The organism is Aureimonas sp. Leaf427, assembly GCF_001425485.1.
Taxonomy (GTDB): Bacteria; Pseudomonadota; Alphaproteobacteria; order Rhizobiales; family Rhizobiaceae; genus Plantimonas.
Genome location: NZ_LMQW01000002.1, coordinates 113,370 through 228,712, shown reverse-complemented (window position 1 = coordinate 228,712; position 115,343 = coordinate 113,370). Strand labels below are relative to the sequence as shown.

The window sequence follows — 115,343 nt, the reverse complement described above, 5'->3', positions numbered from 1 at the left end:
CGACGGAGCCGATCGTGGTTTCCAGCTGCGAGACCGAGCCGTTGAACTTGGCGCGGATGGGCTCGAACTCGGGCGCGACGGCTCGGGTCATGCGCGTGGTGAGGTCGCCGGCCGAGAGGCGGTCGAAGCCTCCCTCGACCTGATGGACGAAGGCTTTGAGGTCCTCGGCCTTGGCGCCGTCGATGGCGGACTGGCGCTCGCGCTGCTCGGCCTGGGCGCTCTGGGCGGCGCCGGCCTCGGCCTCCAGGCGCTTGTTGCGCAGCGCCGCGTCCTTGAAGATCTGCACGGCCTTGGCCATCGCGCCGACCTCGTCGCCGCGCTCCTGGCCGGTATCCTCGGCCTTGGCGCCGTCGATGGCGGACTGGCGCTCGCGCTGCTCGGCCTGGGCGCTCTGGGCGGCGCCGGCCTCGGCCTCCAGGCGCTTGTTGCGCAGCGCCGCGTCCTTGAAGATCTGCACGGCCTTGGCCATCGCGCCGACCTCGTCGCCGCGCTCCTGGCCGGTGATCTCGGTGTCCAGACGCCCGTCCGCCAGTTCCACCATCTTGTCGCGCAAGACGTTCAGCGGGCCCGTGATGCCCCGCGAGGAGACAAAGAGCGCCGCGAAGAGGCCCAGAAGCGCGCTCGCCAGCGTGCCGCCGACGAGGAGATAGGCATTGCTGTGGGAGGCCACCGTCAGCTCGTCCGACCTTGCATCGACGCGCCCGATCGTCTCGTCGTTCAGGCTCGCGATCCTCAGGGAAAGGTCCACGATCTTGCCGTCGGCCGTCCGCATCAGGGCGGTGGCGACGTCGTTGTCCGAGCGTGCTCCGGCGGCCGCGGCCTGGGTGGCGATGTCGGCGATCTCCAGGAAGCTCGTCCGGATGGCGTCCATCTTGTCCTGCCGCTCGGGCATCCGCGTCATGATGTCGGCGATGTAGGACTTGCCCGTCTCGATGGCGTCCAAGGTCGTCTTCTGCGCCGCGACGGCTTCCGGCCCCTCGTAGGATATGGCCCGGTAGACGCTGTAGCCGAGCATGTTGGTCATGCGGTTGAGCCGGGCGAGAAGAAGGGTCGAGCGGTCGAGATTGGAGATCATCGTGGAATAGTCGTCGTCCGCGCTGCGGATGACGCTCGCGGCATAGAGCGATGCGAAGAGCCCGATGAGGCTGATCACCACCGCGATGCAGGCGACCTTCGTGGCGATCCGGAACTGGCTCAACATGGCGAGGCTCTCGTAAGAATAATAAGCCTCTCAAATAACTCACGATGACCTTATCTACAGGTTACCGGACGTTGGAGCTTCCTACAGTTCGGAGGGCGACGACCTCATACGTTCCCAGGTTGCGCCCGTGTTGCTTGCGCCCGTCATCCGACAGAACGACGTCCCGGTCCGGGCCGGCCGAGAACACCCGGTCGATCTGCCGCAGAGGAATGCGGCCGTGTTGCTGCATCAGTCCTGCGACTGGAGAAGCCGCTGGAGGGCCTGTTGCTCCGGGCCGTTGCCGAGGGCGAGGAAGGTCTTGACCGCGATCGGGGTCAGAGTTCCGCCGGAGGAGAGGTTCGCCCGGTGGAGCACGTAGGGGTCGGCGTCTCCCGCCTCCTGGACGACGTGCCATTCGTCGCCGTTGGAGCTGTGATAGAGGAGGATCGTCACGGCGATCTCCGGTCGTGGATGGCGATCATGCGGACAATCGCTTGAGATTGGCCTGGACGATCTCGCGATAGGCGGTGACGACGCTGTCGGCGGAGTTTCCGCTGGCGAGGCTGGCGAGCGCGGAGGCGTTGGCCTCGACCTTCTCCGACATCATCAGCGACATTTCGGTCATGATGTCGGGCCCGAACTGGCCGATGGCGACCATGCGCATCCAAATGACTTGGTTGGCCTCCATTGCGAGACACATCGTATTGGCTATCTGCTGAAACATCGCGTGCCTTTCCGGGAGAAAGCATCTCCCTTTCCGTTCGTCAGCGTTCTGGCGTCGACTTCGTTCCGATCCGCTTCCCGGCGGACCATTTGAAGGGCGGCATCCGGCCTCGCGCAATCCTTCCGGCGCAAGCCTTCCCCGGGCGTGCATCGCGGCGTCCCTCGTTCTCCTTTCAGAAAGCCCGGCTTCATGGCGATCAACACGATCGGTTCCTCCCCCCTCGGCGCGGGCGCCTCCAAGTGGGACCGGTCGACGGGCTTCACGGTCTCAGCCGCCATCCTCGCCGTTTCCGTGCCGGTCTTCGCCTGGACGCTCTGGGCCGGCCATTCGCGCTCGGTCTCCAGCGACGCGCAGGCCGCGCTGAACCTTTCGCTGACGGACCTTCTCTCCACCGTGACGGTCGCCCAGAGCAGCATGCGCGGCTATGTCCTCACCGGCACCGACGAGTTCCTCGACCCCTATCGCCAGGCAGCGGCGGCCTTTCCGGCCGCCATCGACGCGGTCACGCAGACGCTGGCGCTGGCCCGGGTGGACGGCGAGGAGGTCGAGATCGTCGCCGATCTCGCGCAGCAGCAACTGGACTTCGTCCAGTCGGTCGTGACGGCGCGGATGGAGGAGGGCTTCGTGGCGGCGACCGATCTCGTCAAGAGCGGCGTCGGGCGCGAGATCATGGCGGAGCTGCGCGGCACGGTCGGCGAGATGCGCGCGGCCTCGACCGAGGTGATCGCCGCCAACGGCCGGTTCGAGCGCTTCCTGACCTTTCTCCAGGTCGGCGTGTTCCTGCCCGCCATCGCGGCCGCGCTCTATCTGGCCTGGCTCGTCGTGCGCCGCCAGCGGCAGCTGCGCGCCGGCGCCGATCTCCTCAGCGATCTGATGGAGGCCGCCCCCGTGGGCGCGGCCTTCTTCGACGGCGAGCGCAAGCTGCTTCGCACCAATGCCGAGTTCGCCGGCATCGTCGCGGCCCATTCGGCGGCTTCGCCGGGGCGCTGGCTGATGCCCGTCATCGACCGCGTCCTGTCCGAGCGGCGCACCCACACGGACCGGGAATTCGTCTTCGGCGAAGGGCAGGACCGCCATGCGGTCGTCTCGGCCTTTCCGACGCGCGCGGCGGGAACCGATGCCGGCGGCGTCGGCGTCTTCGTGCTGGAGACGACGGAGCTGCACCGCACGGCGTCCGCGCTCAGCGAGACCAGCCACCGGCTGACGGCGATCGCCGACAACATTCCCCAGCTCGCCTGGATGGCCCGGCCGACCGGCGAGATCGTCTGGCACAACAGGCGCTGGTACGACTATACCGGCACGACGCCCGAGCGCATGGCCGCCGAAGGCTGGTCGGCGATCATCGATCCCGACCATGCGGCGCGGGTCGACGAGGGCTACCGCGCCGCCATCGCGGCGGGCGAGCCCTTCGAGGACACGTTCCCGCTGATGGCGGCGGACGGCTCCTATCGCTGGTTCCTCACGCAGGCCGTGCCGATCAGAAGCGCCGAGGGCGCGATCCTGCGCTGGTTCGGCACGAACACGGACGTCACCAAGCAGCGCGCGCTGGAGGAGGAGTTCCTCGCCGCCAAGGAGCTCGCCGAAAACGCCAACCGGGCCAAGAGCCAGTTCATCGCCAATATGAGCCACGAGCTGCGCACGCCGCTCTCGGCCGTCATCGGCTATGCCGAGATGCTGGAGGAGGAGGTCGAGGATCTCGGCCAGACCCATCTCCTGCCCGACCTCAAGAAGATCGAGGGCAATGCCCGCCATCTCCTCAGCCTGATCAACGACGTTCTCGACCTCTCCAAGATCGAGGCCGAGCGGATGGACCTCTTCGCCGAGACCTTCGAGCTGGCGGGCGTGCTCGACGACGTCGCCTCGACCGTCGGCTCGCTGATCGCCAAGAAGCACAACACGCTCGTCGTCGAGCACGACGGCACGCTCGGCGCCATGCACAGCGACCAGACCAAGATCCGCCAGTGCCTCCTGAACCTTCTCTCCAACGCCTCGAAGTTCACCGAGAACGGCACGATCCGGCTCGTCGCCGAGCGCTCCTTCGACGGCCAGCGGGACTGGATCATGCTGGCCGTCACCGATAGCGGCATCGGCATGACGCCGGACCAGGTCGAGCGCCTCTTCGAGCGCTTCGCCCAGGCCGACGAGACGACGACGCGCAAGTTCGGCGGCACGGGCCTCGGCCTCGCCATCACGCGGGCCTTCTGCCGCCTGCTCGGCGGCGATATCGGCGTCGCCAGCGTGGAAGGGGAGGGCACGACCTTCACGATCCGCATTCCCGCTGTCGTCGAGGAGGGGCAGGACGAGCCGATCGCGCCGACCGGCGGAGACGCGACGCTGCCCGGCCCCGCCGGCACCGTGCTCGCCATCGACGACGACCCGCATGCGCGCGATCTCGTCACGCGCTTCCTGACGCGGGAAGGCTTTTCCGTGCGCACCGCCTCCGACGGCGTGGCGGGGCTGGAAATGGCGCGGGCGATCGTCCCCGACGTCATCCTTCTCGACGTGACCATGCCCAAGAAGGACGGCTGGTCGGTCCTGACCGAGCTGAAGGCCGATCCAGTCCTCTCCTCCGTTCCCGTGGTCATGGTCTCCAGCCTCGACGAGAAGCGCATCGGCTATGCGCTCGGCGCCTCCGACTATCTGGTCAAGCCCGTCGAATGGGACCGGCTGAAGGAGGTGATGGACCGCTACCGCGAGCCGCCGGGCGGCTTCGTCCTCGCCATCGACGACGACGAGGACACGCTCGGGCGCTACGCCACCATGCTGCAGCGCCAGGGCTTCGACTTCGCCGCCGCCACGAACGGGCGCCTCGGCCTCCAGCGCGTCGGCGAGCGGCGGCCGGACCTCATCCTGCTCGATCTCAACATGCCCGTCATGGACGGGTTCGATTTCCTGAAGGAGCTGCGGGCCGACCCGGCCCATGCCGACATTCCCGTCGTCGTCCTCTCCTCCAAGGATCTCAGCGCCGAGGAGCGCCAGTTGCTGAACTCCTCGGCCGAGCAGGTTCTCTCCAAGACCGAGGTCTCGCTGCGCCAGCTCGCCGAGCAGATCCGCGGCGTGGTGGTCCCGAGGGGCTGACGGGCGCCGAAGGCGGGCGGCGGGGCCCGACGTCCGCCGCACGCCCCGTTCTCAGAGCTTCCCGTCGAGGCCCATCTGGTAGTAGCGGTGGATGATCTTGTCCTGGTTCTCCAGGAGCCAGTCGATATCAGGCTCGTTCGCCATCGCCTTGCGGATCGCCTCGAACATGCCCTTGCGGTGGATGTCGAAGAGGACCTTGTGGTCGAGATTCTCGACGTCGACGATGGTCGGCGCGAGCCAGACCGAGCAGATGATGCCGAGATCGTTCACCTGGTCCTTCGGCAGGATGCCCGCCCGCACGGCGTCGAGGACGCCGTTCGCGATGGCGAACTGCACGGTTCCCATGAGGATGTTGGTGTAGCGCTGGTCGTTCACCGTGACCTTCGAGACGCAGAGCGTCATCGGGCGCACCATGACGTCGGTGTTCAGAAGCGCGAAGACGCGCGTGTGCCCGGCAACCTGATCGCCCGTCAGCGTCGCCAGCGCGGTGCCGACCGGCCCGTCGAGCGCCCCGATGACGACCTCGGGCTCCGCCGCCGTGCCCGGAGGCCCGCCGACCACGAGGGCCTCGCCCGCGCGTAGAATGATGCGATCGCTCATCAGATTCCCTGTCCGTCATTCCCGATGAGCGCTTCTATACCAGCCTCGCACGGGCCACCGCCATCCCGGCGGCGGGATCGGGATGGGCACGGGGCCGCCGGTCGAACAAAGAAGCCAGGCTTTCGAATCTTCTCGACAGGGACGCGAAGGTGGCTTCCCATGCACGCTCGAACCGTCCTCGATCCCGGCTGGCACCGATATTGCCTTGCAAAGGGCGGGCGCGTCCGGCGCCCGGTCGAAGACCCTCCTGCAGATGGAACGCCGAGCCATGACGCATCTCGATCCCGCTTCCCCAACCCCGCTCCTGCGCGTCGAGAACCTGACGGTGGCGCTGCCCGGCGGAATGGACCGGCGCCACGCGGTCGAGAACGTCTCCTTCGAGCTGATGGCGGGCGAGATCCTCTGCATCATCGGCGAATCCGGCTCGGGCAAGTCGGTCACGGCCAATGCGGTGATGGGGCTTCTGCCCTCCGCGCTGACGGTCGAGAGCGGGCGCATCCGGCTGAAGGACACCGACCTCATCGGCGCCTCCGCGCGCGAGCTGCGCAGCCTTCGCGGCCGGATCGTCTCGATCGTGTTCCAGGACCCGCTCTCGGCGCTGAACCCCCTGATGACGATCGGCGACCAGATCGTGGAGGTGATGGACGCCCATCCGGCCGAGGCGCCGCGGGACCGCGAGGCCCGCGTGCTGGAGCTTCTCGCCGAGGTCGGCCTTCCCGACCCCGCGACGCTGCGCCATCAATATCCGTTCCGCCTCTCCGGCGGGCAGCGCCAGCGCGTGATGATCGCCATCGCCCTCGCGCTCGACCCGGACATCCTGATCGCGGACGAGCCGACGACGGCGCTGGACGTGACGACGCAAGCGCAGATCCTGGAGCTCATCGCCAGCCTCCAGAAGCGCAAGAACATGGGCGTCATGTTCATCACCCACGATTTCGGCGTCGTCGCCGACATCGCGGACCGGGTCATCGTGATGGAGAAGGGATCGATGGTGGAGCAGGGATCGGCGAAAGCCGTCCTCGACACGCCCGCGCACCCCTATACCAAGCGCCTCATCGCGGCCGTGCCGAAGATGCGCACGGCCGACCGGGCGCTCAGCGCCGAGGCGCCGGTGGTGCTGGAGGTGAAGGACCTCTCCAAGACCTTCCGCCTGTCCGGCTCCTTCTTCGGCAAGGCGCGCGAGCTGAAGGCGGTGGACGGGGTCTCCTTCGACGTGCGCAAGGGGCGCACGGTCGGCATCGTCGGCGAGTCCGGCTCCGGCAAGTCGACGCTCGGCCGGCTCGTCATGAAGCTCATGCCATCTGACGGCGGCGAGATCCGCTTCGACGGACGCGACGTCGCGCACATGCCGGAGCCCGAGTTCAGACGCCTTCGGCCCTATATCCAGATGATCTTCCAGGACCCGTTCGCCTCGCTCAATCCGCGCATGACGATCGGGCGCGTCCTGACGGTCGGGCCGATGGCGCACGGAGTTTCGCGGCACGATGCAGAGGCGAAAGCTCTGCGTCTCCTGTCGCTGGTCGGTCTCGAAGCGGGCGCCTTCGAGCGCTTTCCCCACCAGTTTTCCGGCGGCCAGCGCCAACGCATCGGAATCGCGCGTGCCCTCATGTTCGATCCCGTCCTCATCGTCGCGGACGAAGCGGTCTCGGCGCTGGACGTGTCGATCCAGGCGCAGATCCTCGATCTCCTGGAGACGGTCCAGGCCGAGACGGGCGTCGCGATGATCTTCATCACCCACGACCTGCGCGTCGCGAGCCGCCTCTGCGACGAGGTGGGCGTCATGCATCGCGGCCGGATGGTGGAGTTCGGCCCGCCCTCGCAGATTCTCCACACGCCCTCGCACGCCTATACGCGGCAGCTGATCGCGGCGATTCCGGGCGGGGAATGGGAGGCGAACGCGGCTTGAGCCGAGGCTTCGCTGGGCTCGGACGAAGCAGATGGCGCCGGTCAATGGCGCCATCTTAGGCAGATAGAAGTGGCGCTCAAAAATCTCGCGAAGCCGCCTTAAAAGTAGTTGTGTTTGTCCACTATCAGGTGAATGATCCTGTCACAGACCTGACGTCGACCCCCTCGATCGGCCTTGTCCGATCCAGCGGCTTGCGGGCTTTCCCGCAGCGGAAAGGGAACGGCATGCCGAGACAGATTTCGCTTCGCCAAGCTCCGCTTCCGGCGCGCGAACCCGCGCTGAGGGCGGCCGATGTCGATCTCGACGTCCTCGACGGGACGCTGAGCTTCTTCATCCGCTCCATCAACATCGCGGTCAGCCGCGATCTCGACCGCCGCCTCGAAGGGCTCGAGGTCGCCAAGGGCACCGGCAAGGTCACGACCCTTCTTCTCGTCGGCCGCCATCCCGGCATCCGGCCCTCCGTCATCGCCGAGATCATTCTGAAGGATCGGTCCGCCATGGGCCGGATCGTCGACGACATGCAGGGTCAAGGCCTCGTCCGGCGCGAGGTCGCGGGCGACGATTTCCGGGCGCAGGCCCTCTTCCTGACGCCGAAGGGCGAAGAGCTCGCCGAAACGGTGCGCGGCATCGTCGGCGCCTCGCGCGACTTCTTCGGCGATGTCGAGGACGAGGACTACGAGGCGGTCATGGCGCTCCTGCGCAAGATCTACTGGCGCATCGTCGCCAAGGCAGAGGTCCGCCCATGAGCGAGGCGCGAACGGTTCTCATCTCCGGCGCCTCGCGCGGCATCGGCCGGGCGCTCGCCCAGCGTCTGGCGAGCGACGGCTGGAACCTCTCGCTCGGCATGCGCCGGCCCGTCATGCCCGATTTCGCGGACCCTTCGCGCACGCACGTTCAGGCCTACGACGCGGCGGCGGGCGGCGATGCCGGCACCGGCGAGGCGGCCTGGGTGGCCGCCGCGCTCGCAAGGTTCGGCCGGATCGACGCCATCGTCGCCAATGCCGGCATCATGATCCCGAAAAACGTGATCGAGGCCGAGGACGAGGACCTCGACGCGATGTTCGCCGTCAACGTCAAGGCGCCTCGCCGCCTCGCCAAGGCCGCGTTCGAGCCGCTGTCGGTCTCCGGCCGGGGCCGCGTCGTCATTCTCGCTTCGCTCTCGGGCAAGCGCGTGAAATCGGCGGGCTCGGGGCTCTACGCGATGACGAAATTCGCCGCCGTCGCGCTGGCGCACGGCATCCGACAGGCCGGCTTCGACCGGGGCATCCGCGCCACCGCCGTCTGCCCCGGCTTCGTCGGCACCGACATGGCCCGCTCCATCACGGATCGGCCGGACGAGGCGATGACGGACCCGGCCGAACTCGCCGACGCCATCGCCATGCTGATCAACCTCTCCAACACGGCGAGCGTCGCGGAGTTCGCGGTGAACTGCCAGCTCGAGGAGCTCTACTGACATGCCCGGTCCCTATGTCGATCCGTTCCACGGCGATGCGAACCTGCCGGAAAAGGTCGATGTCGTCGTCATCGGCGGCGGTATCATCGGCGTCTCGACGGCGCTGGAATTGGCCGAGCGCGGCGTCTCGGTCGCGCTGTGCGAGAAGGGCGGCATCGGCCACGAACAATCCAGCCGCAACTGGGGCTGGGTGCGCATCTCGCGGCGCGATCCGCGCGAGGTGCCGCTGATGGCGGAGGCGCTGCGCCTCTGGCAGGGTCTCGACGAGCGGATCGGCCGACCGACGGGCTACAAGCGCGCCGGCATCGTCTTCACCTGCGCCGACGAGAAGAGCCTCGCCGAGCACGAGAGCTGGGGCCGGCATCTGGAGCCCTACCAGATCGAGCACCGGATGCTGTCGGCCCGCGAGCTGGACGAGCTGATGCCGGGCTCGAAGATGGAGGTGAAGGGCGCGCTCTACACGCCGACCGACGGGCGAGCCGAGCCCCAGAAGGCCGCTCCCGCCATCGCGGAGGCCGCGCGGGAGAAGGGCGCCCATGTCCTCACCGAATGCGCAGTGCGCGGCATCGAGACGACGGGCGGCCGGGTGTCGGGCGTCGTCACCGAGCGCGGCTCCATCGCCTGCTCGCAGATCGTGTTGGCGGGCGGCGCCTGGTCGAGCCTCTTCTCCGGCCGCTTCGGCATCGACCTGCCGCAGCTCAAGGTCATGAACACGGTGCTGCGCACCAAGCCTTTGGAGGGCGGCCCGGAACAGGCGCTCTGGCACAAGGACTTCGCGATCCGCAAGCGGCGGGACGGCGGCTACACAGTCGCCTCCGGCCACGAGAACATCGTCGATCTCGTTCCCGCCTCCTTCCGCTATGCCAAGGCCTTCCTGCCCGCGCTGAAGGAAGAGTGGAAGTCGCTCTCCTTCCGCATGGCCGGCCGCTTCCTCGACGAGCTGCGCATTCCCCGCAACTGGGCGATGGACGAGGCCTCGCCCTTCGAATATGCGCGCGTCCTCGATCCCAAACCCTCCAAGGCCCTCTCCGACAAGTTCTTCGCGGAGCTGAAGCGCAACTTCCCGATCTTCGAGACGGCCGAGATCGCGCAGCGCTGGGCCGGCTACATCGACGTGACGCCGGACGCGGTGCCGGTCATCTCGGCGATCGACGCCATTCCCGGCTTCCACATCGCGACGGGCTTTTCCGGCCACGGCTTCGGCATCGGGCCGGCGGCGGGGCGCCTGATGGCCGACATCGTGACCGACCGCCCGCCGCTGGTCGATCCCGCCGCCTTCCGCTTCTCCCGCTTTTCCGACGGCTCGAAGATCGAGCTGATCAGCGGCTTCTGACGCGCCGCGGCACGAGCCGCGGGGCGCATCTTCGGAAACGATCACTGCCCCAACGAGACGACCCTTCAAGGAGAATGGCATGGCGAACGACCAGACTTTCCTCCGCCCGAGCCGCCGCCGCGCGCTGCAGCTCTTCGGGCTCGGCGCCGCGGCGCTGGCCGCGCCCGGACTGATGCGCGTCGGCGGCGCGATGGCGGCCGCGCCCGCCGCCCCCAAGGGGCAGGCCGTCGTGGCCTTCTCCCAGGAGCCGACCGTCTTCAACCCGCATCTTCTCCACATCGAGGTCGACGAAGGCATCCATTTCAGCGTCTTCGATCCGCTCTTCGGCGTGGACGAGAAGGGCGCCTTCTATCCGATGCTCGCCGCCGAGGTGCCGAGCGTCGAGAATGGCGGCATTTCCGCCGACGGCCTCACCTGGAAGGTGAAGCTGAAGGAGGGCGTGACCTGGCACGACGGCAAGCCCTTCACGGCCGAGGACGTGAAGTTCACGCTGGAGCTGATGGTCGATCCCGCCTTCCGCTCCTGGCGCCGGGCGGGACATGACCTCGTGCGCCAGCTGACCGTCATCTCGCCGACCGAGATCGCCTGGAAGATGGAGAAGCCCTACGCGCCCTATCCCGCGATCATCGCCTCGACCTTCATCGTGCCCAAGCATGCGTTCGAAGGCGTGGCGGACAAGAACACCGCGCCCTTCAACAACGCCCCGATCGGCACCGGCCCGTTCAAGTGGGTGACGCGCGTGCCCGGCGACCATATCGAGCTTTCCGCCAACACCGACTACCACGGCGACGGCCCCTATCTCGAACGCCTGATCTACAAGTACATCCCCGATCTCAACGTGCTCTACACGCAGTTCAAGTCCGGCGACATCGACGTCGTCGGCCTGCAATGGATCACGCCCGACCACTACGAGGAGGCGAAAGCCCTGGAGGGCAGGGAGGTCCTTCTCCTGCCGCGCGGCACGATCGAATCCGTGACCTTCAACACGGAGCGGCCGCAGTTCAAGGATCTGGCGGTCCGGCAGGCGCTCTACCATGCGCTGGACAAGCAGACGATCATCGAACAGCTCTACTACGGACTGCCGACGCCCACCGAAAGCTACGTGCCGCAGCAATCCTTCTACTTCAATCCGGACCTGCCCAAGCACGAATACGACCCGGAAAAGGCCAAGGCCCTGCTCGACGGGGCGGGCTGGGTGCCCGGCGCCGACGGCATCCGCGCCAAGGACGGCGTGCGTCTGGCCTTCACCAACTCGACCACGGCCGGCAACCACATCCGCGAGCAGGTCCAGCAATTCCTGCAGCAGTCCTTCCAGGAGATCGGCGTCGAGATGACGATCTCCAACCTGCCGCCCGCCGTCATGTGGGGCGAATACTGGATGATGTCGCAGTTCGACAGCGTCGTCGTCGGTCTCGACTTCCTGACCGGCCCGGACCCCGACACGTCCGACTACTTCCTCTCGACCTCGATCGGGGCGAAGGGCGGCGCGGGGCAGAACAACTGGCAATATGCCAACCCGGAGGTGGACAAGCTCCTCGCCGAGGGCGGCACGTCCTTCGTGCCGGAGGAGCGCAAGGCCTCCTACCTGAAGATCCAGGAGATCATGCGGCACGACCTGCCCTTCCTGCCGATGTTCCAATACGTCTCGGTCGGCGGCTTCAAGACGGGCGTCGAAGGCTACGTGCCGAACGTCAACGTGCGCATCGATTCCTGGAACGTGAACACCTGGGCCTGGGCCTGATCCACGACGTTCGAGCGGGGCGGCGTCACACCGCCGCCCCGCCTCCTGCGGCCCGTCTCGAGGGAAAGGACCTAAGCCCGCCATGGCCCGCTATCTCCTGCACCGGCTCGCGCAGAGCCTCGTCCTTCTCCTTCTCGTCTCGCTGATCGGCTACAGCGTGCTGCTCCTCGCGCCGGGCGGCCCGATGTCGCAATTCGCCCTGACGCCTGGCATATCGAAGGCCGATCTCGATCTGATCGCGGCGCAGATGGGCCTCGACCGGCCCATCGTCGTCCAATATGCCGACTGGCTCTGGCATCTCCTGCAGGGCGACTGGGGCCGCTCGTTCCGCGACGGCCAGCCCGTCCTCTCCATCATCTTCGGCCATCTGCCGGCGACGCTTCTCCTGATGGGCACCTCGACGGCGATCGCCATCGGCCTCGGCACGACGATCGGCATCATGGGCGCGGTGAAGCGCAATTCGGTCTTCGACCACGCCGCCACGATCGGCGCGATGATCGCTCTTTCCGTGCCGACCTTCTGGTTCGGCCTCATCGCCATCTACGTCTTCTCGCTCTATCTCGGCTGGTTCCCGGCCGGCAACATGTACACGATCGGCGACGGCTCCTTCCTCGACTATGCCTGGCATCTCGTGCTGCCCGCCTTGGTCCTCGCGCTCGTCGACGTCGCGATCTGGAGCCGATACATGCGCACCGCCACGCTCGACGTGATCCACCAGGATTTCGTGCGCACGGCGCGGGCCAAGGGGCTGACGCGGCGGCGCGTGCTCCTCAAGCACGTCGTGGGAAACGCGCTCCTGCCGATGATCACCCTGGCCGGCCTGCAGCTGCCGACGATCCTCGGCGGCGCGCTCGTCACCGAGACGGTCTTCACCTGGCCCGGCATGGGCCGGCTCTTCCTCGATAGTCTCGGCTACAACGACTATCCCGTCGTCATGGGGCTCCTGATGTTCTCGGCCGTGCTCGTCCTCATCGGCAGCCTCGTCGCCGATCTCGTCACCGCCCTCGTCGATCCCCGCATCCGGCTGGCCTGAAGGAGCGCGCGTCCATGTCCTCCGCCCGATCCGCGATCCTTCCCGCCGCCCGGCCCGGCCTTCTCGTGCGCAACCGGACGCTCAAGCGTTTCCTTGGCAACAAGCTGGCGGTGGTGGGGCTCGCCATCGTGGCGATCCTGACCCTCGCCTGCGTCTTCGGCCCCGCGCTCCTGCCCTACGACCAGCTCCATATCGACATCCGCGCCCGCTTCGCGCCGCCGATGACCGGCGCGCACATGTTCGGCACCGATCCGCTCGGGCGCGACGTCGCCGCGCGGCTTTTCATGGCGGGGCGCATCTCGCTGCTCGTCGGCTTCTTCGCCATGCTGATGTCGACCTTCATCGGCGCGACGATCGGCATTCTCGCGGGCTATCTCGGCGGCCGGCTCGGGACCGTCCTGATGCGCCTCGTCGACGCCTTCCTCGCCTTTCCCTCGATCTTCCTCCTCCTCGCGCTCGCCGCCTTCGTCAAACCCGGCCCCTACATGATCACGCTGATCATCGCGGCGACGAGCTGGATGGAGATCGCGCGCATCGTGGAGGCGGAGGTGCGCTCGCTGCGCGAGCGAGATTTCGTCATGGCGGCGCGCATGCTCGGACTGTCCAGCCGCTGGATCATGTTCCGGGAGATCCTGCCGAACGTCGCGGGGCCGATCATCGTGGCGGCGACGCTGACGGTGGCCCGCGCGATCCTTCTGGAGGCCTACGTCTCCTTCCTCGGCTACGGCATCCAGCCGCCGCTTCCCTCCTGGGGCAACATGCTGAACGGCGCGCAGCAGTATCTCGCCAAGGCGCCCTGGCTCGCGATCATGCCGGGCCTTGCGATCACGCTCGCCGTCACCGGCTTCAACTTTGTCGGCGACGGCCTGCGCGACGCGCTGGACGCGCGCAGCGAAGAGCGCTGAGAGGGACGGGGCCGATGGCGCGGTTCTCTCCTTTCGACGCGACGCTCTGGTTCGCCACCGCAGAGGCGGCGCCCGCGACGCGCGCCCTCGAGGGCGAGATCACGGCCGACGTCTGCATCGTCGGCGCCGGCTATACCGGCATGACCACGGCGCTGGAGCTGGCCAAGGCCGGCACCGACACGGTTCTCCTGGAAGCAGAGGAGGCCGGCTTCGGCGGCTCCGGCCGCAATGCCGGCCACTGCACGCCGACCTTCACCCATTACAGCCTGCCCGATCTGCGGCGCATGCTGGGCGAGCCATGGGCCGAGCGGCTGATCGCCCGGCAGACGCAAGCCAATACGCTCGTCGCCGGGCGCATCCGCGACTATCAGATCTCCTGCGAATGGGTGCAGAACGGCTACGTCATGGGTGCGCTGCATCCCGGCGCGCTGAAGACCGTCCGGGAAAAAACCGAGAGCTACAACGCGGTCGGGGCGAAGACGCGCTTCATCGGGCGCGACGAGGTCGAGACGATCACCGGGTCGCCGCGCTTTCTCGGCGGCTGGTTCCACACCGAGGCCGGGCACCTGAACCCGCTCGGCTATGCGCGGGGTCTGGCGCGGGCGGGGCTCCAGGAGGGCGTGCGGCTCTTCACCCGCTCCCCGGTGACGGGCGTCGAGCGCGAGGGCGGGCAATGGCGCGTCCGCACGGCCGGGGGCTCGGTTCTCGCCGAGAAGGTGATCTTCGCAAGCGGCGCCTACACGGTCGGCGGCTGGCCGAAACTCGACCGGACCTTCCGCATCCTGCGCGTCTTCGTCGGCGCCACGCAGCCTTTGTCCGAGGAGACCCGCCGCACGGTCCTGCCGCAGAACACCACGATCCACGACGGACGCGGCGACATCTTCGTCTACAAATACGACGCGGCGGGGCGGATCGTCGCCTCGATGTTCCCCATGGGCCGGCGCGGCCGCGATCCCGCCTATACGCGGCAGGTCATGACGGACCGGCTGACCTGGCTCCATCCTCAGCTCCGCGAGGAGATCCGCTGGGAGCATCTCTGGTTCGGCGAGCTGGACATGCAGGTGAAGACCGTGCCGCGCCTCTACGATCTGGCGCCGGGCGTCGTCGCGCTGACCGGGCTCTCCGGGCGCGGTGTCCCGACCGGCTCTATGCTCGGCTCGATCCTGGCCGAATGGGCGCTGGACGTGCCGGCGCGGGACCTTTCGCTTCGGTTGGAGCCCTTGCGCTCGGCGCCCTTCTACATGCGCTTTGGCCCGCAGCTCTCGCTGCGCTATCACCGGACCCTCGACAACCTCGCCACGCGCCTCGCCGGCAAGCCCCTCCCGCCGCACGCCTGACGACGGCGTGTCGCGCAAGAGCCGCCGGCGCCTGACGACGTAGAGGGGGAGGCCGCTGCGTCGGCCATCGCGCCACATCGAAGGTCCCGAGCGTTCGCCGGCGGAGATCCGAGCTTTCCGCCGGCACTTGCCAGTATTCCAATCGATCAGTGGAACATGCGGTCGCTTCGAGACCTTTCCCGGTGGGCACTTTGTCTTGGGAGAGAACAATGCGCAATTTCATCGCAGGCACGATCGTCGCCGTCGCGGCGCTCGCGACATCCGGCTCGGCCTTCGCGGCCTGTGCCACCGGGTCGCCAGACGCCATCACCAGCAAGCCTGCCGCCGGTCAGGCCGCAGCGGAGGGCGGGCAGAACCAGGCGGCCATGGAGTCCAAGGGCATTGCCGAGGACGGCCAGCACACACCGCTGGAGACCGATCCGAACGCGCCGGGCGTGACCACGGCGCCGGGCGGCACGACGACGAACACCGAGAAGGCCGAGGCCGAGATCGCGGCCGCCGACACGACGACGACCGGCTCGACCACGGCGGATGCCGGAACGGCGAGCGCCGATCCCGCCTGCGTGAACTGATCCGCGGACGAAGCCGAATTCTTTGACCGCCGGCCCCCGAAAGGGAACCGGCGGTTTTCGTTCGTGGGGCGATCAGGCGGCCGCGATGGCCTTTTCGATGTCCGCGCTCGTCTGGCCCGTGAGGTCCTTGGAGATTTCCCCGACGAGCACGTCCTTCAGCTTGGCATGGTAGTGCTTGCGCATCTCGCCGAGGGCGCGGGGCGCCGCGATGACGATGAGCCCGTCGACCTTGCCGGTCAGGACCTTCTTGTTCAGCACATCGACGACGCCCGCGACGAAGCCGTCCTCGTCCTGCGTGTCGTCGTCGGGATTGGCGGAGCTGCTGGCATGGCCCTTGCCGCCGCTCTTGTTGTCGGTGTCGATCTCGCCGACCGGCAAGGCCGTCAGCTTGGGATGGGCCTCGTCGCCGCCGTTCTGGAACAGGCTGAGCTTCTGACCGTCCGCGACGGCGACCAACGCTCCCTTGGGGATCTGCATCTTCGTCTCCATTCCTCTCACGGCGGCCAGAATGCCGCCGGTCATAGGCACGGCTAACGCGACACCGCGCAGATGGCTCCGCCTGGACATCGGCTAGGCCGGTCCGGGAGGGACGCCGGAGGACGAGGCGGAGAAATAAGGGGAGCGTTCGTTAGCCGGTAACGGAACCTAAAGCTTTCAGATCCTATTCTAACCATATGTGAAATCATCGGAATGTGCTGGACCATGGATGACAGGCCCCACCTTCCGATCGCCGCCGGACTTCCCGACCTCTCGGCGCTGCGCCAGTTCGAGGACCGATCCCTGTCCGGCATGGCGGATGAATGCGCCCGCTGGCTGCGCAACACGTCGGAATGCCGCGCCTCGATCGTCACGCCGGCGGCGAAGACGCTCTGGGCGGTTCTCGTGCAGGGCGAGGTCGATCACGTCGCCCGCACCCATGGCCGCCTGCTCCGCGAGATCGCGAGCCGAAGCCGGCCCGGCGGCCGGGACGGCGCTTAAATCGATTCCGACATCATCACGGCATCGGCCATGGAGCGCTTGACCATGCCCCAGGCCTCGAAATGCGTGGCCTCGATCGAGGTGCGGTCGATCTCGACGACGCCCTGGTGCCGGTCGTCCCGCCTTATATGCTCGAACAGGCCGAGAACGACGGTTTCGGGCCCTTCCAGAATCTGAAGGACATGGTCTCCGTCGACCGCCAGGATGCCCGTGATGCCGCGCGCCTGATTGGCGGGGGCGGATTTCGCCACGATCTCGTCGATGCAGGCCTGGTCGCAATGCGGTGCCAGGAGGCTGGCATAGGTCAGACGGATGAGCATGCACGAAGGTCCTCATACCAACGGCCGAAGAGGCTCGCGCATCCGGCCGCCGAAGAATGGTTCGAATGTCTCAGATATACTCAGGGCTTGAGACGTTCGAGGAGGGAATACCGCGAGTCATGCGCGATGTCTCTCGGTATCAGGCGGCCAGACGGGCGAGGCTGATCGGCTTCTTGTGATCGATCGACGGCCCCTTGTCGAAGCTGCCGGCATCGCGCGACTGCTCGAAGAGGGCGGCGCCGAGCGGGCCGGCGGCGAGCCACAGCGAGCGTTCGTCGCAGAGGGCGGCGATCTCGAGGCCGAGCTTTCGCATGTGGCAGCGGCCGACGCAGAACACGGCGAGGCGCGCCCGCTCCAGCGGGTTCATCGATCCGACGAGGCTGCGAACGCGCTCGGCGCCCGAGCGCAGCAGCAGAGCCAGCGTGTCGAGATCGATCGGGGCGGCGGCTTCGTTCGGCTGATAGCGGTTGGTCATAGGGGGCGTGCTCCTGATGATATTCAGGACACCTTCCAGATCCGACCTGTGCCGAACCTGACGGCGGACCGGCGCCGGCGCGCCATCGTCACATTGAAAAGCCTTTGTTGCAAAAGAGAGATCTTTACCATCGGCGCAGCGGCCGAAGAGCGCGCCGAGACGATTCATCGCAGGTTCACTTAAGGTCCGGCAGAGTCGGCTTCGTGAGGTTCGGGCATCGATCTGGAGGACGCGACATGGACAAGAAGCAGAAGATGGAGGGCGCCCGCGCCTTCTCCCGGGGCGTCGCGCGGCACGCCTGCCCGCACGAGGCCGGCACGATCGAATTCCAGGACTGGATGGACGGCTGGGCCCAGCAGAAATCCGCCGACGAGGCCGCCGCGCAGCTCTTCGCGACGCAGATGCAGTTCTCCCGGGCGAGCTGAGCCCGGCGGCCGGAGCGGTATCGCGCGCCCGGCCTGCCGCCTGCCATCGCCAGCCGGACCTGATCGGCGTCAGTCGTCGAGGCGGCGGCCGGTCTTGGTGTCGAAAAGAAGAAGCTTCTCGGGCGGCAGGCTGACGGCCACGCTCTCGCCGCTGCGCAGCGCGGTGCGGCCGAGATGGAAGGCCTTCAGCGGCGCCTCGCCGAACCGGACATGGAGGATCGCGCCGACGCCGGTCGGCTCCACCAGTTCGACCGGACAGACCGGCGCCCCCGGGCGCGCGGCCTCGCCGACGAGGACATGCTCGGGCCGGATGCCGATCGTCAGATCGAACCCGTCCGCCACCGGACGCGCCGGGACCGAGATCGAGGCGCCGGCGTCGAGATCCAGGAAGGCGGCGTCGCCCGCCCGGCGGTAGCGGCCCTCAAAGAAGTTCATGGCGGGCGAGCCGATGAAGCCGGCGACGAAGAGATTGGCGGGCCGCTCGTAGAGATCGAGCGGSGAGCCGATCTGCTGGATGTGCCCGCCGTCCATGGCCACGATCCGGTCGGCGAGCGTCATGGCTTCGATCTGGTCGTGCGTCACGTAGATCGAGGTCGCGCCGAGTCGCTGGTGCAGCTTCTTGATCTCGGCCCGCATCTGCTCGCGCAGGCGCGCGTCGAGATTGGAGAGCGGCTCGTCCCAGAGGAAGGCCTGCGGCTCGCGCACGATCGCCCGGCCCATCGCCACGCGCTGGCGCTGCCCGCCGGAAAGCGCCTTCGGACGGCGGTCGACGAGCGGGCGAAGACCGAGGAGGTCGGTCGCGCTCGAGACGGCCGCGTCGATCTTCTCCTTGGCGAATTTGCGAAGACGAAGGCTGTAGCTCATGTTTCCGGCCACCGTCATATGCGGGTAGAGCGCATAGGACTGGAAGACCATCGCGATGTTGCGGTCCTTGGGATCGAGATCGTTGACCCTGCGCCCGCCGATCAGGATGTCGCCCGAGGTGACCTCGTCGAGCCCGGCGATCATGCGAAGCAGCGTCGACTTTCCGCAGCCGGACGGGCCGACGAGGACGACGAACTCGCCGGTGGCGATGGACAGATCGACGGCGTGGAGCACGGCGATGGTCCCGAAGGACTTCTGGACGGCGCGGATGTCGATGGCAGCCATAGTGAAGAACCCCTCAGCCCTTGACCGCGCCGGCCGTGAGGCCCTGCACGAGGAAGCGCTGGATCATCAGGAAGAAGAGAACGGCCGGGATCAGCGCCAGCACGCCGGCCGCCATCATCTGCCCGAAGTTCACGCCGAACTTCGAGACGAAGGACAGGAGCCCGACCGGGAAGGTGCTGGCATCGGTCTTTGAGATCAGCATCAGCGCGAAGAGAAGCTCGCTCCAGGCGGCGGTGAAGACGAAGCCGAGCGTTGCGGCCATGCCCGGCAGCGTCAGCGGCACGATGATCTGGCGGAACGCCATGAAGCGCGTCGCCCCGTCGATCTGCGCGGCCTCTTCCAGATCCTTCGGGATCGCGTCGAAGAAGGACTGCATGAGGAAGACGGCGAAGGGCACGTTGAAGGCGGTGTAGACGACGACGAGCCCGGCCAGGCTGTTGGTGAGGCCGAAGGGCGTCAGCATCTTGAAGATCGGTGCGATCAGCATGACGAGCGGAAACATCTGCGTCACCAGCATCAGCCCGATCAGCCAGAACTTGCCGCGAAAGGTGAAGCGCGACATGGCGTAGCCGCCCGCCGCCGCGATGATCGTCACGAGCACCGCCGTCGAGAGCGAGACGATCAGGCTGTTGCGGAAGAAGAGCGGAAAGGCCGAGTGCTGGAGCACGAACGTGTAGTGCTCGAAGCTGGTAGCGGAGGGCCAGAGCCGGACGCCCTCGCTGTAGACGAGCTTGTTCGGCGTCAACGAGACCTTCAGAAGCCAGTAGAGCGGAAAGAGGGCGAAGGCGATGTAGGCGAGGATGGCCGTTCGGTGCGCGATCGTGCCGGCGATGCGCCGGGAGGTGGAGGCCATGGCTCAGGACCTCGCGAGCAGCGTCTGGCGCAGGGCGACCAGGAGGAGGGAATAGACCATCAGCAGCGCCAGGAGCACGAGCGCGATGGCCGACGCATAGCCGAAGTCGAGCCGGCGGAAGGCGGTGGTGAAGATGTAGCTCGCCACGATCTGCGTCCGGTCGGCCGGCCCGCCATTGGTCATGACGACGATGAGATCGGCGAAGTTCGCGACCCAGACGGTGCGCAGCAGGATCGCGATGGCGATGGTGGGCGCGAGGAAGGGCAGGGTGATCGCCCGGAAGCGCTCGACCGGCCCGGCTCCATCGATCGCGGCGGCCTCGTAGATGTCGCGCGGGATCGACTGGAGGGCGGCGAGCAGCGTGATGGCGAAGAAGGGAATGCCCCACCAGACATTGGCGACGATCGGCCCCCACATCGCATGGTCGGGATCGGCGAGGATGTTGACGGGCTGATCCATCAGCCCGAGCGCGGTCAGCCAATGGGGGATCGGCCCGACGATCGGATTGAAGAGCCAGGCCCAGTCGAGGCCGGACAGGAAGCTCGGCACGGCCCAGGGCAGGAAGACCAGCGCCTGCGCGAGGCCGCGCCCGGCGAAGGGCACGTTGAGGAGCAGCGCCAGGATCAGCCCGAGCGTGAACTGGAAGAAGACCGAGGTGGCCGTCCAGAACACGGTATTCTTCAGCGCCAGATAGAAGTTCGCGTCGCCCGAGAGCTTCACGAAATGCTGCAGCCCGACGAAGCCGCCGCCGAAGGGATTGAGCAGGCGGATGTCTCGGAATGCATAGGTGATACCGATGACGAGCGGCACCAGCATGACGGTGACGATGAGGATCACCGCCGGCGCCGTGTAGAGATAAGGCTCCAGCCGGGCGCCGAGGCGCCGGCCGGGCTTCTGGTTCGTGTTGGCGGCGCGCGGCTTGCCGATGGCGGTCATGTCGTCTCTTCGGCTGGACGGGGTGTGATTGCGGGGATGGGTTTGAGTGCCTGGCAGGGCAGTGCGAGGCACCCCTCTGCCTGCCGGCATCTCCCCCGCAAGGGGAGAGATCAGGCTACTCGCCGACGTCTCAACTGCCGATCTCCCTCCTTGCGGGGGAGATGCCCGGCAGGGCAGAGGGGGGTGCCTCCCGCAAACGTCCGCGGGAAACGCCCCAGGCCTCCCTTACTTCGCCAACTGCTTCTGCTTGGCGGCCGTGAGGTAATCGGCCCAGGTCTTGGCGAGCTCGTCGGGCGTGATGGAGCCGAGGAGGGCTTCCTGGCTGGACTTGATGACCAGCGAATCCTTGAAGAAGGCGAACTCCTCCAGGTCCGTCGGCATCGTGGTCGGCACGACGTTCGGGTCGGAGAGCTCGTCGAACCAGCCCTTGAACTTCGGCTGCGCGTAGAACGGGTCCTGTTCGGCCGCCTTGTGGACGGGCAGGGCGCCCGTCCGCTTGTTCCAGGCGATGTTGCCCTCGGGGGCCTCCAGCGTCTCGATCAGCTTCCAGGCCAGGTCCTTGTTCTCGCTTGCCGCGAACATCGACCAGCCGGCATAGCCGATGGTCGGAAAGGTCTTGCCGTTCGCACCCTTCGGCATGGGCGCCACGCCGTATTCCTCGGGCGAGAGATGCTCGTCGATCGAGATCAGCGCATCCGGGTCCTGGTCGAGCATGGCGCAGGTGCCGGAATAGAAGCCCGCGACGATCTCGTTGAAGCCCCAGTTGATGGAGTCCTTGGGCGCATAGCCCTTCTTGTAGAGATCGACCACGTAGGAGAGGCCCTCGACCCAGCCGGGCTCGGCGAAGGTGGAGGTGCCGTCCGCCTTGAAGAATGTGTTGTCGCCATTGGCGATGGCGCCGAACATGACCCAGCCGTTCAGCCCGCCGGGACCGCCGCGCAGGCAATAGGCCGACTTGCCGGGGATCTTCGAGATCTTCTCGGCGGCGGCCGTGAACTCGTCCAGAGTCGCCGGAGGCGCCTCGACGCCGGCCTCCTTGAAGAGCGTCTTGTTGTAGAACATGGCGCGCAGATAGAAGCCGTAGGGCAGCATGTAGGCGGTGTTGTCCACTGCGCGGCCGAACTGGAGGGCGCGGTCGTTGAGGCCGGCCGTGTACTGCCAGTCCTTCAGATAGGGCTCCAGATTCTCCAGCGCGCCGTTGCGCGCGTAGAGCGCGAGCCAGGTATCGGGCATCTCCACCACGTCGGGCGTCTCGCCGGCCGAGACCATGGTCGCGAACTTCTCGAAGGCCTCGCCCCAGGGCAGGGAGGTGATCTCGACCGTCGTGCCGGGATGGGCGGCCTCGAAGGTCTTGACGATCTCCTGCAGCGTCTGTGTCCGCTCGGGGCTCGTGATGACCTCGGTCAGCTTCAGAACCGTATTGGCATGGCTCGCGCCGGCGAGGCATGTCGAAAGCAGGGTGGCCGTCAGCAGCGTCTTCAGCATGGCGTCGTCCTTCTCAGCTCGCCGGTCTCTGCCGGTCGTTCGTCGGTTTCGTTTCCCGAGGGTTCTGCGGCCGGGCGGACCCGGCCGTTGGTGTCACAGCGTCGCGCGGTCGATGGCGGCGGTCAGATCGGCCCAGAGCGCGTCGGCCCCTTCGAGGCCGATGTGCAGCCGAACGGATCGCTCGTCGATGCCGAAGGCGACGGCGGAATTGGGCTCGGCGGCCTGCGCGCGCACGACGCGGCCGGGCACGACGAGGCTCTCGTGCCCGCCCCAGCTGACGCCGAGGCTGAAGACGTCGAGCGCGTCGCTGAAGGCGGGAATGTCGATCCCCTCCTCGAAGACGAAGGAGAAGAGGCCGGACGTGCCGGTGAGCCCGGCCGGCAGGGCGTTGGCGAGGCCCGGATGCTGCACCGAGGCGACGGCGGGATGGGCCTGCAGCCGGCGAGCGACGTCGAGGGCGGCGGCCTCGTGGGCCTTCATGCGGATCGGCAGGGTGCGAAGGCCCCGCACGAGCAGCCAGGCATCGAAGGGCGAGAGCTTGCCGCCGAGATAAGGCAGGGTGTGACCTCTGATGCGGCCGATATGCTCGGCCGACCCCGCGACGACGCCGGCCACCACGTCGGAATGACCGCCGAGATACTTCGAGGCGGAGTGGAGCACGATGTCCACGCCGAGCGCGATCGGGTTCTGGAAGATCGGCGAGGCCCAGGAATTGTCGATGACGGTGAGGACGCCGGCGTTTTTCGCCAGTCCGGCAAGGGCGCCGACGTCGTGGACGTCCATCACCCAGCTCGTCGGGCTCTCCATGTAGAAGAGCTTGGCGCCGGGCAGGGCGGCCGCGACCTCCGCCTCGTCGCGCCCGTCCACGTAGGTCACCTCGATGCGCAGCCGCTTCAGCAGCGTCTCGAACAGGCGATAGGCGTCGGGATAGACATGGCGCACGCAGACGATGCGCTCGCCGGGCTCGACGAAGCTCAGAACCGTGGAGGAGATCGCCGCCATGCCGCTGGCGAAGCCCAGCGCATCCTCGGCGCCCTCGAGCGCGGCGATCTTCTCCTCGAAGACGCGCACGGTCGGGTTCAGCCCGCGCGAATAGGTCGGTCGGACCTTCAGCCCGCGATAGGTCTCCTCCATGTCCGCATAGGACGAGAAGGTGAAGAGCGAGGTCTGGACGATCGGCGGGACCACCGCCTCGTAGGGGTTCGGCGCATCGTGCGCCACGATGAGGGACGCCGCCTCGGCCCCAAACGCGCCGTCGTTCATAGGGACATGTCCTTGATGTCTTCCTCGACGATGTCGAGGATGTCGATCGTCTTCTGCCGCGCGAGCGGCGCATCGCCCGCCGCGATCGCGTCGAAGAGTTCACGGTGGAACGGGAAGGATCGCCGGGCGAAGTCGGGCCGGTCGAACGGCTTGTCGAAGAAGTGCTCGAAAGCCTCGCGCATCTGCTCCAGCAGCTGGCGAAAGAGCGGATTGCCGGTCGCGTCGTAGATGGAGAGATGGAACTGGAGGTCCTCGCGGCCCGCCGTCCCCTTGTCGAGATGGACGCGCTCCATCTCCTCCAGCCTCTCGCGGATGCGCGCGATGTCGGAGGCGCCCGCCCGCCGCACCGCCAGCATGCTGGCCTCGACCTCCAGGCCCCGGCGCACGTCCAGCGTCTGCAGCAGCGCGTCGCGCTGGTGCGCGGCGTCGAAGGAGAGCGGCATGTGGATGGTGGAGGCGGAGACGACCCGCAGGAGATAGGACCCGCTGCCCTTGCGCGTTTCGACGACGCCGAGCGCCTGGAGATGGCGCAGGGCCTCGCGGGCGCTGGACCGCCCGATGCCGAGCGCGTCCATGATGGCGCGCTCGGTCGGCAGCTGGTCGCCGGCGTCGAGACCGGAGGTCGAGATGAAGTCCGCCAGGGCCGAGACGGTGTCGCGCACCCGGTCGGATCGGGGCAGCTTCGTCAGATTGTTCAACATGGCTCCCCCCGTTCGAGCCTTAAAGTTGTCGGACATCTGACGTCCTTGGGTCAAAACTGTCAACGGGAATGATTCCAATCCGCCGTTTTCCAGGCGGATCGCTCCGGCGCGGAAAGGGCACGGCGCGAAGGGATGGCTGCCGATAGGCTGGCGGGGCGGGCCGTGGCCGGCGGGCGCCGCTCGGGCGATCGGGCCGCTTCGGTCGTAAGGCCGACCTCTCCCGTCGCCGGATGGGAAGCGCGAAGGTTCGCTCGCTGCCTGCCCGGGCGGTTGATTTTGCCGGGGCGATCCGCTTTGTGGTGCGGTGCCGCGAGGGCGCGGGGTGGGCCGCGGGCCCGCGGCCCCATCGGAGACGGTCCATGCCGACGCGCGACCTCGTGTTCATCGCCCTCTTCGCCGCCGTCCTGGCCGTGCTCGGCGCCTTTCCGCCGCTGACCGTGCCTGTGATCGCGGTGCCGATCTCGGCCCAGTCCATGGGCGTCATGCTGGCCGGCGGCGTTCTCGGCGCCCGGCGCGGCGGGCTCGCGGTGCTGCTCTTCATGGGACTCGTGCTGGCCGGGCTGCCGCTTCTCTCGGGCGGGCGCGGCGGGCTCGCCGTTCTCTACGGGCCGACCGTCGGCTTCTTCCTCGGCTGGCTCCCGGCCGCCGTCGTCACCGGCTATCTCACCGAGCGCTTCCTGCCCAAGCTGACCTTCGTCACGGCCTTCCTGGCGGCGGTCGCGGGCGGCATCGTGGTTCTCTACGCCTGCGGCATTCCCGGCATCTCGCTCGTCACCGGCCTGCCGCTCTCCACCGCCGCGAGCGGCTCGCTCGCCTTCATCCCCGGCGATCTCATCAAGGCGGGCCTTGCCGCGGCGATCACGGTCAACGTGGCGCGCGCCTATCCGCTGATCGGCAACCGCGCCGGTCTTCGCCGCGCCGGATGATCGAAGGCCCCGGCGCCGGGCGGGCCGATGTCGAGATCGAAGGCGTGGAGCTGGAGCGGGCGGGGCGGCTCGTCCTGTCCGGCCTGACGCTGAGCCTCCGCGAGCGGCGCATCGGCATCATCGGCGCCAACGGCTCCGGCAAGTCGAGCTTCGCGCGCCTGTTGAACGGGCTTCTCCTGCCGACATCGGGCGGCGTCCGCGTCTTCGGACGCGACACGGCGGGCGAGACGCGCGCGGTGCGCCGCGAGGTCGGCTTCCTCTTCCAGAACCCCGACCACCAGATCGTCTATCCGACGGTGGCCGAGGATCTCGCCTTCGGCCTGAAGAATCGCGGCCTCTCCAAGGCCGAGATCGCGCCGCGCGTGGAAGCGGCGCTGGCGCGCTTCGGGCTCGGCGGCTTCGGCGGGCGTCTCTGCCACGAGCTGTCCGGCGGCGAGCGGCAGATGGTGGCGCTCGCCGGCATCATGGTTCTGGAGCCCCGACTCCTCGTCCTCGACGAGCCGACGACGCTGCTCGATCTCCGCAACACGCGCCGCATCATGGCGGCCATCGAGACGGCGATCGAGACGGGCGGCCAGGCCTGTGTGCTCGTCACCCACGATCTCGCACTTCTCGAGGGCTTCGACCGCGTGCTCGTCTTCGAGAGCGGGCGCCTCGTCTTCGACGGCGGCCCTGCAGAAGCGATCGGCCTCTACCGGAGGCTCGCCGCGTGATCGCCAGCCTCTACCGGCCGGGCGAGAGCCTCCTCCACCGCATGGCGGCGGGACCGAAGCTCCTGGCGCTCGCGCTCGTCGGCACGCTGCTCTTTCTCCTGCCGAGCCTGCCGCTCGTGCTCGGCGCGTTGGCAATGAGCCTTCTTCTCTTTCCGCTCGCCGGCCTGCCCCTCGCCGCGGCCTGGCGGGCCATGAAGGGCGTGCTCCTCGTGCTCCTCCTGGTGGGCGCCGCGCAGCTCTGGCTGGCCGGCTGGCGGGAGGCGCTGCTCGTCACGGCGCGGCTCGCCGGCCTGCTTCTCCTTGCCGGCCTCGTCACCGCGACGACCCGCATGGCGGACATGGTCGAGAGCTTCGAGCGCGTGCTCGGCTTCCTCCGGCCGTTCGGCGTCGATCCCGCCCGGATCGCGCTGGCCATCGCGCTGGCCATCCGCTTCATTCCCGTCCTTGCCACCATCGCCGCCGAGATCCGCGAGGCGCAGGCCGCGCGGGGGCTGGAGCGCTCGGTTCTCGCCATGGGCGTGCCCCTCATCCTGCGCACGCTGCGCATGGCGGACGAGGTGGCCGAGGCGATCGACGCACGGTCCTGAAGGCCTTTTTAATCGGGAGCACCGACATGCCGACGGCCGGCGCCTGGAAGGCGACCGGCCGTCGACGTCTCGCGAAGCTATCGGACCCTTAGCAAGGAGGATCGCACCCGGCTCGACCGCCGGTCGGCCGTCCCGGATCAGAAGTCGGCCCATTCCTCAGAGGCGGGGGCGGGTTTCGCGGCGGCGCCGCCCGAGCCGGAGGTGCGCATCTGGACGACCGGGCGCTTCGGCGCCATGGCCGCCATCTTCGCCGGCGTGCGGGCCGGAGCGCGGGCCGCCGGGGCCGAGGCCCGGGTCGTGCGGAAGCGCTCGATGAGATGGGCCAGCTCGTCGGTCTCGCCGAGAAGGGTCTGGGCGGCGGCGGTCGTCTCCTCGACCATGGCGGCGTTCTGCTGGGTCACCTTGTCCATGTTGTCGGCGGCCATCGAGACCTCCTTCAGGCTCAGCGACTGTTCCTCGGCGCTGCGCGCGATGCCGGCGACGACGCCGTTCATCTCCGCGACCTGCGCGACGATGTCCTGCAGCGAGGCGCCGGAGGCCGTGACGAGGGCGACGCCCTGCTCGACCTGGGTGGAGGAGGCGGCGATCAGGCTCTTGATCTCCTTGGCCGCTTCCGCCGAGCGCTGGGCGAGACCACGGACTTCCTGGGCGACGACGGCGAAGCCTCTGCCCGCCTCGCCCGCGCGCGCCGCCTCGACGCCGGCATTCAGCGCCAGGAGGTTCGTCTGGAAGGCGATCTCGTCGATCACGCCGATGATGTTGCCGATCTTGTCCGAGGACTGCTCGATCTGGCTCATCGCCTGGACCGCCTCGGCGACGATCGTGCCGCCCTTCTCCGCGTTCTTGAGGGCGGTGGAGGCGGTGCTCTGCGCCTTCTTGGCCTCGCCGGCCGTGCCGTTGACGCCGCGCGTCACCTCGGCAAGCGCCGCGACGGTCTCTTCGAGGCTGGCGGCCTGCTGCTCGGTGCGCTGGGAGAGGTCTCCGGCGGCCACCGCGATCTCGCCGAGGCCGACGCGCATGGTCGCGACCGCGCCGACGACCGAGCCGATCGTCGTCTCGAGCTGGCCGACGCTGTGGTTGAAGAGATCGCAGACCTCGACATAACCTTCGTTCTTCGCCGGATCGAGGCGGGCGGTCAGATCGCCCGCCGAGAGGCGCTCGAAGCTCGGACGGATGGCGGCGATGAAGGCGGCGCGAACGGCCTCCGCCGTCTGCCGCTCGGCGGCGAGGCGCGCGATTTCGGCGGCGCGGCGCTCCTCGGCGGTGAGGCCCTCGAGGCGCTCCTTCTCGATGGCGGCCTGCTTGAAGGTCTCGACCGCGCGGGCCATGGCGCCGAGCTCGTCGCGCTGGCCGGCGGCGGGCACGACGACGCTCTTGTCGCCGGCCGCCAGACGCGACATCGCGTCCGTCATCGCGACGACGGGGCGCGCCACCGAGCGGGAGAGAAGCCAGCCCATCGCGACCGCGATGAGGATCGCAAGGCCGGTGCCGCCGGCAAGGGCGAGGATGGTCAGATCGAAGGACCGCTCGGTCTGGGCCCGGCGGCTGACGAGAAGCGCCTCCTCGGCGCCGCGGATCGCCGCGATGTCGGCGGCGATCGCATCGACGACGGGCTTGGACACGCCGTCGGCCACCATCTTGATGGACTGCGGGCGGGTGGCGGGATCGGCGCCCAGCGCGAATTGCTTGGCCGCCAGATCGGTCCTGTAGCCGTTTTCATCGGCCCGCAGCTTCACGATCCGCTCCTGCTGCGAGGGATTGTCGCTCGTCAGATGAGCCAGCGCGTCGGCGGCGGCCGTGAACTTGGCGATGTTGGCGTCGAACCCGTCCTGAAATCGCTGATGGCCGCTGACGGCATAGGCGCGCGTGTAGGACACGATCTCGGAAAACGCCTGGGACGCGTTGGCGGCTTCCCTCAGAACCTCGTTGGTGTGCGCATCCCAGTCGACGGCGGTCTGGATGTCGGACACGGTCTTGTAGATCGTGAGCGCCATGAGGAGCATCGCCGCCAGAATGGCGGAGAAGGACAGAACGAGCTTTCGGTTGAGGCTCATATTCGTGAGAGACATGGCGAACTCCAGCATGCGGCTCCCGCCTCCGGGCCGGGAGGCGGGATCATCGACCGATGCGAAGTTAGCCACGTAATCTTAAGGATGCGTGATCGGCTGGGCCCGGAAATATCGAGGCTTCCGAGCGGGATCGTCCCTGGCGCCGGTGGACGTCGGGGCCGGCGCGATCCCCGCTCGTTGCCGTCGGCGGGCTTCAGAACTCGGCCCAGTCCTCGGGGGACGCGGCGGGCTGGGGTGCGGCGCCCGAGCGGCCCGTGGCCCGCATCTGGACGAGGGCGCCGGCGGGCTTCGGCCGGGCCGGGGCCCGGCTTGCGGGGGCGCGGCTCGCGGAGGTCCGGGACGGCGCGGAGGACGGCGCCGCCCCGCCCGTCCGGAAGCGGCCGATCATCGTCGCGAGATCCTCGGTCTCGGCCGAGAGCGTCTGGGCGGCGGCGGTCGTCTCCTCCACCATGGCCGCGTTCTGCTGCGTCACCTTGTCCATGTTGTCGGCGGCCATGGAGACCTCCTTCAGGCTCAGCGCCTGCTCGCGCGCCGCGACCGCCATCTGCGAGATGACCTCCGCCACGCCGCCGACCTGCTTCACGATCTCCTCCAGGCTCTGGCCGGAGGCCGAGACGAGATGCACGCCCTCTTCGACCTGCGACGAGGAGGTCGCGATCAGCGCCTTGATCTCCTTGGCCGCCTCGGCCGAACGCTGGGCGAGCCCGCGCACTTCCTGCGCGACGACGGCAAAGCCCCGGCCCGCCTCGCCCGCCCGCGCCGCCTCGACGCCGGCATTCAGCGCGAGAAGGTTCGTCTGGAAGGCGATCTCGTCGATGACGCCGATGATCTGGCCGATCTGCGCCGAGGAGGCCTCGATCTGGCTCATCGCGGCGACCGCGCGCGTCACGACCTCGCCGCCCTTCTCGGCCTCCTTGCGGGCGACGGCGGCGGCGGCCCGCGCCTCGTCGGCGCTGGCCGCGGTCTGGCCGACGCCGCGCGTCACCTCGGAGAGCGCCGCGACGGTCTCCTCCAGGCTCGCGGCCTGCTGTTCGGTGCGCTGGGAGAGGTCGCCGGCCGCGATCGTGATCTCGGACAGGCCGGTCTTCATCGTGCCGACGGCGCCGACGACCGAACCGATGGTGGATTCCAGCTCGGCCATGGAGCCGTTGAACTTGGCGCGGATCGGCTCGAACTCGGGCGCCACCGACGCGGTCATGCGCACCGTCAGATCGCCCGCCGAGAGCGCGTCGAACCCGGCCTCGACATGGTGGACGAAGAGCTTCAGATCCTCCGCCTTCGCGCCGTCGATCGCCGACTGGCGGTTGCGCTGGTCGATCTGGGCCTGCTGCGTGGCGGCGGCGTCGCGTTCCAGGCGTTCCTGTTCGAGCGCGGCGCGCTTGAAGGTCTCGACCGTCTGCGCCATCTGGCCGACCTCGTCGCGGCGCTTCAGGAACGGCGTCTCGAGGCTCCGGTCGCCCTCGGCCAGAGCGCGCATCGCGTCGCGAAGCCGGCGGATGGGGGCGGCGATCCCCTTGGACAGGAGGACGCTGAGGCCGAGCGCGAGCAGGATGAGGATGCCCATGCCGACGACCACGGTCGTCTGCGACGCGCCGTTGGCGGCCGTCACCCTCGCCGCCGCCTCGTCCGCACGGACGCCTTCGCGCTCGCGAAGCCCGTCGACGATCGCCTCGGCGGGATCGACGAGGGCGGAGGCCTCGTCGGAAACGATGAGCCTTCCCGCGCTCGCCAGGGTCTTCTCGTCGGCCGCCGCGATCAGCGCGGGTTCCACGATGGTCCGGCGCCATTCGCCCATGACGGTGGCGAGCCTGTCCATCTCCGCGACGACGACGGGATTGTCGGAGGCGAAGGTGCGCGTCGTATCGACGAGGCGCTTGAAGGTCTCGTAATGCTCGCCGGTGCGGCGCGAGTAATAGGGATCGCGCGAGACGAGAAAGCCGCGAAGCGAGTTTTCCTGCCGCGACATGGAGAGGCGGATATCGGTGGCCTGAGCGACGAGCGAGGCCGCTCGTTCGCTCTCGATACCGGCCTTCTCCACGGCGACCACGTTCAGATAGACCGTCGATCCCATGATGCCGGCCGTGCCGATGATGGCGACGAAGGCCAAGCCGATCTTCTTTGCGATACTGACATTGGCGAGCATCATCATCGTCCCATTCGATCGAAAGCCGATCGTTCCTTAGAGTTTCACCCTAAGTTCGACTTAGTTAATTCGACCTTTCGAAAAGGATCGCGGCGCGGGAAGACTATTGAGCCGGGTCCGTATCGGCATGTGTGCCGGCCGGCGCTCTTGCCGGCCCGCGGCGCCGTCTTCCGCCCGCCGCCGATCGTCTTCGCCGGAACGAAGCTCACTGAGCGTAAGGCGCGCCGATATGGCCGCTCCTGCCGCCACGCCTGCCGCCACGCTTTCGGATGTCCGGCAGGAGCGATCCCGTCGAGCGCTTCCAGCCGCCGCAGGCAAGCCCGGAGCCCATCCCCCGGTGCCCGCGCCGAGACGCCGGGGTGTAACCGAGCCGATCCCCCGCAGCAAAGCGCTCCTGTTCCGCTCCGTCACCCGAACCGTCTTGCTTTGAATCGAAAGGTTTGCTGATCTATCGTTGCAGCGATCGTCCACCGGACGGCGCTGCCTCGCGCGAGTTCGCTCTTGCCGAACCCGGCGGCGAAGCGCGCCATGCCGTTGCTCCCAACGACCGCAAGGCCGCTTCGCCGTTCGCGACCTCGTCGGGCCGGTTCGGGGCGGGACGAACGGAGGCGGCGGTCGCAGACTGACCGGAGGAAGACGCGGCCGTCAGGAGCGGGTGAAACGCTCCCGATAGGCGTTCGGGCCGACGTTCAGGCGCTGCAGGAAGACCCGCCGCATCGTCTCCGTGGAGCCGAAGCCGCAGCGCGCGGCCGTGCGCGCGACGCTCGCGCCGTCCTCCAGCGACCGTCTCGCGCTTTCCAGGCGGATCATTTCCACGCTTTCGGCCGGGGTGCGCCCGGTGCTCCGGCGATAGCGCCGACAGAAGGTGCGAAGGCTCATGCCCGCCTGCTCGGCAAGGGCCGGCAGAGACAGGTCGCGGTGGAGATTGGCCGCGATCCAGCTATGCAGGGTCTCGAAAGTCGCATCGGCCTCCTGAAAGGCGAGCGCGGTGCTGAACTGCGCCTGTCCGCCCGGACGTTTCAGGAAGACGACGAGCTGGCGAGCCACGGCGAGAGCCAGCGTCCGGCCGTGATCGGCCTCCACCATCGCGAGCGCGAGATCGATGCCGGCCGTCACCCCGGCGGACGTCCAGATCGCGCCGTCGCGGACGAAGATGGGATCGGGGTCGAGATGGACGGCCGGATATCGCCGGGCGAACTCCGCGCAGCGCTGCCAGTGCGTCACCGCCCGGCGGCCGTCGAGAAGGCCGGCCTCGGCGAGAAGCAGGGCGCCGCTGCACACGGAGGCGACGCGCGACGCGCGGGCGGCGCGCCGGCGGACCCAGTCGATCAGCGCGCCGTCGGCGCGGGCGGCATCGACGCCGTATCCGCCCGATACGATCAGCGTCCCGAGCGCGTCCTCGCCGTCGGGGGCAGCCGCCTTGAGGACGATGCCGGCGCTCGTGACGATCTCCGGCAGCAGCGAGACGACCGCGATCTCGTAGCGTGCGGGCGAGCCGCGCGGCGTCAGGTCGTTGGCCGTGGCGAAGACCTGTGCCGGCCCCGTCACGTCCAGGATCTGGGCGCCGGCAAAGGCGAAGATTTCCACGCGATGCGGATGATGAGAGGCGAGTGGCATGAAACGAGCGATGATTGGCAACAATGCCAAAGCGTCCCGCCTTAGGCTCGGTCCGTCAAGAGAGGAACGAACCATGCCCCTTCACATCGGCATTCTCTGCTTTCCCGCCGTTCAGCAGCTCGACCTGACCGGCCCCTACGAGGTCTTCGCCTCGGCGCGCGATGTCGAGGTTCATCTCGTCTGGAAGGATCTGCGGCCGATCCGGTCGGCGACCGGACTGGTTCTCGTTCCCGACATGGCGATGGCGGATGCGCCGGACTTCGACGTGCTCTGCATTCCCGGCGGCAGCGGCGTCAACGCGCTGCTCGGCGACAAGGAAGTCCTCGCCTTCGTTCGCGACAAAGCCGCCCGGGCGCGTTTCGTCACCTCCGTCTGCACCGGGGCCCTCGTCCTCGGGCAGGCCGGGCTCCTCGCCGGTCGCCGGGCGACCACGCATTGGAACGCGCTCGACTTCCTGCCGCGGTTCGGAGCCGTGCCCGTGGAGGAGCGCGTGGTGCGGGACGGGCCCGTCATCACGGCGGGCGGCGTGACGTCGGGCATCGACTTCGGCTTGACGGTGGTGGCCGAACTGATCGGCCGCGAGGAGGCCGAGACGATCCAGCTCTCTCTCGAGTACGCGCCGTCGCCGCCCTTCGGTTCCGGACTGCCGGGAAGCGCCGCGCCCGCCGTCCTTGCGGCGGCGCGGGACCGGATGGCGGGCTCCCGGCGGGAGCGGGAGAGGCTCCTCGCCTGAGCCCGTCGAGGTCTCGCACAGGCGGCCCCGGACGCCTGCGACACGGGTCTCGCCTGCCCGAAGGGTAGGGGCCACCGCAGGCCCCTCCCTCCTATTCGGCGGCGGACAGTCTCTCCGCGGGGAGGGGGCCGGTCAGGTCGCGGTAGCGGGCGCCGACATGGTCGGCGGGGAGGCGGGGGCCGGCGGCGAAGAGCTTTTCGCGCAGCGTGCCGGCGGCGTAGTCGCGCTTGTAGATGCCGCGCCTCTGGAGTTCGGGCACGACATGCTCGACGATGTCCTCGAAGGTCTCGTGCGCCAGGGCATAGGCGAGGTTGAAGCCGTCGACGTCGGTCTCCTCGATCCACTCCTCGAGGAGATCGGCGACGGTCTGCGGCCCGCCCACGATCAGCGGCCCGAGGCCGCCGATGCCGACCCAGTCGGCCAGCTCGTCCACCGTCCAGACCTTGCCCGGATCGGCGCTGGAAAAGGCCTCGACGGAGGACTGGACGGCGTTGCTCTCCACATGGCGCAGCGGCTGGTCCGGCCGGTAGCCGGCAAAATCGATGCCGAGCCAGCCGGAGGCGAGCGCCAGCGCGCCGTCGCGGCTGATATACTGCCGGAGGTCGCGATACTTGGCCTGCGCCTTCGCGTCGGTCGCGTCCGTGACGATCGTCTGGAGATTGAAGATCTTGACGGCGCGCGGGTCGCGGCCGGAGGCGGCGACGGCGGCGCGGATGCCGGCGACGGTCTTCTTCAGCACCGTCTTCGAGGGCGCGGCGACGAAGACGCATTCGGCATGCTCACCGGCGAAGCGCCGCCCGCGCGAGGAGGCGCCGGCCTGGTAGAGAACGGGCGTTCGCTGCGGCGAGGGCTCCGAGAGATGGATGCCCGGCACGTCGAAGAAGCGGCCCTTGTGCCGGATCGGGTGGACCTTGGCGGGATCGGTGAAGATGCGCCGCGCCTTGTCGCGCAGCACCGCGCCGTCCTCCCAGCTTCCCTCCCAGAGCTTGTAGCAGACCTCCAGATACTCGTCGGCGACGTCGTAGCGGTCGTCATGCGCCCCTTGCGCGGCCAGGCCGATATTGCGCGCGCCGCTCTCCAGATAGGAGGTGACGATGTTCCAGCCCGCCCGGCCCTTCGTCAGGTGATCCAGCGTCGAGAGCCGGCGGGCGAAGGTGTAGGGGTGCTCGAAGGAGAGCGAGGCCGTCAGCCCGAAGCCCAGATGCTCGGTGACGAGCGCCATGGCGGGGACGAGCTGCAGCGGGTCGTTGACGGGCACCTGCGTGGAATGCCGGAGCGCGGCGTCGAGATCGCCGCCATAGACGTCGTAGACGCCGAGCACATCGGCGAGGAAGACGCCGTCGAACCGGCCACGCTCCAGGAGCTTGGCGAGGTCGGTCCAGTATTCGAGATCCCTGTAGCCGGCCGAGCGGTCGCGCGGATGGGCCCAGAGGCCCGGCGCCTGATGGCCGACGCAGTTCATCTCGAAGGCGTTGAAGCGGATTTCGCGGGTCATAAGCGCCTTTCAGACCGACGGCCGAGGATGCTGGCGCATCCGGCCGTCGAAAACATTGCGAATGTCTCGAAGGCGTCGAAGGCCCGAGACATTCGCAAACGGAATGCCGGGCGTATTTCCCATGACGCCCGGCATCAGATCGCGCCGTGGCGGGGCGGATGGACGCCGTTCAGCCAGTAATTGCCGACGAAGCGATACTTCCAGAGCTGCGGATCGTGCACGGCATGGGTGCGCGCGTTGCGCCAGAAGCGGTCGAGATCGTGGCGGGCGAGCGTCGCGCTGGCGCCGCCAAGCTCGATCAGCTTGGACGCGGCGAGGAGGGCCGCGTCGGTCGAGGCGATCTTGGCCTCGGCCACCGCGATCGAGGCGGCAGCGACGCTGGCCTCCGTCGGCTCGGCCGTCGCCTCGTCGACGAAGCGCCCGGCGCGGGCGAGAAGCGCCTTGGCGCCCTCGACGCGGATCGTCACCTCGCCGACGCTCGCCACCACATGGGGATCGTCGCCGTGCCGCTCGACGCCGGCGTCGCGCCACGGCCGGGCGACCTCGCGCACGAAGCGGATCGTCTCGGCGAGCGCGCCCTCCGCGATGCCCTGCTGCACGCCGGCATGCATGATCTGCGCGAAGGGGCCCATGGGCGTCGGCGTCTCGAAGAGCGCGGAGAAGGACAGGACGGCGAAGGGATGGACGTCGACCGCCTCCAGCAGCGTCGAGCCGGAGCCGGTGACGCGCTGGCCGAAGCCCGACCAGTCGTCGATCACCGTGATGCCCGGGGCGTCCTTCGGCAGGAAGGCGACGACGCTCCGCCCGTCCTCTTCGCTGGTCGCGACGACGACGATCCAGTCGGCGAAGAGGACGCCGGTCGAATAGAACTTCCGGCCGTTGAGAACATAGGCGTCCCCGTTGCGCTCCAGCCGCGTCGCGTGGTCGTGGGCGGTCCTCGTGCCGGTCTCCGACAAGGCGTTGCCGAAGCGCTCGCCGGCCAGAACCCGCCCGTAGAAGAAGCGCTTCTGCTCCTCCGTCCCCTGCAGCCGGACGGCTTCGAGCATGAAGAAATGGTTCTGCGGGATCTGCCCGATCGATCCGTCCGCCGCCGAGAGGAGCGCGGTGACGCGCGCCACCGTCCCCGCCGAGACGCCGGCGCCGCCATAGGCCTTGGGCACGGTGATCGCGAGAAGGCCGCAGGCCGAGAGCCGGTCGAGTTCGGCATGGGGCAGGATGCGGTCGCGGTCGCGCGCCGCCGCCGTCTTCGCGAAATCGGCGGCAAGGTCCCGCGCCGCCGAAAGGGCCTCTTCGTCGCTTGCGATGCGGCGCACGGCGCGCTCGCGGAGCGGCGGCGCCCGGAAGGGCGCGGGGGGCTGGATGCGCTGGGCGAGAGCTGCGGTCATGGTTCGACCTCGTCGAATGCGAAAGGAGCGAGCGGGGAAGGCGGAGACGGCCGAACGGGGCGGCCGCTCAGCTCCAGGCGTGGCGCGGCGGGGCGATGCCGTTCAGGGCATGGTTGCCGACATGGAAGTACTTCCAGCGCACGGGATCGTGCAGCGTGTGCGTGCGCGCGTTGCGCCAGTGCCGGTCGAGCCCGTAGACGCCGAGCGTGGAGCGCGTGCCGCCCAGCTCGTGCAGCTTGTTGGTCGCAAGGATCGCGATCTCGGTCGTCGTGACCTTGGCGAGCGCCACGGCCACCGCCGTCTCCGCCGCCGCTTCGTCGCTCGGGCGATCGAGGATCGCGTCGATCGCGAGGCCCGCGCGCTCGAGCAGCGCCTCGGCGGTGTGGAGCTTCACCTCCAGGTCGCCGATGGCATGGATGGTGAAGACGTCCTCGTGGCCGTGCTCCTGCCCGCTGTCGATCCAGGGCCGCGTGTGCTCGCGCACGAAGCGGATCGTCTCCGCGATCGCGCCGCGGGCGATGCCGAGATCGACGGCGGCCTGGATGATCTGCGAGACGCTGCCGTTCGAGGAGGCTTCGACGCCGCCGAGATAGGCGGGGATCAGCGCCTCCGGCCCGACGCGCACGCCCTCGATCCGAACGTTGCCGCTGGCCGTCGTGCGCTGGCCGAAGCTCGACCAGTTGTCGATGATGGCGAGGCCCGGCGCGTCGCGCTCGGCGATGGCGAGGTGGACGTTCCCGGCCTCGTCGACGGCGCCGATATGGATGTAGTGGGCAAAGAGCGCGCCCGTCGCGTAGAACTTCTCGCCGTCGACGGTAAAGCCGTCCCCGTCCCGCCGCACGGTCGTCTCGAAGGCGCCGACATGCCGGCTCCGGGCCTCCGAGAAGGCATTGCCGAGCCGATAGCCCTGCAGGACCCGGCCGAACCAGAGACGCTTCTGCTCCTCGCTCGCGGTGACGCGGATCGCATCGAGCGCGGCCAGATGGTTCTGCGGGATCTGGCCGATCGAGGGATCGGCGGCCGAGATCGTGGCGATCACCTCGGCGAGCGTCGCGAAGGAGACGCCGGCCCCGCCATAGGCTTTCGGCACCGTGATGCCCCAGAGGCCCGAGCCGGAGAAGCGGTCGAGCTCCTTTGCCGGCAGCCGGCGCGTGCGGTCGCGCTCGGCAGCCTCCACGGCGAACGCGGCGGCCAGCTCGCGCGCGACGGCGACGGCTTCGGCATCGGAGGCGATGCGATGGGCGTTCGGATGGCGCTCGAAGGCGGGCGGGGCATCGGACAGAGCGGGGGCGAGGGACATCGCGGAAGCTTTCGTGACGGGACACGGCAGAGGACCGGCGGCAGCTCGCCGCCGCCACGGCGACGACGAGGAGGCCGGTCGCCACCTCCGGCCGGCAGGAGTTCCATCGACGAGAACCGCATGAAGCGGCACCCCGACGCGCCTCCTGCCGACAGGCACGTCAAACGTATATCCGATCGGTAGACTTTAAGGAGAAACGGTTTTCCGTTTTCCGCCGCTCCCGCGCAAAGCGGCCGATCCGACGGGGCATGACGGGGCATATCCGACCCGTACCCGGCATCTCGTCGCAAGCGAGCCGATCCCAACCTGCCGCCGGCTCAGGCCCGCATCCGTTCCGCGAGGAAATCGACGAGCACGCGCACGCGGGCCGGCAGGGTAGGGCCGCCGACGAAGACGGCATGGATGGTTTCGCGATCCTGCGGATTGTAGGCGTCGAGAAGCGGCACGAGGCGGCCCGAGCTCAGCTCCTCGCCGATGTGGAAATTGCCGACGCGGGTGATGCCGAGGCCCTGAAGCGCGAGCTGGACCAGCGTCTCGCCGCTATTGGCGGTCATGTTGCCCGCCACCGGCAGCAGGATGTCGGTGCCGTCCTGCTGGAAGGGCCAGCCGGGTTCGATGCGGCGGAAGCTGAAATCGAGGCAGTTGTGGCGGGCGAGGTCGGCGGGAATGAGCGGCGTGCCCGCCCGTGCCAGATAGTCGGGCGAAGCGACGACCGTTCGGCCGGTATCGCCGAGGCGCCGGGCAGTGAGCGCGCTGTCGACGAGCGGCCCGAAGCGGATCGCCACGTCGACGCGCCCGCCGGCAATGTCGGCGAGCCGGTCGTCGAGATCGATCTCCACCTTGATGTCGGGATGAAGCGTGGCGAAATCGCCGAGCAGCGGAACGATGACGAGGCGGCCATGCGCCGTCGCCGCGCTGACCTTCACGAGGCCGCGCGGGGAGGCCTGGTCCGCGATCGTGCTCTCGGTTTCGTCGAGATCGGCGAGTATGCGCCGCGCCGCCCGCGCATAGGTCTCGCCCTCCGGCGTCAGATGCAGATGGCGCGTCGTGCGCACGAGAAGGCGCACTCCGAGCCGTGCCTCGATGCGGCTGACGATGCGGCTGACGGCCGAGGGCGTGAGGCCGAGCTTGCGCGCCGCGCCCGACAGGCTGCCCTCGCAGGCGACTGCCGCAAAGGCCGCCATCTCGCCGGCCCGATCCGCCTTCTCCGTCGCCATTCGTGACTCCTGGGCAAAGATGCTGGTCCTCACCCCCTGCTACCGCTCGATGCCGCGATGCACAAGATGAGGGAATGGAACAGAGCGGAGCGGCCGTCATGACGATCAACAAGCCACTTCTGGCCCTTGCGGTCGGTGCCTTCGGTATCGGCGTCACCGAATTTGCGCCGATGGGCATGCTGCCGGTCATCGCCGCCGATCTCGGCGTCTCGATCCCCGCCGCCGGCCTTCTCGTCAGCGCCTATGCGGCGGGCGTCCTCGTCGGCGCTCCCGTCATGACCCTGCTCTTGGCAAGGGTGCCGCGCCGGACGCTGCTCGTCGGCCTCATGGGGCTCTTCACCCTCGGCAACGCTCTTTCGGCGATCGCCGACGGCTACATGACGCTGCTCGTCGCCCGCGTGGTGACGTCGTTCAACCACGGCGCCTTCTTCGGCGTCGGCGCGGTGGTGGCCGCGAGCGTGGTGGCGCCCGACAAGCGCGCCGGGGCGGTCGCGGCGATGTTCTCGGGACTGACGGTGGCGACCATCGGCGGCGTTCCGCTGGCGACCTTCATGGCCGAAACGGTCGGATGGCGGCCGATATTCGCCGGCATCGCGCTGGTCGGCCTCGCCGCCATGCTGGCGCTGCGCCTCTCCCTGCCGCCGATGCCCGTCGAGGCGGGAACGGACATGCGCGCGGAGCTGCGCGTCCTGCGGCGCGCGCCGGTTCTGGCCGCGCTGCTTCTGACCGTGCTCGGCGCCAGCGCCATGTTTACCGTCTTCACCTATATCGCGCCGATTCTGCGCGAGGAGGCCGACGCCTCGCCGCTCTTCATCACGGCGATGCTCACTATCTACGGTCTCGGTCTCGCGCTCGGAAACTGGCTCGGCGGGCGCCTCGCCGACCGCTCGATGGACGGCACCCTCATCGGCTCGCTCGCCGCCGTGGTCGTCATCCTCGTCCTCTTCTCGGTTGCCATGACTTCTCAGGCAGCCGCCGCGCCGCTGATCTTCCTCTGGGGCGTCGCCAGCTTCGCCATCGTGCCCCCGCTTCAGATGCGGGTCGTGCAGGAAGCGTCCGACGCGCCGAACCTCGCCTCGGCGATGAACATCGGCGCCTTCAACCTCGGCAATGCGATCGGCGCGGCGCTGGGCGGCGGCGTCATCGATGCGGGTCTCGGCTATCGCGCCGTTCCGCTGGCCGGAGCGCTGGCCGCCGCATCCGGCCTCGCCATGATCCTCGTCATGACGCGCCGCCGGATCGCCAAGCCGGCCTCGGCCTGAAATGCCCGGGGCCGGATGCGACGGCCCCTTCGGCCCTTGGGCGGGCGGGCTCTAGAAGAAGATGTCGTCGAGATCGTCGGCGGGCGCTGCGGCGGGTTCGCCGATGTCGGCGTCCACGTTCGAGCCGGCGGGCGCGCCGGGGAGGGGGCCGAGGGTGCGCTGGAAGACGGCGCGCTCCTCCTCCATCGTGTAGGGGCCGACGAGGAAGCGGTCGAGCCGCTCGGCTTCGGGCGCGGGCAGGGGCGAGGACGGGGGCAGGCCTGCCGCGAGAGCGGCGACGGCGGCCGAAAGCGCGCGCATGAGATCGTGGCCCTCCTCGTGGGAGCCCATCATCCGGCGCACGGTGGCGACGTCGCCGGAAAGCCCGGCGGCGGCCGAAACGGCTTCGCCGAGCACCGCCGCGCAGTCGCTTTCCGCCCGCGACAGGCGCATCGAGGCCTCGTCGAGCGCGGCCTCGATCGCGGCCTCGGCGGTCGCGACGGCCGGCAGGATGTCCAAGGAGAGGCAGCGCGTGGAGGCCGTCGCGCTGGCGATGCCGCTGCGCACGCGGTCGGCCTCGTCGCGGGCCCTCGAAGCCTGTTCGCGAATGACGCTCGCGATATAGCCGATCGTCTCGTCGCCGCCCTCCACATGGGCCGCGCGCACCGCCGCGTTGAAGCCGGCGAGCCGGAGGTCGCGTTCGAGCGCGTCGAGCTTGCCCGTCATGTCGGTCAGCGCGTTCGTCGCCTCGACGCTTCTGGCAAGGCTCGCGCCGAGGCGGGAGCGCCGCTCGTCGCCCTGGCGAAAGCCGATCCGGAGGCGCGACGCCTGGGCCTCCAGCGCCGCGAGGCCCTCGTTTCCGCCCTTGCCGGGAAGGAGGCGATGGAGAACGGCGGCGCAGGCCTCGAGTTCGGCGCCGATCACGCCGAGATCGCCGTCGAGCGCGGCCATCTTCGCCGCATAGGTGAGGGCGAGATCGTCGAGCTGGGCGATTTCCAGCGTGAGGATGCGCGTCGCGGCGGCCACGCGCATCTCCTCCGGCAGGGGCTCGCCCTCGGCCTCGATCGACCCGTCCGCGACGAGACGCTGGAGGAGGGCGAGGTTGCGCGCGGTGTGCTCGAAGCGCTGGCGCGCCATGTCGTGGGCCTGAAGCCCCATGACCACGCCGCCGATCGCCCGCCAGACGCCCGTGAAAGCCTCCTGCGCCTCGCTGCGGCGGGCCTCGTCGACGGACTGCTGGCCGGCGATGAGCTCGATGAGGTCGAGGAAGCCCTGCGTCAGCGGCGTCTGCGCGCCCGCCTTCAGCGCCTGCGCCTCGATGGCCTGGCTCGCGCCGAGGGCGGAGCGCAGGACCGACACGCGCTCCTCGATGAAGCGTCCGACCTCCTCGCCGAAGCCGACGAGCTCGTCGACATGGGAGGCGAAGGGGATCAGCTCCTCCTGGCCGGAGGCCATGCCGCCGATCTGGGCGCGCGCGATGAGGACGACGTAGTTCAGCGTGCGGAACACGAGCTTGACGGACGATCCCCCTTCCGCCGCCTGCGCGATGGCGGCCTGGAGATCGACGAGGGCCGCGACGCGCCGCGCGACGAGGCTCTCGATGCCGCGCGAGCTTTCCACGGCGGAGGCGAGGCCGGCGCGCATCTCGGCCATTTCGGGCGTGGCGAGGATCTCGGTGGACCGGCCGATGCCGTTGCGCACGGTCGAGACGCGGGCATGGACGTCCTGCAGCCTCGAGCCGACGTCGAGAAACACCGCCTCGCTGCCCTCGATCCAGCGCGTCACGCCCTCCGCAAGGCGGGCGGGCAGGCCGAGGGCGCCGGCGTCGATGCCGGCGGGCTCGCGTGCAGAGGACGGGGCAGGGGCGGTGCCGTGTCGCATGGATCTACTTCCCCGCTGCGGGCTTGAGGGCATGGTCGCGCGCGAAGCGCAGGATCTCGGCGGGCAGCTTCTGGAGCGGCAGCTCCAGTTCCACCGCGCCGATCTTCATCGCTTCCTTCGGCATGCCGTAGACGACGCAGCTCGCTTCATCCTGGCCGAGCGTGCGCGCGCCCGTCTGGCGCAGCTCCAGCATGCCCTTGGCGCCGTCGTCGCCCATGCCCGTCATGATGATGCCGAGCGCGTTCGCTCCCGCCGCGCGCGAGGCGGAGCGGAAGAGCACGTCGACGGACGGGCGGTGGCGCGTGACGAGAGGGCCCTCGCGCACCTCGACGTGATACTGCGCGCCCGAGCGCTGGAGGAGGAGGTGGAAGTTTCCGGGCGCGATGAGGGCGAGGCCCGGCACGACGCGGTCGCCTGTCACGGCCTCGCGCACCTCGATCCGGCAGAGCGTGTCCAGCCGCTTGGCGAAGGCGGTGGTAAAGCCGGCCGGCATGTGCTGCACGATGACGATGCCGGGACTGTCGGCGGGCAGGACTTCGAGCAGCTTGCGCAGCGCCTCCGTGCCGCCCGTGGAGGCGCCGACGACCACGACCTTGTCGGTCGTGCGGTCGATCGGCCGGCCGGACAGCGCGGGAAGGACGGCGTCGGCGGTCAGTTTCTTCTGCGGGTCGATCGTCCGGGTGCGCGGCTGGACCTTGGCCTTGGAGGCGGCGCGCACGGCGTCGCAGATGCGCGTCTTGGCCTCCATCAGGAATTGCGGCGTGCCGACGCGCGGCTTGGTGATGATCTCGACGGCGCCCGCGTCCAGCGCCTGCATCGCCATCTGCGAGCCGGCCTCCGCGAGCGAGGAGCAGATCACGACCGGGATCGGGCGCTGGCTCATCAGCTTCTGGACGAAGGTGATGCCGTCCATCCGGGGCATCTCGATGTCGCAGATGATGACGTCGGGGACCTCCTCGCGCATCCGCTCGGCGGCGAAATAGGGGTTGGAGGCGGTCGCCATGACCTGCAGATCCGGCTCCGCATCGACGATTTCGGACAGGATGGTCCGAACGCTGGCGGAATCGTCGACGATCAGGACGCGGATGGGCTTCATCGTCAGGCCTCGAGGCGCTCGTAGATGTTGGAGCGAAGCAGCCGGAGCGGCAGCTCGCCGGAGCGGATGCTTTCGGAATGGCCGAGGAACAGGAGGCCGCCCGGCCGCAGATGCCGGCACAGCTTGGCCACGACCGCCAGTTGCACGTCCGGCTTGAAGTAGATGAGAACGTTCCGGCAGAAGATCAGGTCCATGGCGTGGCCCGGCCGGTAGGTGTCGTGCATCAGGTTGATCTGCCCGAGCCGCATGTTGCGTCTGAGCTCGGGCGTGATGGCGAGGCGGTCCTTGCCGTCCTGGCGGACCGGGCGCAGGTAGCGCTGGCGCAGGACCGGGGGCACGGTCTCGGCGTCCTCCAGGCTGTAGCTGCCCTCGCGCACGGCTTTGAGCATGCGCACCGAGATGTCGGTCGCCAGCACCGACCAGGGGAAGAGCCTGCCCCCCTGCGAGGCCTCGTCCGCGATCATGGCGAGGCTGTAGCCCTCCTGGCCGCTGGAGGAGGCCGCCGACCACATGCGCAGCCCCCGCTCGCGGCCGCCCTCGGCCAGGCGCCGCAGCTCGTCGCCCGTGAGATAGGCGAAATGCGGCGGCTCGCGGAAGAAGGAGGTCTGGTTGGTGACGACGCAATCGGTGAAGGCCTGCATCTCGCCGGCGCGGCCCTCGGGCGAGCGCAGGAAGGCAACATAGTCCGCGAAGGTCTCGAGCCCGTTGATCTCCAGCCGGCGGCGCAGCCGCGTCTCCAGCATGGTCTGCTTGAGATCCGACATGGCGATGCCGCAGCTCTCGCCGACGAGATCGACGAGGCTGCGAAAGGAGGCGGCGTCGAGCTTGGGCGCGTTCCAGGCATTGGCGACGGCGGGGAGGCCGGCGGCGGATTTCGGCGAAGGTCGTGCGATGCTGGACATCACGGCTTTCATTCTCGGGGAAGATCGGCCGGCGGACGCCCCGAGAGGCGAGCCGACCGTCTGCAGGGGTCTGATGGTTTCCGGAAGGCCCGGACCACGTCGCCCTCCCCGAACGCCGTGGTTCCGGCCCATCTTATACGGACAGGCTATGAACGACTTGCCTTACGCCGCCTTCCGAATGTCTCAAGCCTCGGGCATGGCCAAGAGATTCGCACCGTCGTCGTCGGCGGCCATCGGCGGCGGCCTTCGCCGTCAGGCGGCGAACTCGAAGGCCTCGACCTCGAAGAGCCGGGGAATGTCGAGAAGCGTCAGGAAGGTCTCGCCGCGGCGGCCGAGACCGGTCATGAAGCTCGAATTCCACTCCTCGCCGAACTGCGGCGCGGGCTCGACCGCGTCCTCGCCGAAATCCGTCACCTCGTGGACCGCGTCGGCGATCACCGCCACCGTGCGCCCGCGCCCGCCCGTGTCGAAGTCGAGGACCACGATGCGGCTGTCCGCGGTCGGCGCGCCGTCCTCGAAGGACGGCATGCGGAGCTTGGCCTTGAGGTCCACCACCGGCACGCCGATGCCGCGCACGTCGATCATGCCGAGCAGCGTGGAGGGCGCGTTGGAGACGCGGGCGATCGGCTTGTAGTCGAGCACCTCGCGCACATGCACCACGCGGATGCCGAAGCTCTCCGTGCCGAGGCGAAAGGTCAGGATCTCGCGCGTCCCGCCCTCCTCGTCGGGAGCATCCGCGTCGGCCATCGTGTCCATGTCGTCGGAGGATCTCATGCGCTGAGCCTTTCGAAGGAGTCGTCCGCGGCGGCCGTGTCGAGGTCGAGGTCGAAGCCGCCCTTCGCGGTGGGCTTCGGCGCCTTGGCCTTGGAGGTCGTGGCGACTCTGGCGGCGGCGAACTTGCCGACCTTGGCCTGCAGGGCGCGGGCGTCGCGCGGGGCGGCCGGCGCGGCGACGCGGACGGGGGCGGGACGGGCGGCGACGGCGGGCGCCGCCTGGGCATGGCCGACGCGGAAGTAGCTCACCCGATCGTTGAGGCGCATGGCTTCCGCCGAGAGCTGCTCGGAGGTCGCCGACATCTCGTTGGCGGCCGCCGCGTTCTGCTGCGTCACCTGATCGAGCTGCTGGATCGCCTGGTTGATCTGCTCGGCGCCGGCATTCTGCTCGCGGCAGGCGGCCGAGATCTCGCCGACCAGCTCCGACGTGCGCTGGATGTCGGGAACGAGCTGTTCCAGCATCCGGCCGGCCTCCTCGGAAATGCCGAGTGTCGAGGTCGACAGCTCGCTGATCTCGGCGGCGGCGGTCTGCGAGCGCTCGGCGAGCTTGCGCACCTCGGAGGCGACGACCGCGAAGCCCTTGCCGTGCTGGCCGGCGCGGGCGGCCTCGATGGCCGCGTTCAGGGCGAGAAGATCGGTCTGGCGGGCGATCTCCTGGCCTCGACCGAATTGGCGACGGCCTTGCCGCTTCTCTCGGCATTGATCGAGGCCTGGGCCGCGATCTTCTCCGTCGTCGTGGCGTTTTCCGAGTTCTGGCGGATGTTGGCGGCCATCTCCTCCATGGCGGAGGAGGCCTGCTCGGTCGCCGAGGCCTGTTCGGAGACGCCCTGGCCGAGCTGCTCGGTGGAGGCGGACTGCTCGGTCGCGCCCTGGCTCAGCTGCTCGGCGGTGGCCGCGGACTGCTGCGAGCCCGCCGCGACCTGGGAGGCGGAGTCCGTGACGTCGGAGACGATCTCGCGCAGCTTGTCCGTCATGAGGTTCATGGCGCGCAGGAGATCGCCGATCTCGTCCTGGCCCTTGGCCTCGACGGTCTGCGTCAGATCGCCGGCGCCGATATCCTCGGCGAGCTTCACCGACTTGGCGAGGCCGCGCGAGATCGACAGCGACATCCAGAGCGCGGCGGCGATGCCAATGAGGACGGCGCCGGCGACGATCGCGATCAGCATCATGCGCGTGGCTTCATAGGCGGTCTGCGATTCCGCGACCGACGAAGTGGCGAGGGCCGAGGCCTCCGCGTTCAGCTCGTTGATCCGGGCCTCGGCCTTGAGGGCGATCGGGACGAGCCGCTCGTTGATCGTGCTCAGGGCCTCGTTCAGATTGTTCTCCAGACCGAGGTCGAGATAGGTCCGAAGCTGCGTGTAATAGGTGTCCCAATGACCGCCGATCTTGCCGAAGGCGTCGGCATGGGCGGCCATGGCGGGAAGGGCGGCGAGCGTGGTCAGCTTCTCGCGAAGCGTGTCCTGGTTGGACGAAACGGTGGCGACGGATTCGCGGATCTTCGCCAGATCGGTGCGCGAGACGGCGGCCACCGTCTGGATGCGGCTTCGCAGGGTCAGCTGCTGCAGGTCCATCAGGATCGCGAGGGCGGCGGGCGCGCCGGGCTTGTTCTCCGAGACGACCTTGGCCTTCAGGTCCTCGAGATCGGCCATGAGCACGGCCTGCGCGTCGCGGCTGGCATCGAGGAACGTCCCGCTGATGAGGATGTCCACCTTGCTGGAGAAGGCGAAGGCCTCGCGCGAGGCGGCCTCGACATCCGCGAGCAGCGGGGCGAGATCGGCCGACTTCGCCCGCGCGGCTTCGGGCATCGCCTGGAGCATCGTGGCCAGCGCCGTCTCGATGGCGGTCCAGTCCTTGTCCAGCACGCCGGCCAGCTTTTCGTTCTCCGAGGTGTCGACGGCGATGGAGCGCGCGACGACCCGGCGCACGTCGTTGACGCCGCTCTGGATCTTCAGGCCCTCCTGGACCTGGACGAAGGGGCCCTGCGAGAAGGCCGTCATCCGGTCGTTGGTGCTCTGCAGGCTGGAGATGCCGGCATAGCCGGCGCCGCCGAGGAGGACGATCAGAGCGCCGAAGGACGCCATGAGCTTGGTCTTGATGGTCAGTCGCATGAAGAAGGCCTTGCTTCAGGAGGCGAGACGGTGTGGGCGGTGCCCGCGATGGTCGGGGTCGGGGTCGGTTCTGGTTCGTTCGGCGCCCTGTTCGCCGGCGGGTCCTCGAAGCCTCCTCCTTCGAGGGCCTGCCGTCCGAGAGGGCGCCGGGCGGTTCGAGGCCTTGTCAGGCGCTCATCTTCTCGAAGCCGTTGTCCGCGGCGGTCTCGTCGAGATCGAGGTCGAAGCCGGCCTTGGAGGCGGGCTTCGGCGCGGCAGGCCTTGCCGGCTGGGCGCGCGTCGCCGAGGCGAAGCGGCCGACCTTGGCCTGGAGCGCGCGCACGTCGCCCCCTCTCGCCACCTGGACGCGGGCGGCCGGGGCCGGAGCGCGGCCTTCGGCGAGCTGGAAGAAGCCGGCCCGGTCGTTCAGGCGCGCGGCCTCGGCGGAGAGCTGCTCGGAGGTCGCCGACATCTCGTTGGCAGCCGCCGCGTTCTGCTGCGTCACCTGGTCGAGCTGCTGGATCGCCTGGTTGATCTGCTCGGCGCCGGCATTCTGCTCGCGGCAGGCCGCCGAGATCTCGCCGACCAGCTCCGACGTGCGCTGGATGTCGGGCACGAGCTGCTCCAGCATCCGGCCGGCTTCCTCGGACATGGAGAGCGTGGAGCTCGACAGCGCGCCGATCTCGGCGGCGGCGGTCTGCGAGCGCTCGGCGAGCTTGCGCACCTCCGAGGCGACGACCGCGAAGCCCTTGCCGTGCTGGCCGGCGCGGGCGGCCTCGATGGCCGCGTTCAGGGCGAGAAGATCGGTCTGGCGGGCGATCTCCTGCACGATGCGGATNGCGAAGCCCTTGCCGTGCTGGCCGGCGCGGGCGGCCTCGATGGCCGCGTTCAGGGCGAGAAGATCGGTCTGGCGGGCGATCTCCTGCACGATGCGGATCTTCTCGGCGATGGTGCGCATCGCGTCCACGGCATCGACGACCGCCTTGCCGCTCTTCTCGGCATTGAGCGAGGCCTGGGAGGCGATCTTCTCCGTCGTCGTCGCGTTCTCGGCGTTCTGGCGGATGTTGGCGGCCATCTCCTCCATGGCGGAGGAGGCCTGCTCGGTCGCCGCCGCCTGTTCGGTCGAGCCCTGGCTCAGCTGCTCGGCGGTGGCCGAGGACTGCTGGGAGCCGGCCGCGACCTGGGAGGCGGAGTTGGTGACGTCGGAGACGATGGAGCGCAGGTTCTCGGTCATCGTGTTCATGGCGCGCAGGAGATCGCCGACCTCGTCCTGGCTGCGGGCTTCGACGGTCTGCGTGAGGTCGCCGGCGCCGATGCTCTCGGCCAGCCGGACGGACCGGCCGAGACCGCGGGCGATGGAGAGCGAGATCCAGAGCGCGGCGGCGACGCCGATCAGCATCGCGCCGACGACGATGGCGACGAGGGTCGTGCGGGTCGAGCGATAGGCGTCGTCGGCCAGCGTGACGTAGCTGGCCGCGTCGATCGTCGCCTTGTCGCCGACCTCGTCCAGCCGGGCGGCGAACTTGTCGGCGAGGAGGCCGAGCTCGGTCGTCGCGGCGAAGCCCTTCTGATAGAAGTTTCCGAGGCCGTAGGCCGTCTTGGCGTCGATCACGGGAACAGCGGCCTTCCAGTCCGCGCGCAGGGTGTCGAGGTTCGCGCCGTAGCGCTGACCGACCGGGCCGGCCGCGAGGGTCGAGAGGGCGGCGTCGATCCGCGCCTTGCCGCTCTCGACGGTGGCCGCGCTCGCCTTCGTCTCGTCCTCTTCGGAGGCGAGAACCGACCGGAGGGCCGCGGAGCGGACCTCGAGGGTCGACTTGGCGACGGAGTCGAGAAGCGTCCCGGCCGCGGCGGGAATCGCGGCGTCGGCGCCGATCCGGTCCTGGAGCGCGTCGGTTTCCGCGATCATCGGCCCGGTGGCCGCCCAGAGTTCGTTGATCGCCTTTCCGCCCGCGTCGGCATCCGCCTTGGCCGCGGCATCCAGGGCCGTCTGGAAACCGGTCCGGACGGTTGCGAACATGGGCTTGAGGTCGGACGTGGCGGCGCGCTCGCTCTCCGGCAGGGCCGCCAGCAGCGCGTCGAGCCCGGTCGCGAACTCGCTAAGATCGGTCTCGACCTGCTTGATGCTGCTCGCGATGGCCGTCTCGTCGGTGGAGATCAGCACCCGCAGGACCAGCCGGCGCGCATCCATGAGGAGCGTCTGGATCGACTGGCTGCTCTTGACCTGGGCGAAGGGGCCCTCGGCGAAGCCGCTCATCGCTTCGTTGGTCTGCCCGAGACTGGTCACGCCGAAATAGCCGGCGGTTCCGAGCAGCACGAGGACGGCTCCGAAGGAGCCCATGAGCTTGGTCTTGATGGTCATGCGCATCGCGGGAAATCCTTGTGCGTCGAGGGGGGCCGCCGGAGGCGGAGGTCGGTCAGTGGGCGGGAGCGTCGGACTGCAGGATGCGTTCGAGATCGAGGAGGATGACGAAGCGGCCCTCGTGCCGGATCACCCCGGAGAGGAAGCGGGCGGGCCAGCGCGTGCCGTTTTCGGGCAGGGCCTCCACGCCGCCCTTGGCGATCGAGAGGACCTCGTGGACCGCATCGGCCTTGATGCCGACGAAGAAGCTGTCGGCCTCGGTCTCGATGCGCGAGACGATCACGCGGGAATGCTCGGTGTCGCCCTGCGCGCCCATGCCGAAGCGGCGGCGCAGGTCGATGAGCGGCACGATGTTGCCGCGCACGTTGATGAGGCCCGGCGCGAAGTCGGGCGCGTTGGGAACGAGGGTGACGGGCGGCGGGTCGAGGACCTCGTGGACGAAGCCGACGGGGATGGCGAAGACGTCGTCGTCGAGCGAGACGGTCAGATAGTCCTGGACCGGCGCGGTCGTCTCGGCGGCTGTGGCGGCTTGGGTCATGACGGGAGTTCCTCAGGCCGCGGCGAGGCGGTCGGCCGTGCCGGCGCCGGCATGTCGGACGAGCGGGTTGACGTCGAGGATCAGGGCCACCGAGCCGTCGCCGAGGATCGTCGCGCCGGCGAGACCGGGCGTCTGCCGGTGGAGCGGCGAGAGCGGCTTGATGACGGTCTGGTGCTGGCCGATGACCTGATCGACGACGATGCCGATCCGCCCCGTATCGGCGGAGGCGACGACGACGATGCCGGCCTCGCCCGTCGAGCCGCCGAAGATGCGGTCCATCCAGATGATCGGCACCATCGTGTTGCGGATGTCGGCGAAGTTGCGCCCGTTCGAGGTGCGGCAGCCGATCGAGGCGAACTCGACGCATTCCTCGACGGAGGCGAGCGGCAGGATGCACTTGGTCTCGCCGACGCGCACGAGAAGCCCGTCGATGATGGCGAGCGTGAGGGGCAGGCGCAGCACGAACTTCGTGCCCTGGCCCGGCCGGGTCTCGATCTCGATCGTGCCGTGCAGCTCGCCGATCGTGCGGCGCACGACGTCCATGCCGACGCCGCGTCCCGAGAGGTTGGAGACCGCCGCCGCCGTGGAGAGGCCGGGGTGGAAGATCAGCTCGTCGATCTCGCGGTCCGGCGGCGTCACGCCCTCCGGCACGATGCCGGCGGCCGTCGCCTTCTCCAGGATGCGGGCGCGGTTGAGGCCGGCGCCGTCGTCCTCGATCGTGATGACGACCTCGGTGCCCGACTGCCGGGCGGAGAGGCGGAGCGCGCCGCGCTTGGACTTGCCGGCCGCGATGCGCTTTTCCTGCGACTCGATGCCGTGGTCGATGGAGTTGCGGATGATGTGGACGAGCGGATCGCCGAGCCGGTCGAGCACGGTCTTGTCGAGCTCGGTGTCCTCGCCTGCGAGGATGAGGTCGATCTCCTTGCCGAGATCGGAGGAAAGATCGCGCACAACGCGGCGATAGCGGCTGAAGAGGCTGTCGATCGGCAGCATGCGCATGTCCATCGCGCTGTCGCGAAGATCGTTGGAAAGGCGCTCGATCTCCTCCACCACGGCCGTCAGAACCGGGTCGCGCCGGGCATGGGCGAGGGCCGTGAGGCGCGCCTGTGCGATCACGAGCTCGCCGACCTGATCGAGCAGCGTGTCGAGGCGCGTGGCGGAGACGCGCACGTTCGCCTCCGGCGCCTGGGCCTTCGCCTCCGTCTTGGCGGGCCGTCCGCCCTTCGCGGCGGCGGGCGCCGCGGCCGCCGCAGCCGCAGCCGCAGGCGCCGAAGGAGCGGGCGCCTCGGCGGGCTCGGACGGCGTCGCGGACATGGTTGCCGGCATCGTTTCGACCGGAGGCGCAGCGTCTGTCGCTTCCTCCTCGATCGCGACGGCGCCGGGCTCGTCGACGAAGATGAAGACGTCGTCGATCGCGCCGCGGCCGGCCGTGGTCGCCAGCGCGATGCGCCAGCCGAGCTTCAGCTCGCCGGGGACGAGGTCGATGAGGTCGGGCAGCGTGTCGGTGAGAAGGGTGATCTCGGTTTCGCCGAGCTCGCGCAGCTCGTCGAGGAGGGCGAGCGGATTGGTGCCGTAGAGAAGCGACGTCTCGGGCAGGCGAAGCGTGATGACGAAGCGCTGGGCCGCGCTCGGCTTCGCCGCCGCGGCGGCGGCGGGGGCGGAGGCCGCCGGTGCCGCGGAGGCGCCGTCGCCCCCGACTTCGGTCTCCAGCGCCGCGATCAGCGCCGCGCTCGCCTCGGCATGATGGCTGCCGGCATCGAAGAGAAGGCGGCGGATGTGGTCGGCCGAGGAGAGGAGCACGCCGACGAGCCCGGGCGTCAGCGGAACCTCGCCGCGGCGGACCTTCTCGAACGCATCCTCCAGGCGGTGGGCGAAGGCGGCCATGTCGGGCGGCCCGAACATGCCGCCCGAACCCTTCAGCGTGTGGAGCGCGCGGAAGGTCGTGTTGATCAGCTCGGCATCGTCCGGCCGCGCCTCCAGATCGAGCAGCGCGGCTTCCAGCTGCTCCAGGAGGTCGCGGGCCTCGTTCAGAAAGGTCTCGACCGCGTTGCCGGCGTTCATCGGATCAGCTCCCGATCAGCTTGGAGACGACCGCGATGAGGCGCGCCTGATCGAAGGGCTTGACGATCCAGCCGGTCGCGCCCGCCGCCTTGCCCTGCGCCTTCTTCGCCTCGTCGGATTCCGTCGTCAGCATCACGATGGGGATGCCGGCATGCTGGGGCATGGCGCGGACCTTGCGGATCATGCCGATGCCGTCGAGATTGGGCATGTTGAGATCGGTGATGATGAGGGAGAAGCGCCCGGACTGGAGCTTCACCAGAGCGTCGGCGCCGTCGACGGCGGTCGTCGGCGAATAGCCCGACGATTCCAGCGTGAAGGACACCATCTGCCGGACGCTGGCGGAATCGTCGACGCAAAGGACCGGTTTGCCCATGATCATACTCCTGCGATGGAACTGAAGGTTCCCGTGCCCGACGGCATGGGCCAGCCGGAAAGTCCTGCACGCGACAGGAGATCGGCGACGGCGGGCGACGAGGTGACGGACAGCGAACGCCCCTTGGCCTCGGCCGATTTTCCGGCGGCGAGGACGAGCTGGATCAGGGTGATGTCGGCATCCTCGACACCCGACAGGTCGATCTCGACCGGACCGGCCCCTTCGCCGGAGAGCCGGGCGAGAAGCGCCTGCCGAAACGTGTCGGCTTCGACGATCGTGCAATGAGAAGGGGCGCGCAGGGGCTCGTCGTCTATCGTCATGGCATCGCGTCGCAAGGCGGGCCCGTCCCGAAGGAAGCGGTCCCGCTCTGGCCTTTCTGATGTCTGATCCAACCGAGGTTGTGGCGGGCGAGGGTGTTGGCGGGGCGTTCAACCTGGAATCGACACTGCCATACAAATCGGAAGCATCGGTTAATGCCCGATGGCTCGACGCGGTTGTATTGATGGAAAAACCATATGGTAATTTGATACTAGGAATTAATGATCAGTAACGATCGGAGTCCGGAAAGAACTTCTTTCAAGATCGACCGCGTCCCATGAGTCCTTCGGACAGGACGAGGACTCCGCGTCGGCTCCGACCTTGCCGAACGCTCCCGCGGCCGATGCATCTCTCCGAAGACGGCCGTTGCTTGCGCAGGGAAATGTAACCCGGCCGCGACGGACATCCCTCCGCCGGGCCCGCTCGTCAGTCGTCGAAATTACCGATGGCCTCGGCGACGAGGTTGGTGGCGACGACGAGGGAGATGATGGCCAGTGCCGGGAAGGCGGCGACCCACCAGAGGCCGGCGGTGAGGAGGCCGTAGGATTCGGCGACCGCGAGGCCCCAGTCGGTGGAGGGCGGCTGCAGGCCGAGGCCGAGGAAGCTCAGCGTCGAGACGGTGAAGAAGGCGTAGCCGAGGCGCGTCATCGCCTCGATGAAGACGACGGAGCGGATGTTGGGCAGGATCTCGCGCACCATGACGCCGAGGGCGCTCTCGCCCGAGATGCGCGCGGAGACGGCATAGTCCTTCGCCGCTTCCGTCCGCACGCTTGCCCGCACCGTTCGCGCCACAAGCGGCGCGTAGATCACCGCGATCACGAGGATGACGCTCGCCACCGAGCCGCCGATCGTGGTGAGGATCAGCATGGCGGTGACGACGAGGGGCATGGAGAGGAGCATGTCGAGGATGCGCGAGAAGACCGCGTCCGGCCAGCCGCCCCTGTAGCCGAGCACCAGCCCGAGGAGCGTGCCGAGAGCGACGCCCGCGAAGGTGGCGGGCGGGGCCGTCACGAGGATCTGCCGCGCGCCGGAGAGGACGCGCGAGAAGACGTCGCGGCCCAGCATGTCCGTGCCGAACCAGTGGGCGGCGGAGGGCGGGGCCAGCGACTGGAGAAGGTCGTCAGCATAGGGATCGTAGGGCGCGATGGCGCTGCCGAAGACGGCTACGAAAACCCAGAATCCGAGGATCGCGAGGCCGATCGCAAGACCGATGCGGGGCCGGCGCGATGCGAGGGATGCGGAAAGGCTCATCCGCCGGGCCTCTGGCGCTGTCGCGGGTCGAGCGCGAGCTGGAGAAGGTCGCCGAGCAGCGTGACGACGGCGTAGATCACGACCATGGCGAGGACGCCGGCCTGCAGCGTCGGGTAGTCGCGCGTGCGCGCCGCCGTGGCGACGAGGGCGCCGAGGCCGTTGATGTTGAAGAGCGCCTCGATCACCACGATGCCGCCGAGGAGATGGGCGATCTGCGTGGAGAGGACCGCGACGGCGGGGGCGAGCGCGTTCGGCAGGATGTGACGCCAAAGGACATGGCCGCGCGGCAGGCCCTTCAGCACCGCCGTGCGCACGAAGTCCGAATGGCGCGCGCGAACGACGCCGCTTCTGGCGATGCGCGCGACATAGCCGAAGAGATTGATGGCGAGCGGCAGGGCGGGCAGGAGGAGGTGGCGCAAGCGCTCCGGCGCGCTCGCGCCGTCCGGCGGCCCCGATGTCGGCAGCCAGCCGAGCCACAGGCTGAAGAGGACCACGAGCAGGACCGCGACGACGAAGTCGGGAATGGTGGAGAGCGTGATCCCGGCCACGAGAATCGCCCGGTCGGCGCCCGAGCCCTCGTTGAGCCCGGCATAGGTGCCCGCCGAAAGCGCCGCCGGAACGAGAAGCGCGACGACGAGGGCGGCCAGCTCCGCCGACTGCGCGACGGCGCCGAGAAGATAGGGGCCGATCGGCCGCTCCAGCGTCAGCGACCGGCCGAGCGAGCCCTGGAGGACGCCGGAGATCCACCGCAGATATTGCGCGAGCGCCGGCTGGTCGGTGCCGAGCCGGGCGTTCATCTCCGCCACCGCCTCCGGGGCGGCGAAGGGGCCGAGCACGGCGCGCGCGATGTCGCCGGGCAGGAGCTGGCCCGCCGCGAAGATGAAGAGGCTCGCCAGCCAGAGCGTCGCCAGCGTGGCGAAGAGCCGCCGGACGAGGAAGGAGCGTAGCGCCATGCCGATGGGGTTCCAGGGAGGCGCGGCGGCGAGGTCGTTCCCCCGCCGCCGCGGGGAGATCACGCCAGATAGGCGCCGGCGAGGAGGAAATGCGAGATCGCCGTGAAGCGCACGCCCGCCACGCGCTTGTTCGAGAAGCGGATGAACTTGTTGAAATGGGTGATCACGGTCGGCGTCTCCTCCAGGAGAAGCCGCTGGATCTTGCCGGCCGCGAGGCGCTGGGCCTGAAGATCGCGGGCGGTCGAATAGTCCTTCAGGAGCCCGTCATAGGCCGGGCTCTTGAAATGGGCCGCGTTCCACGGCCCGTCGCTGCGCAGCGTGGCGTTCAGGATCACGTCCGGCGTGCCGCGATGGCCGAAATCGGTGATGCCGAGCTCGGAGTCGAGCCAGGGCGACTCGCCGAACACCGCCTTGCCGTAATAGGCGTCCTGCGGAAGGATGTTGAGATCGAGTTCGATGCCGGCCTGGCGCACCTGGTTCTGCAGGAGGACGGCGTATTCGGGAATGCTGTAGGCGCGCTCGGTCGTCAGCTTCACCTTGAACCCGTTGGGCAGGCCGGCCTCGCCGAGCAGCCGCTTGGCGGCCGCGATATCCTGCTCGCGCTGCGGCACGCTGTCGTCCGTCGAGGCGTAGATCGGCGAGAAGACGCTGTCGTTTCCGGTCGACGCGCGGTCCCGGTAGAAGCCGGAGACGATGGCCTTGCGGTCGATGGCGAGCGCGAAGGCGCGGCGCACGCGCGCATCCGACAGCTCGGCGGCGTCGGTGCGCAGGTGGATGGCGTCGTGGCGCGCGGAATCGACGCTGAGGATCTGCAGCGTCGGGTCGCTCTCCACCACGGTGGTCAGCGTGCTGACCTCGGGAATGACGTCCACCTCGCCGCTCTTCAGCGCCAGGAACTGCGCCTGCTGGTCCTGGTAGAAGCGGAACTCGACGCGGTCCGGCAGGGCCTTCTCGCCCCAATAGTCGTCGTTGCGCACGAAGGCGATGCCGCGCTGCGGCTGGTAGCTCTCGAAGCGGAACGGGCCGGTGCCGATGAAGCTCTTCTCGTAGTCCGAGCCGAGATGGGCGGGAAGGACGATCGCGGCGACCACGCTGGAGGAAATGTAATAGGGAAAGTTCGTGTTGGCGATCTCGGTCTGGAACACGACGGTCAGCGGATCGGTCGCGCTCGTGCCGCCCTTGGCGAGAAGTCCCTTCAGCGCGGAGAGGGCGGAGGAGCCGTTCGCGGGATCGGTGATGCGCTCGAAGCTCGCGACGACGTCGGCCGAGGTCACCTCGCGCCCGTCGTGGAAGCGCACGCCCGGACGAAGCTTGACCGTCCAGCGCGTCAGGCTCTCGTCGGCCTCCCAGGAAAGGGCCAGCTGCGGCACGAGACCATGCTCGGGATCGTCGAGGATCAGATATTCGCCGACCTGGCTGAGCACGCCGATGGAGGCGCTGTCGGTGAGAAGCACGGGATTGAAGGCGGCGGTCGGCTGACTGAGGCCGACCCGGATCGTGCCGCCCGGCTTGCCGGCGGCCTTGGCGGGCCGAAGGCCGGCGAGCAGTCCCGCCGAGCCGAGAGCGGTCGTGATGCCGAGCGCGCCGGCATATTTGAGGAGCGCCCGCCGGTCGAGATGGCCGCCGACATGCTCGTCGAGCGCGACGTTCCAGAGATCGGCGGCGGCGCCTCCGGGAAGCGCATCGCGCAGACGCTGCGTCAGGAGACGCGACAAGAAATGCTGCTGGGTCATGGGTCGGCCTTTCAATCTCGAAGCGGTGTCATTCGGCCGCCAGGGCAGGGCGGAAGAGGTTGGGAGCGGGGGCAAGGCCGAGGCGCTCGCGCAGCGTGCCGGGGCCGTATTCGCGCTGGAACAGCCCGCGCCGCTGAAGCTCGGGCACGACCTTGCCCGTGAAGTCGGTCCAGTCGCCGGGCAGGTGCGGGAACATCAGGTTGAACCCGTCGACCGCCCCGGAGGTGAACCAGGCCTCGATGTCGTCCGCGATCTCGCGGGGCGTGCCGCCGACGAACTGCATCTCGCCGCCTGCCGACATGGTCCGCGCGATCTCGATGACGCTGAGGCCCTTGGCGGCGTGGAGGCGCACGCGCTCCAGCGTGGTCTGCACGCCTTTGTAGCCCTCGGCCTCCGGCAGAGGCGGCATCGGCCCGTCCGGATCGACGCCGTCGAGGTCGACGCCGGACCAGGCGGAGAGAAGATCGAGGCTGAGCCGGTCCGGCTGGAGGGCCTGGAGATGTGCGAAGCGGTCCTCGGCCTCGGCGCGCGAGCCGGCGACGACCGGCTGCAGGCCCTGGAGCACGATCAGCTCGGCGGGGTCGCGCCCGGCTTTCGCCAGCCGCGCGTTCATGTCGGCGCGATAGGAGAGCGCGTCCTCGATCGAGCGTAAGGAGACGAACTGCACGTCGACATGGCGCGCGGCGAAGTCCTTGCCGTCGGAGGAGGAGCCGGCCTGGAAGACGGGCAGATGGCCCTGCGGCGGGCGCGGCACGTTGAGCGGTCCGCGCACCTTGAAGAACTCGCCCTCGTGGTCGAGCGCGTGGACGCGGGTCTCGTCGGCGAAGTCGCCGCTCGCGCGGTCGAAGAGCAGCGCCTCGTCTTCCCAGGAATCCCAGAGCGCGCGCAGCACGCGGACGTATTCCTCCGCCCGGCGGTAGCGGTCGCCATGGGCGAAGACGTCGCCGTGCCCGTAGTTCTGCGCCTCCTCCGCCATGGCGGAGGTCACGATGTTGATGGCGGCCCGCCCGGCGCTCAGATGATCGAGCGAGGCGAAGAGGCGGGCGAGATTGTAGGGCTCGCTGTAGGAGGTGCTGGCCGTCGAGACGAGGCCGATGTCCCGCGTCACGGCCGCCAGCGCCGAGAGGAGCGTGATCGGCTCCAGCCGCGGATTGGCATAGTGCCGGACGGAGGAGCGCGCGCCGCTCCAGATCGCCATGTGATCGGCGAGGAAGATGAAGTCGAGCTTGGCGCGCTCGGCCTCCCGCGCGAGGTCCGCGTAATAGTCGAGGGAAAAGACCTCGTGGTCGGGCGCCTTCTCGTGGCGCCACGAAATGCGGTGGTTCCCCTGGGGATTGAAGAAGAATCCGGCGAGAATGAGCTTGCGGGGCACGAGACGTCCGGTCCGATCTGGCTTTTTCATCACCAGAGGAATAATGTATATAGATTATCTAGTCTATTCTATAGAGTTCGATCTTCCGGGTCGGATCATGTCGCGAGGTGCTTCTTTGGTAGACGATTATTCGTGCTCGGCTCGCCAGGCCCCCGCAACGCTCGAAGCGACCGTCGCCTTGGAGGTCGAGGGTCTGAGCGTCGTCTACAAACGGGCCCGCGACCGGGCGGGCGCTCCCGACGCCGCCGCCGTGCGCGATGTGTCCTTCTCGCTGCCGGCCGGGCAGACGCTGGCGCTGGTGGGAGAATCGGGCAGCGGCAAGAGTTCGGTCGCGATGGCGATCCTGTCCTATCTGCCGGCCGGCGCGCGGCGCGAGGCGCGGGTGCTGCGGCTCGGCCCGCACGATCTCCTGGCGGCCGGCGAGGGCGATCTGCGCCGGCTGAGGGGGCGGCGGATCGCCGCCGTCTACCAGAATCCCGGCATGGCGCTGAACCCGTCCCTCTCGATCGGGCGCCAGGTGGCGGAGATCCTCGAAGTCCATCTCTCCCTGCCGCGCGCCGAGGCGCTGAGGGAGACGGAGCGGCTGCTCGGCGAGGTGCAGATCCGCGAGCCGCGGGCGGTGATGGACCTCTTCGCGCACCAAATTTCCGGCGGCATGCAGCAGCGCGTCTCAATCGCCATGGCGATGGCGCTGGAGCCCGCGCTCATCGTTCTCGACGAGCCGACGACGGCGCTCGACGTGACGGTGCAGCGCCAGACGATGGACCTCCTCGCCGATCTGCAGCGACGCCGCGGCACGAGCTATCTGCTCATCACGCACGACATCCATCTCGCCAGCGTCCACGCGCACGAGATCGCCGTGATGCGCGCCGGCGAGATCGTCGAGACGGGGACCTATGCGCAATTGCGCGACGATGCGCGCCATCCCTATACGCGCCAGCTCCTCGGCAGCGTCCTCGCCAAGGACCCGCGGCCCGAGGCCCGGCCCGGCGCGCCCGCCATCCTCAAGGTCGAGGGCCTGGAGCACGGTTTCAGCAAGGCGAAGCGCGGCCGCCCCGCCGTCGAGGACGTCTCGCTGGTGATCAAGGCGGGCGAGACGCTCGGCCTCGTCGGGGAATCCGGCTCGGGCAAGACGACGATCGGGAAATTGATCTGCGGCATCCACGACCGGCAGGCGGGCGCGATCGAGCTTAACGGCCGAGCTCTGCCGACGCAATTCGACCGGCGCGGGCCAAGCGACCGGGGCGCCATCCGCATGGTCTTCCAGTCGCCGGACGCGACGCTCAATCCCGCCCACACGATCGGCGCGATCCTGCGCCGCGCGCTGGCCATCGCGGGCGCTGGCGATCCGAAAGCCGAGGCCGCCGCGCTGATGGAGCGGGTGCGCCTGCCCGCCGCGCTGGAGAGCCGCCGGCCCGCCGAGCTGTCGGGCGGCCAGAAGCAGCGGGTCGCGATCGCCCGCGCCTTCGCCTCCTCGCCCCGGCTGGTGGTCCTGGACGAGCCGACCTCGGCCCTCGACGCCAGCGTCCAGAAGGAGATCCTCGCCCTCCTGGTCGAGCTTCAGAAGGAGAGGACGGTCGGCTATCTCCTGATCACGCACGATCTCGACGTCGTGGCCGAGATGGCCCACCACGTCGCGGTCCTGAAAGCCGGGCGCATCGTCGAGACGGGCGCCACGCGCCGCATCCTCTCCGCCCCGGAACACGGCTACACGCGCGAACTCCTCGCCAGCCGGCTTGTGCCGCCGGCCGCGACCGCGCCGGCCCGTCCGGGCGCCGCCCGAGACGCTCCTTGGAGCGCCGTCTCGCAGCTCGCCTGAACCGCTCGCCTGAAGCGCCCGTCGGAGGGCTCGGGGGTGTCACCAAGCTCGGGCGGCGGCGTCTTTCGGCTCAATTTGTCCATAAGAATGGTATATATTTTCTTTTGCCCGTCGCGGCCCTCGCCTAGCCTCCTGCAGGCTGCCGAGACGTCTTCCCCGCCCGAAAGGGACGGGGCCATCGGCACGCCCCCCTGGCTCTCGCGTGAACTGGCCCTCGATGCCGACATTGCCGACAGACCCGCCCGCGCTGAGGCTGCGCGGCATTTCCAAGAGCTACGGCCCGACGCAGGCGCTCGACGCGGTCGATCTCGATCTCGTCGGCGGCGAGGTGGTGGCGCTGATGGGCGCGAACGGCGCCGGCAAGTCGACGCTGGTCAAAATCCTTTGCGGTCTCCAGGCCGCGGATCGCGGCTCGATCGAGATGGCGGGGGCGAGCGTCGTGCTCGCGACGCCGGGGCAGGCCGAGGCCGCCGGGATCGTCGCGGTGCACCAGTCGATCGCCGATGTCGGCGTGCCCACGCTGTCCGTCGCCGACAATCTCCTGCTCGACCTCTTCTGCTCCGGAAGCGGGCCGCTGGTCCTGACCAAGGCGAAGACCCGCCGGCTGGCCCGGGAGCGGGCCGAGCGCATCGGGCTCGACGTCGATCTCGGCGCCCAGCTCTCCGACATCTCGCTCGCCGACCGGCAGCTCGTCGCCATCGCCCGCGCCGTCGCGCATCGGCCGAAGGTGCTGCTGCTGGACGAGCCGACCGCAAGCCTTTCCGCCGCCGAGTCCGAGCGGCTCTTCGCCGCCGTCGAGGGGCTGAAGCGCAGCGGCGTCGCGATCGTCTACATCTCGCACAAGACGGCCGATCTGCGCCGCCTCGCGGACCGAACGCTCGTTCTGCGCGACGGCCGCGTCGCCGGCAGCTTCGGGCGCCCCGTCGATTTCGACGCGGCGATCCGCCTGATGGTCGGCCACGACGTCCATCGGCGGGCGCGGGCGCGCGTGTCCGAGGGCGCCGCCACGGTGCTGGAGCTCAAAGGCGTGCGCCTGCGCCGTTCGCGGGAGCCCTTCGATCTGAACGTCCGTCGCGGCGAGATCGTCGCGGTCACGGGCCCGGTCGGCTCCGGCAAGACCTCGCTCGCCGGCGCGATCTTCGGCCTCTGGCCCTTCGCCGAGGGCAGCCTCCATCTGGACGGGCGTCCCTTCCGGTCGAAAGGGCCGGCGGATTCGATCGCGGCCGGCATCTTCCACGCCGGCGAGGACCGCTGGCGGACCTCCTTCTTCCCCGCCTCCGTGCCCTTCGCCTCCATCGCCGGGACGATCGGCTTTCCCTTCCTGAAGCGCTGGTCGAAGGCGGGTCTCGTGCCCGAGCGCCGCGAGCGGGCGGCGGCGATCGAGGCGATCGGCGCCTTCGGCATCAAGGCCGGCGGCCCGGACGCCAAGCTCTCGTCGCTCTCCGGCGGCAACCAGCAGAAGGTGGTTCTGGCGCGCTGGCACGCCGAGCCCTCGCGCCTTCTCCTCCTCGACGAGCCCTTCCAGGGCGTCGACATCGGCGCGCGCGACGACATCATCGCGGCCATCCGGGAACGGGCCGGCGAGCGCGCCACCCTCGTCTTCGTCAACGACTACGAAGAGGCCCTGGAGGTCGGCGACCGCATCCTCGTGATGGAGGACGGCCGGCTCCTGCCGGACGGCGCCGGCCCGTCCGACGCGCCGGCCGCCCTTCTTCCATCCTTTGCTCAACTCGAAATCGCACGGGCCCTGTCATGAGTTCGCTTGCCTCGTCCGCCGCCGCGCCGAAGGTGCCGTCCGCGCCGCGTCCCGCCCTCGGCGACATCGCGATCAAGGGCGGCATCTTCATCCTCCTCGCCGTGCTGATCGCCGCCTTCCAGTACAACGAGCCGGCCTTCCTGCGCGTCGCCAACATCTTCTCGATCCTGCAGGGCGTGGCGATCGTCGCGCTCCTCGGCATCGGCGTCACCGTCAGCTCGGCGGTCGGGGGCTTCGACCTCTCGGTCGGCGCGCTGGCGGCCCTGTCGCAGATGGCGGCGGCCTATATCCTGATCGTACTCGGCGGCTCCGCCTACGAGGCGGTCGCCGGCGCGCTCGCCATCGGCGTGCTCGTCGGGCTCCTGAACGGGCTCCTGATCGTGGCCTTGCGCGTGCCCGATCTCCTGGCGACGCTCGGCACGCTGTTTCTCCTCGCCGGCGCCCAGCTGATCCCGACCGGCGGACGCTCCATCGCGCCGGGCATGGCGCTTCTCGACGGCAGCTCCGCGACCGGCAGCTTCACCGAAGGCTTCCTCGCGCTCGGGCGCTACCGGGTGGGCGGCGTCGTGCCGGTGCCCGTCATCATCCTCGCGGTGGTGGCGCTGGCCTTCTGGTTCCTGATGGAGCGCACGCGCTGGGGCCGGGTCTTCTATGCCGTCGGCGGCTCCGAGACGGCGGCCCATCTGGCGGGCGCGCCGACCAAGCTTTACCGGGTCTCGGCCTATGTGATCTCGGCCACGATCGCCTCGCTCGGCGGCGTGCTTCTCGCCGCCCGCATCGGGCGAGGCGACGTCTCCGCCGGCAATTCCCTGATGCTCGACGCGGTCGCCGCCTCGCTCATCGGCTACGCGGTGCTCGGCGCCAACCGGCCGAACGTCTTCGGCACCGTGGTGGGCGCGGTCTTCGTCGGCGTCCTCCTCAACGGCCTCACCATGTTGAACGCGCCCTACTACCTCCAGGATTTCGTGAAGGGCGCGGTGCTCATCGGGGCGCTGGCCGTGACCTTCGGCCTGTCGCGCCGCAGCGCCTGACCCCCCGCAAACTTCTCCCTCCCGCCACAAAGGACGAACGCCATGAACCGCCGCTCTCTCCTCTCCTTCTCCGCCGCCGCGCTCCTTCTCGGCTCGGCGCTCGCGGGCACGGCCCTTTCCACGGGACCGGCCGAGGCCGCCGGCATCGCGGGCGCGCCCGCCCCCTTCGACAAGGGCGGCGTCAAACTCGCGCTCATCGTCTATCTGTCGGGCGGCGACTACTACCAGAACTACGAGGCCGGCGTGAAACGCCAGGCCGACGCGCTCGGCATCGAGCTGCGCTCCTTCCAGGGACGGCAGAAGCCGGACGAGCAGCGCGAGCAGATCCGGCAGGCGATCAATCTCGGCGTCGACGGCATCATCCTGGCCGGCGGCAAGGGCGAGGCGATCTCCGACGTCGTCCAGGAGGCGCTGGACGCCGGCATCAAGATCGCCGTCCAGAACGTCGACCTGCCGCAGAAGGACATCATCACCATCGACCAGGACGAGTCCAAGCAGCTCGACCTCGTGCTCGGCCAGGCGGTCGCGGAGAACGGCGAGGCCTTCAAGGCCGGCTACATCTATGTCGAGGGCTTCCCGGCGCTCGATAAGCGCGACAAGGTCTGGCAGGCCTTCAAGGCGAGCCATCCGAAGGTGGAGCAGCTGGCCCAATGGGGCGCCGTGGACGACACGCCCGCCCAGACGGTGGCGAACCAGACGGCGGCCGTCTTCCGCGCCCATCCCGAGATCAACGTCATCCTCGCGCCGTGGGACGAGTTCGGCCGCGGCGCCAAGATCGCCGTCGACGAGAACGGCCTGAACGGGCAGGTGAAGATCTACTCGATCGACGTCTCGACCTCCGACATCCAGGCGATCCGCGAGCCGAACAGCGCCTGGGTCGCGACCGCCGCCATCAGCGCCTCGGGCACCGGGGCCGCCGCGGTCCGGGCCGTCGCCCTCTCGCTGACGGGCGAGCTGAAGGAGACCACCGTCCTCCTTCCGCCGACGCTGATCACCCAGAAGTTCCTGATCGACAACGACGTGAAGAACGAGGAGGAGCTGAACGCCAAGCTCCCCGAGTTCAGGCTGGAAAGCTCCGTCACCGCCGACTGGATCAAGGCTCCGCCGACGAACTGAGCGCGAAGGCGGCCGGCACCTCGTTCCGCGGGGCGGGACGGGGTGCCAGCGCTCCACCGGCTGTCGCAAGGCGGCCTTCGAACCCGTCTTCGTCGCTTGGCAAAAACCCCTTGACTGAGAGTGCACTCGAACTCGTACCTGTCATGGCGTCGTGACGAGAACGGGTGCTCATGAAGATCGGGGAACTGGCGAGAAGGTCGGGATTGTCGGCGCATACGATCCGCTATTACGAGCGGATCGGGCTGCTTCCCTATGCGGACCGGGACCGGTCGAAACAGCGGGACTACGACGCATCCATCCTGATCTGGATCGAATTCCTCGGCCGTCTGCGCACGACCGGGATGCCGATCCGGGACATGCTGCTCTATGCGGCCCTGCGCAAGCGCGGGGCCGGCACGGAAGGCGAACGGCGCGAGATGCTGGAACGGCATCGCGACCGCGTCCGCGCCCATGCGGCCGAACTCGAAGCCTCCCTTCTCGTCCTCGACACCAAGATCGCCGGCTATGCCGGCCTGGAACAGAGGATGAAGGACGATGACAAAGCACCACGGAACCACGACGGAAAGCCGGCTGGAGCGCGGGCGGCGCGCGCTGGCTGAGATCGACGGGGAGGCGGGCGAGACGGTCGTCGCCTCGCTCGCGGACATCGCGCCGGACTTCGCCACCTACCTGATCGAGTTTCCGTTCGGCGACATCTACAGCCGCCCCGGCCTCGATCTTCGCGCCCGCGAGATCGCGACCATCGCCGCCTTGACCGCCATGGGCAACGCCGCCCCCCAATTGAAGGTGCATATCGAGGCGGGGCTGAATGTCGGCCTGTCCAGCGAGGAGATCACCGAGATCATCATGCAGATGGCCGTCTATGCCGGCTTCCCCGCCGCGCTGAACGGTCTCTTCGCCGCCAAGGAGGTCTTCGCGCTGCGGTCGGCACGGGTGGCCGAGCACGCGGCCTGACGAGGCGTCCCCGCTCCATCGCCCGGCCTTGCGGGCCGGGCGCGTCAGCGCCGGTGGTGCCGGGGCGGGGCGCCGAAGGTCTTCTTGAAGGCGGTCGCGAAGGCCGTGGCATTGGCGTAGCCCGCCTCGTAGGCGGCCTGCGCGATCGTAGCGCCGTCTCCTTCGAGCATCTCCCGCGCCCGCTCCAGGCGCTTCAGGCGGATGAAGTCGAAGACGGTCATACCGAATTCCAGCTTGAAATGGCGCTGGACGGCCGAGACGCTGGCGCCGGTCGCGCCCGCGATGGCTTCGATCGTCAGCTCCGTGCCCAGCCGGGCGAGGATGTGGTCGCGCACCCGCTCCGCCTGCCGCCGGATGGCGAGCCTCGGCTGCGCGGGCGGCTCGGCGCCCTCCACGAGGGCCGAACAGCCCGTCACCATCAGCTCCAGGGCGCGGGACTTGGCGTAGAGGGCGGCGATCTCGCCCCGGAGGAGGGGCGGCGGGCGCATGATCTGCTCGGCCAGCGCGATCGCATGCTGCCCGGGCCGGAACTCGAAGCTGGCGAGATGGCGCCCGAAGAAGCGCCGCAGGCCGGGCAGGCTCTGGCCCTGGCCTTCCAGATGGCGCCGCACCCAGGGCAGGGGCGCCGAGATCATCACCTTGCGGAGCGGAACTTGGCTGTCGTTGACGAAGAAGAGCTTGGCATAGCGCGCGACGTTGAGCAGGAGCACGACCGGGCTCGCCGTCCCGCCGGACCCCGCGTCGATCGCGAAGGCCGTGTCGTCGATGACGAAGCGCTGGCGGCCCTCGAGGAGGATCATGACCATGAACTTCGGCCAGATGTCGTGGACATGCTCGTCCGGCGTGCAGGTCGCGACCCCGTCCACCGTGCCGACGAAGAGATCGCGCGGCATCGCGGGCAGCTCGGCCGCCCCCTCCGCGTGAAACGCCCCGATCGCAATTCCCATAGCCACAGCGCCCGACGGTTCCGCCCTGCCGTTTGCGCGAAGCCCTTCGCCGTTTGAACGAGAGTCCGCGCCGTCGACTCGGCTTTCCCTCATCTTATACATGACAACAGCAGTCAAGTTTTCCGTCGGCCGCTGCCCGTCGCTCGTTACCCGGTCCATGTCATGGCGTCCCGCAGTCTCGGTTCCCTCGTCCTTCTCCACGCCGCTCTGGCCTTGACGCCGAGCCTCCTCGCCATGGAGGCCCATGCCGAGGAGACGGAGGGCGCGATCGTGCTCGACACCGTGACGCTGACCGGCGGCGACCGGGCGGGCGGTCCGGTCCAGGGCTACACCGCCAAGCGCAGCGCCACCGGCACCAAGACCGACACGCCGATCGCCCGGACGCCCCAGTCGATCGCCGTCGTCCCGAAGGACCAGATGGAGGACCAGCACGTCGATTCCGTCGCCGAGGCGCTGCGCTACACGCCGGGCGTCTTCGCGGACTATCGCGGCGCCTCGAACCTGCGCGACGAGGTCTTCGTGCGCGGCTTCTACTATGCGCCGCGCTATCTCGACGGCCTTCTGCTCTCGGGCAACAACGCCTCCTATGCCAAGATCGACCCCTATCTTCTGGAGCGCGTCGAGCTTCTCTCCGGCCCGTCCTCGGTGCTCTACGGGCAGGGGAGCCCGGGCGGGCTGATCAACATGGTGAGCAAGGCGCCGACCGAGGACCCGCTCCATTCGGTCGAGTTCTCCTACGGCACCGACCGCTACATGAGCGCGTCCTTCGACGTCAGCGACAAGATCCCGGGCTCCGAGACCGTGTCCTATCGTCTCGCCGGAACCGGGCTCGGCACGGTCCTGCAGGAGAATTTCGCCAAGGCCCGAAGCTACGCCATCGCGCCCTCCTTCACCTTTGCGCCCGATGCCGGGACGACGCTCACGGTTCTGGCGGGGGCGCAGCACGAGCCGAAGGCGGGCTTCCGGAACTTTCTCGACGCCGACGGCACGGTCCGGCCGATCGCGGGCTACGGCTACGTCCCGCGCGATTTCTTCGTCTCCGATCCCGGCTTCGAACGGATCGAGCGCGATCAGGCCTGGATCGGCTGGCAGTTCAGCCACGAGATCGACGAGGTCTTCACCGTGCGCCAGAACGCGCGCTACCACGAGGTCGACTTCGACCAGTACACGCTGACCTACGGCTCGGCCGCCCTCAGCCCGATCTCCGGCGCCAGGACGCAGATCGGCCGCATCGCCGGCGGCGGCGGCGGCAAAGACAGATGGGGCCAGTTCGGCATCGACAACCAGCTGCAGGCCGAGTTCGACACCGGCCCCCTGTCGCACACGCTTCTGGCCGGGCTCGACTATCGCACGAGCAGCCGCGACTACACCTGGGGGCGCAATTTCACGGTGCCCCCGATCGACCTCGCCGATCCGCGCTACGGCACGATCGACTACGGCGCCGTGGTGCTGAACCCGACCGACGACCTGAACCTCGATGCGCGGCAGACCGGCCTCTATCTGCAGGACCAGGTCGCGATCGGCCGGCTCGACCTCATGGCCGGCCTGCGCCAGGACTTCGCCGAGACCGATATCGACGACCATCTGCGCGGCGCCACGACATCCTACAGCGACGACGCCCTGTCGGGCCGCGTCGGCGCGGTCTACACGTTCGACAACGGCATCGCCCCCTATGTCAGCTACTCCACCTCGTTCGAACCCTCGCTCCAGGTCGCGCCGAAAGGGCAGGCGCCCTTCTCGCCGACGACCGCCGAGCAGGTCGAGATCGGCGTGAAATACGCGCCGGAAAGCGCCTCCACGGTCCTCACCGCCGCGCTCTACGACCTCACGCAGAACGACGTGGTGATCGGCGCCTACGATCCGGCGGCGGGGGCCTTCGTCTACCGGCAGATCGGCGAGATCCACAATCGGGGTCTGGAGCTTTCGGCCCGCAGCGAGATCACCGAGAGCCTCTCGCTGATCGGAAGCTACGCCTATATCGACTCCGAGATCGTCGACTCGCCGGATGCGGCGACCGTCGGCAAGACGCCGGCGCGCATTCCGGCCCATCAGGCCTCGATCTGGGGCAAGTACACCTTCCTGTCCGGCCTGCCGGAAGGCCTCTCGCTGGCCGCGGGCGTTCGCTACATCGGCAAGAGCCACGGCAACGACGCCAACACGTTCGAGGTCGACGCCGCGACGCTCCTCGATGCCGCCGTGACCTACGATTTCGGGGCGATCCGCAGCGAGTGGAAGGGCACGACGCTCCAGATCAACGCCAAGAACATCGCCGACAAGACCTATGTCGCCTCCTGCGCCAATGCCTTCGCCTGCTTCTACGGCTCCGGCCGTTCGGTCATGGCGACGCTGAAGAGCGAATGGTGAGGGGCCTGATCGTGGGCGCCGTCGCCCTTTTCGTCTCCACCGTCGCGGTCGCGGCGCCCGGGGATGCGCCGCTGCCGACAGCTCTGGCGTCCGGCGGGGCGCGGCCGGTCTCGCTGCCGGAGAGCGGGGCGGCGGCGATCCTGCCGCTCGATGCCGCGGCCGGCGACTACGTGGCCGGGGCGATCGACGTCTCCCAGGGCAGCGTCACGCTCGATCTCGTCGCGCCGGACGGACATAGCATCCGCCGGCTCGGCGCGGAGATCGCCGGCAGCCAGGACTTCCACTTCGTCGCGGGCGAGGGCGGGGAGCGCCTGAGGATCACGGCGGAGGAGCCCGCCCGCGCCACGCTGCGGCTGACCCGCCGGCTCTCTCCCGGCGAACAGGTGACGCCGCCCGCCTATCTCAGCGCGAGGATCGCGGGCCTTGCGGCGGAGCTTTCGGCGGGCGGCACGACGGACGCTTTCTGGGCGGGAATCGCGGAGGCCGGAACGCCGCTGATCGAGCCGGAGAGCGAGGGCAAGGTCGTCGCGACCTTCCTGCAGCGGGGCGCGCGCCGCAACGTCCGGCTGTTCGGCGCCCCGTCCGGCGATCACGAGGCGCTGGAGCGGCTCGGCGCGTCCGACGTCTGGTTCAAGAGCTTCGTCATTCCCGACACGACGCGCCTGTCCTATCAGCTCGCGCCCGACGTGCCGGATCTGCCGGGCGACGCGCGCGAACGGCGGGCGGCGATCGTCTCGACCGCCGAGGCCGATCCGCTGAACAGGCATCCCTTTCCGGCGGATGCGCCCGACGCCTACAACCGCGACTCTCTTCTGGAACTGCCGAAGGCGCCCGAACAGCTCGGCCTGACCGGCGAGGCGGCGCCGGCCGGCAGCCTGGAGACGATCCGCGTCCAGAGCGCGCTCCTCGGCAACGAACGGCGGGTGTCGATCTACCGGCCGCACGGCTTCGACCCCGGCGACAAGGCCAACCGGCTGCTCGTCCTCTTCGACCGGGAGCCCTATCTCGGCACCGTGCCGACCCCCTCGATCCTCGACCGGCTGATCGCGGCGGGCCGTCTGCCGCCCGTCGTCGCGGTCTTCGTCTCCAGCATCGACCGCGAGACGCGCGGCCGCGAACTGCCGGACAATCCGCGCTTCGCCGATTTCATGGCGTTGGAGCTTATGCCGCTGGTGCGCGACAGGATCGGCGCGAGCGTGCCGCCGGACCGCACGATCCTGGCAGGATCGAGCTACGGGGGGCTCGCCGCCGCGACGGTCGCGCTGCGCCATCCCGGCGTCTTCGGCAATGTCCTCAGCCTTTCCGGCTCGTTCTGGTGGCATTCGAAGGACGAGGCGGAGGGAGAGGAGCATGTGGCCGACTGGATCGCCGGCATGCCGCCCGTTCCCGTGCGCTTCCACCTGACGGCCGGCCTCTTCGAGACCGGACATGCCGGCTCGCCCGGCATCCTGGAGACGACGCGCCACCTGCGGACCGTGCTGAGAGCCAAAGGCTACGACGTGTCCTTCGAGGATTACGCGGGAGGGCACGACTACGTCGTCTGGCGCGGCGCCCTGGTCGACGGGCTGATGCGACTCGTGCAATAGTGGACCCGGCGTCGGGCCCGCGATCGAGCCCCTCGCCGAACGGTCGGAAGCAGCATGTAAGTTCCATAAGACATCTTATGCAACTGGCGTTTTTCGACACTCCGATAACGGCTTAACCGGTTCCCGCTTATCCCTGACGAACTCTCGGACGAGCGAAGGCGGCGCGGCGGCGGGCGCACGCTGCCTTGCGCTGCGTGCGAAGCGGCGGCGTTCAGGCCGCGCGTCGAAGCGCCTGCGCCATGCAGTGGATGCCGCCGCCGGTCTTGGAAATCTCGCTCATGTCGATTTCCGCGACCTCGAAGCCCAGCGCCTTCAGGCGCTCCACGAGCGTGCGGCTGGTGCGGGGGGCGATGATCCGGTCGCGGCCGAGGGACATGAAGTTGCAGCCGAGATCCATCGTGTCGCGAAACGGCACGTCGACGATCTCGTGGCCCTTGGCCTTCAGCCAGTCGACGATGCCGGGCTCGGTCGAGTCGAGGCAGACGGCGGTCAGCTTCTCCGCGATCGGAACGACCATCAGGTCGATATGGACGTAGAACTCGTCGAAGAAGGCGATCCGCGTCTCCCAGCCCTCGCGGCGGAACCAGTCCTCCACCTGCCGGGCGCCCTCCTCCTGCGTGCGCGCGCCGCCGCAGCCGATCAGCACCACGCCGTCCTCGACCACGTTGAAATCGCCGCCCTCGAACGTGCCGGCCGTCACCATGTCGTAGATCGGGATGCCGAGCCGCTCGTAGGTGCGGATCGCCGCGTAGTTCTCCCCGCGCCGCCACCAGTCGGCCATGGCCGTGATGATCGCGCCATAGGGCGTCATCACGCTGGAATCGCGGGAATAGACCTGCATCGAAAGCTCGGGCTCCGGCGCGTGCCAGTGGATGGCGACGCCGAAATGCTCGTAGGCGGCGACCAGCTCCTTGTGCTGGGCCTGGGCGACCTGGATGTTGCAGGGGTTTTCGCGCAGGTGCTTGCGCGACAGCGAGCTCGTGGCGCGGTGCTTGAGATGGGCGGGCGAGCCGAGCAGCACGTCGGTCAGGACATCGGTCTCGTTGCGAAAGCCCCAGCCGGACAATCGCTCCGTGCCGCCCTTCGGGTCGCGGCGCTGGAGCGAGAAGGCGTCGGAAAACGTCTCGTGGCGGGTCATGGGCGGCTCCTCGCTCGGCATGGGTCGGGATGCGCACGAGGTTAAGCGGTGAATTCGGCTCGCGAAAAGCGATTGTTTTTTGCGCTTTTTGCAAATCTCCTTCACGCTACAAGGGTGATTCAGCGGGAGGCCGGACGATGCGCGTACCCTCCACCCAGGCGCTGCGGGCGCTCGAAAGCTTCGCCCGGCACGGCAGCGTCTGGCGCGCGGCCGAGGAGCTGAACCTCACGCGCAGCGCCGTCAGCCACCAGCTGCGCGGGCTCGAGCGCGAGCTCGGCTTCGACCTCCTGCGGCGCGACGGCAAGGGCGTCTCGCTGACGCCGCAGGGCCGGCGCTACGCGAGCGACGTGCGCAAGGCCCTGACGCTGATCGGGGATGCCGCCGTGCAGTACGGGGACCGCGGCGTGCGCGGGGCGCTCGCCATTTCCTGCCCGCCGGGCCTTGCCTCCATGTGGCTCTGCCCGCAGATCGGCGAGTTCCTGGAGCTCTATCCCGACGTGATGCTGCGCATCGCGACGCCGCCGCGGCTCGACGACGTCTCGAACCCGGACATGGACGCCTTCATCGCCTTCGGCGACGGCGTCTGGCCCGGCTGGTCGGTCGAACGGCTGGCCGAGGTCGAGTTCACGCCGCTCTGCAGCCCGAGCCTTCTCAACCGCATCGGCGGCATCGCCGAGCCCGCCGACGTGTTCCGCGCGCCGCTTCTCCATCTGGTCGATTTCGAGGACTGGCGGCGCTGGCTCGCCGCCGCGGCCTTTCCCTCGCCGGAAGCCGAGACGGGCATCGTCTTCTCCGACATGAACCTCGCCCTCGCCGCCGCGACCGCCGGACAGGGCATCGCCATGTGCGACGAGCTGACCTGCCACAATGCGCTGGAATCGGGCCGGCTGGTGCGCCCGCTCGACCATGCCATCCGCTCGGCGCGGGCCTATTATCTCGTCGTCGAGCACCACCGCATCGGCAACCCGGCCCTCGTCGCCTTCTCCGACTGGCTGCGCTCGCGCCTCGCGCAGAGCGCAAGCATGACGCGACCTGCCCAATAAGCTTTCAGGGCATGGCGTTCCTTTCGGCGCTGCGGTGAAGAAAATTTGTTTCTCCTTTCGAAATTCCTCATTTGTCGTGAGGCGAAACCGCGCATATCGTCGGGCTCGCATCGTTCCAAAGAGGCAGCATGACCGCTCCAGCCGATGTGACAGCGACGGGCATCACCAAGAGCTTCGGGACCTTCCGGGCCCTGAAGGATCTGTCGCTGACGATCGAGGGCGGCGAATTCCTGACGCTGCTCGGGCCCTCCGGCTCCGGCAAGACGACCTTCCTGATGATCCTCGCCGGCTTCGAGGCGCCGACGAAGGGGCGCCTTTCGCGGGGCGGCACGGACATCACGACGCTCTCGGCCGAGGAGCGCGCCTTCGGCATGGTGTTCCAGGGCTATGCGCTCTTCCCGCACATGACGGTCGCGCAGAACATCGCCTTTCCGCTCGTCGTGCGCCGCCGGCCGAAGGCCGAGATCGCCGCGCGCGTGGCGCGGATGGTGGAGCGCGTGGGGCTCGCCGGCCACGAGGGCAAGCTGCCGGCCAAGCTCTCGGGCGGGCAGCAGCAGCGCGTGGCGCTGGCGCGCGCGCTCGTCTTCGAGCCGGCCATGCTCCTTCTCGACGAGCCCTTCTCGGCGCTCGACAAGCATCTGCGCGGGCTGATGCAGGAGGAGGTGCGGCGGCTGCACCGCGAGTTCGGCACGACCTTCGTCTTCGTCACGCACGACCAGAGCGAGGCGCTCTCGCTCTCCTCGCGCGTCGCCATCTTCAACCATGGCGAGGTGCTGCAGGTGGGCACGCCGAAGACCGTCTACGAACGCCCGGAGAACCGCTTCGTCGCCGAATTCCTCGGCGAGATCAACATGCTGCCGCTGCAGGGCGTCGGCCCGGACGGCGCCGGCGCGGCCGGGCGCTTCGAGGACGGTGCGCTCTCGGCACCCGCCCGCGCCGGCGCCGGGCCGAACGCGGTGCTCGCCATTCGGCCCGAGCACATGCATCTCGCCAACGGGCATATCGCGGAGGGCGAGAACGCCCTCTTCGCCCGCGTCACGGCCGCCACCTATCTCGGCCCCGCCACGCGGCTGCAGCTCGCGACGCCCGGCGGCACGCCGCTGACCCTCACGCTGCCCTCCACCGATGCCGCGCGCGCCGAACCCGGCGGCGAGGTGCGCGTCGCCTGGCCGAAGGACAAGGGGTTCCTCCTGCCCGGCGGCGGCGAGCCCGCGCTGCCGGCCGCCCTGCCCTGACCCTCGAACGCTTCCCCCGCCCCCGAAACGTCCACGACGCCCTCTTCCCCCGCCACCGAAGTCAGACGGAGATCGGCCATGAACGAAGCCTTCCAGAAAGACTGCATCGAGATCCTCGCCGCCCGGACGCGGTCCGGCGAGATCAGCCGCCGCAGGTTCACCCAGCTCGCGGCCGCGATCCTGGCGGGCGCGCCGGGGCTCCTGCGCTCCGGCGGCGCCCTGGCGCAGGAGGTCAAGGACCTCGTCCTCGTCAACTGGGGCGGCGATGCGCTGAAGGCCTATGACGAGGCCTATGGAAAGCCGTTCCTCGCCGAGACCGGCATCACGGTGAAGGAGGACGGCACGGGCCCGACGGAGGGCGCGATCACCGCGCAGTTCAAGTCGGGCAAGCCGACCTGGGACATCGTCGACGCCGATCCCTTCTCGGCGATTTCGCTCGGCAAGCAGGGCATGATGGAGGAGATCGACTATTCCATCGTCGACAAGGCCAAGCTCCGCGAGGGCTTCGCCTGGGACTACGCGCCGTCCACCTACTTCTTCTCCTACATCATCGCCTATGACAGCGCCGTCTTCGGCGACAAGGCCCCGACGGGCATGAAGGACTTCTTCGACGTCGAGAATTTCCCGGGCAAGCGCTCCATGTACAAATGGGGCGCGGCCATGTGGGAGGCCGCGCTGCTCGGCGACGGCGTCGCGCCCGAACAGCTCTATCCGCTGGACCTGAAGCGCGCCCACGACAAGATCGCCGCCTTCAAGGAGAACATCGTCTCCTATTGGGGCGGCGGGGCGGAAAGCCAGCAGGTGCTTCTCTCCGGCGACGCCTCCATGGCGCTGATCTGGTCGACGCGCGCCTCGATCCTGGAGAAGGATTCCGGCGGGCAGATCAAGTTCATCTGGGACCAGGGCCTGATCTCGCCCGGCGCTCTCGGCGTCATCAAGGGCAATCCCGGCGGCAAGGAGAACGCGATGAAGTTCATCGCGTCCACGCAGGACCCGGCACGCCAGCTCGTCATGTTCGACATGCTGGGACAGGGCCCCGCCAACCCGGCGGCGGACGCGCTGATCCCCGAGGCGCAGCGCCGCATCAACCCGATGGACCCCGCCAACGCCGCAAAGCAAGTGGCGCTCGACATGCCCTGGTATGCCGAGAACTACGGCAAGGCGCTCGACGACTACACCAAGATCATCGCGGCCTGATCCCATGACCGGACGGACGCCGGCCCGCACCGCCCTCCTCCTGACGGCCCCGCTGCTGGCGTTCCTCCTCCTCGCCTATGCCGTGCCCTTTCTCGGCGTCGCGCGCTGGAGCGTCACCGAGCCCGAGCTGGGCTTCTCGCAGTATGCCAAGCTCGGGAGCGACCCGCTGGTCCATTCCGTGCTGATGCGCACCTTCCGCATCGGGCTGACGGTGACGGTCCTCTCGGTACTCGCGGCCTATGCGATCGCCTATGTCTGGGTGCGGGGCACGGGGACGCAGCGGCGCATCGCGGAGATCTGCATCCTCATCCCGTTCTGGATCTCGGTGCTGACGCGCGCCTTCGGCTGGCTGGCGCTTCTCTCCAATCGCGGGCTTCTGAACACCTGGCTCCAGGCCGCCGGCATCGTCTCCCGGCCGATCGCGATGACGGGCCAGGAGTTCAGCGTCGTCGTCGGCATGACGCATTTCCTCATTCCCTTCGCGGTCTTCCCCATCGCCTCCTCCATGCGGGGCATCGACGAGCGCGTGCTTCTGGCCGCGCGGGGAATGGGCGCCTCGCGGCTGCGGCTCTTCTGGTCGGTCTTCGCGCCGATGACGCTGCCGGGCATCGCGGGCGCGGGCCTCGTCGTCCTCGTCTTCTCGCTCGGCTTCTTCGTCACCCCCGCCATCCTCGGCGGCGGGCGCAGCGTCATGATGGCCGAGCTGGTCTACATCCGCATGTTCCAGAGCCCCGACTGGGGCCTCGGCGCGGCGATCTCGGTGATGATGGTCGTCCTCGTCGGGCTCCTGATGGCAGCGCTCTTCCGCTTCGCCCGGCCGGCCCTTGCGGGAGGCTCGAAATGACCCCCTCGCGGCCCGGCCCGATCGCGCTTCTTCTCGCCGGGCTCGTCGCGGTCTTCCTGCTCATGCCGCTTCTGGCGGTCGTGCCGATCTCCTTCACGCCCGCGCGCTTTCTCTCGATGCCGAAGGGCGAGCTGTCGCTCGTCCACTACCGGGCGCTTCTGGAAGACCCGGCCTGGGGGCGGAGCCTTCTCCTCAGCATCCGGATCGGCGTCGTCGCCAGCCTCGTCTCCACCATCCTCGCCACCGCCTTCTCGCTCGGCATCTGGATGGTGCGGCCGCGCTTTTCCACGCTCCTCGTCGGCTTCGTGCTCCTGCCGATGATCGTGCCGCCCGTCGTCTCGGCGATGACCCTCTATTTCCTGCTGACCTTTCTCTCCGGCTTCAGCAACACGGTCGGCTACGACACCTGGCTCGGCGTCGCCCTCGCCCATGTCGTGATGATCGTGCCCTTCGCGGTCGTCATGATCCTCGTCGCCCTGTCCGGCGTCGACCGGCGGATCGATCTGGCCGCGCGCGGCCTCGGCGCCTCGGTGGCGCGGCGCGCCTTCACCGTGATCCTGCCCAACGTCAAGTTCGGCATTCTCACCGCCGCGCTCCTCTCCTTCGTCCTCTCCTGGGAGGAGATCGGCGTCACGCTCTTCGTCACCTCCGTCGACGCGATCACGCTGCCCCGGCTGATGTGGATGGGCGTTCGCGACAATATCGACCCGGCGGTCGCCGCCCTGTCCGTCGTCCTCATCGTGGTGACGACGCTCCTTCTCCTGGTGCGCATGGCCTTCGAGCCGCGCGGCACCTGACCGTCTCCCTCTTCAGTGAAAGGCATTGCGATGGATGAGGTCTTCGGCAGACGCGACATGATCACCCCGGCGAGGCTGAAGGAGCTGAGCGTGAAGTCGGACCGGCGCGGCTGGCTTCGGGTCGGCGGGCATCTCGGCGCCCTCGCCCTGTCCGGCATCGGCCTTGCCGCGACCTGGGGCACCTGGTGGATGGTGCCCTTCTTCGCCGCGCACGGCATCCTCATCAACTTCCTCTATGCCGGCCAGCACGAGCTGTCGCACTGGACGGTCTTCGCCACGAAGAGGCTGAACGAGGTCTTCGGCCGGGCCTTCGGCTTCGTCCTCCTCTATCCCCGCGACTTCGATCAGATCCAGCACTTCGCCCATCACCGCTACACGCAGGACTGGGAGGGCGACGGCGAACTCGGCCGGCCGCGCTATACGCTGACCTCCTACCTCCTCTGGGTGTTCGGCCCGACCTATTGGTACACGCGCGTCACCCGCATCCTGCGCTTCACACGCGGCATCGTGCGCGAGCACTACATCCCGAAGGACCGGCACGCCGACGTCGTCCGCGAGGCGCGCTGGCATGTGGCGGGCTATGCCGGCATCGCGCTCCTTTCGGTGGCGACGGGCTCCTGGCTCGCCGTGCAGCTCTGGCTCCTGCCGATGCTGGTGCTGAAACCGGTGCATCAGCTGCAGAACACGATCGAGCATCTCGGCCTGCCGCATGTCGACGCGATCACGCAGAACACGCGCACGACGCGCACCAACGCCGTCATGCGCTGGCTGTCGTGGAACATGCAGTACCACACGGCCCACCACGCCTTTCCCGGCGTGCCCTGCTACACGCTGCCGAAGCTCCATCAGGCGATCTTCGTGGAGAAGGACCGCAAGCCGCCGTCCATGTCCTATCTCGGCTTTCAATGGGCGGTCGTGAAGGCCTTCTGGAACGGGCGCACGGAGGCCGACTATCCCGACGAGACGATCTGGATCGCCGACGACACGGACCTCGAACCCGTGGGCCCGCGCAGCGCGAGCGCGGCATGACCGGGACGCTGCGCGTCTACCAGTCGCTCTGGGCGACCGAGCTTCGCCGCCCCGGCCTTGCCGAGCGGCCGGTCGAAGAGCGCTTCGACGCGGTCGCCGAGGCCGGCTATCACGGCATGGCGATCGATCTCGGCGCGATGGACATCGAGACGGCCCGATCCATCGTGCCGAACTACGCCCGCACGGGTCTCGCCGGTCTTCTCACCGCCTTTCCGCGATCGGTCGAGGAGCTTCGGCCGGCGCTGCATCTGGCCAAGGAGATCGGCTCGCCCTTCGTCGTCGTGGTCGGGCAGGTCATGCCGGTGCAGGTCTGCGGCATGGTCCCGGTCGTGCGGGAGTGGCTGAGGATCGCCGCGGAGGAAGGCGTGCCGATCCAGTTCGAGACGCATCGCGCCTCCATCACGAACGATCTCTTCGCCACGCTCCAGCTGCTCGACGCCGTGCCCGAGATGCGGCTGGCCGCCGATCTCTCCCACTATGTCGTCGACCGCGAGCCCATGCTGCCGCTGGACCGCGAGCTCGCCGGCCAGGTCTCGCGCATCCTGGCGCGCTCCGACAGCTTCCAGGGCCGCGTCGCCACGCGCTGCCAGGTGCAGGTCTCCCATGGCTTTCCCCAGCACAGGCCCTGGCTCGATCTCTTCCTCGACTGGTGGAGCGAGGGCTTTCGAAGCTGGAAGGCGCGCGCCAAGCCGGACGAGGACTGCATCTTCCTCTGCGAACTCGGCCCCCGCCCCTATGCCATCACCGGGGCGGACGATGCGGAACTCTCCGACCGCTGGCTCGACGCCCTGTCGCTCCGCCGGCTCGTCGAGGACCGCTGGCGGGCGGCCTGAAGCCGGGGCTTTCGCTCGAGCACGGCATGCGAACTCCACTCCGTCGCCCGTTCGGGACGACCGCGAAGCGGCGGTCGCCGCCCGGCTGCGAGCGCGGCCCTGTCTGCATCGTGGTCGTCCACGGTATCGACAGGACCGCGCCCTTCGGGCGGCAGTTCGCCTACTGCGCCTACTGCGCCTTCGGCTTGATCGGCAGCGTCGAGCGCAGCCATTTCGCGATATGGGCGATGGCGGCGTCGCTCTCGGGAACGCGGCCGGCGGCCCAGACGTAGGAATGCTGCGCGCCGGCAACCGGGAGAACCTCCGTCGCAACGCCCGCCGCCTTCAGGCGCTCGGCGTAGATCTCGTCCTCTCCGGCGAGAATCTCGTAGGTGCCCCAGGAGACCAGCGTCGGCGGGAGGCCGGAGAGATCGGTGAGGTTCAGGTTGATCCTGAGATCGTCGAAGGCGATGCCGGTGCCGCCGATCCAGGCGTCGCGGAAGAACTCCAGGAGGGCGCGGGTCAGGAGCTTGTCGGTGCCGGCATTGGCCTCGATCGCGGGATTGGCGATCTGCAGGTCGCACCAGGGCGAGATCGACACGACGGCGCCCGGCAGCTCCTTGCCGGCGTCGCGCAGGCGGATCGCGACGGCCGCCGACAGGAAGCCGCCGATGGAATGGCCGATCGTGACGATGTTCTTGGCCGCATAGCCCTGCGAGAGCAGCCATTCGAACGCGGCTTCGACGTCGTCGACCTGAGCCGGGTACTTGTGCTCGGGCGCCCGGCGATAGTCGAGCACCAGCGCGGGAATGCCGGCGGCCGTCGCGATGTGGCCGGCCAGCTTGCGATCGACGGCGGCCGAGGTCGTGACGCTGCCGCCGGCATGGGCGTGCAGCAGCACGAAGGCGTTGTCCGCAACCTTGGGCTGGACCCAGATGGCCGGCACGCCCTTGGCGTCGACCTCGCGATAGGTCACCCCCTCCGGCTCGCTGGCCGCCAGATGCAGGCGCTCGGCGCCGATGCGGACGGCCTCGATCTCGTTCGGCGGCGTGAGGCCTGCGCCGAGCAGCTTCTCGAAGGCCTGCGCCTGCGGGCTCAACGTCACGGTTGTCGTGGTCATGGGGTCTCTCCTCGTTGCGATGGGGTTGTTCGATGGAGCGCTTCGGCGGCGGGGACGCTCCGCCCCGTCGCCGCACGCGCGCTGGCGCGGGGATTGCGGCCGTCCGCCGCCTTGCCGGCTACCCGGCCTTGCGCATCGGGACGGGCCAGGCATCCTGGTCGCCGGCCGCGGCCGCCGGAATCCTGGACATGGCGTATTCGGCGAGCGCCGTGATCGTCAGCGCCGGGTTGACGCCCGGATTGGCCGGCATGGCGGAGGCGTCGCAGACCAGCATGTTCAGGTAGCCGAACACATGGAGGTTCGCGTCGATCACGCCGGACTCCGCGTCGGCCCCGATCGCGGCGCCGCCCAGAAGATGGCCCGTGTTGGGGACGCCGAAGAAGGCGTCGAAGACGGTGGTCTGGGCAATGCCGCCGGTGCGCTCGGCGAGCCAGCGGATGACCTTGTCGCCGGCTTCGATATAGGTCGGCGCCGGGCGCTTCGGATCGGCCTCGCTGTAGAGGCGATAGCCCTTGCCGAAGCGGCGCTTCTTGGCCCGAAGCCGGATGGCGTTGTCCTTGGTCTGCATCACGAGCATCAGCATCGTGCGGGCGCCCCAGCCCTCCTTGCGCAGGGACCGCGCCCATTTTCGCGGATGCCTCAGCACCTGTCCGACCCACTTGACCGCGCGGATGCCGGCCGGGCCGGTGCCGGGCATGAAGGTCCAGATCGGCCTCTGCGCATCGGCCTTCGGCCCGAGCGTCAGGAGTTCGATCTGCGTGTCCCCGTCGAGCAGCACGCGGCTGCTGGCCGTCACGTCGCGCCAGCTGCCGATGTCCTCGGGAAACTGCACGGAATAGATCACCTCGCTGTTGGTTCGAACGAGGTGGCCGAGGCGGTCGCTGATGCGCGGGAGGAAGCCGCCGTGCTTGCACTGCGCCAGAAGCTCGTTCGTGCCGACGGCCCCGCCCGCGAAGATGACGCCGCGCGCGGTGTAGGCGGTGCGCCGGCCGCGCGTCGCCTCCGCGTGATGCTCGGCGACGATCCGGTAGCCGTCGCCGCCGTCGGGCGCCGCGAGCGGCGTGACCTCGACGACCTCCTGTTCGGGATGGACGCGAACGCCCAGCTTCTCGGCGAACCAGAGATAGTTCTTGGTCAGCCGGTTGGCCGCGCCGGTGCTGCAGCCGCCCATGCATTCGCCGCAGCGCATGCATCCCGTGCGCGGCGGGCCCTCGCCTCCGAAATAGGGATCGTCGACCGTCTTTCCGGGCTCGCCGAAGAAGACGCCGGTCGGGGACAGCGCGAAGGCGTCCTTCCCGCCGAACCGTTCGGCGATCTGCCGCATCAGGCCCATGGGCACCGAGTCCCATGTCGGCAGGCTGACGCCCAGCATCCGCTCGACCTCGGCATAGTGCGGCGCGAGCGTCCTTTCCCAGGCGCCGAGCCCGCGCCATTGCGGGTCGGCGTAGAATCCGGCCTGCGCGCGGAAGAGCACGCCGCCATACATCAGGCTTCCCCCGCCGACGCCCGTCTGGGCTCCCGTCATGACGTGGCGGAAGAGGACGGTGCGCATGATGCCGTAGAGCTTGTGGGCGGGGTCCCAGACGTAGCGCGGCTTGTCCCGGTCGGAGGTCGGCAGATCCTTGTCCTCGTAGCGCCTGCCCTTTTCGAGCACCGCGACGCGATAGCCCTTCTCCGCCAGCCGCAGCGCCGAGGCGCTGCCCCCGAAGCCGGAGCCGATGATCACCCAGTCGTAGTCGAATTCATGCGTCGTCATGGCGTCCTCCCCTTTTGTCATGTCGGTTCAAGGCCCATGCGGGGCGGCGGCGTCTTCCGCGCTATCGCCGCCCTGCCGGGGCCGGTGGATGGACGGCCTCGGCGATCGCCTGGAGGACGCCGGGGTCCTCGATCGTCGTGATGTTGCCGGGGTCGCGGCCCTCGCAGATCGCCTGGATCGTCCGGCGCAGGAGCTTGCCCGACCGCGTCTTGGGAAGCGCCGCCACGAAATGGACCTCCGCCGGACGCGCGATCGCGCCGAGCGTGCGCTCCACCCGCTTCAGGATGTCCTGCCTCTGCCGGGCCGCACCCTCGGCGCCGGCGATCGCGCGTGGGTCCTTCACAGTGACGAAGGCGACGGCGACCTGGCCCTTCAGCGCATCGCCGACGCCGACGACCGCGACCTCGGCGACGTTGGAATGGCCGAGGATGCTCTCCTCGATCTCGCGCGTGCCGAGCCTATGGCCCGCCGTGTTGATGACGTCGTCGGCCCGTCCGAGAAGGAAGTAGTAGCCGTCCTCGTCGCGCACGCCCCAGTCGAAGGTCGAATAGACGTGGCGTCCCTCCATCGTCGACCAGTAGGTCGCGACGAAGCGCGCGTCGTCGTCGGCCACCGTCTGGATGCAGCCGGGGGGAAGCGGCCCGTCGATGACGATCAGGCCCTTGCGGCCGGCCTCGGTGATCTCCTCCCCGGCCTCGTCGATCAGGCGCACGCCGTAGCCGTACATCGGCAGGCCCGGCGAGCCGAACTTGGTGCCCTTCTGCTCGACGCCGTTGGCGAGGGTCAGGATCGGCCAGCCGGATTCGGTCTGCCAGTAATTGTCGATGATCGGCTTGCCCAGCGCGTCGGCGATCCATTCGGCCGTCGGCGCGTCGAGCGGCTCGCCGGCGAGGAAGAGATTTTCGAGGCTCGACAGGTCGTAGTCGAAGATCGGCTCGTTCTCGTGCTGCTTCATCACCCGGATGGCGGTCGGGGAGCTGAACATGCCGGAGACGCCGTAGGCCTCGACCAGTCTCCACCAGATGCCCGCGTCCGGCTTCGTCGGCAGGCCCTCGTAGAGGATCGTCGTCATGCCCGCGACGAGCGGGCCGTAGACGATGTAGCTGTGGCCGACGACCCAGCCGATGTCGCTCGTGCAGAAGAAGGTCTTGCCGGGCGCGCCGCGGAAGATGTGCTTCATGCTGGCCGCTAGCGCCACGGCATAGCCGCCGGTGTCCCGCTGCACCGCCTTCGGCGTGCCCGTCGTGCCGCTGGTGTAGAGCGTGTAGCTGGGAGCGTTCGATTCCAGCCAGACGCACGGGACGCTCGCGCCGAGAAAGAGCTTGCGAAGGACGGCGTAGGCGACGTCGCGTCCCGCGCGCAGGGGCGCCTCGGCAAGGCCCCGATCGACGATGAGAACCTTCGGCGGCGCGATCGAGGCGAGCTCGAGGGCCTCGTCGAGAAGCGGCTTGTAGGCGATGATCCGGCCGCCGCGCGACCCCGCGTCGGCGCTGACGATCAGGCTGGGCTTGGCGTCGTCGATGCGGCTGGCGAGGCTCGCGCTGGCAAATCCGCCGAAGACGACCGAATGGACCGCCCCGATGCGCGCGCAGGCCAGCATGGCGAACACGGCCTCCGGGATCATCGGCATGTAGATGAGCACCCGGTCGCCGCTCGTCACGCCCAGCGAGCGGATGATCGCGGCCATGGTCTGCACTTCGGCATGGAGATCGCGATAGGTGAAGGTCGTCTCCCCGCCCGTCTCGCTGGAGACGGCGACGAGCGCCGCCTGGTCCCCGCGCGCCTCCAGGTGCCGGTCGACGGCATTGTGGCAGAGGTTGGTCCGCCCCCCGACGAACCACTTGGCGAAGGGCGGCCTGTCGTAGTCGCAGACCCTGTCGAAGGGCTGCTGCCAGTCGATCAGCGCGGACTGTTCGGTCCAGAACGCATCCGGTTCCTCGATCGAACGGCGATAGAACTCGTTGTAGGTCGTCATGTCACACCTCCTCCCCGGAAGGTCATGCGCAGAGCCGCGGGCCGCGAAGGCGGCACCCCTGTCGTCTTGGTGATGTCTGTCCGGCCATGGTTTCCCGGCACGGCTGCGCCGGGAAACGCCGGGCTTGCGTCAGTCTTGCGTCCGGCTCGACGCCCCTTGCGGCGCGCTCCCGAGCCGTTCGGGCCGACAAGCCCGCTAAGGCGCTAAGCCGCCTGAGCCTCTGCCTGATCGATGCGGCCGGCCGGCGCCCCGACGCAGCCGCCGTCGACGACCAGCTCCGCGGCATGGACGGTTCTGGACTGGTCGGAGGCGAAGAACAGCGCGACCTCCGCGACCTCCTCGGTCGTGTTCAGCCGCCCGATCGGAACGGTCTTGGCGATGCCGTCCATCATCTGCCGCGCCTCGACGGGCGTATCGGCGAGGCCGTTCCAGATGGCCGTCTCCGTCGCGCCCGCCACGATCGTGTTGACGCGGATGCCCTTCGGCGTCAGCTCGCAGGCCATGGAGCGCGCCATGCCGACGATCCCGGCCTTGCTCGCCGCGTAGATCGAGAGGCCGGCGGGTCCGATCGAGCCCATGATCGATCCCATGAGGATGATCGAGGCGCCCGGGCGCAGGTAGGGCAGCGCGGCCTGCACCGTGTAGAAGGTGCCAGAGAGATTGATCGAGAGCACGCGGTCGACGGTCTGCGCCGTCGTCGCGCCGAGCGGGCTCGGGGATGCGATGCCGGCGGCCGGCAGGAGCACATCGACATGGCCGAAGCGCTGGCCGATCCGCTCCATGGCCGCGGTCAGCGTTTCCGGCACCGTGACATCCGCCTCGATCGCCAGCACCTCCGCGCCGAGATGCGCCTGTGCGGCAGCGAGCGTCCTGGCATTGTTGCTGATGATGGCGACCTTGGCGCCCTCCGCGCGGAACAGCGTGGCCGATGCCAGTCCGATCCCGCTATCTCCCCCCGTTATGACGGCTACCTTGTTTCTCAGTCGCATCGTGTTCTCCTCCCACACTCTGCAGGTCCGGTCTTTTTCTCCGTGATGCCCTCGTGCCGGGGGCCGGGATGCCGAAGCACCCGGCCGTTCGCGTCAGGCGTTCACGTCGACGACCGTCCGTCCTCGGATCTTGCCCTGCAGGATTTCGCCGGCCACGCCGGTCACGTCGGCCAGCGTCACGACCGTCTCGGTCCGCGTCAGCTTGCTAAGGTCGAGACCTTCGGCGAGACGCGCCCAGGCCCGGATGCGCTCCGCCTGCGGCGCGTTGACCGAGTCGATGCCGGCCAGGGTCACGTGGCGCAGGATGAAGGGCAGGACGCTGCCGGGAAGGTCCGCCCCTTGCGCGAGGCCGCAGGTCGTCACGACGCCGCGATACTTCGTCTGCGCCAGAACGTTCGCCAGCGTGTGGCTTCCCACCGAATCGACCGCGCCCGCCCAGCGCTCGCCGCCGATCGGCGCGCCCGGTTCCGACAGCGTCCTGCGATCGATGACCTCGGCCGCGCCGAGGGCGCGCAGATAGTCGGTCTCCTCCGGCCGGCCCGTCGAGGCGACGACCCGGTAGCCGAGATCCGACAGGAGCGAGATGGCGATCGAACCGACGCCGCCGCTGGCGCCTGTCACCAGGATGTCGCCCCGGTCCGGCGTGAGGCCGCCATGCTCCAGCGCCAGCACGCTCAGCATGGCCGTGTAGCCCGCCGTGCCGATCGCCATGGCGTTCTTGGTGGACAGCGCCTCCGGCAGCTTGACCAGCCAGTCGCCGCTCAGCCGCGCCTTCTGGGCGAAGCCGCCGTGATGCGTCTGGCTCAGGCCCCAGCCGTTGGCGACGACGCGGTCGCCGACGGCGATGCCGGGATAGGTCGAGGCCTCCACCGTGCCGGCGAGGTCGATGCCCGCGATCAGCGGATAGGTGCGGATGATGTTGCGCCCGCCGAGCGCCATGGCATCCTTGAAGTTCACGGTCGAATAATCCACCGCGACCGTGACGTCGCCCGGCATCAGGTCGGCTTCGTCGAACGCCACCACGTCGTTTGAGATCGTCTCGCCCGACTTCGTCGCCAGGAGCGCCTTGAAGGCCATGGGATGTTTCCTTGTCGTTGCCGTGTGGTGTCGCCGGATCGCGACGACCTCGAAGGGCCGTCGCCGCCCGCCGGACGTCCCCGCCGGACGTCGATGGTCAGGATGTCGCCGGCATGGTCCGCCGGCCGCGCCCGGATGGACCGGGCCGCGTTGAAGGCGCCCCGCGATGGCGGAGCGGTCTGTCGATCTCGATGAGGATGATGGGCTTGTCGCCGCCCGATACTGCCGGAAACGGATTTCGGCCGTCGGCACCATGTCCAACCATGGACGATTCCTCCCCCCTTTCGCGCAGGATCGCCCGGACCCCGCACCGCGCCGCACAGCCTCCTATTTCTGTACTGCGTGATACACTATGGGAGGAGGATATTGCCGCCGTCAAGCGCATTATGTACTATCGAGTAAATTAACATGGAGGCCGTTTTGGGCGGGGTGATCGAGATACGGAAGAAGCGTGGCCGCCCCCGGTCGTTCGACATCGACACGGCCCTCGATCGCGCCGTCGACGTGTTCTGGGAGAACGGCTACGAGGGCGCCGATCTCGACGCCCTGACGCAGGCCATGGGTATCAACCGGCCCAGCCTCTATGCCGCCTATGGCGACAAGCGGGCTTTGTTCTTCCAGGCCGTGGAGCGCTATTACGAGAAGATCGCCATGCTCGGCCTTCCCGACGGGTCCGGCGAGGGACGGAAGGAGCCGTCCCTGCGCGACGTCATCGTCGGCTTTCTCTACGATCACGAACGGCCCCGCGGCTGCCTCATCGCCTGCGTTCTCGCGGCCGAGGCCAATGCCCACGACGACGCGAAAGCCGTCCTGCGCAATCTGGTCGATCGCGAACAGCGTCGCATCGAGACCTGGGCGAGCGAGCGCATCGCCTCCGATCCCGGCGGCGCCAAGGCCCGCTGCTACGCCAATCTCGTGATCGCGACCCTCCACTCCGTCGGCGTCAAAGCCAGCGCCGGCTTCCCCCGCGCCCGGATCGAGGCCGAGATCGACGACACGGTGAAGGTGCTCGAAGGGCTTCTGACAAGCTGAGACGCCGGTCGGATGCCGGGCGCCGGCATCCGCCGGGTTCGCTCGACGGTTCGAAGGGCGGGCGAAGAGGCGCCTGTCCTCTTACTGAAGATCGGCCGCTTCTTCTCCGTTGCCCGGCGGGAGGCGATCGAAGGGACCGGAGAAGAGACCGTCCGAGACGGGTGTCTCGGGCGCCTCGTCCGCCGGCGACAGGGCGGCGAGGACGGGGCCGAGATGCTCCGGGCGCAGCATGTCGAAGTGACCGCAGGCCGAGCGGGCGGCGGGCGTGGGCCGGAGGCTGCGGGCGAGCCAATAGGCGGCGCGGTCCGCGTCGCCCTCGTGGCGCATGGCTTCCACATAGGTGAGCGGCGCTTCGATCCGCCCCGGCGCATGGGCGGCGGCGAGCGCGACATTGTTGGCGATGACGGCCTCGATCCGCGACCGCGCGCCCTCCTCGATGTCGAGCCCGAGGCCCGAGCTTTCGGCGGCGAGCAGCATCCGGGCCTGTTCGGCGGGCGGCATGAGGCTCCCCTCCGTCGCCGGGCTCGACGTGTCCAGCATGACGAGGCGCTCCACACGCTCGCCCGCGGCCTCCAGCTGCCGCGTCATCTCGAAGGCGACGAGGCCGCCGAAGGAATGGCCGAGCAGCGTATAAGGCCCCTGCGGCTGGCACCCGCGCAGCGCGGCGACGTAGCTTTGCGCCATCGCCTCCAGCGAGGGGGCGAGAGGCTCGCCGGCATCGAGGCCGGAGGCCTGGAGGCCGAAGACCGGGCGCGCGTCCGCCAGCGCCTGCGCGAGGCCGGAATAGACGAGCGCGCTGCCGCCCACGGCATGGACGGCGAAGACCGGCCGATCCCCCGCGTGACCGTTCAGCGCGATCGCCGGGGAGCCCGACGTGGAACCGCAAGCCCCGGCCGATAGCGCGTCGGAGAGCTGGCGGATCGTCTGGTTGCGGAAGAGCGCGCCGACCGGCATGTCGAGGCCGAGCCGCGCCTTGACGGCGGCGGCGACGCGCAGCGCCATCAGCGAATGGCCGCCGATGCGGAAGAAGTTCTCCTCAAGGCCGAGCGCCTCAAGGCCGAGCACGGAGATCCAGACATCGCGCAAGGCTTCGTCCAGCGCGTTGCGCGGCGGCGTGGCATCGCGCGCCTCCTCCTCGAAGAGCGGCTCGGGCAGAGCGCGAAGGTCGAGCTTGCCATGGGCCGTCATCGGCAGGGCGGGAACGGCGAGGATCGCGGCCGGGACCATGTGATGGGGCAGCGAGAGCGCCACGACGTCGCGCAGCTCGGCCGGCCGCAGCGCCTCGCCCTGCGGGCGGGACGGCACGACATAGGCGACGATGGCAAGCTCGCCCCGGTGCGGCCGCGCGACGGCGGCGACGGCGGCGACGGCCGGGTGGCGGCGGAGCACGGCCTCGATCTCGCCGAGCTCGATGCGCACGCCGCGGATCTTCACCTGCGCGTCGATCCGGCCGAGGAATTCGATCTCGCCGGCCGCGTTCCGCCGCGCCAGATCGCCCGTGCGGTAGAGCCTGTCGCCGGGGGCGCCGAACGGATCGGCGACGAAGCGCGCCTCGGTCTCGGCGGGATCGCCGACATAGGACCTCGCCAGCGTCGGCCCGCCGATATGGATCTCGCCGGCAAGACCCGGCGCGACCGGGCGCAGCGCGGCGTCGAGGAGATGGACGCGGTAGTTCGGCAGCGGCCGGCCGATCGGCAGGAAGGCGCCGGTCTCCTGCCCCGTCGCGCGATAGGCCGTGGCGTCGATGCAGGCTTCGGTCGGCCCGTACATGTTGAAGACCTCCGTGCCCGGAAGCGCCGCCAGAAGCCGCCGCGCCAGCGCGGTCGAGAAGCCCTCCCCGCCGAGCATCAGGCGCTTCAGGGAGAGCTTCGGGGGCGCGGCGTCGAGGGCGGCGCCCAGAAAGGCGGGGCCCGCGTTCAGATGCGTGATCCGCTCGGCCTCCAGCAGCGACCAGAATCCGGCGCCGCCGAGCGTGCCGAGATCGGGCGAGACGACGACGGTCGCGCCGGAAAGGAGCGGCGTGACGAGCTGGCCGACCGAGACGTCGAAGCCGATGGAGAGCGCGGCGAGCACGCGGTCGCCGGGGCCGATCGGATCGTGCGCCTTGCGGGCGTCGGCGAGATGGACGAGCGCGCCATGCGAGACCGCGACGCCCTTCGGCCGGCCGGTCGAGCCGGACGTGTGGATGACATAGGCGAGGTTCTCCGCCGACAGCGGCGCCGTCCGGTCGCGGTCGGTCGGATCGCGGTCGGGGAAGGCGGCTCCGTCGAAGGCGGCCAGATCGAGAACCGCCGTGCCCTCCGGCAGCGCGCCGCGCGTTTCCGGCGCGGCGAGGACGAGCGCGGGCGCGGCGGTGGCAAGGATCGCGGCGATGCGCTCGGCGGGATAGGCGGGATCGAGCGGAACGTAGACGCCGCCGGCCTTCAGGATGGCGAGCGCGGCGACGACGAGCGCCTCCGAGCGCGGCAGGATCACGCCGACCGTGCGCTCGGGGCCGATGCCCGCCGCGATCAGCGCATGGGCGAGGCGATTGGCGCGCGCGTTCAGCGCGGCGAAATCGAGGCGCGTCGCCCCGTGGGCGACCGCCTCCCCGCCCGGCCTGCGGCGGACCTCCGCCTCGAAGAGCGCCGGAACCGTGTCCACCGCGACGGGGCGCCGGATGCCTTCGCCCTCGGCGATAAGACGCAGCTCCTCGTCCTCGGAGACGAGCGGGATCGCGGCGAGGTCGCGGCCGGGGTCCTCCAGCGCGGCGCGCACGAGCCGCTCGAACTCGGCGGCCATGCGCGCGACCAGCGCGGGCGAAAAGAGATCGGCGGCGTAGGTCAGCGCGCCCGCGAAGCCGTCCGGCGTCTCGCTCAGCGTCAGCGTCAGGTCGAATTTCGCGACGCTTTCGGGCTGAACGACCGGCGAGATGGCGAGCGATCCGGTCTCGTAGCGTCCCTCCGGCGCGTTCTGGAGAACGAACATCGTCTGGAAGACCGGATGGAGGCCGGGATCGCGCGCGGGCTTCAGCGCATCGACCAGCCGCTCGAAGGGAAGGTCCTGATGGGCATAGGCGTCGAGCGAGCGGGCGCGCATGCGCTCGGTCAGCTCGGCCAGCGAAGGCGCGCCGGAGAGGTCGGCACGAAGGGCGATCGTGTTCACGAAGAAGCCGATCAGCCCCTCCGTCTCGGCCTGCCTGCGGTTGGCGATGGGCGCGCCGATGACGACGTCCTCCTGCCCGCTCCAGCGCGACAGGAGCGCGGCGAAGGCGGAGAGGAGCACGATGAAGGGCGTGGCGCCGCTCAAGTGCGCGAACTGCACCAGCGCCTGCGAGACGTCGGCCGGCAGCGCCACGCTCTGGCTCCGGCCTATGAAGCTGCGCGTCGCGGGGCGCGGGTGCTCCAGCGGCAGCGTCAGGGCGTCGGGCGCGCCGGCCAGCGCCTCCCGCCAGAAGGCGGTCTGGCCGGCCAGCTCGGCCTCGCCCAGCGCCTCGCGCTGCCAGAGAGCGAAGTCCGCGAACTGGATGGCGAGCGGGGCGAGTCCCGCCGGCCGGCCGGCGCGCGCGGCCTCGTAGAGAGCGGCGAGTTCGGTGACGAGGATCGAGCTGGACCAGCCGTCGGAGACGATGTGATGGAGGGTGAGGAGGCAGACATGCGCCTGCGGCGCGAGGCGCAGGAGGCGCACGCGCAGGAGCGGATCGCGCTCGAGATCGAAGGGCCGGCGCGCCTCGGCCTCCAAGAGCGCCACCGTCTCGGCCTCGCGCCCGCCCGTCAGGTCTTCCAGCGCGAAGGGCACGGCGCGGGTGTCCATGACGATCTGCGCGGGCGCGCCGTCGATCTCCGCAAAGCGCGTGCGCAGGATCTCGTGGCGCTCGACCAGCGCCGCGAAGGCCGCTTCCAGCGCGCCGGCATCGAGATCGCCGTCGAGACGGAGCGCGGTCGGAATGTTGTAGGCGGGGCTGTCCCGTTCGAGCCGGTCGAGGAACCAGAGCCGCTCCTGCGCATGGGACAGCGGAAGGCGCGCCGGGCGCGGCCGGGCGACGAGCGGGGCCCCGGCGGCGGGACGGGCGCCGCCCTCGGCCAGCAGCGCGTCGATGCGCGGGGCGAGGTCGAGGATGCGCGGCGTCTCGAAGAGCGTGCGGATCGGCAGTTCCACGCCGAGCGCGGCGCGAAGGCGCGAGGCGAGCTGCGTCGCCAGCAGCGAATGCCCGCCGAGTTCGAAGAAATGCGCCTCGACATCGACGCCGGCGACGCCGAGCAGCGCGGCGTAGCTCTCCGCCAGAAGGCGCTCCGTCGCCGTCTCCGGCGCCCGGCCCGTGCCGGCCCGCGCGCCCGGCTCGGGCAGCGCGCGCGCGTCGAGCTTGCCGTTCGGCGTCAGCGGCAGGGCGTCGACGAGCAGGATCTCGGCGGGGACCATATGGGCGGGAAGCCGCGCCGCCAGATGGGCTCGGAGGGCCTCGACGCCGGGCGGCGCGGCGCCCTCGGCGGGCACGCCGTAGGCCAGAAGCCGCATCGCGCCGCGCGCATCGGGCCGCGCGACGACGGCGGCCTGGGCGAGCGCTTGGTGCCCGCGCAGCACGACCTCGATCTCGCCGGGCTCGACGCGGAAACCGCGGATTTTCACCTGCGCGTCCGTCCGGCCGAGAAACGCGATCTGCCCGTCCTCGCGCCAGAGCGCGCGGTCGCCCGTGCGATAGAGCCGCCCTTGGAGCGGGGTCTCGACGAAGCGCTCCTGCGTCAGCGCGCGTGGCCCGAGATAGCCTTCCGCCAGACCCGCGCCGCCGATGAAGAGCTCGCCCTCCGCGCCGATGGCGACGGGCTTCAGCGCGGCGTCGAGCACATGGGTCGCGTAGTTCGGCAGCGGCCGGCCGATCGGCAGGATCGGCGCGGCCTCGAAGCCGGACGCCGGAACCGGAAAGGCCGTCGCGTCGATGCAGGTCTCGGTCGGCCCGTACATGTTGACGACCGGAACGCCGAGCGCTGTGCGGAGCTTGGCGGCGAGCGCCCCGGAGAGGCCCTCCCCGCCCAGCATGACCTGCTTCAGCGCCGTGCTTCCAGGCGTGCCGGGAAGGACGCTTTCGAGGAAGGAGGGGACGGAATTGACGTGGGTCACGCCGTGCCGGACCATGAAGGCCCAGAAGGCCTCCGGGGACAGGCCCCGGATCTCGCCGGCCACGACCACGGCCGCGCCCGAGAGAAGCGGCAGGAGAAGCTGGCCGATCGACACGTCGAACCCGACCGAGATCGCCGCGAGAACCCGGTCGCCCCGCCCGATCGGATCGTGCTCCTGCCGGGCGAAGGCCAGATTGACCGCCGCCCCATGGGACATGGCGACGCCCTTCGGGCGCCCGGTCGAGCCGGAGGTGAAGACGATATAGGCGAGATCCTCCGGCGAACGCGCGCCGTCGTCCACCGGCGGATGATCGGCGGCCGGATCGGTCGCCCCGAGCCCGGCCGTCCCGAGCTCGATTGCCCCGAGCCCGATTGCCATGACGCCGTCCGGCACGCGGCCGGCGCCCTCGCCCGTCGTCAGAACCGCGCGAGCCTGCGCATCCTCGATCATTCCGTGGAGGCGTTCGTCAGGATAGACCGGGTCGAGCGGCAGGTAGACGCATCCGGCCTTCAGGATCGCCATGGCCGCGAGGCTGCTCGTCATCGAGCGCTCGACGAGGACGCCGACGACGGAGCCGGGCGCGATCCCGGCCTGTCCCAGCCGCGCCGCCAGGGCCGTCGCCGCACGGTCGAGTTCGCCATAGCTCATCGCGCCCTCGTCTGAGAGGAGCGCCGGCGCGTCGGGATCTTCGGCCGCGCGCGCCTGGAAGAGGCCGTGCAGCGTCGCCTGCGGCACGTCGAGCGCGGTGCCCTCCGACCATTCGGCGATGGCCGCGTCCTCCTCGCGCGTCAGGCGCGGCAGCGCCGAGAGGCGGCGCTCGGGCCGGGCGGCGAAGGCCTCCAGCATGTCGCGGAAGCCGGCCTCCAGCCGCTCCACCTCCTCGCTCGCCAGAATGTCGGGGTTGAAGCCGAACTGGACGGAGAGGCCGCCCCCGGCCAGCTCGTTGATATAGACCGCGAGCGGCGTCTCCTCGGGCGCGCGGATCGGGCGCGAGCGGATCGTGGCGCCGCCGCCGAGCGCCGGCAGGGCGCCGGCCGCGGCCGGCATGATCGTCACGGCGACGTCGAAGAGGCCGCGCCCGGCCTCCGCCGAGCCCGCCTCCGCCGCCAGCCGCCGCCCGATCGCATCGATCGGCGCTCGCTGGCGGCGAAGGTCGGCGTCGAGATCGGCCGCGATGCGCTGGACGTTGGCGAGGAGCGTGCACGCGGGATCGGCCGCGCAGCGCACGGCGATCATGCCGGCCAGCATGCCGATCGTGTCGCGCGTCGCATGCTCGCGCCGGTGCAGCGCCATGCCGAGGGCGAGGTCGGTCCGGTCGTAGCGGCGCGAGAGGGCGAGCGCGAGCGTGGCCACCAGCGCGCGGTGCAGCGTCGTGCCGGCCGTCCGCGCCGCGGCCTCGAACCGGGCGGCGGTCTCGGGCGCGACGAGGAGCCCGGCGCGCGGCGCGCCGTCGAAGGGAGCGTGGCCCTGCGGCGCCGGGCGGTTCTCGAAGACGAGGCCGGGCCGGGGCGACAGGCGCTTCGCCCAATAGTCCAGGTCCTCGCCATGGCGCGCGGAGGCCTCGTAGGCCGCGTCCTCGGCGACGACCGGCGCATAGGAGGAGCGCGCCTCCGTCCCGCCCGCCTCCTCGCCCGCGAAGAGCCGATTGTAGGCCTCGAGCCAGTGCCTCTGCGCCAGCGCGATCGAAACGCCGTCGGCGATCAGATGATGGGCGAGGAGGATCAGGTGCCAGCGGTCCGGCGCAAGCTTCAGGAGGTCGAGCCGGAAAAGCGGCGCGGGGCCCAGCGGAAAGCCCGCCGCCTGGATGGCGCTAAGATGCGCCGCCGCCGCCGCGTCCGGCTCGGCCACGCCGGAGAGGTCGATCAGGTGGAAGGGCGCGGTGTCCAGCGGCTCGAAGCGCTGGCGCGGCTCGTCCGCGTCGATCCGCAGGCGCAGCGCGTCGTGGCGGCTCATGACGAGGCGCAGCGCCTCTTGCGCGAGCGCGGGATCGACCGGGCCGGCGATCTCGGCGAGCGAGCCGATCTGGTAGGCCTGCGGCCGGCCGATCATCTTGGCGTCCAGCCAGACCCCGCGCTGCGCATGGCTCAGCGCGAAACCGTCCTGCGGCTCGCGGGGCACGGCGAAGGTCTCGGTCGGGTCCAGGAACATGCGGGTCTCTGATGGTGCGAGAGGGGCGGAGGACAGGAGGGCAGGCCGAAGGAGAGCGCGTGTCATCGGCGGAAATGCCGGACGGCGCGGAGGGCGAGGAGGCCGATCCGCAGCGTGCTGGTGACGAGGATCGCTGCGACGATGCCGAGGAGGCCCCCGGCGCCGAGCGGGCCGAAGGCGAGAGCGCCGGCCAGCAGCGGCGTCGCCGCCATGCAGCCGACCTGAATCCCCATCGGCACGGTCACGTCCCCGCGCGCGCGGAGCGCCGCGACGAGGCCGTAGCCGAGCCCGTCGAAGAGAAGGACGAGGCCGGCGATCGTGAGAAGCGCGGCGATGCCGGCGGCAAGAGCCGGGTCCGGCGCGTAGAGGCCGGCGAGCGTTTCCGGCGCGAGGGCGAAGAGGAGCGTGAAGGGCAGGAGCACGAGCGCCAGCGCGCCGAGATCGGCCCGCAGCAGACGCGCGGCCTCCGGCGTTTCCGCCCCGTCGGCGCCCGCCTTGGACAGGCGGACGGCGAGCGCGTCGCCGATGCCGGCGGAGAGGAGAAGGCCGGGCAGGATGAAGAGCCAGGCGGAGGCATAGGCGGCGAGATCAAGCGCGCCCAGCCAGCCCGCGAAGACGGTGAGCCAGATGCCGAGCGCGTGCAGGAAGCCCGCCGTCGCGAACGCGCTGCCGCCGAGCCTTGCCTGCTCCCGCCCGTCGCCGGGAAGGGCCCGGCCGGGGCGGAGCGCGGCGCGGCCTTCGAGCGTCAGCACGCTCCAGACGAGCGCCGCGGCGAGCGCCAGACGCACGATGCCGGTCGCGATAGCCGAGCCAAGCGCGCCGAGTTCGGGAAATCCGAGATGGCCGCCGACGAGAAGGAAATTCAGCCCGAGATTGAGGAAATTGGCGCCGAGCACCCAGAGCGCGACGCCCCTCGCCCGGCCGGCGCCCTCCAGATGGACGGCGGAGGCGATGGCGACGAGGCCGGCGGGCAGGCCGAGGCCGAGCGCGAGGACGACCGCGCCGGCTTCGGCCGAAAGCCCCGCCTCCTGCCCGAGCGCCAGGAGGATCGGCTCGGCGAAGAGGCTGGCGCCGAGACCGGCCGCGCCGAGGATGAGCGCCGCGCAGAGCGCGCGATGCCAGAGCGCGATCCGCCGGGGCCGCGCGCCCGCCCCTTGCGCCGCCGCGAAGAGGACGAGCGGGCCGAGGAGCACGGCCAGGAACACGTCGGTCAGCCGGCCGAACGTGCCCTGCGCCAGAAGCGTGACGGCCAGGGCCTCCGCGCCGTGCCGCGCGACCATGACGCAGTCGACGAGCACCATGGCCGCGAGCCCGGCGCGCGAGACGACCATGGGCAGCGCCAGCGCGAAGAGGCTCCCGCCGCCCGGCGCCGCTGCGGCGGCCTCGCGCCCCGCCCGACCGGGATCGAGGGCACCGGGATCGAGAGCCATGCTCTCGCCGAGCGACATGCGGCTCAGGCCGCGATGCGGTCGGGAGCGGCGGCCGGCGCCTTCGCCTCGGCCGAGGCCCTCGTGCCGGAAAAGCCCTGCAAGACGATCTGGACGACGCCGCCGACCGTGCCCGCCTGGATCATCTGCATGACCGAGATCGGCCGCCCGACCTCGTGCTCCAGCGCTTCGGCCAGTTCCACCGCCATGAGGCTGTCGAGGCCGAGTTCGGTCAGCGACTTCTCCGGCGTGATCTGCGCGGCGTCCGAGCCGACGACGCGGCCGACATGGCCGGCGACGCAGGTGAGGAGAAGCGCGCGGCGGTCCTCCTCGCCCATCGCCTCCAGCGCGGCGGCGATCGAGCCGGCGCCCTCCGGCACGAGGCTCATCGAGTCCGGGATCAGGCTGGAGAAGCGCGGGCTGCGCGCGCCGGGCAGGCTCTGCCCGAGGCGCATGAGGTTGAACTGCGCGGCCGCGACCCGGCAGGCGCCCGAGCCCATCAGGCGCCCGAGCTCGGCCAGCGCGTCGCGCACCGGCGTCGCGCTCATGCCCGCCCGCTGCTCCAGCATGTCCTCCACGGCGGCGTTGCGGGTGAGGAAGCCCGCATCCTTGATCGCGCCCCAGCCGACCGAGAGCGCGGGCAGGCCCAGCGCCCGGCGATGCTCGGCCAGCGTGTCGAGGAAGGTGTTGGCCGCGACATAGGTGCCCTGGCCGGGATTGCCGACCACTGCGCTCGACGAGGAGTAGAGCACGAAACTCTCCAGCCCGTCCGCCAACGTCATCTCGTGGAGGTTCCAGGCGCCGATCATCTTGGCCGACATGACGCGGTGCATCAGGCCCCGGTCGACGTTCATCAGCGGCGCGTCCTCGATGACGGCCGCCGCGTGGACGACGCCCTTCAGCGGCGGCATGGTCGCGCGGATCTCGAAGAGGACCCGGTCGAGCGCTTCCCTGTCGGCGACATCGACGGCAAAGCCCGTCGCCACCGCCCCGGCCGCCCGGATGCGGGCGAGCCCGGCCTTGGCTTCCTCGGTCGTCGCGCCGCGCCGGCCGAGAAGGGCGAGCGAGCGCGCGCCCTCCGCCACCAGCCATTCGGCGGTGGCGAGGCCGAAGCCGGAAAGGCCGCCGGTCACGAGATAGGTCACGTCCGGGCGCACCGTGCCCCGGCCGCTGGAGAGGATCGCCAGATTCTCGTGGCGCTCGGCGTCGAGGCTGACGACGAGCTTGCCGACATGGCGGGCCTGCTGCATGGCGCGGAAGGCCTCCGCCGCCCGCGAGACCGGCGTCGCCTGATAGGGCAGAGGCTTCAGATCGCCCGAGGCAAGCGCCGCCACGACCGCGTCGAACATGCGCTTGGCGAGCGCGGGACGTTCCACCAGGAGCGTGTCGGCGTCGATGCCGAAATAGCTCAGATTCTGGCGGAAGGGGCGCAGGCCGATGCGGCTGTTGGCGTAGAGGTCGCGCTTGCCGATCTCCAGGAAGCGGCCGAAGGGCTTGAGCACCTGCAGACCCTTGGTGATCGCCTCGCCGGCCAGCGAGTTCAGGACGACGTCGATGCCCTCCCCCTTGGTCAGCGCCATGATGTCGTCGGCGAACTTGGTGGAGCGGGAGGAGACGACGTGGTCGGCGCCCATGTCGCGGACGAGCTGCTGCTTGTCCGGCGAGCCGGCGCTGGCGATGACCACGGCGCCGCGAAGCTTGGCGATCTGCAGCGCGGCGAGGCCAACGCCGCCGGCCGCGCCGTGGATCAGCACGGTCTCGCCGGGTTCGAGCCGCGCCAGATGGTCCAGCGCGTACCAGGCGGTGACGAAGGCGGTCGGGATGGTCGCGGCGGCCTCGAAGGGAATGTCGGCGGGCAGCAGCGCGGCGCAGTCCGCCTTGGTCGTGACGTGGCTGGCGAAGCAGGAGGAGGCGAAGGCGATGACGCGGTCGCCGGGCTTGAGGGCGGTGACGCCCGGCCCGACGCGCAGGACCTCGCCGGCGCATTCCATGCCGATGGTCGGGCCGGAAAAGCCCTTCTCGACCGCCTCTTCCGGCAGCATGCCCATGGCGTAGAGCACGTCGCGGAAGTTGAGACCGGCCGCGCGGATGGCGATCTCGATCTCGCCCTCGCCGGGCGTCCGGCGCTCGATCTCGCGAAGATGCAGCGAGTCGAGGCCGCCCTGCGGCAGGAAGTCGAGGCGGAAGGGCCGCGCCTCTGTCTTTCCGGGCTGCAGGCTCCGCGCGATGCGCGTCTGCTCGGCGATCGAGGACTGCCGCACACGGTGGACGAAGCGCCGGCCGCCGGAGAGCAGCGTCTCGGGTTCCGCGTCGCGGGCGAGAAGCGCATGGGCGAGGTCGCCGGCCGCCTCGGCGTCGTCGAGGGCGGCATGGACGTCGATCAGGCGGCAGCCGACGGAGGCCTGCTCGTTCGCCATCACGCGGCCGAGGCCGGCGACGGTCGACTGGAACGGATCGACCGGACCCGTGCCGGCCGGTCCCGCGAAGGCATGGCGCGTCACCAGCGTCAGGACGGGCGCCGGACCTTCCGCGTCGAGGGGCCGCATCTCGATGGCGCGGGCCAGATGAAGCGCCGAGAGGCAGCGCAGGTCCTGGCCGGACAGGATCGCGTCCGTCCCGGGCGTGCCGGCGGCAAAGCCCGCCAGATGCACGAACTCGGCCGCGCCGGGCTCCGAGGCGACGAGTTCGGCCAGCGCCTCCGCGCCGAGATCGGCCGGATCGAGCGCCCGGACGGCGACCGTCTGGCCGGACGCCTCGAGCGCCGCCGAAAGCGCCGCGACGAAGGGCTGCTCGGCCTCGGACGGGCCGACCACGAGCACGCGCCGTCCGGCCTCGCCGGGCAGGCGCAGGATGTCGGCACTTGCTGCGCCTTCGGGCCGGCGGGCGATCCAGACCCGGTGCGTCGGCTCGGCCCCGGCGGAGGCGTCGGACAGCGCGACCGGGGTCTCGAAACCGGCGGCGACGAGGCTTTCGGCCGGATCCGGCGACCCCGCCTCGGAACGGCGCGGCATCAGGAGATCGGCGACGCGGCCCGGCAGGGTCTCGACGAGAAGGGCGATGCCGCCCGGCAGGAGGGTCTCGAAGAGCGTCGAAGCCTCCACCTCGCCGGCGGAGAGAACGAGGTCGAAGCCGCTTTCCGGCGCCTCGGCCGAGCCGGCCGTGCGCAGGAAATGATGGGCGGAGAAGCGGTTGCGCGCGCGGCTCAGCGCCTGGTCGGAGGCATCGGCGAAGAGATAGTCGCTGCGCTCCTGCGGCAGGACGGGCAGGACGGCGGCGGCCAGCCCCCCGGTTCCGCCGGACAGCTCGCAGACGCGGATCGCCCGCCCCTCCGGCCAGGACGCGACGAGGGCGCGGACCGCCTCGGCGGCGATCGTGTTGGCGAAGCGGCGGAAGGGCGCGGTGTCGTCCAGCATCTCGCGCATGGCGACCGCCGCCGGCCCGTCCGTCTCGCCCCGCAGGCGGGCGGCCAACGCGTTGCCGGCCCGGGCGATGGCCACCAGCTCGGCGCCGTAGCCGGAATGGTCGAGCATCAGCTGACGCCGCAGCGCGCCGGGCTCCGGCGCCTTGTCGGCCGACCAGATCCAGGTCGGGGCCCGCGAGGGCGCCTTGCGCAGGAGATAGCCCTCGGCCTCCGCCATCTGGGTCAGCTGCATCAGGAGGTCGAGTTCGTCCTCGATCACCTCGCCGGCCCTGGCGAGCGAGGCGAGCGTGAAGGGCGCGCCCTCCTCGGCAATGTCCTCGGCGATCTCGCGAAGCGCCTTGGCGGCATAGGCGGCGACGAGCGCGTCGAGGCGCGCGCGCACCTCGGTCCAGAACGAGACGCGCTCGGGGGCGGCCGCGATCCCCGCCACGACGGGCGTCAGCGTCTCTGCCAGCGCCTCCGCCGAGGGCAGGACGAGGGACACGGCGCGGCGCGGCGCGAAGGCGGGATCGGGGCGCCAGTCCTCGGCGAGGATCGGCAGGGCGCTCGGGCGGAACTCCACCTTCTGGAAGCGCGCCTCTTCGAGCAGCACGAGCACGCGGCCCGTCTCGTCCGCGATGGCGATGTCGGCGACGCCGGTGCGGGCGCTCTCGTGGCGCAGCTCGACATGGCAGACGACGCGCTCGGGCAGCGCCGCGAAGCTGCGGATGCGGCCGACCTGAACAGGGATCGTCGCGCAGTCGCGCGGATCGTTCTGGCCGATCAGCGAGATCAGCACCTGCAACGCGTTGTCGAGGATCGCGGGATGGCCGCGATAGGCGGAGAGCTCGCCCGCGACGGCGGGAATGGCGATCTCGCCGAGCGCGGCGCGCTTCGTCGCGTCGGCCGGGGTCATCGCGATGGCGGTGACGCCCTGGAAGAGAGGGCCATAGGCAAGGCCGCGCCGGTCGGAGCCGCGATAATGCGCCTCGCGCGAGACGTGCTCGGGCATGGCGGCGCGCAACGCTGCGAGATCGAGCGGCGCCGGCGCCTCCACGCCTTCGGGGCGCGAGAGGCGGCCCTTCACGTGCTCGGTCCAGTCGGCGGTCTCGGCGGCCGGGCGGGAGCGGACGAGGAGCGTGCCGTCGGCTGGATCGACGGAGGTCTGCACGAACGGCTCGGCGCCTTCGGAGAGGACGAGCGGCTTCAGGATCTCGAAGGTCTCGAGGTCGATCACCCCCTCGCCGCCCTTGGCGAGGGCGGCGGCGACGGCCAGCTCGATATAGCCGGCGGCGGGGAAGATCGCCGAGCCCTGCACGACGTGGTCGCGCAGATACGGCAGGAGCGTGGTCTGGACGACGGTCGACCAGGCGTCGGCCGTGGAGGAAAGCCGCGCGCCGAGCAGCGGGTGCTCGCGCCGGATCGGGTAGATCGTGCCCGGCAGCTCGGTTCCGCCGCGCCAGAAGCTCGTGCGGTTGAACGGATAGGCCGGCAGCCGGGCGGGCACGGCCGGGCGCTCGAAGAGCGCGGCGAGATCGCCGGCGCCTGCGGCATGGATCGCGCAGATCGCGGTCGAGAGCGTCTCGGCCTCGGGCGCCGGGCGGTTCGCGGAAGGACGCTTCAGCGTGGCGAGCGCCTGGGCCGACGATCCCTCCGCCGCCTTGACGCATTGCAGCACGTAGTCGCGCAGAACGGGATGGGGACCGACCTCGACGAAGACGTCGATCGCATGTTCGGAGAGGGCGCTGGCGACGGCCGCGTCGAAGGCGACGGGCCGGCGGATGTTGCGCCACCAGTAGTCGGCGTCGAGCGCCTCGCCGGCAACGACGGCGCCCTCGACGGTGGAGACGAAGGGAACGGCGCTCGCCCCCGGACGCAGCGCGGCCAGCCTCTCCAGAAGCTCCTCGCGGATCGGGTCCATGGCCGAGGTGTGGAAGGGATAGTCGAGCGCGAGGATGCGCACGAACTTGCCCTCCTCGGTCAGCCGGGCACTGAGGGCCTCCAGCGCCGCCGGATCGCCCGCGACCGTCACGGCGCGCGGCGAGTTGACGGCCGCGATCTCCAGCCAGCCGGGAATCTCGGCGAGATAGGCTTCGGCTTCGGCCTTGCCGAGGCCGAGCGCGGCCATGCGGCCGGTGCCGGCCGTCCTCGCCTGCATCTGGCTGCGATGGAAGATGACCTCGGTCGCCTGTTCGCGGCTGAGCGCGCCCGAGACATGGGCCGCCGCCGCCTCGCCGACGCTGTGGCCGAAGACGAGGTCCGGCCGGATGCCCGCCGCCTTCAGGACGGCGGTCAGCGCCAGCTGCTGGGCGAAGAGGAGCGGCTGGGCGACCTCGGTGCGCTCGATGCCGACCTCGGCCTCCGGGCGCCTCATGGCCTCGATCAGCGACCAGCCGGCGAGCGGGGCGAAGATCGCGTCGACCGCCTCCATCTCGGCGCGGAAGATCGCGCTTTCCGCCAGAAGCTCGCGGCCCATGCCCCACCATTGCGGGCCGTTGCCGGAGAAGACGAGCGCCGTGCGCCCGGCGCCGGCCGCCTTGCCCTTGGCGGCATGGGAGGGCATCTCGCCCGCCACGATGCGCTCCAGCCGCGCGGCGGCCTCGGCCGGGCCGGACGCGGACAGGACGAGGCGATGGGCGTGGAGCGTGCGCGAGCGCGCCGCGGTCGCGCGGATCGCCGGCCATTCGGCGGGATCGGCGGCGCGAAGATGGGCGGCATGGGCGGAGGCCACCGCGTCCAGCCCCTCGGCGGAGGGAGCGGAGAGGACGAGGAGATCGTCGAAGGCCTCGCCTTCGGGCGCGCTAGCCGGCGCGGCCACGCGCGCGGCGGCGGCCTTCGGGCGGTAGGCCTGCACGACCATGTGCCCGTTCGTGCCGCCGAAGCCGAAGGAGTTGACGCCGAAGATCAGCGGCGTCTCGCTCTCCGGCAGCGCCACGGGCTCGGCCGTGACCTCGAGCTTCCAGGTCTCGAAGTCGATCTTCGGGTTCGGCGTGGCGAAGTGGAGGTTGGCGGGGATCTCGCCGTGGCGCATCGCGAGCAGGACCTTGGTGAGGCCCGCGATGCCGGCGGCGTTTTCGAGATGGCCGATGTTCGACTTGATCGAGCCGATGCGGCAGCGCGTGCCCCCGGCGCGCGGCGCGCCGAGAACGCGGCCGATGGCGCCGCATTCGATCGGGTCGCCGACGGAGGTGCCGGTGCCGTGCGCCTCGACATAGAAGATGTCGTCGGCGCCAAGGCCCAAGGCGCCGTAGACCTCGCGCAGCAGCGCCTCCTGCGCCTCGCCGCTCGGCATGGGCAGGCCCATCGTGCGCCCGTCGGAATTGACGCCGGTGCCGAGGATGACGCCGAGGATCGCGTCGCCGTCGCGCTCGGCCGCCTCCAGCGATTTCAGGAGCACGAGGCCGCCGCCCTCGGCCCGCACATAGCCGTTGCCCGAGGCGTCGAAGCTCTTGCAGCGCCCGTCCGGCGAAAGCATCGAAGCTTCGGAGAAGCCGACGAAGGGGCGCGGGCTGAGGAGAAGGTTCACGCCGCCGGCCAGCGCCATGTCGCATTCGCCGGACGCGATGGCGACGCAGGCCTGATGCATGGCGACCATGCTGGAGGAACAGGCCGTGTCGATCGACATGGACGGCCCGTGCAGGTCGAAGACGTAGGAGACCCGGTTCGCCGCGATCGAGAGCGCGCTGCCGATATTGGTGTAGGCATCGACGGTCTGGCCGACGAGGCTGGCATAGTCGTTGTTGGAAATGCCGACGAAGACGCCCGTGCGGCTGCCCGCGATCTCGTTCTGCGGCAGGCCGGCCGAGTCCAGCGCCTCGACGGCCAGTTCCAGAAGCAGGCGATGCTGCGGATCGACCTGGCGCGCCTCGCGCGGCGACATGCCGAAATACTCGGCGTCGAAGAGATCGACGCGGTCGAGAAAGCCGCCGGCCTTGGTGTAGATCCGGTTGGCCGAGTCGACGTCCACCGCATGGTGGCCGAGATCCCAGCGATCCCCCTTCGCCTCGCCGACGCCGTCGACGCCGCCCGCAAGGTTCGACCAGAGCGTGTCGAGATCGGGCGCCTTCGGGTAGCGGCCGCTGAGACCCACGATGGCGATCGGCTGCCGTGTGACGGTCCTGTCCCGCCCGATGCTTGGCGAAACGACGGCAGCATCGGCGTCGGCAAACGTAGCATCGATAGCATTCAGACGAGGAGAGTTCGGCATAATATCAATCCGGTCTCTTGAAGGGCGACCTCCTCATAGACTAGATTTCTGAGTCATTGAATAATTTCATGTACTATCGTGAACGAGCGAATCCTATCGATTGTTAACCCTGGATATGTAACCAAGCCTTACAATCAAATAGGCCGAAGATGACGTATAGATCAATATTCATCATGATCGGACGATCCTTATCGTCTTGCGATGTTTGAAGTGCTAGAGGCTGGCAAGACTTAACGGGAGCCGGCTATCCCGAAACGACAGACGACAGCAGACGAGAGAGGAGTCCGCCCGGTCCGCGATGGACCGGACGGACTCTAGGGGTGGTTGTGGAACGGGCCCGCGCGAGACGGGTCCGAAGGTTCGACGCAGCCTCCCGGCCGATCGAGTCCATGCAGATCGAAGACGGCATCTTCGCCAAGGGGCCGGAGACGGAAGTGATGCAGCAAGGTCCATCGGGACAGATCGGGATCGGCGCGACGCTCGCGGACGAGAGCGAGGTTTCCGCCTATGGCGGGCCCGAGCGCCGCCGCGCGCCGCGCTCGCCCATTGCCAGGCCGCAATGGGCGATCCCGCGCATCGATTTCCTGCTGCCCGAGCAGGTGCCCGATCGCGCCGCGATCCTCTCCGCGCTCGACGAGGACACGCTCGCCGCCTGCCGCCGCGCGGTGGCGGGAGCGGGCGCCGAACGCGCCCTTGCGCTCGGCGCCCTCGCCGCGCTGCTTCCATCGGACAAAGCCGAGCGGGCGTGCGATCCGGCGGGCCTCATCGCGGCCGGAGACGGCGCCAGTCCCGAGGTCCACGACGCCTTCTTCCGCGTGCGCCGGGTCGCCCACGGCCATCCCGCGGGCTATCTCCACTCGCTCCTCGCCGCGCGCGAGGTGCTGCAGCTCGACGTCGAGGAGGCCGGCTCCACGGTGGGCGAGGCCGATCTCGCCGCCATCGCGGAGGCGCTGGCCGCCGCCCTCGCCATCGGAATCGGCGTCGCCATCGGCGCGCCGGCGGGACGGGCCGGGACGAACTGGACGCGGGCGGAGCGGCCGGTGGAGGTCCTCCACGCCGTCCGCCGCTGGATCCACGGCCATCAGGTCTTCGCCGCGCTGACGCAGGCGCTGATCTTCGCCTTCGAGGCGATCGACACAGCCGGCGCGGCGGGGAACGACGCGGCGCTCCTGGAGGCCGCCGATCTCGCCGCGATCACGCTCCGCGCCTGCGCCGCCTCGCTGCGCTTCACCGGCGACTTCCCGGCCGAGGTCTACGAGGATCTCATCCGCATCAGCATGGGCTCGCCCTTCCAGCCCGACGGCTTCAGCGGCCTTCTCTCCAGCGACCACCGCCATCTCGTGCGCCGGATGAAGCTGACGAAATCCTCCCTCGACGCCCTGCGCGAGCGCGACGCCAGCGCCTACGAGCGCATCGCGGCGGAGCTGGCCGGCGTCTACGACGCCCATAAATGCGTCTGCAGCCGCTTCGTCGGCACCGACCGCTCGAGCCTCATGATGGTGCGCGAGGTCGGGCGCTCGGCGATCGACCATCTCGACCGCTTCAAGACGACCCGGCTGCGCGCGATCGGCGCGGACGGCCCGCCCGAGCCATGAGGCCCCTGCCCGAGCGGATCGAGATCCGCACGCTCCGCCTCTCCGACAGCGACCCCGCACATTGGGCCGAGGCGCTGTGCGAGGAGGAGCGCGCGCGCGCCGCCCGCTATGTCAGGCCCGAGGATCGCGACCGCTTCCGTCTCGGACGCGGGCTCCTGCGCACCCTGCTCGGCGCCGCCCTCGGCCTCGCGCCCGCCGCCGTGCCGCTTCGGGCCAACGCCTTCGGCAAGCCCGTTCTCGGCCTGCCGGAAGGTCCCGCCTTCAACGTCGCCCATTCCGGCGATCTCGTCTGCGTCGCGCTCGGCGAGGCCCGCGCGCTCGGCATCGACGTCGAGCGCCATCGCGACGATTTCGATCCGCAGGCCCTCGGCCTCCATGTCCTCACCGAGGCCGAGCAGCGCGCCCTGGCGAGGTCGGACGATCCCCATCGCGCCTTCCTCCGAGCCTTCGTGCTGAAGGAGGCGCTCTTGAAAGGCATCGGCACCGGCCTTCTCCGCGATCCTCGCTCCGTCGAGATCACGCACGGGCCGGACGGACGGCGCATCGGCCCGGCCGAGGGCGAGCCGGACGTCTGGGAGGGCTGGATCTTCGGGGACCTCGAAGGTCTGCCCGGCTATCACGGCGCCTGGGCCCTCCTGCCATGATCGCGCCGGGACGATACTTCGTTGAACTTAGTAAGTTCAGCGCGCCGAAGCTCTTCGCCCGGCGGGAAAGCTTAAAACCTTTCGCGATACAGTTGCGGCGCGCCGATCCGCGCGGGGCGTTCCGGGCCGGGAGCCTCGCGCGCATCGACCTCTTTCGACCGCCCCGACCGCGCGCCGTCCTCGACGCGCGGAGATGGCGGCGCACGGCCTCTGGGAACGGGATCGACATGCCTCTTGGAACCGACGAGACCGGCGCCGCGGCCTTCGGGCGCCGCTGGTGCAGGCCCTTCGCCGCGTCCCCGGCCGTGCTGTCGCTCGCGGCGGTGCCGGCATGACGACGCTCATCGCCTGGCGCAACCTCATCCACGACCCCGTGCGCTTCATCGCGACCCTCGTCGGCATCGTGTTTTCCGTCGTCCTCATCTCGGTCCAGGCGGGCATGCTCTTCGGCTTCACGGAGACGACCTCGGGCCTCGTGCGCCATGCCGGCGCCGACGTCTGGATCGCCGCGCGCGGCACGACGAATGTCGATCAGGCCTCGATCCAGAACGAGCGCACGCTCTATCAGGCGCTGAAGGTGGAGGGCGTCGGCGAGGCCAGCCGCTACATCGTGCGCTTCGTCGGCTGGAAGAAGCCGCTCGGCGGCACGCAGATGGTGATCGTCGTCGGCGTCGACACGCGCACCATGATGGGCGCGCCCTGGAACCTCACCGAGGGCTCGCTCGACCAGCTGGCCGCGCCCAATTCCGTCATCGTCGACCGGCTCTATGCGGACAAGCTCGGCATCTCCGCGATCGGCGACGGCGTGGAGATCGCCAACCGGCGCGCGGTCGTGCGCGGCTTCACGACGGGCGTGCGCACCTTCACCCAGGCGCCCTACGTCTTCACCAGCTACAACAACGCCCTGCGCTACACCGACCTGCAGGACGGTGCGATGAGCTATGTCCTCGTGCGCGCCGCGCCCGGCGTCTCGCCGGAGGTCCTCACCGAGCGGCTGGCCGCGGTGGTGCCCGACAGCGACGTGATGACCTCGGGCGCCTTCGCGGCGAAGACGCAGAACTACTGGATCTTCACCACCGGCGCCGGCTCCGCGCTGATTCTGGGCGGCGCGCTCGGCGCGCTCGTCGGCATCGTCATCGTCGCGCAGACGCTCTATGCCGCCACCGTCGAGCGGATCGGCGAATACGCCACCTTGAGCGCGATCGGCGCGAACGGGCGCTATCTGAACGCCATCGTCATCAAGCAGGCCCTGATCAGCGGCGGCATCGGCTTCACCATCGCCGCCGCCATCGCGCTCGCCGTCGCCGCCGCCTCGGCAAGCTCCCCCGCCGCGATCATCCTGACGCCGCTGACCATCGCCGGCCTCGGCGTCGCCGCGCTTCTCATGTGCATGCTCTCCTCCGTCATCGCCATCCGCAAGCTGATGACGATCGACCCGACGAGCGTCTTCCGATGAGCGGCGCGCGCAGCGTCGTCGTGGAGGGCGCGCATCTTCGCTACGGAAAGGGGGAGACCGGCACCTATGCGCTGCGCGGCGTCTCGCTCTGCGCACAAGGCGGCGAAGTGCTGATGATCCGCGGCCCTTCGGGAAGCGGCAAGACGACGCTGCTCCAGCTGATGGGCGCGATGAAGGTGCCGGACCAGGGCTCCGTGCGCATCTGCGGCGATGCGACGACGGGGGCGAAGGCGCCCGCGCTCCGCCGGCTGCGCTTGGCGCGCATCGGCTTCGTCTTCCAGTTCTTCAACCTCTTCCCGACCCTTTCGGCCTGGGAGAACGTCGCCGTGCCGCTCGATCTCATCGGTTACGGCCGGGCGAAGGCGGAGGCGCGCGCGCGCGCCCTTCTCGGCGAGCTCGGCCTTGCCGACCGCGCGGACCACAAGCCCGGCCAGCTCTCCGGCGGCCAGCGCCAGCGCGTCGCCGTCGCCCGCGCGCTCGCCCACGATCCCGCCGTGATCCTGGCGGACGAGCCGACGGCCGCGCTCGACGGACAGAGCGGCGGCGCCGTCGTGGAGCTGCTGCGCCGGCTGGCGCACGAGGAGGGCCGCGTCGTCGTGATCGTCTCCCACGACCAGCGCCTGATGGACAAGGTGGACCGCCACGTCACGATCGAGGACGGGCTCGTGGTCGGCGACGACCCGGCTCGCCCGCACAGCATGAGGATCGCGCGATGAAGTACAGGATCGGTCTCGTCGCCGTCGCGGCGCTGGCGCTCGGCGCCCTCGCCTGGCCCGACGCCGAAAAGCGGGGCCCGGAGACCGCGGAGGTTTCGGCCGCGTCGCTAGCGCCTTTGTCCTCCTCCGGCGAGGCCGCGCCGGAGGGCGCCCGCGTGGTGACGGGCCTCGGCATCGTCGAGCCCGCCGGCGGGGAGATCGATCTCGCCTTCCCCATGCTCGGCACGATCGCCCGCATCACGGCCCTGGAAGGCGACAGGGTCGCGCGGGGCACGGTTCTGGCCGAGCTTGCGAACGACGATCTGAAGGCGCGGCTCGCCCAGACGAAGGCGACGCTCGACATCCGCACCGCCGAGTTCGAGATGGCGTCGAAGGGCCCGCGGCCCCAGGAGATCGCGCGGGCGGAAAGCGAACTGGCCGGCGAAGAGGCCTCGCTCCACCTTCTGGAGCTTCAGGCCGCCCGCCGCGGCAAGCTCGTCGGCAAGGGCTCGGTCACGCAGGAGGCCGCCGACACCGCAGACAGCGCCGTGAAGGCCGGGCGGCATCGGCGCGATTCCGCTGCCGAGGCCTTGTCCATGCTGCGCGAGGGCGAGCGCGGCGAGACGGTCGCCGCCGCGAAGGCAACGATGGCGCTGGCCCTCCATCAGGTGGAGGAGGCGGAGGCGACGCTCGCCAAATCCTATCTCAAGGCGCCCACCGACGGCACGATCCTGCGCCTCTACCGCGAGGTCGGCGAGGCCGTCTCCACCCAGCCGGCGGTGCCCATCGTCCAGATCGCGGATCTGACGCATCTCGTCGTGCGCGCGCAGATCGACGAGAGCGACATCGCCGCGCTGCGCGTCGGCCAGAGCGCCCGCATTTCGGCCCCCGCGCTCGGCGGGCACGACCTGAAGGGCCGGGTGACGCGCATCAGCCCGCGCCTCGGCGCCAAGACGGTCTCGGACGGCTCGCCGACCGAGAAGCGCGACGCGCGCGTGCTCGACGTCATCGTCGCGCTCGATCCCGGCGTGACGCTGCCGGTCAGCCTGCGCGTCGATGCCTTCATCGACGTCTCCGACCCGTCCGTCGCCGGCACCGAGCCCGGCCTGATCGACCTCGCCGCCGAACTGCGGCGTTGACAGGTGGCAACGGGGCGCCCGCCCCGCGCCGCCCCCTTCGACGAAACGTTTGCTAGCTCCCCGGCTCCTGCGGCGCCTCGGGCCCGCCCAGCGACAGCATCAGCCGGTTCGCCCAGTTGAAGAAGGCGGCGGCGAAGACGAGATCGGCCACCTCGTCGTCGCTAAGTCCGACCTCCCGCAATTCGCGCACGTCCTTCGCGCCGAAGGCCGAGGGCGTGCGCGTCAGGCGCTCGGACGCCGCCGAGATCGCGTTCCATCGCGGATCGAGATCGACGGAGACGCCGTCCCGCAGCAGGCGGTCGATCTCCTCGCCGCGGCCCGAATGCCGCGTGGCGAAACGGGCGTGGACGGAGGCGCAGAAGATGCAGCCGTTGACCCGCGAGACGGCCGTCGCGGCCAGTTCCCGCTCGGCGCGCGGCAGGCCGCCGTCGCCATTGTAGAAGATGTCCTTGTCGGTCCGCGTGCGCGCGCCCAGCACCTCCGGGTCGCGGACGAGGAGCCGGAAATAGGGCGACTGCGCGCGGGCTCGCTCGGTCAGGCCTTCGTAATGCCGCTCGGTCAGGTCCTCGACGGGAAGCGGCGCGAGGGCCGGCACCCAGTTCAGCTCGTCCTGCGTGAAGCGGTCGGCCTCCCGGTGGTCCGGCCGGCTAAGGAGAACCGGCGAATCCGGCGCGGCGACGGGGGCGTTCATGCGGCTTCTCCGGCGTCGACGAGGGCGCGCAGGCCGATCGCCGCGCGGATCTGGAAGGCGAGGAAGGAGACGAGCTGCGAGAGGATCACGATCCCGTCCGCGCTCCATCCGGCGGAAACGAGCCGGCCGAGGGCTTCGCCATCCGCGTCGCGCGGGTGGAAGACGAGGAGATGGGCGTGCTCCAGCGCCGCAGCGAGACGGGCCCCGAGCGCCGAGCGCGCGTCCTCCCCGGCCCGATAGATCAGTCCCGCCGCGTCCTCTGCGCTGAGCGGCCCTTTCGGATAGGCGCCGTAGGGTCCGTCGGCCGCCGCCTTTTCCGCCTCCCCGGCCAGCGTCCGCTGGAGGTCGGGCGCGGCGAGAAGGCGGGTGTAATGGTCGGCGATCGCCGCATCCCGGTGGAGCAGCGCCACGAAGGCGGCGACGGCCCGCCGCTCTTCCACGCTCGCCTCGCCGGGTTCGGCGGGATGGAGCAGAAGCTCGTAGCTCCTCTGCGCGTTCTCGCGCGCGACCGAGCGCTTGGCCCGGACGGCGTCCAGCGTGGAGCCCGCGCGGATGCCGGCGAGCGTGTCGATGATGTCGGCGGAGGCTTGGCTCATGACGTGTCTTCCGAAGGTTGAAGGGTCAGATCGCGCGGGCGAGCGCCGCGCGGGCGGGCTCGCGCCAGCCGAGCGCCGGGGCGACCTCCGTCGCGAAGAGTTCGATCGATCTGAGGATGGCGGGGTGTGGCGGGTCGATCGAATGGACCTGCACCGCGACCTCGCTCGCATGGGCGAGCGTCGCGTCGCGCGACAGGCTTTCGGCGACCTCCTCGGGCGTGCCGACATGGCTGTCGAAGGTCTTGAGGAGATCGTCGAGGCCGTCGCCGAGAAGGACATGGCCCTGCGCGGCGAAATGGGCAGCGACGCGGCGAAGGCCGGTCTCGGCGAGGCGCCGGGCCTCCTCGCGCCGGTCGGCCACGAAGACGCTGCGCGAGGCGAGGATGCGGGGCGCAGCGCCCGGCGGCAGCGCGGCGAGATAGGCCTCCACGATCGGCAGCTGAAGCTCGGCCAGCGGCAGGTCCGGGCGCCCTTCCGGCCGGGGCTGCGTGCGCGACAGGAGAAGCCCGTCGCCGGCCTCGCCCGCCCGCGCCCCGCCCGGCACCGAGAAGGTCGCCTGCCAGATGCGCCGGTCGAGCGTGCCGGCCGGCGGATAGAGGCGGTTGTCCCCGCCGAGCGGCTCGCCGCGAAGGGCGCGGCGCAGCACGTCGACCTTGCGCCCGAAGATCGCGCCGCGCTCCGCGCCGTCGAGATCGAAGGCGGCGAAGGAGGACGCCGTGCCGCCGGAGCCGAGGCCGAGCTCCAGCCGGCCGCCCGACAGATGGTCGAGCACCGCGGCGTCCTCGGCGACGCGCACCGGCTCGTCCAGCGGCAGCGTCACGATGCCGGTGCCGAGGCGGATGCGCGAGGTGACGGCCGCGACGTTCGAAAGGAACACGAAGGGCGAGGGCTGGCCGCCCTCGTCGCGGTTGAAATGGTGCTGCGCGATCCAGGCCGTGTCGAAGCCGAGCCGCTCGGCCGCCACGATCTGCTCGCGCGCCAGCCGGTAGCGCTCGGCGGGCTCGGCATCGTCGAGGATGCGGGTGAAGAAGCCGATGCGTTTGGTCATGCGAGCGTCGCCTCCCGGCGGAACAGGGACCGGCCGCGCCCCGGAATGGCGCCGATCAGCTCGCGCGTATAGGCGGCGGCCGGCCGGCCGAAGACGTCCTCGACGGGCCCCTCCTCCACGATCCGCCCGGCCTTGAGGACGCTCACCGTATCGGCGATGGCGCGCACGACGGCGAGATCGTGGGAGATGAAGAGATAGGTCAGGCCCAGTTCGCGCTGAAGCTCGTCCAGAAGCCGCAGGATCTGCGCCTGGACCGTGACGTCGAGGGCCGAGACCGCCTCGTCGAGCACGAGGATGCGCGGCCGGAGGATCAGCGCGCGGGCGATGGCGACGCGCTGGCGCTGCCCGCCGGACAGGGCGCCGGGGCGCCGCGTGGCCAGCTCCGCCGGCAGATGCACCCGGTCGAGGATCGCCTCCACCCGCCGCCGGCGCTCCTCGCGCGCGATCGGCTCGAAGTTGAGGAGCGGTTCCTCGACGATGTCGCGCACGCTCTGGCGCGGGTCCAACGAGGCGAAGGGGTTCTGATAGACGAGCTGGATCGTGCGCCGGAAGCGCTTGAGATCGGCCCCCTTGAGCGAGGCGACGTCCTGCCCGTCCACCGTGACGCGCCCGGCCGTCGGGCGCAGGAGGCCGAGCACGGCGCGGCCCGTCGTGGTCTTGCCGGACCCCGATTCGCCGACCAGCGCATGGGTCGTGCCGGGCGCGATGCGGAAGCTCGCCTCCTCGACCGCGCGGAACGGCCCCCGGTCGGTGGGGAAATCCTGGACCAGCCCCTCCACCTCGACGATCGGCGGCGCGGCCGAGGGAACGGGCGGCTTGCGCGAGGGCGCGGCGAAGGCGGGCGCATCCTCGAGGAGGCGCCGCGTATAGGCCTCGCGCGGCGCTTCGAGAAGCTGGCGCGCCTCCCCCGTTTCCACGATCCGGCCGCCGCGCATGACCACGATCCGGTCGGCCCGGTCCGCCGCTACGGCGAGATCGTGCGTGACGAGGAGGACCGCCGTCCCGTGCTCGCGGCGCAGCTCGTCGATGAGGTCGAGGATGCGGCGCTGGACCGTCACGTCGAGCGCGGAGGTCGGCTCGTCCGCGATGACGAGCTGTGGCTTCAGCGCGAGCGCGATGGCGATGAGGACGCGCTGCTTCATGCCGCCGGACAGCTCGTGCGGATATTGCCGGACCCGCAGCTCGGGATCGGAGAGGCCGACGCGCTCCAGAAGGGCGAGAACCTCGGCGCGGATCGCGGCCCGGTCGCGCGCGCCGTGCAGGCGGAAGATTTCGGCGAGCTGCGCGCCGATCGTCTGGACGGGATCGAGCGAGGAGCCGGGGTCCTGCGGCACGAGGCTGACGACACGGCCGCGGATGGCGGAAAGCCGCCGGTCGGACCAGCCCGAAATCTCCTCGCCGCTAAGAAGGATGCGGCCGCCGAGGATACGCCCGTTCGCGGGCAGGAGGCCGACGATCGACTGCGCGACCGTCGTCTTGCCGGACCCGGACTCGCCGACGAGGGCGACGACCTCTCCCGGCCGGACGGAGAAGCCGACATCTTCGACCACGGCTTGGCCGTCATAGCCGACGCGAAGGCCGTCGACGCGAAGGAGGGGCGCGTCGTCCGGCGCGGTGCTCATCGGCCCCCTCCCGACAGGAAACGCCCGACGCGGTTCGCGGCGAGGACGACGAGGATCGTGGCAAGGCCGGGAAAGACGGTGAGCCACCAGGCGCGCGCCATGTAGCTGCGGCCTTCCGCGATCATCAGGCCCCATTCGGGCGTCGGCGGCGGCGCGCCGTAGCCGAGAAAGCCGAGCGCCGAGATCTGGAGGACGGCCCAGCCCAGCTGAAGCGCGGCATAGGCGAGGACCGTGGTCATCGAGTTCGGCAGGATGTGGCGCCAGAGCACGGCGGAGAAGCTGCCGCCCGAGCCGAAGGCGGCTTCCACATAGTCCGCCCGCCGCACCGTCAGGACCTCGGAGCGCACGAGCCGCGCGAAGCTCGCGATGGAGGTGATGCCGACGGCGACCGCCACTTGCACATGGCCGAAGCCGAGGATGACGATGAAGGCGAGCGACAGGAGCAGCGTCGGGATCGCCAGCATGACGTCGACGAGGCGCATCAGGGCGCCATCGGTGCGCCCGCCGACCGCGCCGGCGAGAAGGCCGATCAGGGTGCCGAGACCGAGGCCGATGCCGACCGCGATCGCCGCGCCCGAGAGGGAATAGCGCGCGCCGTGGACGATGCGGGCGAAGAGGTCGCGCCCGAGTTCGTCCGTGCCGAGCCAATGCGCGACCGAGGGGGGCTTCAGCTGCTGGCCGGCCACGCCCGCCACGGCGCTCTGGCCGGTGAAGAGCGACGGCGCGACGGCAAGGCAGAGGGCGAGCACCAGAACGGCGACGGCCAGCGCCAGACCGATCGGAACCCCGCGCGAACCGGCGCGGGCGGTCGCGCGGCGGGGCCGCGACGCCTCGAAGGGGGCGAGCGTCGACACCGTGCTCATGCCGCCACCGCGCCCGCCCGCCGCAATCGCGGATCGACCAGGGGATAGAGGAGATCGACGAGGAGATTGACGAGGACGAAGCCGAGGGCCGCGATCACCACCACGGCCTGCAGCACGGCCGCGTCCTGGCTGCGCACGGACCGCTCGGCGAGCCGCCCGATGCCGTTGAGCCCGAACACGGTCTCGGTGACGACGGCGCCCGCCAGAAGCTCTCCGAAGAGAAGGCCGGCGATGGTGAGGACCGGCAGGAGCGCGTTGCGCAGCGTGTGGCGCAAGAGAACCTGCGCGCGGGTCGCGCCCTTGGCGCGGGCGACGGTGACGAAGCCCTGCGCCGAGAGCGCGTCGAGATTGCGCAGGAGGATCTGCGCGATGGGCGCTGCGATCGGAACCGCGATGGCCGCGACCGGCAGGATCAGCCGTTCCCAGGGGCCGGGCGCGATCACCGAGACGAGCCCGAGGCGGAAGGAGACGATCTGGATCAGCACGATGCCGAGCCAGAAGATCGGGATCGAGACGAGGAGGCCGGGCAGCGCCGCGAAGACCTCGCGCAGCAAGCGGAAGGGCGCGAGCGAGGCGAGGAGCGTCACGAGAAGCGCCAGTGCGATCGCGGCGAGGAAGGCGAGGCCGGAGAGCCAGAGCGTGGCCGGAAGGTTGGCCGCGATCTCGCCCGCGACGGAGGCGCCGGACGCGATGGAATAGCCGAAATCGCCCTGGAGGAAGCCGAGAAGCGTGCGGACATATTGGCTCCAGACGGGATCGTCCGCCCCGTAGAAGGCGCGGATGCCCGCCACCGCCTCCGGGCTCAGCCCCATGTCGCCGCCGACGAAGCGGATCAGCACCGCGTCGCCCGGCATGAGCTGGAGGAGGACGAAGGAGACCGTGAAGGCCGCCCAGAGCACGAAGGCGGCCTGCGCGAGGCGCCCGGCCAGGAGGCGGGCGGCCAGAAGGCGCCCGGCGAGAAGGCGGGGAGCCTTGCGGGCGCCGCTCATCTGTCGAGCCAGACGCCGTAGAAGCTCGGCCGGCCGACCGCCTCGAAGGCGAGGCCCTTCACGTCGGGCGCTGCGCCGAAGACCTGCGGCTCCTCGAAGATCGGGATCGCATAGGCCTCGTCCACCACGTAGCGCTGGACGTCGCCCGCGAGCGACAGGCGCCTGGCGCGGTCCGTCTCGCTGGCGATCGTCTCCAGGAGGGCGTTCAGCCTGTCGTCCCGGAAACTCTTCACCTTGTCGCTGATGCCGCCGGTCTGGAGAAGGACGTTGCGGTTCTTCGGATAGAAATGGCTCTTCAGGACGTCGGGATCGGCGCGGCCGACCATGGCCGGCGAGACCGGCGTCTTGGCGGGGTCGAGATTGTCGGACACCGCCGTGCCGGCGTCGCCACCGAGCACGTTCAGCTTGACGCCGAGCGCGCCCCATTGCTGGGCGACGAGCTGGAGCGCCGCCTTGTTCTGCGGCTGGGGAAGCGACTCGTAGGCGGTGAGTTCGAGCGTTTGCCCGTCCTTCTCGCGAAGGCCGGAGGCCCCGATCGTCCAGCCGGCCTCGTCGAGGAGCCTGGCGGCTTCGGTCGCGTCGAAGCGCAGCTTGTCGGAGAGGTCGACATAGCCGAGCGCCGTCGAGGCGAGGACCGAGGTCGCGACCGGGTAGTTCCCGGAGAACAGCGTCTGGACGATCGCCTTGGTGTCGGTTCCGTGCAGCAGGGCGCGGCGCACCTTCACGTCCGCGACGAGGGGATTGTCGGGGCGGAAGACGATCGAGTTGTTCACCCCGCGCGTCGAGGGAGCGGAGATCGCGAAGCCCTGCGAGGTGAGGCCCTCCTCGTCATAGGCCTGGACCTGGCGGACGACGTCGCCCTGGCCCGAGGTCAGCGCCCCGATGCGCACGCCGTCCTCCGGCACGATCACGTAGCGGATGGCGTCGAGATAGGCGCGGCCCTTGTGGGCGAGCTTGGCCGGTCCCCAGGCGTAGTCCTCGCGCGCCTTCAGGACGAGTTCGGTGCCGAGCGTCTCGCTCTCCACGGTGAAGGGGCCGGAGCCGACGATCAGCCGCGCGTCGCCGAGCTCGGCGAAGTTGCGCCGGAGCGTCGCCGGCGAGACGAGGCCGGAGCCGATGACGGACGTGCCCTGGAGGAAGCCGGGGCTCGGCGCCTTGAAGTGGAAGCGCACGGTCAGTGGATCGAGGACCTCGGAGCGCTCGTAATTGTTCAGCACCTCCGAGACCGGGAAGTTGCGCTCCTTGTCGCCGAGCCCGAACGTGTCGAAGTTCAGCGCCACCGCGCTCGCGTCGAGCGGCGCGCCGTCGGAAAAGGTGACGCCGGGACGCAGGCGGAACGTGTAGGTCGTCGAGGTCGCGTCGATCTCCCAGCTCTCGGCGATCCAGGGCTCGATCTCCAGCGTCTGCGGGTTCTGATAGGTGAGCTTGTCGGTGATCTGGTTGAGGATGCCGCCGTTCGGATAGAAGCCGCCCGCCGGAGGATAGAGCACGGTGTGGGGCTGGGGCTCCAGATAGACCAGCGTGCCGCCGGTCCTGGGCGCGTCCTGCGCGAAGGCCGCCGAGGAGGCGAGCGCGAGCGCGAGCGCCACCGCCATCGCGCCGAAGCCGCGCCGGGAGACGATGGAGAACGGGCTCATGGAAAATCCTCCTGCGGATGTCACGCGGTCGGCGTCGTCCGCGCGGCCGCCGGCCTGCTGGGACGGCCCATAATGTCTACTCAAATCGTGGATTTGGAAGCACGAACGTGCTCCGGGATGCCCGCCAGCCGAAATGGCTTTGCGCGTGGCCGCCCTCTTGCCCATCGGTGTCATCGCGACCTGCCGAGCCCGATGGTCGGCGCGGGGGCGCGCGGCTGCGAGGTCTGTGCTTATCTGGTGCTTTTCATGTATAGACATGAGCGGTCGATCCATGCGATGTCGGATCGACGACATCGCGGAGTGTGCCCTTGTTTCAAGAGGTAGTGGCCCGTGACGAAGCCGCCTGACAGCTGAAGACAGGTCTATACATTTCCCGCTTTAGGTCCTCGCCGCAGCCGCCCGGCTGGCCGACGCGCCGCCGCAGGCTCTCCCGTTTCCAAGCCCCCGCCTCGACGCCAGAAGGAGCGAACCCATGACCGTCATTCTCCATCCCGCCGCCGTCACGCTGGCGACGATCGAACGGATCTACTGGACCGGCGAGGCCGCGCGTCTGGACGGCTCCTTCGACGCCGCGATCCGCCGGAGCGCGGAGCGGATCACGGCCATCGCGGGCGGCGAGGCGCCGGTCTACGGCATCAACACGGGCTTCGGAAAACTCGCCTCCATCAAGATCGACCCCGCCGATCTCGTCACGCTCCAGCGCAATCTGATCCTGTCGCATTGCTGCGGCTTCGGCGCGCCGCTGCCCGAAAACGTCGTGCGGCTCGTCATGGTGCTGAAGCTCGTCTCGCTCGGCCGGGGCGCGTCGGGCGTGCGGATCGAGGTCGTGCGGCTGATCGAGGCGATGCTGGAAGCCGGCGTCACGCCGGTCATCCCCGAAAAGGGCTCGGTCGGGGCATCGGGCG

General features: G+C 69.8%; 92 protein-coding genes (2 of these 92 cut by a window edge). 39 read left to right on the top strand and 53 right to left on the bottom strand.

What is annotated here, in order from left to right:
- The 3 genes from ASG62_RS03685 to ASG62_RS03675 form a co-directional block, all read right to left on the bottom strand.
- Positions 1-1,201 carry the 5' portion of a methyl-accepting chemotaxis protein gene (locus ASG62_RS03685; protein ID WP_057180286.1) on the bottom strand. It extends 893 nt beyond the left edge of the window, so 1,201 of the gene's 2,094 nt are visible here — the first part of the coding sequence; it begins with the start codon at positions 1,199-1,201; the stop codon falls past the left edge of the window.
- A gap of 228 nt (positions 1,202-1,429) precedes the next feature.
- The gene (locus ASG62_RS03680) at positions 1,430-1,633 is read right to left on the bottom strand and encodes a hypothetical protein (protein WP_056698364.1); all 204 of its coding nucleotides are present in this window, start codon (positions 1,631-1,633) and stop codon (positions 1,430-1,432) included.
- A gap of 25 nt (positions 1,634-1,658) precedes the next feature.
- Positions 1,659-1,844 (bottom strand): hypothetical protein, encoded by a 186-nt coding sequence (locus tag ASG62_RS03675; RefSeq protein WP_156381947.1) that lies wholly within the window; start codon positions 1,842-1,844, stop codon positions 1,659-1,661.
- A gap of 249 nt (positions 1,845-2,093) precedes the next feature.
- Here ASG62_RS03675 and ASG62_RS03670 point away from each other — a divergent pair, with 249 nt between their 5' ends.
- Complete coding sequence (locus ASG62_RS03670) at positions 2,094-4,982, top strand: response regulator (RefSeq protein WP_056698358.1); 2,889 nt, start codon at positions 2,094-2,096, stop codon at positions 4,980-4,982.
- A 51-nt stretch (positions 4,983-5,033) separates the two neighbouring features.
- On the opposite strand, the gene ASG62_RS03665 is transcribed toward ASG62_RS03670, so the two are convergent.
- Positions 5,034-5,582: a formaldehyde-activating enzyme gene (locus tag ASG62_RS03665; RefSeq protein ID WP_056698355.1), complete on the bottom strand. Its 549-nt coding sequence runs from the start codon at positions 5,580-5,582 to the stop codon at positions 5,034-5,036.
- Between the two features lie 253 nt (positions 5,583-5,835).
- Between ASG62_RS03665 and ASG62_RS03660 the strand changes: the two genes are divergently transcribed.
- The 9 genes from ASG62_RS03660 (at position 5,836) to ASG62_RS03620 (ending at position 15,862) form a co-directional block, all read left to right on the top strand.
- Positions 5,836-7,488: an ABC transporter ATP-binding protein gene (locus ASG62_RS03660; RefSeq protein WP_413814170.1), complete on the top strand. Its 1,653-nt coding sequence runs from the start codon at positions 5,836-5,838 to the stop codon at positions 7,486-7,488.
- Between the two features lie 224 nt (positions 7,489-7,712).
- Positions 7,713-8,234, top strand: coding sequence for a MarR family winged helix-turn-helix transcriptional regulator (locus ASG62_RS03655; protein WP_082537432.1), 522 nt, complete (start codon positions 7,713-7,715; stop codon positions 8,232-8,234).
- Positions 8,231-8,941: an SDR family NAD(P)-dependent oxidoreductase gene (locus ASG62_RS03650; RefSeq protein ID WP_056698352.1), complete on the top strand. Its 711-nt coding sequence runs from the start codon at positions 8,231-8,233 to the stop codon at positions 8,939-8,941. The genes ASG62_RS03655 and ASG62_RS03650 overlap by 4 nt, the downstream gene beginning before the upstream one ends.
- A 1-nt stretch (position 8,942) precedes the next feature.
- A complete protein-coding gene (locus ASG62_RS03645; protein ID WP_056698349.1) occupies positions 8,943-10,274 on the top strand; it encodes an NAD(P)/FAD-dependent oxidoreductase in 1,332 nt (443 codons plus the stop codon).
- Positions 10,275-10,353: 79 nt separating this feature from the next.
- Positions 10,354-12,015, top strand: a complete 1,662-nt coding sequence (locus ASG62_RS03640) for a peptide ABC transporter substrate-binding protein (RefSeq protein WP_056698346.1) — start codon at positions 10,354-10,356, stop codon at positions 12,013-12,015.
- Positions 12,016-12,097: 82 nt separating this feature from the next.
- Positions 12,098-13,048 carry an ABC transporter permease gene (locus tag ASG62_RS03635; protein ID WP_056698342.1) on the top strand — a complete coding sequence of 317 codons (951 nt, stop codon included), beginning with the start codon at positions 12,098-12,100 and terminating at the stop codon, positions 13,046-13,048.
- Between the two features lie 14 nt (positions 13,049-13,062).
- On the top strand, positions 13,063-13,953 hold the full coding sequence (locus tag ASG62_RS03630) for an ABC transporter permease (RefSeq protein WP_056698339.1): 891 nt from the start codon (positions 13,063-13,065) through the stop codon (positions 13,951-13,953).
- A 14-nt stretch (positions 13,954-13,967) separates the two neighbouring features.
- The gene (locus ASG62_RS03625; protein WP_056698336.1) at positions 13,968-15,290 is read left to right on the top strand and encodes an NAD(P)/FAD-dependent oxidoreductase; all 1,323 of its coding nucleotides are present in this window, start codon (positions 13,968-13,970) and stop codon (positions 15,288-15,290) included.
- 209 nt (positions 15,291-15,499) lie between these two features.
- Positions 15,500-15,862, top strand: a complete 363-nt coding sequence (locus tag ASG62_RS03620; RefSeq protein ID WP_056698331.1) for a hypothetical protein — start codon at positions 15,500-15,502, stop codon at positions 15,860-15,862.
- A gap of 72 nt (positions 15,863-15,934) precedes the next feature.
- Here ASG62_RS03620 and ASG62_RS03615 read toward each other — a convergent pair whose 3' ends face one another.
- A complete protein-coding gene (locus ASG62_RS03615) occupies positions 15,935-16,339 on the bottom strand; it encodes a host attachment family protein (RefSeq protein ID WP_056698547.1) in 405 nt (134 codons plus the stop codon).
- A 225-nt stretch (positions 16,340-16,564) separates the two neighbouring features.
- Between ASG62_RS03615 and ASG62_RS03610 the strand changes: the two genes are divergently transcribed.
- Positions 16,565-16,840, top strand: a complete 276-nt coding sequence (locus ASG62_RS03610) for a hypothetical protein (RefSeq protein ID WP_057180284.1) — start codon at positions 16,565-16,567, stop codon at positions 16,838-16,840.
- Here the strand turns inward: ASG62_RS03610 and ASG62_RS03605 are convergent.
- Both ASG62_RS03605 and ASG62_RS03600 read right to left on the bottom strand, forming a co-directional pair.
- Positions 16,837-17,160 (bottom strand): BLUF domain-containing protein, encoded by a 324-nt coding sequence (locus tag ASG62_RS03605; RefSeq protein ID WP_056698325.1) that lies wholly within the window; start codon positions 17,158-17,160, stop codon positions 16,837-16,839. The two genes, ASG62_RS03610 and ASG62_RS03605, sit on opposite strands and share 4 nt — an antisense overlap.
- Positions 17,161-17,299: 139 nt before the next feature.
- Entirely contained in the window at positions 17,300-17,635 is a 336-nt protein-coding gene (locus ASG62_RS03600; protein ID WP_056698320.1) for a hypothetical protein, read from the bottom strand.
- 236 nt (positions 17,636-17,871) lie between these two features.
- On the opposite strand from ASG62_RS03600, the gene ASG62_RS03595 reads away from it, so the two are divergent.
- Positions 17,872-18,060, top strand: a complete 189-nt coding sequence (locus ASG62_RS03595; RefSeq protein WP_056698318.1) for an Rmf/CrpP family protein — start codon at positions 17,872-17,874, stop codon at positions 18,058-18,060.
- A 69-nt stretch (positions 18,061-18,129) separates the two neighbouring features.
- Here the strand turns inward: ASG62_RS03595 and ASG62_RS03590 are convergent, their stop codons facing one another.
- The 6 genes from ASG62_RS03590 to ASG62_RS03565 form a co-directional block, all read right to left on the bottom strand.
- Positions 18,130-19,209 (bottom strand): ABC transporter ATP-binding protein, encoded by a 1,080-nt coding sequence (locus ASG62_RS03590; RefSeq protein ID WP_057180282.1) that lies wholly within the window; start codon positions 19,207-19,209, stop codon positions 18,130-18,132.
- A gap of 13 nt (positions 19,210-19,222) precedes the next feature.
- The gene (locus ASG62_RS03585; RefSeq protein ID WP_056698314.1) at positions 19,223-20,062 is read right to left on the bottom strand and encodes a carbohydrate ABC transporter permease; all 840 of its coding nucleotides are present in this window, start codon (positions 20,060-20,062) and stop codon (positions 19,223-19,225) included.
- A 3-nt stretch (positions 20,063-20,065) separates the two neighbouring features.
- A complete protein-coding gene (locus tag ASG62_RS03580) occupies positions 20,066-20,998 on the bottom strand; it encodes a carbohydrate ABC transporter permease (protein ID WP_056698311.1) in 933 nt (310 codons plus the stop codon).
- Positions 20,999-21,223: 225 nt separating this feature from the next.
- Positions 21,224-22,480 carry an ABC transporter substrate-binding protein gene (locus ASG62_RS03575; RefSeq protein ID WP_056698545.1) on the bottom strand — a complete coding sequence of 419 codons (1,257 nt, stop codon included), beginning with the start codon at positions 22,478-22,480 and terminating at the stop codon, positions 21,224-21,226.
- Positions 22,481-22,576: 96 nt separating this feature from the next.
- On the bottom strand, positions 22,577-23,746 hold the full coding sequence (locus ASG62_RS03570; RefSeq protein ID WP_056698308.1) for a PLP-dependent transferase: 1,170 nt from the start codon (positions 23,744-23,746) through the stop codon (positions 22,577-22,579).
- Complete coding sequence (locus ASG62_RS03565) at positions 23,743-24,483, bottom strand: FadR/GntR family transcriptional regulator (protein ID WP_413814169.1); 741 nt, start codon at positions 24,481-24,483, stop codon at positions 23,743-23,745. Before ASG62_RS03565 ends, ASG62_RS03570 begins: the two co-directional genes overlap by 4 nt.
- Positions 24,484-24,806: 323 nt before the next feature.
- Between ASG62_RS03565 and ASG62_RS03560 the strand changes: the two genes are divergently transcribed.
- Genes ASG62_RS03560 through ASG62_RS03550 form a run of 3 tightly spaced genes read left to right on the top strand, consistent with a single transcriptional unit; the run spans position 24,807 to position 26,673 of the window.
- Positions 24,807-25,373, top strand: a complete 567-nt coding sequence (locus ASG62_RS03560) for a biotin transporter BioY (protein ID WP_056698303.1) — start codon at positions 24,807-24,809, stop codon at positions 25,371-25,373.
- Complete coding sequence (locus tag ASG62_RS03555) at positions 25,370-26,086, top strand: energy-coupling factor ABC transporter ATP-binding protein (RefSeq protein WP_056698300.1); 717 nt, start codon at positions 25,370-25,372, stop codon at positions 26,084-26,086. Before ASG62_RS03560 ends, ASG62_RS03555 begins: the two co-directional genes overlap by 4 nt.
- Complete coding sequence (locus ASG62_RS03550) at positions 26,083-26,673, top strand: energy-coupling factor transporter transmembrane component T family protein (RefSeq protein WP_056698297.1); 591 nt, start codon at positions 26,083-26,085, stop codon at positions 26,671-26,673. The genes ASG62_RS03555 and ASG62_RS03550 overlap by 4 nt, the downstream gene beginning before the upstream one ends.
- Positions 26,674-26,810: 137 nt before the next feature.
- On the opposite strand, the gene ASG62_RS03545 is transcribed toward ASG62_RS03550, so the two are convergent.
- The 3 genes from ASG62_RS03545 to ASG62_RS03530 all read right to left on the bottom strand — a co-directional run bounded on the left by ASG62_RS03545 (position 26,811) and on the right by ASG62_RS03530 (position 32,502).
- Positions 26,811-28,742: a methyl-accepting chemotaxis protein gene (locus tag ASG62_RS03545; RefSeq protein WP_082537446.1), complete on the bottom strand. Its 1,932-nt coding sequence runs from the start codon at positions 28,740-28,742 to the stop codon at positions 26,811-26,813.
- Positions 28,743-28,935: 193 nt separating this feature from the next.
- Positions 28,936-30,891, bottom strand: a complete 1,956-nt coding sequence (locus ASG62_RS03540) for a methyl-accepting chemotaxis protein (protein WP_056698290.1) — start codon at positions 30,889-30,891, stop codon at positions 28,936-28,938.
- Between the two features lie 639 nt (positions 30,892-31,530).
- Positions 31,531-32,502, bottom strand: coding sequence for a GlxA family transcriptional regulator (locus ASG62_RS03530; RefSeq protein WP_056698284.1), 972 nt, complete (start codon positions 32,500-32,502; stop codon positions 31,531-31,533).
- 73 nt (positions 32,503-32,575) lie between these two features.
- Between ASG62_RS03530 and ASG62_RS03525 the strand changes: the two genes are divergently transcribed.
- Complete coding sequence (locus tag ASG62_RS03525; protein ID WP_056698281.1) at positions 32,576-33,235, top strand: DJ-1/PfpI family protein; 660 nt, start codon at positions 32,576-32,578, stop codon at positions 33,233-33,235.
- Positions 33,236-33,326: 91 nt separating this feature from the next.
- On the opposite strand, the gene ASG62_RS03520 is transcribed toward ASG62_RS03525, so the two are convergent.
- The 4 genes from ASG62_RS03520 to ASG62_RS03505 all read right to left on the bottom strand — a co-directional run bounded on the left by ASG62_RS03520 (position 33,327) and on the right by ASG62_RS03505 (position 38,632).
- On the bottom strand, positions 33,327-34,730 hold the full coding sequence (locus tag ASG62_RS03520) for an LLM class flavin-dependent oxidoreductase (protein WP_056698278.1): 1,404 nt from the start codon (positions 34,728-34,730) through the stop codon (positions 33,327-33,329).
- Between the two features lie 134 nt (positions 34,731-34,864).
- Positions 34,865-36,115: an SfnB family sulfur acquisition oxidoreductase gene (locus ASG62_RS03515; RefSeq protein ID WP_082537430.1), complete on the bottom strand. Its 1,251-nt coding sequence runs from the start codon at positions 36,113-36,115 to the stop codon at positions 34,865-34,867.
- Positions 36,116-36,182: 67 nt separating this feature from the next.
- On the bottom strand, positions 36,183-37,415 hold the full coding sequence (locus ASG62_RS03510; protein WP_056698275.1) for an SfnB family sulfur acquisition oxidoreductase: 1,233 nt from the start codon (positions 37,413-37,415) through the stop codon (positions 36,183-36,185).
- A 317-nt stretch (positions 37,416-37,732) separates the two neighbouring features.
- Positions 37,733-38,632, bottom strand: coding sequence for a LysR family transcriptional regulator (locus ASG62_RS03505; protein ID WP_056698267.1), 900 nt, complete (start codon positions 38,630-38,632; stop codon positions 37,733-37,735).
- A 98-nt stretch (positions 38,633-38,730) separates the two neighbouring features.
- Here ASG62_RS03505 and ASG62_RS03500 point away from each other — a divergent pair, with 98 nt between their 5' ends.
- On the top strand, positions 38,731-39,894 hold the full coding sequence (locus ASG62_RS03500; RefSeq protein WP_056698540.1) for an MFS transporter: 1,164 nt from the start codon (positions 38,731-38,733) through the stop codon (positions 39,892-39,894).
- Between the two features lie 51 nt (positions 39,895-39,945).
- Here the strand turns inward: ASG62_RS03500 and ASG62_RS03495 are convergent, their stop codons facing one another.
- From ASG62_RS03495 to ASG62_RS03425, 16 genes are all read right to left on the bottom strand, one after another.
- Positions 39,946-41,754 (bottom strand): hypothetical protein, encoded by a 1,809-nt coding sequence (locus ASG62_RS03495; RefSeq protein WP_056698263.1) that lies wholly within the window; start codon positions 41,752-41,754, stop codon positions 39,946-39,948.
- A 4-nt stretch (positions 41,755-41,758) separates the two neighbouring features.
- Positions 41,759-42,850 (bottom strand): protein-glutamate methylesterase/protein-glutamine glutaminase, encoded by a 1,092-nt coding sequence (locus tag ASG62_RS03490; RefSeq protein WP_056698260.1) that lies wholly within the window; start codon positions 42,848-42,850, stop codon positions 41,759-41,761.
- Positions 42,851-42,852: 2 nt separating this feature from the next.
- Entirely contained in the window at positions 42,853-43,752 is a 900-nt protein-coding gene (locus tag ASG62_RS03485; RefSeq protein ID WP_056698258.1) for a CheR family methyltransferase, read from the bottom strand.
- A gap of 252 nt (positions 43,753-44,004) precedes the next feature.
- Positions 44,005-44,526 carry a chemotaxis protein CheW gene (locus tag ASG62_RS03480; protein ID WP_056698252.1) on the bottom strand — a complete coding sequence of 174 codons (522 nt, stop codon included), beginning with the start codon at positions 44,524-44,526 and terminating at the stop codon, positions 44,005-44,007.
- Entirely contained in the window at positions 44,523-45,137 is a 615-nt protein-coding gene (locus ASG62_RS27470) for a methyl-accepting chemotaxis protein (RefSeq protein WP_244488590.1), read from the bottom strand. Before ASG62_RS27470 ends, ASG62_RS03480 begins: the two co-directional genes overlap by 4 nt.
- An 8-nt stretch (positions 45,138-45,145) precedes the next feature.
- The gene (locus ASG62_RS03470) at positions 45,146-46,633 is read right to left on the bottom strand and encodes a methyl-accepting chemotaxis protein (protein ID WP_057180279.1); all 1,488 of its coding nucleotides are present in this window, start codon (positions 46,631-46,633) and stop codon (positions 45,146-45,148) included.
- Positions 46,634-46,799: 166 nt separating this feature from the next.
- Positions 46,800-47,450 carry a methyl-accepting chemotaxis protein gene (locus ASG62_RS27465; RefSeq protein WP_244488588.1) on the bottom strand — a complete coding sequence of 217 codons (651 nt, stop codon included), beginning with the start codon at positions 47,448-47,450 and terminating at the stop codon, positions 46,800-46,802.
- A 1-nt stretch (position 47,451) separates the two neighbouring features.
- Positions 47,452-48,971 (bottom strand): methyl-accepting chemotaxis protein (locus tag ASG62_RS27970; protein WP_413814173.1); only part of this gene is annotated, 1,520 nt, incomplete at its 3' end.
- Positions 48,972-49,026: 55 nt separating this feature from the next.
- Positions 49,027-49,509: a chemotaxis protein CheW gene (locus ASG62_RS03460; protein WP_056698248.1), complete on the bottom strand. Its 483-nt coding sequence runs from the start codon at positions 49,507-49,509 to the stop codon at positions 49,027-49,029.
- Positions 49,510-49,521: 12 nt separating this feature from the next.
- A complete protein-coding gene (locus tag ASG62_RS03455; protein ID WP_056698245.1) occupies positions 49,522-51,570 on the bottom strand; it encodes a chemotaxis protein CheA in 2,049 nt (682 codons plus the stop codon).
- Positions 51,571-51,574: 4 nt separating this feature from the next.
- The gene (locus ASG62_RS03450) at positions 51,575-51,943 is read right to left on the bottom strand and encodes a response regulator (RefSeq protein ID WP_056698537.1); all 369 of its coding nucleotides are present in this window, start codon (positions 51,941-51,943) and stop codon (positions 51,575-51,577) included.
- Positions 51,944-51,945: 2 nt separating this feature from the next.
- Complete coding sequence (locus ASG62_RS03445) at positions 51,946-52,263, bottom strand: STAS domain-containing protein (RefSeq protein WP_056698243.1); 318 nt, start codon at positions 52,261-52,263, stop codon at positions 51,946-51,948.
- 424 nt (positions 52,264-52,687) lie between these two features.
- Entirely contained in the window at positions 52,688-53,512 is an 825-nt protein-coding gene (locus ASG62_RS03440) for an ABC transporter permease (protein ID WP_056698241.1), read from the bottom strand.
- On the bottom strand, positions 53,509-54,465 hold the full coding sequence (locus tag ASG62_RS03435; protein ID WP_056698239.1) for an ABC transporter permease: 957 nt from the start codon (positions 54,463-54,465) through the stop codon (positions 53,509-53,511). The genes ASG62_RS03440 and ASG62_RS03435 overlap by 4 nt, the downstream gene beginning before the upstream one ends.
- Before the next feature lie 59 nt (positions 54,466-54,524).
- The gene (locus ASG62_RS03430; protein ID WP_056698237.1) at positions 54,525-56,198 is read right to left on the bottom strand and encodes an ABC transporter substrate-binding protein; all 1,674 of its coding nucleotides are present in this window, start codon (positions 56,196-56,198) and stop codon (positions 54,525-54,527) included.
- 28 nt (positions 56,199-56,226) lie between these two features.
- Entirely contained in the window at positions 56,227-57,570 is a 1,344-nt protein-coding gene (locus tag ASG62_RS03425) for an LLM class flavin-dependent oxidoreductase (protein ID WP_244487665.1), read from the bottom strand.
- A gap of 178 nt (positions 57,571-57,748) precedes the next feature.
- Between ASG62_RS03425 and ASG62_RS26165 the strand changes: the two genes are divergently transcribed.
- From ASG62_RS26165 to ASG62_RS03395, 6 genes are all read left to right on the top strand, one after another.
- Entirely contained in the window at positions 57,749-59,389 is a 1,641-nt protein-coding gene (locus ASG62_RS26165) for an ATP-binding cassette domain-containing protein (protein WP_056698230.1), read from the top strand.
- Between the two features lie 217 nt (positions 59,390-59,606).
- Entirely contained in the window at positions 59,607-61,145 is a 1,539-nt protein-coding gene (locus ASG62_RS03415) for a sugar ABC transporter ATP-binding protein (RefSeq protein WP_056698225.1), read from the top strand.
- Entirely contained in the window at positions 61,142-62,176 is a 1,035-nt protein-coding gene (locus ASG62_RS03410; RefSeq protein ID WP_056698220.1) for an ABC transporter permease, read from the top strand. The genes ASG62_RS03415 and ASG62_RS03410 overlap by 4 nt, the downstream gene beginning before the upstream one ends.
- A 42-nt stretch (positions 62,177-62,218) precedes the next feature.
- On the top strand, positions 62,219-63,292 hold the full coding sequence (locus tag ASG62_RS03405; RefSeq protein WP_056698217.1) for a substrate-binding domain-containing protein: 1,074 nt from the start codon (positions 62,219-62,221) through the stop codon (positions 63,290-63,292).
- A 170-nt stretch (positions 63,293-63,462) separates the two neighbouring features.
- Positions 63,463-63,891 (top strand): MerR family transcriptional regulator, encoded by a 429-nt coding sequence (locus ASG62_RS03400; protein WP_056698215.1) that lies wholly within the window; start codon positions 63,463-63,465, stop codon positions 63,889-63,891.
- Positions 63,827-64,246 carry a carboxymuconolactone decarboxylase family protein gene (locus ASG62_RS03395; protein WP_056698212.1) on the top strand — a complete coding sequence of 140 codons (420 nt, stop codon included), beginning with the start codon at positions 63,827-63,829 and terminating at the stop codon, positions 64,244-64,246. The genes ASG62_RS03400 and ASG62_RS03395 overlap by 65 nt, the downstream gene beginning before the upstream one ends.
- A gap of 44 nt (positions 64,247-64,290) precedes the next feature.
- On the opposite strand, the gene ASG62_RS03390 is transcribed toward ASG62_RS03395, so the two are convergent.
- Positions 64,291-65,193, bottom strand: coding sequence for a helix-turn-helix domain-containing protein (locus tag ASG62_RS03390; RefSeq protein WP_056698208.1), 903 nt, complete (start codon positions 65,191-65,193; stop codon positions 64,291-64,293).
- Between the two features lie 162 nt (positions 65,194-65,355).
- Between ASG62_RS03390 and ASG62_RS03385 the strand changes: the two genes are divergently transcribed.
- Together ASG62_RS03385 and ASG62_RS03380 are read left to right on the top strand one after the other, a co-directional pair.
- On the top strand, positions 65,356-67,557 hold the full coding sequence (locus ASG62_RS03385; protein ID WP_056698206.1) for a TonB-dependent siderophore receptor: 2,202 nt from the start codon (positions 65,356-65,358) through the stop codon (positions 67,555-67,557).
- Entirely contained in the window at positions 67,551-69,143 is a 1,593-nt protein-coding gene (locus ASG62_RS03380) for an alpha/beta hydrolase-fold protein (protein WP_056698200.1), read from the top strand. Before ASG62_RS03385 ends, ASG62_RS03380 begins: the two co-directional genes overlap by 7 nt.
- Positions 69,144-69,354: 211 nt before the next feature.
- Here ASG62_RS03380 and ASG62_RS03375 read toward each other — a convergent pair whose 3' ends face one another.
- The gene (locus tag ASG62_RS03375) at positions 69,355-70,281 is read right to left on the bottom strand and encodes a dimethylarginine dimethylaminohydrolase family protein (protein ID WP_056698198.1); all 927 of its coding nucleotides are present in this window, start codon (positions 70,279-70,281) and stop codon (positions 69,355-69,357) included.
- 137 nt (positions 70,282-70,418) lie between these two features.
- Here ASG62_RS03375 and ASG62_RS03370 point away from each other — a divergent pair, with 137 nt between their 5' ends.
- The 7 genes from ASG62_RS03370 to ASG62_RS03340 all read left to right on the top strand — a co-directional run bounded on the left by ASG62_RS03370 (position 70,419) and on the right by ASG62_RS03340 (position 77,259).
- Positions 70,419-71,324, top strand: a complete 906-nt coding sequence (locus ASG62_RS03370; protein WP_056698195.1) for a LysR substrate-binding domain-containing protein — start codon at positions 70,419-70,421, stop codon at positions 71,322-71,324.
- Positions 71,325-71,452: 128 nt separating this feature from the next.
- Positions 71,453-72,559: an ABC transporter ATP-binding protein gene (locus tag ASG62_RS03365; RefSeq protein WP_056698192.1), complete on the top strand. Its 1,107-nt coding sequence runs from the start codon at positions 71,453-71,455 to the stop codon at positions 72,557-72,559.
- Between the two features lie 78 nt (positions 72,560-72,637).
- Entirely contained in the window at positions 72,638-73,756 is a 1,119-nt protein-coding gene (locus ASG62_RS03360) for an ABC transporter substrate-binding protein (RefSeq protein ID WP_056698189.1), read from the top strand.
- A 4-nt stretch (positions 73,757-73,760) separates the two neighbouring features.
- Positions 73,761-74,600 carry an ABC transporter permease gene (locus tag ASG62_RS03355; protein ID WP_056698186.1) on the top strand — a complete coding sequence of 280 codons (840 nt, stop codon included), beginning with the start codon at positions 73,761-73,763 and terminating at the stop codon, positions 74,598-74,600.
- Positions 74,597-75,397, top strand: a complete 801-nt coding sequence (locus tag ASG62_RS03350) for an ABC transporter permease (protein ID WP_056698183.1) — start codon at positions 74,597-74,599, stop codon at positions 75,395-75,397. The genes ASG62_RS03355 and ASG62_RS03350 overlap by 4 nt, the downstream gene beginning before the upstream one ends.
- A gap of 30 nt (positions 75,398-75,427) precedes the next feature.
- Positions 75,428-76,426 (top strand): fatty acid desaturase, encoded by a 999-nt coding sequence (locus ASG62_RS03345; protein WP_056698179.1) that lies wholly within the window; start codon positions 75,428-75,430, stop codon positions 76,424-76,426.
- Positions 76,423-77,259: a sugar phosphate isomerase/epimerase family protein gene (locus ASG62_RS03340; RefSeq protein WP_056698176.1), complete on the top strand. Its 837-nt coding sequence runs from the start codon at positions 76,423-76,425 to the stop codon at positions 77,257-77,259. The genes ASG62_RS03345 and ASG62_RS03340 overlap by 4 nt, the downstream gene beginning before the upstream one ends.
- A 169-nt stretch (positions 77,260-77,428) precedes the next feature.
- Here ASG62_RS03340 and ASG62_RS03335 read toward each other — a convergent pair whose 3' ends face one another.
- The 5 genes from ASG62_RS03335 to ASG62_RS03315 form a co-directional block, all read right to left on the bottom strand.
- Positions 77,429-78,358 (bottom strand): alpha/beta hydrolase, encoded by a 930-nt coding sequence (locus ASG62_RS03335; RefSeq protein ID WP_056698172.1) that lies wholly within the window; start codon positions 78,356-78,358, stop codon positions 77,429-77,431.
- 118 nt (positions 78,359-78,476) lie between these two features.
- Positions 78,477-80,114: a GMC oxidoreductase gene (locus tag ASG62_RS03330; protein WP_056698169.1), complete on the bottom strand. Its 1,638-nt coding sequence runs from the start codon at positions 80,112-80,114 to the stop codon at positions 78,477-78,479.
- Positions 80,115-80,175: 61 nt separating this feature from the next.
- Complete coding sequence (locus ASG62_RS03325) at positions 80,176-82,089, bottom strand: propionate--CoA ligase (protein ID WP_056698165.1); 1,914 nt, start codon at positions 82,087-82,089, stop codon at positions 80,176-80,178.
- Positions 82,090-82,292: 203 nt separating this feature from the next.
- Positions 82,293-83,078 (bottom strand): SDR family NAD(P)-dependent oxidoreductase, encoded by a 786-nt coding sequence (locus tag ASG62_RS03320; protein WP_056698161.1) that lies wholly within the window; start codon positions 83,076-83,078, stop codon positions 82,293-82,295.
- Positions 83,079-83,171: 93 nt separating this feature from the next.
- The gene (locus tag ASG62_RS03315) at positions 83,172-84,155 is read right to left on the bottom strand and encodes an MDR family oxidoreductase (RefSeq protein ID WP_056698158.1); all 984 of its coding nucleotides are present in this window, start codon (positions 84,153-84,155) and stop codon (positions 83,172-83,174) included.
- Positions 84,156-84,563: 408 nt separating this feature from the next.
- Between ASG62_RS03315 and ASG62_RS03310 the strand changes: the two genes are divergently transcribed.
- The gene (locus ASG62_RS03310) at positions 84,564-85,187 is read left to right on the top strand and encodes a TetR/AcrR family transcriptional regulator (protein ID WP_056698155.1); all 624 of its coding nucleotides are present in this window, start codon (positions 84,564-84,566) and stop codon (positions 85,185-85,187) included.
- Between the two features lie 81 nt (positions 85,188-85,268).
- Here ASG62_RS03310 and ASG62_RS03305 read toward each other — a convergent pair whose 3' ends face one another.
- The 3 genes from ASG62_RS03305 to ASG62_RS03295 all read right to left on the bottom strand — a co-directional run bounded on the left by ASG62_RS03305 (position 85,269) and on the right by ASG62_RS03295 (position 101,463).
- Entirely contained in the window at positions 85,269-92,429 is a 7,161-nt protein-coding gene (locus ASG62_RS03305; protein ID WP_056698152.1) for an amino acid adenylation domain-containing protein, read from the bottom strand.
- Between the two features lie 62 nt (positions 92,430-92,491).
- Entirely contained in the window at positions 92,492-93,877 is a 1,386-nt protein-coding gene (locus ASG62_RS03300; protein WP_056698149.1) for an MATE family efflux transporter, read from the bottom strand.
- A 5-nt stretch (positions 93,878-93,882) separates the two neighbouring features.
- Positions 93,883-101,463, bottom strand: coding sequence for a type I polyketide synthase (locus ASG62_RS03295; protein ID WP_057180275.1), 7,581 nt, complete (start codon positions 101,461-101,463; stop codon positions 93,883-93,885).
- Positions 101,464-101,852: 389 nt separating this feature from the next.
- Between ASG62_RS03295 and ASG62_RS26940 the strand changes: the two genes are divergently transcribed.
- From ASG62_RS26940 to ASG62_RS03270, 5 genes are all read left to right on the top strand, one after another.
- A complete protein-coding gene (locus tag ASG62_RS26940) occupies positions 101,853-103,058 on the top strand; it encodes a hypothetical protein (protein ID WP_056698141.1) in 1,206 nt (401 codons plus the stop codon).
- Positions 103,055-103,702, top strand: a complete 648-nt coding sequence (locus tag ASG62_RS03285; RefSeq protein ID WP_056698138.1) for a 4'-phosphopantetheinyl transferase family protein — start codon at positions 103,055-103,057, stop codon at positions 103,700-103,702. The genes ASG62_RS26940 and ASG62_RS03285 overlap by 4 nt, the downstream gene beginning before the upstream one ends.
- Before the next feature lie 331 nt (positions 103,703-104,033).
- Positions 104,034-105,158, top strand: a complete 1,125-nt coding sequence (locus ASG62_RS03280) for an ABC transporter permease (protein ID WP_056698534.1) — start codon at positions 104,034-104,036, stop codon at positions 105,156-105,158.
- Positions 105,155-105,874: an ABC transporter ATP-binding protein gene (locus ASG62_RS03275; protein WP_056698132.1), complete on the top strand. Its 720-nt coding sequence runs from the start codon at positions 105,155-105,157 to the stop codon at positions 105,872-105,874. Before ASG62_RS03280 ends, ASG62_RS03275 begins: the two co-directional genes overlap by 4 nt.
- Positions 105,871-106,992: an HlyD family secretion protein gene (locus ASG62_RS03270; protein ID WP_056698129.1), complete on the top strand. Its 1,122-nt coding sequence runs from the start codon at positions 105,871-105,873 to the stop codon at positions 106,990-106,992. The genes ASG62_RS03275 and ASG62_RS03270 overlap by 4 nt, the downstream gene beginning before the upstream one ends.
- Positions 106,993-107,044: 52 nt before the next feature.
- Here the strand turns inward: ASG62_RS03270 and ASG62_RS03265 are convergent, their stop codons facing one another.
- Genes ASG62_RS03265 through ASG62_RS03235 form a run of 7 tightly spaced genes read right to left on the bottom strand, consistent with a single transcriptional unit; the run spans position 107,045 to position 114,396 of the window.
- Positions 107,045-107,683: an alkylhydroperoxidase domain protein gene (locus ASG62_RS03265; RefSeq protein WP_056698124.1), complete on the bottom strand. Its 639-nt coding sequence runs from the start codon at positions 107,681-107,683 to the stop codon at positions 107,045-107,047.
- Positions 107,680-108,279, bottom strand: a complete 600-nt coding sequence (locus tag ASG62_RS03260) for a CMD domain protein (RefSeq protein ID WP_056698122.1) — start codon at positions 108,277-108,279, stop codon at positions 107,680-107,682. Before ASG62_RS03260 ends, ASG62_RS03265 begins: the two co-directional genes overlap by 4 nt.
- A 25-nt stretch (positions 108,280-108,304) precedes the next feature.
- A complete protein-coding gene (locus ASG62_RS03255; protein WP_056698119.1) occupies positions 108,305-109,327 on the bottom strand; it encodes a putative FMN-dependent luciferase-like monooxygenase in 1,023 nt (340 codons plus the stop codon).
- A complete protein-coding gene (locus ASG62_RS03250) occupies positions 109,324-110,949 on the bottom strand; it encodes a dipeptide ABC transporter ATP-binding protein (protein ID WP_056698116.1) in 1,626 nt (541 codons plus the stop codon). Before ASG62_RS03250 ends, ASG62_RS03255 begins: the two co-directional genes overlap by 4 nt.
- The gene (locus ASG62_RS03245) at positions 110,946-111,812 is read right to left on the bottom strand and encodes an ABC transporter permease (RefSeq protein WP_056698113.1); all 867 of its coding nucleotides are present in this window, start codon (positions 111,810-111,812) and stop codon (positions 110,946-110,948) included. The genes ASG62_RS03250 and ASG62_RS03245 overlap by 4 nt, the downstream gene beginning before the upstream one ends.
- Positions 111,809-112,801, bottom strand: coding sequence for an ABC transporter permease (locus tag ASG62_RS03240; RefSeq protein WP_056698109.1), 993 nt, complete (start codon positions 112,799-112,801; stop codon positions 111,809-111,811). Before ASG62_RS03240 ends, ASG62_RS03245 begins: the two co-directional genes overlap by 4 nt.
- Positions 112,798-114,396, bottom strand: a complete 1,599-nt coding sequence (locus ASG62_RS03235) for a TIGR04028 family ABC transporter substrate-binding protein (protein ID WP_413814172.1) — start codon at positions 114,394-114,396, stop codon at positions 112,798-112,800. The genes ASG62_RS03240 and ASG62_RS03235 overlap by 4 nt, the downstream gene beginning before the upstream one ends.
- A gap of 514 nt (positions 114,397-114,910) precedes the next feature.
- On the opposite strand from ASG62_RS03235, the gene hutH reads away from it, so the two are divergent.
- On the top strand, positions 114,911-115,343 hold the start of the coding sequence (gene hutH, locus ASG62_RS03230) for a histidine ammonia-lyase (RefSeq protein ID WP_057180273.1). Its footprint extends 1,103 nt past the window's final position; only the first 433 of its 1,536 coding nucleotides appear in the window; its start codon is at positions 114,911-114,913; the stop codon falls past the right edge of the window.

Coding starts and splice junctions, on each gene's coding strand:
- ASG62_RS03430 (WP_056698237.1), bottom strand. CDS start 56,198: ATGACCCAGCAGCATTTCTTGTCGCGTCTCCTGACGCAGCGTCTGCGC.
- ASG62_RS03255 (WP_056698119.1), bottom strand. CDS start 109,327: ATGACCAAACGCATCGGCTTCTTCACCCGCATCCTCGACGATGCCGAG.
- ASG62_RS03670 (WP_056698358.1), top strand. CDS start 2,094: ATGGCGATCAACACGATCGGTTCCTCCCCCCTCGGCGCGGGCGCCTCC.
- ASG62_RS03415 (WP_056698225.1), top strand. CDS start 59,607: ATGCCGACATTGCCGACAGACCCGCCCGCGCTGAGGCTGCGCGGCATT.
- ASG62_RS03660 (WP_413814170.1), top strand. CDS start 5,836: ATGGAACGCCGAGCCATGACGCATCTCGATCCCGCTTCCCCAACCCCG.
- ASG62_RS03485 (WP_056698258.1), bottom strand. CDS start 43,752: ATGTCCAGCATCGCACGACCTTCGCCGAAATCCGCCGCCGGCCTCCCC.
- ASG62_RS03300 (WP_056698149.1), bottom strand. CDS start 93,877: ATGTCGCTCGGCGAGAGCATGGCTCTCGATCCCGGTGCCCTCGATCCC.
- ASG62_RS03325 (WP_056698165.1), bottom strand. CDS start 82,089: ATGACGACCTACAACGAGTTCTATCGCCGTTCGATCGAGGAACCGGAT.
- ASG62_RS03390 (WP_056698208.1), bottom strand. CDS start 65,193: ATGGGAATTGCGATCGGGGCGTTTCACGCGGAGGGGGCGGCCGAGCTG.
- ASG62_RS03295 (WP_057180275.1), bottom strand. CDS start 101,463: ATGCCGAACTCTCCTCGTCTGAATGCTATCGATGCTACGTTTGCCGAC.
- ASG62_RS03340 (WP_056698176.1), top strand. CDS start 76,423: ATGACCGGGACGCTGCGCGTCTACCAGTCGCTCTGGGCGACCGAGCTT.
- ASG62_RS03490 (WP_056698260.1), bottom strand. CDS start 42,850: ATGAAGCCCATCCGCGTCCTGATCGTCGACGATTCCGCCAGCGTTCGG.
- ASG62_RS03285 (WP_056698138.1), top strand. CDS start 103,055: ATGAGGCCCCTGCCCGAGCGGATCGAGATCCGCACGCTCCGCCTCTCC.
- ASG62_RS03520 (WP_056698278.1), bottom strand. CDS start 34,730: ATGACCCGCGAAATCCGCTTCAACGCCTTCGAGATGAACTGCGTCGGC.
- ASG62_RS03580 (WP_056698311.1), bottom strand. CDS start 20,998: ATGACCGCCATCGGCAAGCCGCGCGCCGCCAACACGAACCAGAAGCCC.
- ASG62_RS03640 (WP_056698346.1), top strand. CDS start 10,354: ATGGCGAACGACCAGACTTTCCTCCGCCCGAGCCGCCGCCGCGCGCTG.
- ASG62_RS03635 (WP_056698342.1), top strand. CDS start 12,098: ATGGCCCGCTATCTCCTGCACCGGCTCGCGCAGAGCCTCGTCCTTCTC.
- ASG62_RS03650 (WP_056698352.1), top strand. CDS start 8,231: ATGAGCGAGGCGCGAACGGTTCTCATCTCCGGCGCCTCGCGCGGCATC.
- ASG62_RS03265 (WP_056698124.1), bottom strand. CDS start 107,683: ATGAACGCCCCCGTCGCCGCGCCGGATTCGCCGGTTCTCCTTAGCCGG.
- ASG62_RS03375 (WP_056698198.1), bottom strand. CDS start 70,281: ATGACCCGCCACGAGACGTTTTCCGACGCCTTCTCGCTCCAGCGCCGC.
- ASG62_RS03305 (WP_056698152.1), bottom strand. CDS start 92,429: ATGTTCCTGGACCCGACCGAGACCTTCGCCGTGCCCCGCGAGCCGCAG.
- ASG62_RS03320 (WP_056698161.1), bottom strand. CDS start 83,078: ATGCGACTGAGAAACAAGGTAGCCGTCATAACGGGGGGAGATAGCGGG.
- ASG62_RS03345 (WP_056698179.1), top strand. CDS start 75,428: ATGGATGAGGTCTTCGGCAGACGCGACATGATCACCCCGGCGAGGCTG.
- ASG62_RS03260 (WP_056698122.1), bottom strand. CDS start 108,279: ATGAGCCAAGCCTCCGCCGACATCATCGACACGCTCGCCGGCATCCGC.
- ASG62_RS03470 (WP_057180279.1), bottom strand. CDS start 46,633: ATGCGACTGACCATCAAGACCAAGCTCATGGCGTCCTTCGGCGCTCTG.
- ASG62_RS03620 (WP_056698331.1), top strand. CDS start 15,500: ATGCGCAATTTCATCGCAGGCACGATCGTCGCCGTCGCGGCGCTCGCG.
- ASG62_RS03505 (WP_056698267.1), bottom strand. CDS start 38,632: ATGGCGACGGAGAAGGCGGATCGGGCCGGCGAGATGGCGGCCTTTGCG.
- ASG62_RS03280 (WP_056698534.1), top strand. CDS start 104,034: ATGACGACGCTCATCGCCTGGCGCAACCTCATCCACGACCCCGTGCGC.
- ASG62_RS03240 (WP_056698109.1), bottom strand. CDS start 112,801: ATGAGCGGCGCCCGCAAGGCTCCCCGCCTTCTCGCCGGGCGCCTTCTG.
- ASG62_RS03540 (WP_056698290.1), bottom strand. CDS start 30,891: ATGATGATGCTCGCCAATGTCAGTATCGCAAAGAAGATCGGCTTGGCC.
- ASG62_RS03400 (WP_056698215.1), top strand. CDS start 63,463: ATGAAGATCGGGGAACTGGCGAGAAGGTCGGGATTGTCGGCGCATACG.
- ASG62_RS03515 (WP_082537430.1), bottom strand. CDS start 36,115: ATGACCGCAGCTCTCGCCCAGCGCATCCAGCCCCCCGCGCCCTTCCGG.
- ASG62_RS03525 (WP_056698281.1), top strand. CDS start 32,576: ATGCCCCTTCACATCGGCATTCTCTGCTTTCCCGCCGTTCAGCAGCTC.
- ASG62_RS03570 (WP_056698308.1), bottom strand. CDS start 23,746: ATGAACGACGGCGCGTTTGGGGCCGAGGCGGCGTCCCTCATCGTGGCG.
- ASG62_RS03395 (WP_056698212.1), top strand. CDS start 63,827: ATGACAAAGCACCACGGAACCACGACGGAAAGCCGGCTGGAGCGCGGG.
- ASG62_RS03595 (WP_056698318.1), top strand. CDS start 17,872: ATGGACAAGAAGCAGAAGATGGAGGGCGCCCGCGCCTTCTCCCGGGGC.
- ASG62_RS03480 (WP_056698252.1), bottom strand. CDS start 44,526: ATGAGATCCTCCGACGACATGGACACGATGGCCGACGCGGATGCTCCC.
- ASG62_RS03355 (WP_056698186.1), top strand. CDS start 73,761: ATGACCGGACGGACGCCGGCCCGCACCGCCCTCCTCCTGACGGCCCCG.
- ASG62_RS03500 (WP_056698540.1), top strand. CDS start 38,731: ATGACGATCAACAAGCCACTTCTGGCCCTTGCGGTCGGTGCCTTCGGT.
- ASG62_RS03655 (WP_082537432.1), top strand. CDS start 7,713: ATGCCGAGACAGATTTCGCTTCGCCAAGCTCCGCTTCCGGCGCGCGAA.
- ASG62_RS03335 (WP_056698172.1), bottom strand. CDS start 78,358: ATGACCACGACAACCGTGACGTTGAGCCCGCAGGCGCAGGCCTTCGAG.
- ASG62_RS03545 (WP_082537446.1), bottom strand. CDS start 28,742: ATGTCTCTCACGAATATGAGCCTCAACCGAAAGCTCGTTCTGTCCTTC.
- ASG62_RS03625 (WP_056698336.1), top strand. CDS start 13,968: ATGGCGCGGTTCTCTCCTTTCGACGCGACGCTCTGGTTCGCCACCGCA.
- ASG62_RS03675 (WP_156381947.1), bottom strand. CDS start 1,844: ATGCGCATGGTCGCCATCGGCCAGTTCGGGCCCGACATCATGACCGAA.
- ASG62_RS03510 (WP_056698275.1), bottom strand. CDS start 37,415: ATGTCCCTCGCCCCCGCTCTGTCCGATGCCCCGCCCGCCTTCGAGCGC.
- ASG62_RS03565 (WP_413814169.1), bottom strand. CDS start 24,483: ATGTCCGACAACTTTAAGGCTCGAACGGGGGGAGCCATGTTGAACAAT.
- ASG62_RS03410 (WP_056698220.1), top strand. CDS start 61,142: ATGAGTTCGCTTGCCTCGTCCGCCGCCGCGCCGAAGGTGCCGTCCGCG.
- ASG62_RS03530 (WP_056698284.1), bottom strand. CDS start 32,502: ATGCCACTCGCCTCTCATCATCCGCATCGCGTGGAAATCTTCGCCTTT.
- ASG62_RS03605 (WP_056698325.1), bottom strand. CDS start 17,160: ATGCTCATCCGTCTGACCTATGCCAGCCTCCTGGCACCGCATTGCGAC.
- ASG62_RS03275 (WP_056698132.1), top strand. CDS start 105,155: ATGAGCGGCGCGCGCAGCGTCGTCGTGGAGGGCGCGCATCTTCGCTAC.
- ASG62_RS03435 (WP_056698239.1), bottom strand. CDS start 54,465: ATGGCGCTACGCTCCTTCCTCGTCCGGCGGCTCTTCGCCACGCTGGCG.
- ASG62_RS03360 (WP_056698189.1), top strand. CDS start 72,638: ATGAACGAAGCCTTCCAGAAAGACTGCATCGAGATCCTCGCCGCCCGG.
- ASG62_RS03495 (WP_056698263.1), bottom strand. CDS start 41,754: ATGCGACACGGCACCGCCCCTGCCCCGTCCTCTGCACGCGAGCCCGCC.
- ASG62_RS03310 (WP_056698155.1), top strand. CDS start 84,564: ATGGAGGCCGTTTTGGGCGGGGTGATCGAGATACGGAAGAAGCGTGGC.
- ASG62_RS03555 (WP_056698300.1), top strand. CDS start 25,370: ATGATCGAAGGCCCCGGCGCCGGGCGGGCCGATGTCGAGATCGAAGGC.
- ASG62_RS03645 (WP_056698349.1), top strand. CDS start 8,943: ATGCCCGGTCCCTATGTCGATCCGTTCCACGGCGATGCGAACCTGCCG.
- ASG62_RS03610 (WP_057180284.1), top strand. CDS start 16,565: ATGGATGACAGGCCCCACCTTCCGATCGCCGCCGGACTTCCCGACCTC.
- ASG62_RS03270 (WP_056698129.1), top strand. CDS start 105,871: ATGAAGTACAGGATCGGTCTCGTCGCCGTCGCGGCGCTGGCGCTCGGC.
- ASG62_RS03615 (WP_056698547.1), bottom strand. CDS start 16,339: ATGCAGATCCCCAAGGGAGCGTTGGTCGCCGTCGCGGACGGTCAGAAG.
- ASG62_RS03450 (WP_056698537.1), bottom strand. CDS start 51,943: ATGGGCAAACCGGTCCTTTGCGTCGACGATTCCGCCAGCGTCCGGCAG.
- ASG62_RS03365 (WP_056698192.1), top strand. CDS start 71,453: ATGACCGCTCCAGCCGATGTGACAGCGACGGGCATCACCAAGAGCTTC.
- ASG62_RS03560 (WP_056698303.1), top strand. CDS start 24,807: ATGCCGACGCGCGACCTCGTGTTCATCGCCCTCTTCGCCGCCGTCCTG.
- ASG62_RS26940 (WP_056698141.1), top strand. CDS start 101,853: ATGCAGATCGAAGACGGCATCTTCGCCAAGGGGCCGGAGACGGAAGTG.
- ASG62_RS03460 (WP_056698248.1), bottom strand. CDS start 49,509: ATGACCCAAGCCGCCACAGCCGCCGAGACGACCGCGCCGGTCCAGGAC.
- ASG62_RS03370 (WP_056698195.1), top strand. CDS start 70,419: ATGCGCGTACCCTCCACCCAGGCGCTGCGGGCGCTCGAAAGCTTCGCC.
- ASG62_RS03380 (WP_056698200.1), top strand. CDS start 67,551: ATGGTGAGGGGCCTGATCGTGGGCGCCGTCGCCCTTTTCGTCTCCACC.
- ASG62_RS03315 (WP_056698158.1), bottom strand. CDS start 84,155: ATGGCCTTCAAGGCGCTCCTGGCGACGAAGTCGGGCGAGACGATCTCA.
- ASG62_RS03330 (WP_056698169.1), bottom strand. CDS start 80,114: ATGACGACGCATGAATTCGACTACGACTGGGTGATCATCGGCTCCGGC.
- ASG62_RS03630 (WP_056698339.1), top strand. CDS start 13,063: ATGTCCTCCGCCCGATCCGCGATCCTTCCCGCCGCCCGGCCCGGCCTT.
- ASG62_RS03585 (WP_056698314.1), bottom strand. CDS start 20,062: ATGGCCTCCACCTCCCGGCGCATCGCCGGCACGATCGCGCACCGAACG.
- ASG62_RS03250 (WP_056698116.1), bottom strand. CDS start 110,949: ATGAGCACCGCGCCGGACGACGCGCCCCTCCTTCGCGTCGACGGCCTT.
- ASG62_RS03350 (WP_056698183.1), top strand. CDS start 74,597: ATGACCCCCTCGCGGCCCGGCCCGATCGCGCTTCTTCTCGCCGGGCTC.
- ASG62_RS03440 (WP_056698241.1), bottom strand. CDS start 53,512: ATGAGCCTTTCCGCATCCCTCGCATCGCGCCGGCCCCGCATCGGTCTT.
- ASG62_RS03445 (WP_056698243.1), bottom strand. CDS start 52,263: ATGACGATAGACGACGAGCCCCTGCGCGCCCCTTCTCATTGCACGATC.
- ASG62_RS03405 (WP_056698217.1), top strand. CDS start 62,219: ATGAACCGCCGCTCTCTCCTCTCCTTCTCCGCCGCCGCGCTCCTTCTC.
- ASG62_RS03455 (WP_056698245.1), bottom strand. CDS start 51,570: ATGAACGCCGGCAACGCGGTCGAGACCTTTCTGAACGAGGCCCGCGAC.
- ASG62_RS03600 (WP_056698320.1), bottom strand. CDS start 17,635: ATGACCAACCGCTATCAGCCGAACGAAGCCGCCGCCCCGATCGATCTC.
- ASG62_RS03665 (WP_056698355.1), bottom strand. CDS start 5,582: ATGAGCGATCGCATCATTCTACGCGCGGGCGAGGCCCTCGTGGTCGGC.
- ASG62_RS03385 (WP_056698206.1), top strand. CDS start 65,356: ATGGCGTCCCGCAGTCTCGGTTCCCTCGTCCTTCTCCACGCCGCTCTG.
- ASG62_RS03245 (WP_056698113.1), bottom strand. CDS start 111,812: ATGAGCACGGTGTCGACGCTCGCCCCCTTCGAGGCGTCGCGGCCCCGC.
- ASG62_RS03235 (WP_413814172.1), bottom strand. CDS start 114,396: ATGGCGGTGGCGCTCGCGCTCGCGCTCGCCTCCTCGGCGGCCTTCGCG.